Source organism: Curtobacterium sp. BRB10, from assembly GCF_031844325.1.
Lineage (GTDB): Bacteria > Actinomycetota > Actinomycetes > Actinomycetales > Microbacteriaceae > Curtobacterium > Curtobacterium poinsettiae_A.
Map to the genome: position 1 here is coordinate 56,107 of NZ_JAUZVA010000002.1, position 112,757 is coordinate 168,863.

At 69.6% G+C, this 112,757-nt stretch carries 107 protein-coding genes and 3 tRNA genes (2 of these 110 only partly in view); 65 read left to right on the forward strand and 45 right to left on the reverse strand.

The annotated features are described in order from the left end of the window. The 4 genes from Q9R26_RS04070 to Q9R26_RS04085 all read right to left on the reverse strand — a co-directional run. Nucleotides 1-70, reverse strand: partial view of an SDR family NAD(P)-dependent oxidoreductase gene (locus Q9R26_RS04070; RefSeq protein ID WP_311226614.1) — the beginning only. 716 nt of this gene lie to the left of the window's left edge; the window shows 70 of its 786 coding nt (coding positions 1-70); it begins with the start codon at nucleotides 68-70; its stop codon lies off the left edge, out of view. Between the two features lie 16 nt (nucleotides 71-86). Beyond that, nucleotides 87-1,040, reverse strand: coding sequence for a 3-hydroxyacyl-CoA dehydrogenase family protein (locus Q9R26_RS04075; RefSeq protein WP_311226615.1), 954 nt, complete (start codon nucleotides 1,038-1,040; stop codon nucleotides 87-89). Next, nucleotides 1,037-2,059, reverse strand: a complete 1,023-nt coding sequence (locus tag Q9R26_RS04080) for a sugar phosphate isomerase/epimerase (RefSeq protein WP_209132577.1) — start codon at nucleotides 2,057-2,059, stop codon at nucleotides 1,037-1,039. The genes Q9R26_RS04075 and Q9R26_RS04080 overlap by 4 nt, the downstream gene beginning before the upstream one ends. Before the next feature lie 93 nt (nucleotides 2,060-2,152). Next, entirely contained in the window at nucleotides 2,153-2,869 is a 717-nt protein-coding gene (locus tag Q9R26_RS04085) for a GntR family transcriptional regulator (protein WP_311226616.1), read from the reverse strand. Between the two features lie 505 nt (nucleotides 2,870-3,374). On the opposite strand from Q9R26_RS04085, the gene Q9R26_RS04090 reads away from it, so the two are divergent. From Q9R26_RS04090 to Q9R26_RS04120, 7 genes are all read left to right on the forward strand, one after another. Next, a complete protein-coding gene (locus Q9R26_RS04090) occupies nucleotides 3,375-4,379 on the forward strand; it encodes a hypothetical protein (RefSeq protein ID WP_311226617.1) in 1,005 nt (334 codons plus the stop codon). 219 nt (nucleotides 4,380-4,598) lie between these two features. Then, complete coding sequence (locus tag Q9R26_RS04095; protein ID WP_311226618.1) at nucleotides 4,599-5,123, forward strand: NUDIX hydrolase; 525 nt, start codon at nucleotides 4,599-4,601, stop codon at nucleotides 5,121-5,123. 34 nt (nucleotides 5,124-5,157) lie between these two features. Next, complete coding sequence (locus tag Q9R26_RS04100) at nucleotides 5,158-5,526, forward strand: hypothetical protein (protein WP_182064172.1); 369 nt, start codon at nucleotides 5,158-5,160, stop codon at nucleotides 5,524-5,526. A 96-nt stretch (nucleotides 5,527-5,622) separates the two neighbouring features. After that, nucleotides 5,623-5,841: a hypothetical protein gene (locus Q9R26_RS04105; RefSeq protein WP_311226619.1), complete on the forward strand. Its 219-nt coding sequence runs from the start codon at nucleotides 5,623-5,625 to the stop codon at nucleotides 5,839-5,841. 267 nt (nucleotides 5,842-6,108) lie between these two features. Further along, the gene (locus Q9R26_RS04110; RefSeq protein WP_311226620.1) at nucleotides 6,109-6,561 is read left to right on the forward strand and encodes an NUDIX domain-containing protein; all 453 of its coding nucleotides are present in this window, start codon (nucleotides 6,109-6,111) and stop codon (nucleotides 6,559-6,561) included. A 102-nt stretch (nucleotides 6,562-6,663) separates the two neighbouring features. Then, nucleotides 6,664-7,257, forward strand: a complete 594-nt coding sequence (locus tag Q9R26_RS04115) for a GNAT family protein (protein WP_311226621.1) — start codon at nucleotides 6,664-6,666, stop codon at nucleotides 7,255-7,257. 113 nt (nucleotides 7,258-7,370) lie between these two features. Continuing rightward, nucleotides 7,371-8,225, forward strand: a complete 855-nt coding sequence (locus tag Q9R26_RS04120; protein ID WP_311226622.1) for an aminoglycoside phosphotransferase family protein — start codon at nucleotides 7,371-7,373, stop codon at nucleotides 8,223-8,225. A 21-nt stretch (nucleotides 8,226-8,246) separates the two neighbouring features. Here Q9R26_RS04120 and Q9R26_RS04125 read toward each other — a convergent pair whose 3' ends face one another. The 9 genes from Q9R26_RS04125 to Q9R26_RS04165 form a co-directional block, all read right to left on the reverse strand. After that, nucleotides 8,247-9,164 (reverse strand): GNAT family N-acetyltransferase, encoded by a 918-nt coding sequence (locus Q9R26_RS04125; protein ID WP_311226623.1) that lies wholly within the window; start codon nucleotides 9,162-9,164, stop codon nucleotides 8,247-8,249. Nucleotides 9,165-9,345: 181 nt separating this feature from the next. Continuing rightward, nucleotides 9,346-11,292 carry a prolyl oligopeptidase family serine peptidase gene (locus Q9R26_RS04130; RefSeq protein WP_311226624.1) on the reverse strand — a complete coding sequence of 649 codons (1,947 nt, stop codon included), beginning with the start codon at nucleotides 11,290-11,292 and terminating at the stop codon, nucleotides 9,346-9,348. Then, complete coding sequence (locus Q9R26_RS04135; protein ID WP_311226625.1) at nucleotides 11,289-13,127, reverse strand: N-acetylglutaminylglutamine amidotransferase; 1,839 nt, start codon at nucleotides 13,125-13,127, stop codon at nucleotides 11,289-11,291. The genes Q9R26_RS04130 and Q9R26_RS04135 overlap by 4 nt, the downstream gene beginning before the upstream one ends. Then, on the reverse strand, nucleotides 13,127-15,688 hold the full coding sequence (locus tag Q9R26_RS04140; RefSeq protein ID WP_311226626.1) for a carboxylate--amine ligase/circularly permuted type 2 ATP-grasp protein: 2,562 nt from the start codon (nucleotides 15,686-15,688) through the stop codon (nucleotides 13,127-13,129). The genes Q9R26_RS04135 and Q9R26_RS04140 overlap by 1 nt, the downstream gene beginning before the upstream one ends. A 225-nt stretch (nucleotides 15,689-15,913) precedes the next feature. Further along, nucleotides 15,914-16,792, reverse strand: a complete 879-nt coding sequence (locus Q9R26_RS04145; RefSeq protein WP_209129440.1) for an ABC transporter permease — start codon at nucleotides 16,790-16,792, stop codon at nucleotides 15,914-15,916. Further along, nucleotides 16,789-17,739, reverse strand: a complete 951-nt coding sequence (locus Q9R26_RS04150) for an ABC transporter permease (protein WP_139196604.1) — start codon at nucleotides 17,737-17,739, stop codon at nucleotides 16,789-16,791. The genes Q9R26_RS04145 and Q9R26_RS04150 overlap by 4 nt, the downstream gene beginning before the upstream one ends. Continuing rightward, nucleotides 17,736-18,956 (reverse strand): spermidine/putrescine ABC transporter substrate-binding protein, encoded by a 1,221-nt coding sequence (locus tag Q9R26_RS04155; protein WP_311226627.1) that lies wholly within the window; start codon nucleotides 18,954-18,956, stop codon nucleotides 17,736-17,738. Before Q9R26_RS04155 ends, Q9R26_RS04150 begins: the two co-directional genes overlap by 4 nt. Further along, nucleotides 18,953-20,140 (reverse strand): ABC transporter ATP-binding protein, encoded by a 1,188-nt coding sequence (locus Q9R26_RS04160; RefSeq protein WP_259578647.1) that lies wholly within the window; start codon nucleotides 20,138-20,140, stop codon nucleotides 18,953-18,955. The genes Q9R26_RS04155 and Q9R26_RS04160 overlap by 4 nt, the downstream gene beginning before the upstream one ends. Nucleotides 20,141-20,163: 23 nt before the next feature. After that, nucleotides 20,164-21,618, reverse strand: a complete 1,455-nt coding sequence (locus Q9R26_RS04165; RefSeq protein WP_311226628.1) for a gamma-aminobutyraldehyde dehydrogenase — start codon at nucleotides 21,616-21,618, stop codon at nucleotides 20,164-20,166. Nucleotides 21,619-21,751: 133 nt separating this feature from the next. Here Q9R26_RS04165 and Q9R26_RS04170 point away from each other — a divergent pair, with 133 nt between their 5' ends. The 9 genes from Q9R26_RS04170 (at nucleotide 21,752) to Q9R26_RS04210 (ending at nucleotide 32,584) form a co-directional block, all read left to right on the forward strand. Further along, a complete protein-coding gene (locus tag Q9R26_RS04170; RefSeq protein WP_035809531.1) occupies nucleotides 21,752-22,234 on the forward strand; it encodes an Lrp/AsnC family transcriptional regulator in 483 nt (160 codons plus the stop codon). Next, a complete protein-coding gene (locus tag Q9R26_RS04175; protein WP_182064162.1) occupies nucleotides 22,231-23,688 on the forward strand; it encodes an aspartate aminotransferase family protein in 1,458 nt (485 codons plus the stop codon). Before Q9R26_RS04170 ends, Q9R26_RS04175 begins: the two co-directional genes overlap by 4 nt. Before the next feature lie 2 nt (nucleotides 23,689-23,690). Continuing rightward, nucleotides 23,691-25,055: an FAD-dependent oxidoreductase gene (locus tag Q9R26_RS04180; protein WP_311226629.1), complete on the forward strand. Its 1,365-nt coding sequence runs from the start codon at nucleotides 23,691-23,693 to the stop codon at nucleotides 25,053-25,055. After that, on the forward strand, nucleotides 25,055-26,398 hold the full coding sequence (locus Q9R26_RS04185; protein WP_311226630.1) for an NAD(P)/FAD-dependent oxidoreductase: 1,344 nt from the start codon (nucleotides 25,055-25,057) through the stop codon (nucleotides 26,396-26,398). The genes Q9R26_RS04180 and Q9R26_RS04185 overlap by 1 nt, the downstream gene beginning before the upstream one ends. Before the next feature lie 40 nt (nucleotides 26,399-26,438). Then, on the forward strand, nucleotides 26,439-27,092 hold the full coding sequence (locus tag Q9R26_RS04190; protein WP_182064159.1) for a DUF1345 domain-containing protein: 654 nt from the start codon (nucleotides 26,439-26,441) through the stop codon (nucleotides 27,090-27,092). A gap of 459 nt (nucleotides 27,093-27,551) precedes the next feature. After that, on the forward strand, nucleotides 27,552-28,586 hold the full coding sequence (locus Q9R26_RS04195) for a nitrilase-related carbon-nitrogen hydrolase (protein ID WP_311226631.1): 1,035 nt from the start codon (nucleotides 27,552-27,554) through the stop codon (nucleotides 28,584-28,586). After that, the gene (locus Q9R26_RS04200) at nucleotides 28,583-29,593 is read left to right on the forward strand and encodes an agmatine deiminase family protein (RefSeq protein ID WP_311226632.1); all 1,011 of its coding nucleotides are present in this window, start codon (nucleotides 28,583-28,585) and stop codon (nucleotides 29,591-29,593) included. Before Q9R26_RS04195 ends, Q9R26_RS04200 begins: the two co-directional genes overlap by 4 nt. A gap of 133 nt (nucleotides 29,594-29,726) precedes the next feature. Beyond that, complete coding sequence (locus tag Q9R26_RS04205; RefSeq protein WP_182064156.1) at nucleotides 29,727-31,139, forward strand: APC family permease; 1,413 nt, start codon at nucleotides 29,727-29,729, stop codon at nucleotides 31,137-31,139. Nucleotides 31,140-31,219: 80 nt separating this feature from the next. Next, complete coding sequence (locus Q9R26_RS04210; RefSeq protein WP_311226633.1) at nucleotides 31,220-32,584, forward strand: NAD-dependent succinate-semialdehyde dehydrogenase; 1,365 nt, start codon at nucleotides 31,220-31,222, stop codon at nucleotides 32,582-32,584. 83 nt (nucleotides 32,585-32,667) lie between these two features. Here Q9R26_RS04210 and Q9R26_RS04215 read toward each other — a convergent pair whose 3' ends face one another. The 4 genes from Q9R26_RS04215 to gabT form a co-directional block, all read right to left on the reverse strand. Then, entirely contained in the window at nucleotides 32,668-32,826 is a 159-nt protein-coding gene (locus tag Q9R26_RS04215; RefSeq protein ID WP_262139650.1) for a hypothetical protein, read from the reverse strand. Nucleotides 32,827-32,902: 76 nt separating this feature from the next. Beyond that, complete coding sequence (locus Q9R26_RS04220; protein WP_311226634.1) at nucleotides 32,903-34,273, reverse strand: NAD(P)/FAD-dependent oxidoreductase; 1,371 nt, start codon at nucleotides 34,271-34,273, stop codon at nucleotides 32,903-32,905. After that, a complete protein-coding gene (locus Q9R26_RS04225) occupies nucleotides 34,270-35,757 on the reverse strand; it encodes an NAD-dependent succinate-semialdehyde dehydrogenase (RefSeq protein WP_396136816.1) in 1,488 nt (495 codons plus the stop codon). Before Q9R26_RS04225 ends, Q9R26_RS04220 begins: the two co-directional genes overlap by 4 nt. 68 nt (nucleotides 35,758-35,825) lie before the next feature. Next, the gene (gene gabT, locus Q9R26_RS04230) at nucleotides 35,826-37,187 is read right to left on the reverse strand and encodes a 4-aminobutyrate--2-oxoglutarate transaminase (RefSeq protein WP_182064153.1); all 1,362 of its coding nucleotides are present in this window, start codon (nucleotides 37,185-37,187) and stop codon (nucleotides 35,826-35,828) included. A gap of 92 nt (nucleotides 37,188-37,279) precedes the next feature. On the opposite strand from gabT, the gene Q9R26_RS04235 reads away from it, so the two are divergent. Both Q9R26_RS04235 and Q9R26_RS04240 read left to right on the forward strand, forming a co-directional pair. Next, complete coding sequence (locus Q9R26_RS04235; RefSeq protein WP_182064152.1) at nucleotides 37,280-38,815, forward strand: PucR family transcriptional regulator; 1,536 nt, start codon at nucleotides 37,280-37,282, stop codon at nucleotides 38,813-38,815. Between the two features lie 20 nt (nucleotides 38,816-38,835). After that, a complete protein-coding gene (locus tag Q9R26_RS04240) occupies nucleotides 38,836-39,453 on the forward strand; it encodes a TetR family transcriptional regulator (RefSeq protein WP_311226635.1) in 618 nt (205 codons plus the stop codon). Here Q9R26_RS04240 and Q9R26_RS04245 read toward each other — a convergent pair. Further along, complete coding sequence (locus Q9R26_RS04245; RefSeq protein ID WP_311226636.1) at nucleotides 39,436-40,137, reverse strand: NUDIX domain-containing protein; 702 nt, start codon at nucleotides 40,135-40,137, stop codon at nucleotides 39,436-39,438. The two genes, Q9R26_RS04240 and Q9R26_RS04245, sit on opposite strands and share 18 nt — an antisense overlap. A gap of 90 nt (nucleotides 40,138-40,227) precedes the next feature. Between Q9R26_RS04245 and Q9R26_RS04250 the strand changes: the two genes are divergently transcribed. Next, complete coding sequence (locus tag Q9R26_RS04250; protein ID WP_311226637.1) at nucleotides 40,228-40,707, forward strand: hypothetical protein; 480 nt, start codon at nucleotides 40,228-40,230, stop codon at nucleotides 40,705-40,707. Nucleotides 40,708-40,793: 86 nt separating this feature from the next. Here the strand turns inward: Q9R26_RS04250 and Q9R26_RS04255 are convergent. Next, a tRNA-Leu gene (locus Q9R26_RS04255) sits at nucleotides 40,794-40,880 on the reverse strand. An 86-nt stretch (nucleotides 40,881-40,966) separates the two neighbouring features. On the opposite strand from Q9R26_RS04255, the gene Q9R26_RS04260 reads away from it, so the two are divergent. The 7 genes from Q9R26_RS04260 to pknB all read left to right on the forward strand — a co-directional run bounded on the left by Q9R26_RS04260 (nucleotide 40,967) and on the right by pknB (nucleotide 50,149). Next, nucleotides 40,967-41,647, forward strand: coding sequence for a DUF3662 and FHA domain-containing protein (locus Q9R26_RS04260; RefSeq protein WP_138802202.1), 681 nt, complete (start codon nucleotides 40,967-40,969; stop codon nucleotides 41,645-41,647). Continuing rightward, nucleotides 41,644-42,195 carry an FHA domain-containing protein gene (locus Q9R26_RS04265; RefSeq protein ID WP_259578668.1) on the forward strand — a complete coding sequence of 184 codons (552 nt, stop codon included), beginning with the start codon at nucleotides 41,644-41,646 and terminating at the stop codon, nucleotides 42,193-42,195. The genes Q9R26_RS04260 and Q9R26_RS04265 overlap by 4 nt, the downstream gene beginning before the upstream one ends. Nucleotides 42,196-42,201: 6 nt before the next feature. Next, nucleotides 42,202-43,554 (forward strand): Stp1/IreP family PP2C-type Ser/Thr phosphatase, encoded by a 1,353-nt coding sequence (locus tag Q9R26_RS04270; RefSeq protein WP_182064147.1) that lies wholly within the window; start codon nucleotides 42,202-42,204, stop codon nucleotides 43,552-43,554. Next, nucleotides 43,551-44,996, forward strand: a complete 1,446-nt coding sequence (locus Q9R26_RS04275) for an FtsW/RodA/SpoVE family cell cycle protein (protein ID WP_071404142.1) — start codon at nucleotides 43,551-43,553, stop codon at nucleotides 44,994-44,996. Before Q9R26_RS04270 ends, Q9R26_RS04275 begins: the two co-directional genes overlap by 4 nt. Continuing rightward, complete coding sequence (locus Q9R26_RS04280; RefSeq protein ID WP_110863675.1) at nucleotides 44,993-46,447, forward strand: penicillin-binding protein 2; 1,455 nt, start codon at nucleotides 44,993-44,995, stop codon at nucleotides 46,445-46,447. The genes Q9R26_RS04275 and Q9R26_RS04280 overlap by 4 nt, the downstream gene beginning before the upstream one ends. Further along, on the forward strand, nucleotides 46,444-48,210 hold the full coding sequence (locus Q9R26_RS04285; RefSeq protein WP_182064145.1) for a protein kinase domain-containing protein: 1,767 nt from the start codon (nucleotides 46,444-46,446) through the stop codon (nucleotides 48,208-48,210). Before Q9R26_RS04280 ends, Q9R26_RS04285 begins: the two co-directional genes overlap by 4 nt. Nucleotides 48,211-48,331: 121 nt before the next feature. Continuing rightward, nucleotides 48,332-50,149, forward strand: coding sequence for a Stk1 family PASTA domain-containing Ser/Thr kinase (gene pknB / locus Q9R26_RS04290; protein WP_311226638.1), 1,818 nt, complete (start codon nucleotides 48,332-48,334; stop codon nucleotides 50,147-50,149). A 284-nt stretch (nucleotides 50,150-50,433) separates the two neighbouring features. On the opposite strand, the gene Q9R26_RS04295 is transcribed toward pknB, so the two are convergent. Then, nucleotides 50,434-51,078 (reverse strand): aminodeoxychorismate/anthranilate synthase component II, encoded by a 645-nt coding sequence (locus Q9R26_RS04295; RefSeq protein WP_182064144.1) that lies wholly within the window; start codon nucleotides 51,076-51,078, stop codon nucleotides 50,434-50,436. Nucleotides 51,079-51,159: 81 nt separating this feature from the next. On the opposite strand from Q9R26_RS04295, the gene Q9R26_RS04300 reads away from it, so the two are divergent. Further along, entirely contained in the window at nucleotides 51,160-51,414 is a 255-nt protein-coding gene (locus Q9R26_RS04300; protein ID WP_071404137.1) for a cell division protein CrgA, read from the forward strand. A 349-nt stretch (nucleotides 51,415-51,763) separates the two neighbouring features. Here the strand turns inward: Q9R26_RS04300 and Q9R26_RS04305 are convergent, their stop codons facing one another. Together Q9R26_RS04305 and Q9R26_RS04310 are read right to left on the reverse strand one after the other, a co-directional pair. Beyond that, the gene (locus Q9R26_RS04305) at nucleotides 51,764-52,387 is read right to left on the reverse strand and encodes a rhomboid family intramembrane serine protease (protein WP_311226639.1); all 624 of its coding nucleotides are present in this window, start codon (nucleotides 52,385-52,387) and stop codon (nucleotides 51,764-51,766) included. A gap of 238 nt (nucleotides 52,388-52,625) precedes the next feature. Continuing rightward, complete coding sequence (locus tag Q9R26_RS04310; protein WP_027466924.1) at nucleotides 52,626-53,165, reverse strand: peptidylprolyl isomerase; 540 nt, start codon at nucleotides 53,163-53,165, stop codon at nucleotides 52,626-52,628. A gap of 115 nt (nucleotides 53,166-53,280) precedes the next feature. On the opposite strand from Q9R26_RS04310, the gene Q9R26_RS04315 reads away from it, so the two are divergent. Then, nucleotides 53,281-53,856, forward strand: a complete 576-nt coding sequence (locus Q9R26_RS04315) for a hypothetical protein (RefSeq protein ID WP_051597033.1) — start codon at nucleotides 53,281-53,283, stop codon at nucleotides 53,854-53,856. 467 nt (nucleotides 53,857-54,323) lie between these two features. On the opposite strand, the gene Q9R26_RS04320 is transcribed toward Q9R26_RS04315, so the two are convergent. The 10 genes from Q9R26_RS04320 to dnaA all read right to left on the reverse strand — a co-directional run bounded on the left by Q9R26_RS04320 (nucleotide 54,324) and on the right by dnaA (nucleotide 65,746). Then, nucleotides 54,324-54,396: transfer RNA gene (locus Q9R26_RS04320), tRNA-Ala, on the reverse strand. Between the two features lie 56 nt (nucleotides 54,397-54,452). After that, nucleotides 54,453-54,529 (reverse strand) — tRNA-Ile (locus Q9R26_RS04325). 75 nt (nucleotides 54,530-54,604) lie between these two features. Next, entirely contained in the window at nucleotides 54,605-55,012 is a 408-nt protein-coding gene (locus Q9R26_RS04330; protein WP_027466922.1) for a DUF3566 domain-containing protein, read from the reverse strand. Beyond that, the gene (gyrA, locus tag Q9R26_RS04335; protein ID WP_182064142.1) at nucleotides 55,005-57,662 is read right to left on the reverse strand and encodes a DNA gyrase subunit A; all 2,658 of its coding nucleotides are present in this window, start codon (nucleotides 57,660-57,662) and stop codon (nucleotides 55,005-55,007) included. The genes Q9R26_RS04330 and gyrA overlap by 8 nt, the downstream gene beginning before the upstream one ends. 114 nt (nucleotides 57,663-57,776) lie before the next feature. Beyond that, entirely contained in the window at nucleotides 57,777-59,780 is a 2,004-nt protein-coding gene (gene gyrB / locus Q9R26_RS04340) for a DNA topoisomerase (ATP-hydrolyzing) subunit B (RefSeq protein ID WP_182064141.1), read from the reverse strand. Between the two features lie 133 nt (nucleotides 59,781-59,913). Next, nucleotides 59,914-60,414 carry a DUF721 domain-containing protein gene (locus Q9R26_RS04345; RefSeq protein ID WP_182064140.1) on the reverse strand — a complete coding sequence of 167 codons (501 nt, stop codon included), beginning with the start codon at nucleotides 60,412-60,414 and terminating at the stop codon, nucleotides 59,914-59,916. Further along, entirely contained in the window at nucleotides 60,414-61,748 is a 1,335-nt protein-coding gene (gene recF / locus Q9R26_RS04350) for a DNA replication/repair protein RecF (RefSeq protein ID WP_311226640.1), read from the reverse strand. Before recF ends, Q9R26_RS04345 begins: the two co-directional genes overlap by 1 nt. Nucleotides 61,749-61,779: 31 nt before the next feature. Next, nucleotides 61,780-62,667, reverse strand: a complete 888-nt coding sequence (gnd, locus tag Q9R26_RS04355) for a phosphogluconate dehydrogenase (NAD(+)-dependent, decarboxylating) (protein ID WP_182064138.1) — start codon at nucleotides 62,665-62,667, stop codon at nucleotides 61,780-61,782. A gap of 71 nt (nucleotides 62,668-62,738) precedes the next feature. After that, nucleotides 62,739-63,884, reverse strand: a complete 1,146-nt coding sequence (dnaN, locus tag Q9R26_RS04360) for a DNA polymerase III subunit beta (RefSeq protein ID WP_311226641.1) — start codon at nucleotides 63,882-63,884, stop codon at nucleotides 62,739-62,741. A gap of 407 nt (nucleotides 63,885-64,291) precedes the next feature. Further along, complete coding sequence (dnaA, locus tag Q9R26_RS04365; protein WP_071404155.1) at nucleotides 64,292-65,746, reverse strand: chromosomal replication initiator protein DnaA; 1,455 nt, start codon at nucleotides 65,744-65,746, stop codon at nucleotides 64,292-64,294. 515 nt (nucleotides 65,747-66,261) lie between these two features. On the opposite strand from dnaA, the gene rpmH reads away from it, so the two are divergent. The 8 genes from rpmH (at nucleotide 66,262) to Q9R26_RS04405 (ending at nucleotide 71,248) form a co-directional block, all read left to right on the forward strand. Beyond that, on the forward strand, nucleotides 66,262-66,399 hold the full coding sequence (rpmH, locus tag Q9R26_RS04370; RefSeq protein WP_022889115.1) for a 50S ribosomal protein L34: 138 nt from the start codon (nucleotides 66,262-66,264) through the stop codon (nucleotides 66,397-66,399). Between the two features lie 47 nt (nucleotides 66,400-66,446). Then, the gene (gene rnpA / locus Q9R26_RS04375) at nucleotides 66,447-66,797 is read left to right on the forward strand and encodes a ribonuclease P protein component (RefSeq protein ID WP_259578686.1); all 351 of its coding nucleotides are present in this window, start codon (nucleotides 66,447-66,449) and stop codon (nucleotides 66,795-66,797) included. After that, nucleotides 66,794-67,174, forward strand: coding sequence for a membrane protein insertion efficiency factor YidD (gene yidD / locus Q9R26_RS04380; protein ID WP_311226642.1), 381 nt, complete (start codon nucleotides 66,794-66,796; stop codon nucleotides 67,172-67,174). Before rnpA ends, yidD begins: the two co-directional genes overlap by 4 nt. Nucleotides 67,175-67,182: 8 nt before the next feature. After that, a complete protein-coding gene (gene yidC / locus Q9R26_RS04385; protein WP_259578690.1) occupies nucleotides 67,183-68,151 on the forward strand; it encodes a membrane protein insertase YidC in 969 nt (322 codons plus the stop codon). Nucleotides 68,152-68,202: 51 nt separating this feature from the next. After that, nucleotides 68,203-68,667: a R3H domain-containing nucleic acid-binding protein gene (locus Q9R26_RS04390; protein WP_247737362.1), complete on the forward strand. Its 465-nt coding sequence runs from the start codon at nucleotides 68,203-68,205 to the stop codon at nucleotides 68,665-68,667. Then, nucleotides 68,664-69,305, forward strand: a complete 642-nt coding sequence (rsmG, locus tag Q9R26_RS04395) for a 16S rRNA (guanine(527)-N(7))-methyltransferase RsmG (RefSeq protein ID WP_311226643.1) — start codon at nucleotides 68,664-68,666, stop codon at nucleotides 69,303-69,305. The genes Q9R26_RS04390 and rsmG overlap by 4 nt, the downstream gene beginning before the upstream one ends. Before the next feature lie 81 nt (nucleotides 69,306-69,386). Continuing rightward, a complete protein-coding gene (locus Q9R26_RS04400) occupies nucleotides 69,387-70,280 on the forward strand; it encodes a ParA family protein (protein ID WP_310809603.1) in 894 nt (297 codons plus the stop codon). Further along, complete coding sequence (locus Q9R26_RS04405) at nucleotides 70,280-71,248, forward strand: ParB/RepB/Spo0J family partition protein (protein ID WP_182064132.1); 969 nt, start codon at nucleotides 70,280-70,282, stop codon at nucleotides 71,246-71,248. The genes Q9R26_RS04400 and Q9R26_RS04405 overlap by 1 nt, the downstream gene beginning before the upstream one ends. A gap of 536 nt (nucleotides 71,249-71,784) precedes the next feature. On the opposite strand, the gene Q9R26_RS04410 is transcribed toward Q9R26_RS04405, so the two are convergent. The 5 genes from Q9R26_RS04410 to Q9R26_RS04430 form a co-directional block, all read right to left on the reverse strand. Then, nucleotides 71,785-72,747, reverse strand: a complete 963-nt coding sequence (locus Q9R26_RS04410; RefSeq protein ID WP_311226644.1) for a D-alanine--D-alanine ligase — start codon at nucleotides 72,745-72,747, stop codon at nucleotides 71,785-71,787. Nucleotides 72,748-72,807: 60 nt separating this feature from the next. Then, entirely contained in the window at nucleotides 72,808-74,112 is a 1,305-nt protein-coding gene (locus tag Q9R26_RS04415) for a PLP-dependent aminotransferase family protein (protein WP_311226645.1), read from the reverse strand. A 150-nt stretch (nucleotides 74,113-74,262) separates the two neighbouring features. Further along, the gene (trxA, locus tag Q9R26_RS04420; RefSeq protein WP_017887828.1) at nucleotides 74,263-74,589 is read right to left on the reverse strand and encodes a thioredoxin; all 327 of its coding nucleotides are present in this window, start codon (nucleotides 74,587-74,589) and stop codon (nucleotides 74,263-74,265) included. Nucleotides 74,590-74,655: 66 nt separating this feature from the next. Further along, nucleotides 74,656-75,654, reverse strand: coding sequence for a thioredoxin-disulfide reductase (gene trxB / locus Q9R26_RS04425; RefSeq protein WP_209132520.1), 999 nt, complete (start codon nucleotides 75,652-75,654; stop codon nucleotides 74,656-74,658). 94 nt (nucleotides 75,655-75,748) lie between these two features. Beyond that, on the reverse strand, nucleotides 75,749-79,894 hold the full coding sequence (locus Q9R26_RS04430; protein ID WP_311226646.1) for a DUF6049 family protein: 4,146 nt from the start codon (nucleotides 79,892-79,894) through the stop codon (nucleotides 75,749-75,751). Nucleotides 79,895-80,027: 133 nt separating this feature from the next. On the opposite strand from Q9R26_RS04430, the gene Q9R26_RS04435 reads away from it, so the two are divergent. The 6 genes from Q9R26_RS04435 to dnaB all read left to right on the forward strand — a co-directional run bounded on the left by Q9R26_RS04435 (nucleotide 80,028) and on the right by dnaB (nucleotide 85,374). Beyond that, the gene (locus Q9R26_RS04435) at nucleotides 80,028-81,467 is read left to right on the forward strand and encodes a CCA tRNA nucleotidyltransferase (RefSeq protein ID WP_311226647.1); all 1,440 of its coding nucleotides are present in this window, start codon (nucleotides 80,028-80,030) and stop codon (nucleotides 81,465-81,467) included. Between the two features lie 191 nt (nucleotides 81,468-81,658). After that, nucleotides 81,659-82,042 carry a 30S ribosomal protein S6 gene (gene rpsF / locus Q9R26_RS04440; RefSeq protein ID WP_027466903.1) on the forward strand — a complete coding sequence of 128 codons (384 nt, stop codon included), beginning with the start codon at nucleotides 81,659-81,661 and terminating at the stop codon, nucleotides 82,040-82,042. 3 nt (nucleotides 82,043-82,045) lie between these two features. Next, on the forward strand, nucleotides 82,046-82,615 hold the full coding sequence (locus Q9R26_RS04445; RefSeq protein ID WP_110862690.1) for a single-stranded DNA-binding protein: 570 nt from the start codon (nucleotides 82,046-82,048) through the stop codon (nucleotides 82,613-82,615). Nucleotides 82,616-82,715: 100 nt separating this feature from the next. Then, nucleotides 82,716-82,973, forward strand: coding sequence for a 30S ribosomal protein S18 (gene rpsR, locus Q9R26_RS04450; protein ID WP_017887834.1), 258 nt, complete (start codon nucleotides 82,716-82,718; stop codon nucleotides 82,971-82,973). A gap of 14 nt (nucleotides 82,974-82,987) precedes the next feature. Further along, nucleotides 82,988-83,440, forward strand: coding sequence for a 50S ribosomal protein L9 (rplI, locus tag Q9R26_RS04455; protein WP_027466901.1), 453 nt, complete (start codon nucleotides 82,988-82,990; stop codon nucleotides 83,438-83,440). 569 nt (nucleotides 83,441-84,009) lie between these two features. After that, a complete protein-coding gene (dnaB, locus tag Q9R26_RS04460) occupies nucleotides 84,010-85,374 on the forward strand; it encodes a replicative DNA helicase (protein WP_031260130.1) in 1,365 nt (454 codons plus the stop codon). Nucleotides 85,375-85,729: 355 nt separating this feature from the next. Here the strand turns inward: dnaB and Q9R26_RS04465 are convergent, their stop codons facing one another. From Q9R26_RS04465 to Q9R26_RS04475, 3 genes are read right to left on the reverse strand one after another with little or no spacing between them, the layout of a single operon-like run. Next, entirely contained in the window at nucleotides 85,730-86,449 is a 720-nt protein-coding gene (locus Q9R26_RS04465) for an alpha/beta fold hydrolase (protein WP_209132518.1), read from the reverse strand. Nucleotides 86,450-86,468: 19 nt separating this feature from the next. Next, a complete protein-coding gene (locus Q9R26_RS04470) occupies nucleotides 86,469-87,569 on the reverse strand; it encodes an MBL fold metallo-hydrolase (RefSeq protein WP_311226648.1) in 1,101 nt (366 codons plus the stop codon). Next, entirely contained in the window at nucleotides 87,526-87,768 is a 243-nt protein-coding gene (locus Q9R26_RS04475) for a hypothetical protein (RefSeq protein WP_209132516.1), read from the reverse strand. Before Q9R26_RS04475 ends, Q9R26_RS04470 begins: the two co-directional genes overlap by 44 nt. 27 nt (nucleotides 87,769-87,795) lie before the next feature. Here Q9R26_RS04475 and Q9R26_RS04480 point away from each other — a divergent pair, with 27 nt between their 5' ends. Then, nucleotides 87,796-88,206, forward strand: a complete 411-nt coding sequence (locus tag Q9R26_RS04480; RefSeq protein ID WP_209132515.1) for an AraC family transcriptional regulator — start codon at nucleotides 87,796-87,798, stop codon at nucleotides 88,204-88,206. Between the two features lie 79 nt (nucleotides 88,207-88,285). On the opposite strand, the gene Q9R26_RS04485 is transcribed toward Q9R26_RS04480, so the two are convergent. Further along, complete coding sequence (locus Q9R26_RS04485) at nucleotides 88,286-89,065, reverse strand: alpha/beta hydrolase (RefSeq protein WP_311226649.1); 780 nt, start codon at nucleotides 89,063-89,065, stop codon at nucleotides 88,286-88,288. A gap of 247 nt (nucleotides 89,066-89,312) precedes the next feature. Between Q9R26_RS04485 and Q9R26_RS04490 the strand changes: the two genes are divergently transcribed. The 4 genes from Q9R26_RS04490 (at nucleotide 89,313) to Q9R26_RS04505 (ending at nucleotide 95,177) form a co-directional block, all read left to right on the forward strand. Continuing rightward, nucleotides 89,313-90,536 carry a helix-turn-helix transcriptional regulator gene (locus Q9R26_RS04490; protein ID WP_311226650.1) on the forward strand — a complete coding sequence of 408 codons (1,224 nt, stop codon included), beginning with the start codon at nucleotides 89,313-89,315 and terminating at the stop codon, nucleotides 90,534-90,536. Nucleotides 90,537-90,675: 139 nt separating this feature from the next. Continuing rightward, complete coding sequence (locus Q9R26_RS04495) at nucleotides 90,676-93,420, forward strand: LuxR family transcriptional regulator (protein WP_311226651.1); 2,745 nt, start codon at nucleotides 90,676-90,678, stop codon at nucleotides 93,418-93,420. 157 nt (nucleotides 93,421-93,577) lie between these two features. After that, complete coding sequence (locus tag Q9R26_RS04500; RefSeq protein ID WP_209132507.1) at nucleotides 93,578-94,294, forward strand: alpha/beta fold hydrolase; 717 nt, start codon at nucleotides 93,578-93,580, stop codon at nucleotides 94,292-94,294. A gap of 46 nt (nucleotides 94,295-94,340) precedes the next feature. After that, a complete protein-coding gene (locus Q9R26_RS04505; protein ID WP_209132505.1) occupies nucleotides 94,341-95,177 on the forward strand; it encodes an alpha/beta fold hydrolase in 837 nt (278 codons plus the stop codon). Between the two features lie 109 nt (nucleotides 95,178-95,286). Here the strand turns inward: Q9R26_RS04505 and Q9R26_RS04510 are convergent, their stop codons facing one another. Next, complete coding sequence (locus tag Q9R26_RS04510) at nucleotides 95,287-95,640, reverse strand: hypothetical protein (RefSeq protein ID WP_209132503.1); 354 nt, start codon at nucleotides 95,638-95,640, stop codon at nucleotides 95,287-95,289. A 103-nt stretch (nucleotides 95,641-95,743) separates the two neighbouring features. Here Q9R26_RS04510 and Q9R26_RS04515 point away from each other — a divergent pair, with 103 nt between their 5' ends. The 5 genes from Q9R26_RS04515 (at nucleotide 95,744) to Q9R26_RS04535 (ending at nucleotide 99,332) form a co-directional block, all read left to right on the forward strand. Next, the gene (locus Q9R26_RS04515; protein ID WP_311226652.1) at nucleotides 95,744-96,706 is read left to right on the forward strand and encodes a helix-turn-helix domain-containing protein; all 963 of its coding nucleotides are present in this window, start codon (nucleotides 95,744-95,746) and stop codon (nucleotides 96,704-96,706) included. 88 nt (nucleotides 96,707-96,794) lie between these two features. Further along, nucleotides 96,795-97,259 carry a hypothetical protein gene (locus Q9R26_RS04520; protein WP_311226653.1) on the forward strand — a complete coding sequence of 155 codons (465 nt, stop codon included), beginning with the start codon at nucleotides 96,795-96,797 and terminating at the stop codon, nucleotides 97,257-97,259. A gap of 53 nt (nucleotides 97,260-97,312) precedes the next feature. Continuing rightward, on the forward strand, nucleotides 97,313-97,732 hold the full coding sequence (locus Q9R26_RS04525) for a MauE/DoxX family redox-associated membrane protein (protein WP_182064498.1): 420 nt from the start codon (nucleotides 97,313-97,315) through the stop codon (nucleotides 97,730-97,732). A gap of 71 nt (nucleotides 97,733-97,803) precedes the next feature. Continuing rightward, a complete protein-coding gene (locus Q9R26_RS04530) occupies nucleotides 97,804-98,364 on the forward strand; it encodes an MOSC domain-containing protein (RefSeq protein WP_182064497.1) in 561 nt (186 codons plus the stop codon). Nucleotides 98,365-98,375: 11 nt separating this feature from the next. Next, nucleotides 98,376-99,332 carry an NAD-dependent epimerase/dehydratase family protein gene (locus Q9R26_RS04535; protein ID WP_311226654.1) on the forward strand — a complete coding sequence of 319 codons (957 nt, stop codon included), beginning with the start codon at nucleotides 98,376-98,378 and terminating at the stop codon, nucleotides 99,330-99,332. 89 nt (nucleotides 99,333-99,421) lie between these two features. Here Q9R26_RS04535 and Q9R26_RS04540 read toward each other — a convergent pair whose 3' ends face one another. Beyond that, on the reverse strand, nucleotides 99,422-99,865 hold the full coding sequence (locus Q9R26_RS04540) for a MarR family winged helix-turn-helix transcriptional regulator (protein ID WP_311226655.1): 444 nt from the start codon (nucleotides 99,863-99,865) through the stop codon (nucleotides 99,422-99,424). Nucleotides 99,866-100,039: 174 nt separating this feature from the next. Here Q9R26_RS04540 and Q9R26_RS04545 point away from each other — a divergent pair, with 174 nt between their 5' ends. From Q9R26_RS04545 to Q9R26_RS04560, 4 genes are all read left to right on the forward strand, one after another. After that, nucleotides 100,040-100,693, forward strand: coding sequence for a hypothetical protein (locus tag Q9R26_RS04545; protein ID WP_182064495.1), 654 nt, complete (start codon nucleotides 100,040-100,042; stop codon nucleotides 100,691-100,693). A gap of 196 nt (nucleotides 100,694-100,889) precedes the next feature. Next, complete coding sequence (locus tag Q9R26_RS04550) at nucleotides 100,890-101,774, forward strand: S26 family signal peptidase (RefSeq protein ID WP_311226656.1); 885 nt, start codon at nucleotides 100,890-100,892, stop codon at nucleotides 101,772-101,774. Next, nucleotides 101,771-102,622, forward strand: a complete 852-nt coding sequence (locus tag Q9R26_RS04555; RefSeq protein WP_209132492.1) for a LamG domain-containing protein — start codon at nucleotides 101,771-101,773, stop codon at nucleotides 102,620-102,622. Before Q9R26_RS04550 ends, Q9R26_RS04555 begins: the two co-directional genes overlap by 4 nt. Nucleotides 102,623-102,853: 231 nt before the next feature. Next, nucleotides 102,854-103,423 (forward strand): manganese efflux pump MntP family protein, encoded by a 570-nt coding sequence (locus Q9R26_RS04560; protein WP_209132490.1) that lies wholly within the window; start codon nucleotides 102,854-102,856, stop codon nucleotides 103,421-103,423. Between the two features lie 82 nt (nucleotides 103,424-103,505). Here the strand turns inward: Q9R26_RS04560 and Q9R26_RS04565 are convergent, their stop codons facing one another. Beyond that, nucleotides 103,506-103,838 carry a DUF4190 domain-containing protein gene (locus Q9R26_RS04565; protein ID WP_182064491.1) on the reverse strand — a complete coding sequence of 111 codons (333 nt, stop codon included), beginning with the start codon at nucleotides 103,836-103,838 and terminating at the stop codon, nucleotides 103,506-103,508. An 87-nt stretch (nucleotides 103,839-103,925) separates the two neighbouring features. On the opposite strand from Q9R26_RS04565, the gene Q9R26_RS04570 reads away from it, so the two are divergent. The 7 genes from Q9R26_RS04570 to Q9R26_RS04600 all read left to right on the forward strand — a co-directional run bounded on the left by Q9R26_RS04570 (nucleotide 103,926) and on the right by Q9R26_RS04600 (nucleotide 110,361). After that, nucleotides 103,926-104,282, forward strand: coding sequence for a hypothetical protein (locus Q9R26_RS04570; protein WP_311226657.1), 357 nt, complete (start codon nucleotides 103,926-103,928; stop codon nucleotides 104,280-104,282). 112 nt (nucleotides 104,283-104,394) lie between these two features. Beyond that, nucleotides 104,395-105,117, forward strand: a complete 723-nt coding sequence (locus Q9R26_RS04575; RefSeq protein WP_311226658.1) for an SDR family NAD(P)-dependent oxidoreductase — start codon at nucleotides 104,395-104,397, stop codon at nucleotides 105,115-105,117. A 96-nt stretch (nucleotides 105,118-105,213) separates the two neighbouring features. Beyond that, a complete protein-coding gene (locus Q9R26_RS04580; protein ID WP_311226659.1) occupies nucleotides 105,214-105,906 on the forward strand; it encodes a DUF6766 family protein in 693 nt (230 codons plus the stop codon). A gap of 129 nt (nucleotides 105,907-106,035) precedes the next feature. After that, nucleotides 106,036-107,379 (forward strand): sensor domain-containing protein, encoded by a 1,344-nt coding sequence (locus tag Q9R26_RS04585; protein WP_311226660.1) that lies wholly within the window; start codon nucleotides 106,036-106,038, stop codon nucleotides 107,377-107,379. Continuing rightward, on the forward strand, nucleotides 107,376-108,020 hold the full coding sequence (locus Q9R26_RS04590) for a response regulator transcription factor (protein ID WP_071248572.1): 645 nt from the start codon (nucleotides 107,376-107,378) through the stop codon (nucleotides 108,018-108,020). The genes Q9R26_RS04585 and Q9R26_RS04590 overlap by 4 nt, the downstream gene beginning before the upstream one ends. Before the next feature lie 165 nt (nucleotides 108,021-108,185). Continuing rightward, complete coding sequence (locus Q9R26_RS04595) at nucleotides 108,186-109,196, forward strand: LacI family DNA-binding transcriptional regulator (RefSeq protein ID WP_311226661.1); 1,011 nt, start codon at nucleotides 108,186-108,188, stop codon at nucleotides 109,194-109,196. A gap of 178 nt (nucleotides 109,197-109,374) precedes the next feature. Continuing rightward, a complete protein-coding gene (locus Q9R26_RS04600; RefSeq protein WP_182064486.1) occupies nucleotides 109,375-110,361 on the forward strand; it encodes a matrixin family metalloprotease in 987 nt (328 codons plus the stop codon). A gap of 75 nt (nucleotides 110,362-110,436) precedes the next feature. Here Q9R26_RS04600 and Q9R26_RS04605 read toward each other — a convergent pair whose 3' ends face one another. Then, the gene (locus Q9R26_RS04605; protein ID WP_311226662.1) at nucleotides 110,437-111,087 is read right to left on the reverse strand and encodes an SDR family oxidoreductase; all 651 of its coding nucleotides are present in this window, start codon (nucleotides 111,085-111,087) and stop codon (nucleotides 110,437-110,439) included. A 125-nt stretch (nucleotides 111,088-111,212) separates the two neighbouring features. Here Q9R26_RS04605 and Q9R26_RS04610 point away from each other — a divergent pair, with 125 nt between their 5' ends. Continuing rightward, nucleotides 111,213-111,698: a DUF4126 family protein gene (locus Q9R26_RS04610; protein WP_209132466.1), complete on the forward strand. Its 486-nt coding sequence runs from the start codon at nucleotides 111,213-111,215 to the stop codon at nucleotides 111,696-111,698. Between the two features lie 104 nt (nucleotides 111,699-111,802). Continuing rightward, nucleotides 111,803-112,757, forward strand: the 5' portion of a protein-coding gene (locus tag Q9R26_RS04615; protein WP_311226663.1) for an NAD(P)-dependent oxidoreductase. 17 nt of this gene lie beyond the right edge of the window; the window shows 955 of its 972 coding nt (coding positions 1-955); the start codon lies at nucleotides 111,803-111,805; its stop codon lies beyond the right edge, outside the window.

Below are 112,757 nucleotides of genomic sequence, written 5' to 3' on the forward strand. Positions count from 1 at the left end.
GTGAGGCGGCCCCGGTGAGGACGACGGTGCGGTCCTGGTGCTGGCCGGCTGACTGGTTCTGCGTGCTCATGATTCGTGCTCCGGGCTCAGTGGATCGGTGCCGGGCCGAGCTCGTCGAGGAGCTTCTGCATCGCGACGTAGGCCTTGTTCCGGTAGGCGATGAGCTCGGGCGTGCGGTCGGCAGGGACCTCGAGGTACCCGGCGCCGGACTTCGTGCCGAGCTCACCGGCGTCGACGTGCTGCTGCAGCGACGGCGGGGTGGCGAAGCGCTCGGGCCAGCGGGTCTGCAGCGACTCGAAGCAGAACGCGTAGACATCGAGCCCGGCCATGTCGGCGATCGCGAACGGACCGAAGAACGGCAGGCGGAACCCGAACGTGGTCCGCACGATGGTGTCGATGTCGTCAGGGCTCGCGATGCCCTCGTCGGCGATCTTCGTGGCCTCCTCGAACAGCGCGTACTGCAGGCGGTTCAGCACGAACCCCGTCGAGTCCTTCACCCGCGCCGACTGCTTGCCGGTCGCGGCGACGACGGTCTCGCCGACCTCGACCGCGTGCTCGTTCGTGGTCGGGTGCGGGATGAGCTCGACGCCGGGGATGAACGGTGCCGGGTTCGAGAAGTGCACGCCGAGGAACCGCTCCGGGCCCACGACCGCCTCGGCCAGCGACTCGATCAGGATCGTCGAGGTGTTCGAGCCGATCACGGCGTCGGGGCGGGCGGCTTCGCTGATGCGGCGGAGCGTCGCGTGCTTGATCTCGAGCTTCTCCGGCACGGCCTCCTCGATGAAGTCCGCGTCGGCGACGGCGGCCTCGATCGACTCTGCGGCGCTCAGGTGTGCGCGGACCCGTTCGACGGCGTCCTCGGGGAACAGCCCGTCGGCGACGAACTGTTCGGTCTCTCCGAGCAGTCGCTCCAGGTTCTGCTGGGCGATCTCGGCCGAGACGTCGGCGATCCGGACGGTGTGGCCGGCGAGGGCGAGGACCTGGGCGATCCCGCCGCCCATGTAGCCGGACCCGACGACGGCGATGTCGAGGGTGCTCATCGGATTGCTCCTTCGGTGCTGGTTGCTGCAGTCGGGGTCGCCGTCGCGTCGAGCGTCGTCGTCGCGAGGACGGACCGGATGTACTGCTGGTTGGTGGCGCAGACGCCGAGGCTGTCCCCGCCGTACTGCTCGGTCATGACGATCCCGCGGAACCCGTCGGCGACGGCGTCGCGCAGGACCTGGCGGTAGTTGATGAGGCCCGTCTCCATGGTGCTCGGAGCGCTCGTCGCCCAGCTGCCGTCGCCGGCCTCGTCACGCGTGTAGTTCTTCACGTGCAGGTAGTTCGTGTGCGGCATGGTCTTCGCGAACAGTTCCCGCCAGTCCTCGATCGGCCGGTGCAGGCGGATGAGGTTCGCGACGTCCGCGTTCAGCCCGACGTTGTCGAGCCCGATCTCCTCGACCAGGCGGACCGCACTGTCGGCGGTGCCGAGGTACGTGTCCTCGTACAGCTCGAGCGCCATCGGCAGCCCGACGCTCGCAGCGTGCTCCCCGAGCTCCCGCAGGCGCTTGACCGCGGCGGCCCAGACCTCGGGGTCGTCCGGGTCCTTCGGGCCCGGCGCCGTCCAGAACCACAGCGCGCGCTTCTGGGCGTCGGTGAACGGCTGGTGCAGGCCCGTCGAGAAGACCTGCATGCCCCACTCGGCCGCAGCGTCGATGGTGCGGTGGGCGTAGGCGAGGTTCTCGTCCTCGTGCCCGGGCTGGATGACGCTCTTGCGCTGCAGGTGCACCGACGGGATGCCGATGCCGTGCGACTTCGCGACGGCGAACAGCTCGTCACGGCGCGAGGCTTCGAGATCTGCGGGCCGGATGTGGCTGTCGGCGAGTTCGGCGAGCGAGAAGCCGACGGCCTCGATCTGCCCGAACACCTCGTCCCACACTTCGGCGGGGGCGTCGTGGAAGGCCGTCCCGTCGCGGGTGACCTGCGCGAACCCGTGCAGGCACGCGGCGATCGGCCAGGTCGTCGACGTCCAGGTGGTGGGGTCCCAATCCTGGTCGACCCAGTCCTGCGGAGTGGTCACGGAATGCTCCCTTGCATGTCGTGGCGGTTCGGCGATGAACCTCTTTCCTATAGGAAAGATACTCGCGCGACGCCGGAACGCAACCCCACTGCCTCAGCTCGTGTGGGACGCGTCCGCGCGCGAACGCAACCGGACCGCGTCGATGTGGAGCCGCATCGCGGCGACGGCCGACGTCGGGTCCGCAGCCAGCGCCTCCAGGATGGCCCGGTGTTCCTGCACGGCGCGATCCGTGTCGTCCCCGCCACCCTCGACGATCTGCCGCATGCGGTGCACGCGCGTCGTGATGATCTCGGACATCTCCTCGAGGAACGGGTTCCGTGTCGCGTCGAAGATCAGCTGGTGGAACTGCCAATCGCTACGGAAGAAGCGCGCCATCAGCTCTTCCGGCGCGTGCGCAGCACCGACGGACGCGACCTCGGCGGCCACCGCAGCCTGCTCGTCGAGCGCTGCTGCCAGTCGCTCGCGCAGACCGTCGACGTCGCCGCGGGCCGCAAGCTCGACCGCGCCGCTCTCCACGATGAGCCGGGCGTCGAACAGGGCCTCGAGCTGGTCGCCGGCCAGGGGCGGGGAGACCCGGTACCCCTTGTTCGCTTCGCGGGTGACCAGGCCCGTACGTTCGAGCTGCACCAGGGCTTCGCGCACCGGGGTCGGCGAGACCCCGAGGGAGCGCGCCAGTCCGTCGATCGACAGTCGCATGCCCGGTTCGACGTCGTGGCCCATCAGGACCTCGAGCACCCGGTCGTACACGCGGTCACGCAGGCCGAGCTGCGCGATGCGTTCGGTCCCGAAGCCGGGCATGGTCGTGGACATGGGTCGATCCTAGAGAATCCACGACTCGGGCTCGGTGGGAGGGCTGCGGGCCAGGCTGTACCAGACCGGGTCTGCACTCCCGCGAGATCGACTGGCCCGCACGACCAGGCCGACGACGGACCTACTCGGGGCATCCCAGCCCTTCAGTCCCTGACCTGCTTGCTCGCAACCTCCGCCGCACTTTCCCGCTACGTCCGCTGCTGAGCACCGCGAGGATGAGCGCGAAACCGTGGAGCATTCAGCGCCCCCGGATTCACTTGATGACGCAACACCTTCCTCCGAGGTGTTCCCCATGTATCTACCCTTGTCGTCGCCGCACCCAACCGGCGTCCCGATGAGGGAGTGTCCCGCGAGCGGGACCTGTCGACCTGCGGTGCACCACCATGGTTCGGTTTCGATCCGCACCGCCGACTCGGAGAACCGCACGGTCCGGCCCCGCGGGGCTCTGAGCGGCCATAATGATGAGCAGCGTGGACACGGCGTCGGCGCCGTTCGAGGAGCACGCATGCGAGTCCTGGCCTACCTGGTGACCATCGTCGTCACGACCGCACTGACGCTCGGCGCGGGGTTTCTCGTGGCGCTGTACCTGCGGGAAGCGCAGGACGGACTCCTCATCGCAGCGGCCGCTGCTGCACCGTTCCTCGTCATCGGCCCCCTCGTCATCGGCTCCTGGGCGGCGTACTTCGACGAGCGCACGTCGTCCGGGCACAGCCGCTGGCTCCGGACTGCCTTCCTGGTCGTGGTGGCCGTCGTCGCTGCGGCGGCGGTCGTCGTCGTGATCGCGAGCGTGTCCGCCCGGGCCCCGCTGTGGGTGCCGGCAGTGCTCGTTGGCGGCTCCGCCGTCCTGGTCGCCCTCGCGCGTCCGCTCGGCAGTCAGTTCCGTCGCACGGACGTCCCGATGGTCGACCTGCGCGACCAGGTCCTCCCAGGGCCGGACGTCATCCGTCGCAAGGTCGCCAGGATCGGCACCACCTTCGCCGTCGCTGCGGTCGTCACGGCGGCCGGTGTCACCGTGCTCAACGTCCTCGACCACAGCCGCCCCCACGAAGCGGTGATCGGGATCCTGCTCGCAGGTCAGCTCACCTTCCTCGCCACGGCATTCGCGGCGATCATCGTCGCGCTCCCGTTCAGTCGCCTGCTGCGCGACGCCGGCGGACGCGACGTCGACCGGCTGCGGCGGTACGCGAAGCTGGTGCTCCGCGGCAAGGGCTCATCCGTCGACGCGGACGAGCAGCCGGCCGTGGTGCGGTACGCCCAGCTCGTGCAGCTCGTGCTGCAGTTCAACCTGGCCTACGTCACGCTCTTGTACGTCTCTATCGCGTTCCAGTTCGTCAGTGGGATCCTCCGCGGCAGCCTGGTGGTGTTCTCGGCGGTGTTCCTGGTGCTCATGGTCGGCGTCCTCGTGTGGTTGCTGCCGCGGACGATCGGACGGATCCGGCGTGCGCGCCGGTACGTCGAGGAGCACCGGTCAGCGGTGACGGAACGGCAGCCGGAGAACCTGCTCCCCTGACGGCGTCCGCACCGACCCGACGGGCCTCGGATCGACTTCCGGCCACCAACCACGAGCGAGCAACCGGCGAAAACAGGTGAGCCCACCGCCACCGCTCTGCTCCCGCCAAGAAAATGCTTGAAGGCCACGCCGCCTGTCGAATCGAGAGTCCGATAGACGATCCGCTGCCGGACGCCGCATGACGGCGTTCCGCGTGCCGGTTCGTCCTACGCTGGCGGCGTGGACGAGTGGTGGGATCTTGTTGACGCGGCCGGGGTGCCGACGGGTGGGACGTTCCGGCGCGGGGACGCGGGTTGGCCGTGCGGGGCGTTCCATCTGGTGGTCACGGTGTGCGTTTACCGAGCCGACGGAACCGTACTCCTCACGCAGCGGGCTCCGACGAATGAGTTCGCCTTCGGGTGGGAGTTCCCCGGTGGGAGCGCGTTCGCTGGCGAGACTGGTCCTGCAGCTGCGTGCCGAGAGCTGCTCGAGGAGACCAACGTCACAGTCGAGCCCGAGGCTCTGCGCCGTGTCGGCCGCTTCACCGAGGAGACGGCGCTCGTGGACCTCTTCGTCGTGCAGGAGCCGAGCGGGTCCGCGGTGCGAGCGGATCCGACCGAGGTGATGGGTTCGCGCTGGGTCTCCCTGTCGGAGGTCACCGCGCTTCGTCAGAGTGGGGTGATGGCAGAACCATGGGGGCCGCGGCTGGATGCGCTGTGGCCAGCGGCGACGGCATCGATCCTCGCTGCCCGCATGGCACTCTGATGACATCCGAGAGACGGACCAGAACAGGAGCCCGATGGCGTCCCGCATCCAACGCGCACCGCTCGGCGACCGCGGCGCGCTGTGGAACCTCGTCCTCGTCTGGGTCGTCATCGTCGTCGGGCTGCTCACCACGATCGGCTGCGTCGGCTACATCCTGAACGAGAGCCTCATCTCGTACAGCACTTGCGGCGCCCGCACCGTTTCCTGCGGTGATGCTGGCTGGTACAGCAGCATGGGGCTCACCTTCTTCGGCGGCTTCGCGGCAGTCATCACCGGCGGTGCGTTCGGCATCCGACGCCACCATCGCGCCAGCGGCGTCTGGTACCCGCTCGCCGGCATCGGCGGCGCGCTCCTGCTGACCATGGTCGCCGTCGTCATCCTCAAGGCGGCGACGAACACGTAGATCGCCGCACCTCGCCGTCGCGGCAGTCGGGATCGAACGACCAGCTGAACCCAAGATCGGCTACCGGACGCCGATCATGGGGAGTTGGATGAAAGCATGCTGTCTCGCGTCCCGCCTCGCGTACTCGGCCTTGCGATCGGCGCAGGGGCGTTGGCTGCGGGCCTCGTCATGGCGCTTCTCGGAACCTTCCTTGGTACGGACTACTTCGGGCTCGTGGCGGCCGGGCTGGTCATCGCTGCGATGGGATTGCTGCTCGCGGGCGTGGGAGCGATCGGCTTTGCACTCCATGGGCCCGCCCGAAACGGGCGTGAGTGAGCAAAGCAAACATGAGTGGCTGACCGAGGCCGATAGGCAATCCCCTACCGGTGAATAGCTACAGGCGGTCGCTCATCTGGGAAGTTCGACTGCTCATCTACTGCACCACGAACCCGGCAACTATTAGGAGGATGCCTGCGACTGCGCCGACTGTCGATAGTACGCGTAGAGCATGCTTGGGCCGGTCCCCAGGCTGCCTCTCGTCTGGCTCCACCGCCGCCCGGTAGCGGATCCTCTTGCGGGCGGACCGCACGGTAGCGTCGGAGCATGCCGGTCTCTGGGTACGTCCGATCGCTGCGCGAGCGGATCGGGAGCAGCTACCTACTCCTTCCGGGCGTGACCGCGGTCATCCGAGACGACGATCGGTTCCTCCTGGCGCGGCAGCGCGACTCCGGACGATGGAGCCTGATAGGGGGCGGCATCGAGCCCGGCGAGGACCCCCGCGCGGCTGTAGTGCGCGAAGTGCGGGAAGAACTCGGTGTGGGCAGCGACGTCATCCGGATCATCGGGGCCTACGGTGGCGCCACCCTCGAGAACGTCTACCCCAACGGCGACCAAGTTGGGTACGTGACGGTGGCGTACCTCTGCTCACTGCGCCCGTCGTCGTTCCTCCTCGACGAGGACGAAGTGCTCGAAACCCGGTGGGCGACTCTCGCCGAGATTGCCGAACTCGATCATCATGAGTGGATCGGCCAAGTGCTGACCGACGCCGCCCGGTAGCCGATCCGCTATCGGACAAACGTTGGCTCGCCTCCGTGCATGTGGTGCATCGGTCGAGTCGGGATCAGGACTGCACGTCAACGGCGTCGTACCGTCTGATGCGTGGAACCGTTCGAACTCGTGACTGATCAGGTTGTGCTCCGCGTGCCCGACGAGCACGATATTGACTCGCTGGTGCAGCACTGCAGTGACCCCGCGATCATCGCGTTCACTACCGTCCCCGTCCCGTATGACCGCGCTTATGCGGCCCACTACGTGAAGACCCTGGTGCCGGAACGGTGGGCTGGCGGCCGGAAGCTGGTCTGGGGTGTCCGACACGTCGACTCATCGGAGGGGCTACTCGGCATCATCAACCTGTTCGACATCGAACTGGGCCGGGGCACGGCTGAGATCGGGTACTGGCTTGCCGCGGAAGGTCGCGGCCGGGGCATCATGACGCAGGCCGTGACTGCCGTGCTGGATCATGCGTTCCTGCCGACAGCCTCGGGAGGTCTGGGACTCTTCAGAGTGCAGTGGACCGCTGCTCCGGAGAACATCGGCTCTCGACGTGTCGCCGAACGAGTCGGGTTCCGGTTCGAGGGGCGGCTTCGTGGCGCCCTTCTGCTGCGCGGACAACGGTCCGACGCGTTGCGGGCGGGTCTCCTCGCTACCGACGATCGCGTGCCGCAGCGCTGGATAACCTCAAGCGCCGACTAGCACGGAGTGGCCGACTTCACGAGGGTAGGCAAACCAGCTGCTGAGTAGCCGATCGGCTACCGAGACGTTTTCGAGGGGTTCCAGTGGTCGGAGCAGGACGGTAGCGTGCCGCCATGCACTGGGGGGAAACCGGACTCGAGGTCGACCAGATCGCGTTCGTCCAGCAGACGCTTCCCGACGCCAACGTCGTGGCCGATGAGTCGTGGGGGCTCCTCGACACGAGGGTCCTGCACGTCCGCGCTGGCGACGACGGCTTCACCGTGAAGGCCTCCAGCCAGACCAACACGCACTTCCCCCGCGAGCTCGAAGCACACCGCACCGCCACCGCCGCACTCCGAGCCAGCGGGGACGCCGGTGCCCTCGTCGCCGCGAACGAGGACCACCGCGTCCTCGTGCTCGAACGCGTCCCCGGGCACCTCGCCCTCGGCACCCCGGACGAGCACGACACCGACGTCCACCGACAGGCCGGAGCACTGCTCCGACGGCTGCACGACCAGGACACCCGCCACGACCCGACGTTCCTGCAGCACGAGCAGGCGAAGGCACTGGCCGCCCTCGACGCACCGCACCGGATCCCCGACGAGGTGGTCGCCCGCGCACGAGCGGCACTACGCGCACTCCCGACCGACCACGCGACGCAGGCCCTCGTCCCGACCCACGGCGACTTCCACCCGCGCAACTGGATCGTCGACGGCGGCCGACTGCGCGTCATCGACTTCGGCCGCTTCGGCTGGCGCCCCGTGTCCTTCGACCTCACCCGCCTCGCGGTGCTGCACTGGCAGCACGATCCCGGGCTCGAAGCGGCGTTCTTCGACGGGTACGGCGACGATCCACGCACCCCGGACGCGTGGCGCTGGCTGCAACTCCGCGAAGCAGTGGGCACCGCGACCTGGGCCTACGCGGTCGGCGACGAGGGCTTCGAGGCCCAGGGCCACGACATGCTCCGCCGCGCCCTCGCGGCGTTCTGAACCGTCAGGCCCGGACGCAGCTCACGGCACCCGCACGAACCGCGGCGCTCCCCGGTCACGCAGTCGGAACCCGAGGTGCTGGTACAGCCCGATCGCCCCGGTGTTCCCGGCGGCCGCGTGCATCAACGGGGTCTCCCCCCGCTCGCGGATCCCGTGCGCGACGGCGAGCACGAGCCGCCGACCGAACCCCTGCCCCCGGTACGCCTCGTCCGTGCACACCGCGCTGATCTCGGTCCACCCCGGCGGGTGCAGGCGCTCCCCCGCCATCGCGACGAGCCGTCCGTCCCGCCGGATGCCCAGGTACGTGCCGAGCTCGATCGTGCGCGGCAGGAACGGCCCCGGCTTCGTCCGCTCCACCAGGGCGGTCATCTCCGGCACGTCGTCGGGCGTCAGCACGACGGCCTCGGGGTCCGGCGCACCCTCGATCGCCTCACCGGTGAGCTGTACGCCGCCGGCACCCTCGACGAGCTCCCACCCCTCGGGCAGGACGGCAGCCGCACCGACGCCGAGCATCCCGTCCGACCCGAGCAGCGCCCGGACGTCCTCCCAGTCCTGCGGCGTGGGCTGCGCGGGGATCCCCGTCCACACCGACACGTCGGTCTGGTAGCGGACCACGTCGCCGCGCCGCTCGGCGAACCGCGCATGGTGGCTGTTCAGTGCGGCCATGGCGGGTGCGTCGAGCATCCGCGTCGGCGTGCCGTCGTCGGCGATGGTCAGGTCGAGCGTCCGGAGCGCCTCGCCGCGGGAGTCACCACCACGGAACCCGAGGTCCTCGATCCGGCGGCGATCGCCGTCCGCCCACCCGGCGGTGTCCGCGACGACGCCCGAGGCGTACTGGTTCGTGGCACGGTGGACGACCTGCTCGACGTCCGCTGCCGAGGCCACGAAGACCTCTCCGGGTCGGGGCAGCGCGGTCGAGGTCGGCGCAGTCGTCGTCATCCCACCATTCTCCGCCCGCGGCGAGCGCCGCCAGCGCATCGTTGCACCCGGTGACGCCGTGCCGCGGCTCGCACGGTGCGAGGGGGCTCACGGCCCGTGCGAGGTTCCGTACTCGGTGCGAGCGCACGTGCACCGCACGGAGTACAGAACCTCGCACCAGACCGAGCGCCCCGCGCCCGCCTCACCCCAGCCGCGCCGCCACGAACTCCACCATCCGCCGCACGAGCAGCGCCTGCGAGGACGCCCGCCGGTACTCGTGCCCCTCACCCTCGAGCTCCAGGTAGTCCACGTCGTGCGACCGCTCCCGAAGCGCCGCGACGACCTGGTGCGCCTCACCGATCGGCACGTTCGTGTCGAGCTCACCGTGCACGACGAGCAGCGGCGCCGTGACGTCGTCGATCGCGCGCATCGGCGACAGTGCCGCGAGCAGGGCCCCGTCCTCGACGGGGTGGCCGTACTTCGTGGCGGCAGCAGCCGCGATCCACGGTTCGGTGTCGCGGTAGAAGGTCGCGAAGTCGCTCATCCCGCACACCGCGACCCCGGCTGCGAACACGTCGGGCGTGAACGCCAACGACGCGAGCGTCGCGTACCCACCGTACGAGCGTCCCTCGACGGCGACCCGGGACCGTTCGGCGTACCCGTTGGTCACCAGGAACCGCGCGCAGTCGACGACGTCGGCGAGCGCGTTCCACCGCAGCGCCAGGTCGTCGGCGTGCACGAACTCGTGACCGTACCCGGAGGACCCACGGATGTTCGGCGCGAACACGGTCACCCCGGCGGCGGCGAGCGCCTGGTGCTGCGGCGAGAACGTGGGTCGTTCCTGCGACTCCGGTCCGCCGTGCAGGTGGACGAGCGCTGCGCGGCCGGGAGGCCCGACATGCGTTCCGACGTCGGCTCCCGCCACCGACGCGGTCGGCTCCACGGCCCGGTACAGCCAGCCGGTCAGCTCCAGTCCGTCACGGGCGGCGAACCGTTCGAGCGTCGGCTCGACCAGCTGCACGTCGGGCAGCGCCGGCACGTCGGTGACCCGGCTCCAGGTCAGCGCGTTCGTGTCGAGCCGCCACAGTTCGCGCGGCCGGGTCGGCCCCTCGACGGCGAGCAGCACGCTCCGGCCGTCGCGGCTGAGCACGGGATCGGTGACGACGTACCCGGGCAGGTCCGGCACCGGGGTGCGCGAGGCGTCCTGGGTGTTGATGAGGTCGAGTTCGCTGCGCCCGTCGACGTTCCAGACGAGCAGCAGCGTGCGGCCGGCGTCGTCGGCGTCCAGGTACTCGAGCTCGGCGTCGTCGCGTTCGACGATCGGCCGGGGTGTGCCACGCCAGCCGTGCGGCCCGACCGGCTGCGCGACGAGTCCGCGGCGGGGCAGTCCGGCCTCGGTGGCGACGTAGGCGACGAGCGGGCTGGTCTCGCTCGCGGGCGCGGGCCGCAGGAACGCGATCTCGGCGGACCCGTCGGGGTCGTCGGCGAACAGGGCGTGGCTCTCGTCGGTCAGCCGGTCGACCACGACGACGAACTCCTGGCCGCGCTGGCCGTCGCTCAGCACGACGAGCCGTTCCTCCACCGACAGGTCGAGGATGTGGATGAGCTCCCCCACGGCCAGGTCGTCGCGGTCGCCGGAGACCGGGTCGACCAGGTACGAGCGAGCCGGCTGGTCGGCTTCGGTCGAGGGCAGGGTGATGACGACCCGGTGGCCGCTGCGGCTCCACGGTCCGAGTTCGGCGTGCTGGTACCGCGAGCCGGCGATCTGCGCGGCGTCGGAGCCGTCCGGCCGCACCACCCAGACCTGTTGCTTCACGCCGCCGTCGGTCGCGATGGCGACGGCGAGCCACTCCCCGTCGGACGACCACGACACCCGGATCACCGGGTCGTCGGACAGCGCGATCCGCACCGGTTGCGGCGGCTCGCCGTCGACGACGACGTCCTGTACGAAGACCTCGGGGGTGCCGTGCCGGTCGGACACGAACGCCACGCGCCGGGCGTTCCGGGTCATGGTCGGTCCCCACGATCCCCAGGCGGCGGTGAGCTGCGCTCCCAGGTCGGCCGCGGCCCTGGTGGTGACCGACGGCTCGACGGTGGCCGACGACGCGACGCCCTGCGCGCCTCCAGTCCGGACGGAACCCACGGTCACCGCACCCCCTGCTGCTGCAGCCACATCTCGATCAGGCCGAGCTGCCAGAGCGCGTTCGCGCCGATCGCGGTCCTGGTGCTGTTCGGGTCCTGCAGCATCCGCTCGACGGTGGCGGGGTCGAAGAGTCCGCGCTCCCGCGCCTCGGGTGCGTGCAGCGCGTCGCGGACGCGCTCCAGGTAGGGGCCCTCGAGCTGCCGGATGGCGGGGACCGGGAACGAGCCCTTGCTGCGGTCGATGACGGCGTCGGGCACGATCCCGCGCGAGGCGCGCTTCATCACGCCCTTCCCGCCGTCGGTGAGTTTCATCGACGGCGGGATCGCGGCGGCGAGCTCGACGAACTCGTGGTCCAGGAACGGCACGCGGGCCTCGAGGCCCCACGCCATCGTCATGTTGTCGACGCGCTTCACCGGGTCGTCGACGAGCATGATCGTGGTGTCGCTGCGGAGCGCGGCGTCGACGCTGGTCTCTGCTCCCGGCCGTGCGAACTGGCGGTCCACGAACGCCGACGGGGTGTCGTCGTCGCTCTTCCACCGCTCCCCGAGCAGCCCCTGCAGCGCGGGCCAGCGGCGGTCCATGAAGACCGAGCGGTAGGCCTCCGCGGCCTGGTCGCGGGGGACGTCGGCGAGCGGCGGGTACCAGTCGTACCCGGCGAGCACCTCGTCGGCGCCCTGGCCGGACTGCACCACCTTGACGTGTTGCGAGACCTCCTGCGACAGCAGGTAGAAGGCGACGCAGTCGTGGCTGACCATCGGCTCGCTCATGGCGGCGACCGCACCGTCGATGCCGTCGAGCAGGCGCGACGAGGGGATGTGGATGCGGTGGTGGTCGGTGCCGAAGTGCTCCGCGACCTGGTCGGAGTACTCGAACTCGTCGCCGGACTCACCGCCCGCCGCCTCGAAGCCGATGCTGAACGTGGCGAGGTCCTGCTGCCCGGCCTCGGCGAGCAGCCCGACGACCAGGGACGAGTCGATCCCGCCGGAGAGCAGCACCCCGACCGGGACGTCGGCGACCATCCGGCGCTCGACCGCGGTGCGGAGCGAGCCGATGAACGCCTGCTCCCAGTCGCGCTCGGACCAGTCGGACTTGGCTGGGTCGCGCTCGAAGCGGGGCTCCCAGTAGACGGTGTCGTGCGCGGTGCCGTCCGGGTCGATCACCCGGACGGTCGCGGGCGGGAGCTTGCCGACGCCGGCCAGGATCGTGCGGGGCGCGGGAACGATCGAGTGGAAGCTCATGTACGAGGCGAAGGCGACGGGGTCGATGGACGTGTCGACTTCCTTGGTGCCGGTGCCGCTCGCGCCGCCGCTGCCGCTCGTGCGGCCGCTGCCGGCGTCGCCGGCCAGGATCGCCGGCAGGGAGCTCGCGAACCGGAGCCCGCCCGGGACGGGTGCGACGTAGAGCGGCTTGATCCCGAGCCGGTCCCGCGCCAGCACCAGCCGGCCGCTGCCGTGCTCCCAGATCACGATGGCGAACATCCCGATCAGGTGGTCGACGAACGCGGTGCCCCACTCGGCGTACGCCAGGGCGATGACCTCGGTGTCCGACGTCGACGCGAACCGGTGCCCCTTGCCGTGCAGCTCGTCGCGGAGCTGCCGGTAGTTGTAGACCATCCCGTTGTAGGCGATCGTCAGCCCCGCCTCGGCCAGCACCATCGGCTGCGCGCCCGCGGTGGACAGGTCGACGATGGACAGCCGTCGGTGCCCGAGGGCGACCGGGCCGCGAGCCCACAGGCCGTCGCCGTCCGGGCCGCGGTGGGTCATGCAGCCGGTCATCCGGGCGACCGCGCCGACGTCCGGCGCTCGGCCGTCGAACCGGATCTCACCCGCGAGTCCACACATCAGCGCTCTCCCTCGGTGTCCGCCGGGTTCCCGACGATCCACGTGTCCTTCGCGCCGCCGCCCTGCGACGAGTTGACGACCATGCTGCCCTCGGGCGCGACGCGCGTCAGGGCGACGTCGGCCAGGTGCACGTCGTCCGGTCCGGTCCCCGTCGCGTACACGAAGGCCCGCAGGTCCACGTGCCGCGGGTCGAGACCGGCCGGTCCGATCGTCGGGTGCGAGGACAGCTGCACCACCTCCTGCCCCACCCACCCGGCGGGGTCCGCGGCGATCTCGCGGCGTCGCTCGGCCACCTCGGGGGCGCTGGCGCTCGGTCCGATCAGGACCCCGCGGCCGCCCTCGCCGTCGACCGGCTTCGTGACGAGTTCCCCGACGCGGTCCAGGACCGACAGCCGTTCGACCTCGATGCTCGTGCGGTACGTCGGCACCGATGCCAGCAGGGGTTTCTCGTCCAGGTAGTACCAGATCAGGTCCGGCACGGTGACGTACATCGCCTTGTCGTCGACCAGCGCGTTGCCGGGCGCGTTCGCCAGGTAGACGCGTCCTGCCTCGGCCGCGTCGAGGATCCGCGCACCGAGGTCGGGAGCGTGCTCCGCCGTCAGCGCACTGACGTCGCGGTCGATCCGCAGGTACAGTCCGTCGAGCACGTCACCCGTCGTCACGTCGACCACGTGTCCGTCACGGACGTCCAGGTCCGACCCGGACACCAGGCGCATCCCGGCACCGTCGGCCAGCCTGCGGTGCTCGAACCACGCGCCGGCGGCAGGGCCGTCGCTGACCAGTGCGATCACGGGGTCGGTCGTGCCCGTCACCGCGGTGGTGTTCGCGCAGAGGGTCCGGCGCAGCCGGTCGATCACGCCGTGCGGGTCGCGCAGGTGCGCCGGCCGCGGGGCGTCCGGCACGACGTCGTCCATCAGCTCGCGCAGGGCGATGCCGTACGCGACGCCCGAGGGCGAGCGGACGTTGTCCTCGAGCACCCGCCAGCCGCCGAACTCGTTGCGCACCAGGTCGAACCCGAGCACCGGCGCACGGACGGCGGTCGCCGGCAGCCGGGTGGCGTCCGGGTCTGAGCCCGTCGCGCCGACGAAGTGGTCCGCGTCCAGCACGCCGTCGGCCACGATCCGTCGCTCGCCGTACGCGTCACGCAGGAACAGCTCGATCGCCCGGGCACGCTGCCCCAGGCCACGCTCGAGCTGCGACCACTCGTACGCGCTGATCGTCCGGGGCACCAGGTCGCAGCCGAACTCCTGCGCGCCGCCGTCGACCACGAAGCCGACGTGGTGCTCGCGGGTCCAGACGTCGCGGGCGGTGCAGCGGTCGATCGCGGTCTCGGCGTCCCAGCCGGTGAAGAAGGCCGCCAGGTCACGGAACGCCGGACGGGGGCGCGCCCCGGGGCCGACCGCCTCGTCGCCAGCACGGACGCGGTACCCGGGGATCGGGACCACCGGGTCCTCGTCGCGTCCGGACGGGAGCCCAGCGGTGTCCTCCACCACCAGGGCGACGACGTCGTCCATCTCCCCGCGCTCGGCGTACGCGGTGCGCTGCCGGTCGGTGGAGTTGCCGCGGGCCAGGGTCGCGTCGAGCAGCTCCGTCACCGTGCCCCAGTCGCCGAGCTCCTCGAGCTCCGGGCGCAGGCGGGACACGAGCTGGCGCACCGCGACCTCGGCGGGCAGCCGTTCGGGGTGCTGCCCCAGTCCGACCAGTTCCCCGCTCAAGCCGGAGCGTGCGGCCTGCCACATCGCCGCACGGTGCAGGGGTTCGCTGCGCGGGTGCCACTCGGCGCCGGACACGACCGACTTCTCGGCCTTGCGCACGGCGGCGCGGAAGAGTCCGGCGATGAGCACGGCGTCGTCCACCACCGGGGTCGCGTCGCAGACCCGCAGCTCGAGCGTCGGCGCGTGCGAGGACGGCCGCACGTCGAAGTAGGCCATCTTCTTGTCGGCGATCACGCCCGAGGCGATCAGGTCGTCGAGCACCCGGTCGTACTCGGCGGCGTCCGCAACCGGACCGAAGCTGCCGGCCGACGGCCACCGCTGCCAGATGATGCTCCGGAACGAGGCGTACCCGGTGTCCTGCCCGTTCCAGAACGGACTCGACGCGCTCAGCGCGAGCAGTACCGGGAGCACGGGTGCCACCCGCTGGGCGATCAGCACCGCCAGGTCGCGGTCGCTCACCCCGACGTGCACCTGCAGGCCGCAGATGAGCTGTTCGTCGACGAGCATCCGGTACTGCTCCTGCATCCGGCCGTACCGACCGCCGGAGCTCAGTTCGAAGTCGGCGTACTCCGACCTCGGGGCGGTACCGACGGCGGCGATGGTGACCCCGGCCGGGGCGATCGCGGTGCTGAGCTCACTGCGCAGGTCGACGATCACCCGCCGCAGGTCATCGAGGGTCCGCACCACCGGGGTGTTCGTCTCGATCGTCGTGCGCTGCAGCTCCGCGCCGAAGCGGTCGGTGGGCAGTTTGGGCAGAAGGCGCGGGGCCTTCGCGGAAAGTCGGCCGGACTCGAGGTCGATGAGGTGCAGCTCTTCCTCGGCGCCGAGCGTCAGCTCTGCACTCATGGCTGGAACCTACGCGGGGCGACCGTGGTGCGCACCGCGGCACACCGCCCGACTCGTGCCCGTAACACGCCCGTCCACCGCTGGTCACGTCCACTGGACTGCCGTCGGCACCGTGCGCGCCTCGTCACCCCGTGCGAGGTTCCACGCACCGTGTGCCCCGACGAGCACGCACCACGCGCGCAACCCCGCACCAGCCCGCGAAAGACGCACCGCGCGGGCCGCCGCCTACCCCCGCGTGCGCGCCAACCGCCGGTTGAGCGCCCCGTTCAGCAGCGCGACGAGCAGCCCCACCGCGAACACGAGCGTCCCGAAGCACAGCACCTGCGGCGGCATCCCGGCCTTCGCGGCGCCGTACACGAACAGCGGGAAGGTGACCGCGGGCCCGGCGACGAACGAGGTGATCACGTAGTCGTCGATCGACATCGCCAGCGCCAGCAGCCCCGCGGCGAGCATGCCCGGCGCCAGCAGCGGCAGGGTGACGAGCCGGAAGGCCTGGAACGGTGTCGCCCCGAGGTCACCGGCGGCCTCCTCGAGCGCCCGCGAGGTCCCCGCGATCCGGGCCCGCAGCACGACCACCACGTAGGCGACGTCGAACGCGACGTGCGTGATGAGCACGGTCAGGAACCCGGTGCCGAGCCCCACCGACAGGAAGAAGGAGAGCGACGCGGAACCGACGACGATCGACGGCGCCGCGATGTCGGCGAACACGACGGTGTTCACGACACCGCGACCCGGGAACCGGTACCGCTCCAGCGCCAGCGCGAGGGGCAGTCCGATCGCGACGGAGATGATGGCGGCGAGGAACGCGACGAGCACCGAGGTGACGAACGCCGCCCCGAGCCCGGACACGTTCACCAGGTTCGCGTACCAGTAGGTCGTGAACCCGTTCCAGGCGAACGACAGCCGGTTCGTGGGGGCGTCGTTGAACGAGTACACGATCATGTAGACGATCGGCACCAGGGTGATCGCGATCGTCACCCAGTACACGATGGCGAGCCAGGGCCCACGACGGTTCACACCGTGGCGACGCGGACGACCGGCGACGGGACCGGTCACCGGCGAGGCCGGAGCGGCGGCGGAACGGGACGGTGCGACGGCGGTCATACGAGGTCCTCGAGGTCGTCGGTGCCGGAGACGCGGGCGTAGATGAACAGGATGATGCCGAGCACGACCATGAGCACGGTCGACAGGGCCGCGGCGACGTTGTACTGCTGGTTTCCGGAGTAGGCGTCCTGGATCGCCTGACCGATCGTGTACGTGTTCGTGCCCCCGAGCAGGGCCGAGTTCACCGGGTCGCCGACGCTGTCGATGAAGACGAGCAGCACCCCGGCGAAGATGCCCGAGCGGGACAGCGGCAGCGTGGTGTGCCAGAACGCTCGGAACTTGCCGGCGTACAGGTCGTTCGCGGCCTCGCCGAGTCGTGGGTCGATGCGCTCGAGGGCGGCGTAGATCGGCAGCACCATGAAGGCCAGGTCGTTGTAGGCGTCGCCGAAGATCACCGCGCCGCCGGTGCCGAGGATGTGGAAGTCCTTGCCGGCCAGCCCGAGCGCCTGCAGGGTCGTGACGACCGGGCCCTGCGACGCCAGCACGAACGCCCACATGTCGGTGCGGATGATGAACGACACCAGGAAGCTGATGAAGACGAGCATGAGCAGCGGGTTCTTCCACCGCGGCGACACCCGGAACGCGATGAAGTACGCCACCGGGTACCCGACGACGATGCAGGCGATCGTGGCGGCGGCGCCGTACCAGAGCGACCGGAGCAGGAACGTCAGGTAGGGCACCTGCGGGTCGACGAACAGCGAGCCGTAGATCCCGAAGTTCCAGGTGAACGTGTAGCCGTCGTCCGGGTTGCCGGTCATGAGCGAGACGATCAGCCCGGACACCAACGGGATGACGAAGAACACGCAGAGGTACGCGGTGCCGACGAGCGCCAGGAAGAACGGTGTGCTCCGACGGCGTCCCCGCCGCACCGGCGCGGAACCGGAAGGACCGGCGGAACCACCGGGACCACCGGGGCCGAGCCCCGGCGCCACCCCGACCGCGCTCACGACTGCACCACCGCGTTGAAGATGCCGTTCCACTCCGAGTACTCGTCGTAGTTCTCGAACACCCGGAACTCGTGTGACTGCTCCAGGACGTCCGCAGAGGGGAACACGAGCGGGCTGTCCGCCACGGTGGCGTCGTCGAGTTCGTCGCGCACGTAGTCCTCGGCCGCGGGCACCGGGCAGACGTAGTTCACCCAGTCCTCGACGATCCCGGCGACCTTCGGCGTGTAGTAGAAGTTCATCCACTCGAGCGCCGACACCGGGTTCGCGGCCTGCCGTGGGATGAGCATGTTGTCGTGCCAGGTCATCTGCCCCTCTTCCGGCGTGACGAACTCCAGGTCGCGGAACCCGGACTGCTGCGCCTGGAACACGTCGCCCGACCACGCCTGGGTGATCCAGGTGTCGCCGTTCTCCAACCGGTTGATGTAGCTCTGGTCGTAGAAGCCGGTGACGCTCGGCCGCAGTTCGCGCAGCCAGGCCTGGGCCTTCCGCCAGTCGGCGGGGGTCGAGGTCTCCGGGTCGATGCCGAGCGCGAGCAGTCCGAGCGACCCGAGTTCGGTGTTGTCGCTCATCAGTCCGATGCGGCCCTTGAACGCCGGGTCCTGCAGGTCCTTGAGCGAGGTGATCTTCCGCCCGGTGTACTTCGGGTTGTAGGCGAGCCCGGTGAACCCGGTCTGCCAGACGACGGAGTGCTTGTTGCCCGGGTCGTAGATGGGGTCCTTCACGGAGTCCGAGGCGTTCGCGGCGAAGTTCGGCAGCCGCGAGTGGTCGAGCTCGCACACGAACCCGTTCTTGATCATCTGGGTCAGCTCGAACCCGTTCGTCATGACGACGAGGTCGTAGCCGGTCGCACCGTGCGCCCGCAGGATCGGGGAGACGGTGGCGTAGAAGGTCGCGTTGTCCTGGATCACCGCCTGGTAGTCGACCGCGATCCCGGTCTCCTCCTTGAACAGCGCCAGGGACTCGGACTTGCCGTGGTCGGAGTCGATGTACAGCGGCCAGTTCGCGAAGTTCAGGGTGCCGGTCGCCTTCGCGTCCTTCCAGAACGCCGCCCAGTCGACGGTGTCCTCGGCGCCGGCGGCGGCGGAGCCCTTGATGCTGCAACCGGTGAGCAGGGCGGCCAGCGCGGCGGCCCCGCCGCCGGCGAGCAGGCCGCGTCGGCTCACGCGGGCCGACGTCAGCCCGCGCAGCAGGTCCGGACCGGGCACCGCGCCGGTCACGCGAGCGATCCCGCCGTGGCGGGGACGGCCTGGAGGCCCGGGGCGCTGTGGGTGGTGACGGTCGCGTCCGACGCGGGGTGCGCCTCCAGGCCGAAACCGTGGTCGACGCCCCACGTGAGCCAGACCTCGGTACCGGTCGCGATGCGCGGCCCGCCCTTCGAGTTCTGCGCGAACACCGAGACGCGCCCGGCGCCCGGCACGTCGACCAGGTACTGGGTGCTGACGCCGGAGAACGAGACGTCCACGACCCGACCGGGGCCGAGGATGTTCCGTCCGGCCTCGGGGGCCGGTTCCGCGGTGCGGATCTTGAGCTTCTCGGGCCGGACGCCGACGACGACGCGACCGGTCGTGGCGACGGCACGGTCGGCGGGCACCGCGATGGACCCGGCCGCGGTGGCGACGACGAGCAGGCCGGCATCGGTGCCGCGGACCTCGCCCTCGAGCAGGTTCGACTGGCCGAGGAAGTTCGCGACGAACGCCGTGCGCGGCAGCTCGTACAGGTCCTGCGGGCTGCCCATCTGCTCGATCCGGCCGCCGTTCATCACGGCGACCGTGTCGGCCATCGTCATCGCCTCTTCCTGGTCGTGGGTGACGTGCAGGAACGTGAGCCCGACCTCGGCCTGGATCGTCTTCAGCTCGAGCTGCATCTGGTGGCGGAGCTTCAGGTCGAGGGCGCCGAGCGGTTCGTCGAGCAGCAGCAGGGCCGGCCGGTTCACGATTGCTCGGGCCAGGGCGACGCGCTGCTGCATGCCACCGGAGAGCTGGGCGGGGCGCTTCGACGCCGACCCCTCGAGCTCGACGAGCCGCAGCGCTTCCTTCGCCTTCGTCATCGGGTCCGGGATCCGGCGGCGCTTCAGTCCGAACGCGACGTTGTCGAGCACGCTCATGTGCGGGAACAGCGCGTAGTTCTGGAACACCGTGTTGACGGGCCGCTGGTACGGCTTCGTGTCGGTGACGTCCTGGCCGCCGATGGTGATGGTGCCGCTCGTGGGTTCCTCGAGCCCGGCGACGAGCCGCAGGGTCGTCGTCTTGCCACAGCCCGACGGACCGAGCAACGCGAAGAACGAGCCGGCAGGCACCGTCAGGTCGAGGCTGTCCACCGCGGTGTGGCCGGGGAAGGACTTCGTGATCTGGTCGAGCCGCAGATCGGCTCCCGATTCGGCGAACGTTCCGGTCGTTGCCATGGTGCCTCCAGGGGTTGTCGGCCTCAGCCGATGTAGGACATGACGTGCTTGATGCGGGTGTAGTCGTCGAAGCCGTACTGGGACAGGTCCTTGCCGTACCCGCTGTGCTTGAACCCGCCGTGGGGCATCTCGGCGACGATCGGGATGTGCGTGTTGATCCACACGCAGCCGGAGTCCAGGTCGCGGGCGAAGCGCATCGCCCGGGAGTGGTCGGTCGTCCACACCGAGCTCGCGAGCCCGTACTCGACGTCGTTCGCCCACGTCAGGGCCTGCTGTTCCGTCGAGAACCGCTGCATGGTCTGCACCGGACCGAAGATCTCCTGCTGCACGGCACGGTCGTCCTGGCGCAGACCGGAGACGATCGTGGCCTCGTGGAAGTACCCGCAGTCGCCCTGTCGTGCGCCGCCGAGCTCGATCGTGGCGTGGTCGGGGAGCGTGTCGAGGAACGACCGGACCTGGGCGAGCTGGTTCGCGTTGTTCACCGGACCGAAGTAACCGTCTGACCCGGTTCGCGCGTTGTGCCGTGCTTCTTCTGCGAGCGCCGCCACGAACTCGTCGTGGATGCCGTCCTGCACGAGCAACCGGGTGGCCGCTGTGCAGTCCTGTCCGGCGTTGAAGAACCCGGCGGCGACGATGCCGGCGACGGCGGCGGGGATGTCCGCGTCGTCGAACACGATCACGGGGGCCTTGCCGCCGAGCTCGAGGTGGGTGCGCTTGAGGTCACCGGCGGCGGCGCGGGCGACTTCCGTGCCGGCGCGGACGGACCCGGTGATGGACACGAGCTGCGGGGTGGGGTGGTCGACCATCGCGGCACCGGTGGTGCGGTCCCCCACGACGACGTTCAGGACCCCCGGCGGCAGGAACTCCGCGGCGACCTCGGCGAGCAGCAGCGTCGACAGGGGTGTCGTGTCGCTCGGCTTGAGCACGGTGGTGTTCCCCGCGGCGAGCGCCGGGGCGAACTTCCACACCGCCATGTTGAGCGGGTAGTTCCACGGGGTGACCTGGGCGACGACACCGATGGGCTCGCGCCGGACGAACGACGTGTGGTCGGCCAGGTACTCGCCGGCGCTGCGACCCTCGAGGTTGCGGGCGGCCCCGGCGAAGAAGCGGATCTGGTCGACGGACAGCAGGATCTCGTCCTCAACCAGGGTGGCGCGGGGCTTCCCGGTGTCGAGCGACTCGAGGTCGGCGAACTCCGACGCCCGCTGCTCCATCGCGTCGGCGATCCGGAACAGGGCGAGCTGTCGTTCGCCGGGGGTGGTGCGGCGCCAGGTCTCGAACGCGGTCGCCGCCGCACCGAAGGCGGCGTCGACGTCGGCAGGGGTGGACACCGGGGACGTGCCGTAGACGTGCTCGTCGGTCGGGTCGACCAGGTCGAACGTGGTGTCGGCGGTCGACTCGACGGAGGTACCCCCGACGAAGTTCCGCAGGACCCGGGTGTCGGTGTCCGCCGTCGCCGTGCTCTGTGCGTCCAGCATGGCGGTGATACTGACACGGATTCCAGCGGCGCGGAAGAAGGATCCGGAGGTTGTGGAGAACCGTAACAACGGAAATCGTCGCGAAACACGGTGTTCACAACGGAATCCCTTGCGCACCCCGAACCTCGCTGCCATGCTGTCCGGCATGGCGGCAGCACCACGACGTCCGGGACCGATCGACGACACCTCGAAGCGGATCATCGAACAACTCCAGGCGGACGGGCGCCGCCCGTACGGCGAGATCGGCAAGGCCGTCGGTCTCAGTGAAGCGGCGGTCCGACAGCGCGTGCAGAAGCTGACCGAGACCGGCGTCATGCAGATCGTCGCGGTCACCGACCCGATGCAACTGGGCTTCCACCGCCAGGCGATGATCGGCATCCGGGTCAGCGGCGACACCCGAACCGTCGCCGATGCCCTGGAACAGCTGCCGGCGGTCGACTACCTCGTGATGACCGCCGGCAGCTTCGACCTGATGGTCGAGGTCGTGTGCGAGGACGACGACGACCTGATCGAACTGCTCAACGGCACCATCCGGGCCATCCCGGGCGTCGCCGGCACCGAGACCTTCGTCTACCTGCAACTCCGCAAACAGCTCTACGACTGGGGAACGCGATGACCATCTCCGAACAGGCCACAGGCCGGACCACGACGGGCCCGGCCGCTCGCCTCCACTCCTACGACCCGTTCGCACCGGTCGACGACGCCGACCTGCAGCGGAAGTCCCGGGACCACCTGTGGATGCACTTCGCCCGGCACGGTGCGAACCAGGCCGGCGCCGACGTGCCGATCATGGTGCGCGGCGAGGGCCACCACGTCTACGACAGCCACGGCAAGGAGTACATCGACGGGCTGTCCGGCCTGTTCGTCGTCGCCGCCGGGCACGGGCGGAAGCGCCTGGCCGAGATGGCCGCGAAGCAGGCGGAGACGCTGAGCTTCTTCCCGATCTGGTCGTACGCGCACCCCGCGGCGATCGAGCTCGCCGACCGGCTGGCCGAGCACGCCCCCGGGGACCTCAACAAGGTCTTTTACTCCACCGGCGGCGGCGAGGCGGTGGAGACCGCCTTCAAGCTCGCGAAGTACTACTGGAAGCTCCAGGGCAAGCCGATGAAGCACAAGGTGATCTCCCGCGCGGTCGCCTACCACGGCACCCCGCAGGGCGCCCTGGCGATCACCGGCATCCCGGCGATGAAGGAGATGTTCGAGCCCCTGACCCCCGGCGGCTTCCGGGTCCCGAACACGAACTCGTACCGCGCCGAGGAGATGGGCTTCCCCGGGGGCACCGAGGAGCAGTTCGGCTTCTGGGCGGCGGAGCGGATCCGCGAGATGATCGAGTTCGAGGGCCCCGACACCGTCGCCGCGGTGTTCCTCGAGCCGGTGCAGAACTCCGGCGGCTGCTTCACCCCGCCGCCCGGGTACTTCCAGCGGGTGCGCGAGATCTGCGACGAGTACGACGTGCTGCTCGTCTCGGACGAGGTCATCTGCGCCTTCGGCCGGATCGGCACGATGTTCGCCTGCGACACCTACGGCTTCGTGCCGGACATGATCACGTGCGCCAAGGCGATGACCTCCGGGTACTCCCCGATCGGCGCGACGATCATCAGCGACCGGCTCTTCGAGCCGTTCGCCAAGGGCGACACGACCTTCTACCACGGGTACACGTTCGGCGGCCACCCGGTGTCGGCCGCCGTCGCGATGGAGAACCTCGACATCTTCGAGGAAGAGGGACTGCTCGCCAACGTGCAGCAGAACGCCCCGCTCTTCCGCGCCGAACTCGACACCCTGCTCGACCTGCCGATCGTCGGGGACGTCCGCGGTGACGGCTACTTCTACGGCATCGAGCTCGTCAAGGACAAGGCCACCAAGACGACCTTCGACGACGACGAGTCCGAGCGGCTCCTGCGCGGGTTCCTGTCGAAGGCGCTGTTCGACGCGGGGCTGTACTGCCGGGCCGACGACCGCGGTGACCCCGTCGTGCAGCTCGCACCGCCGCTGACGATCGGGCAGCCGGAGTTCCGCGAGATGACGTCGATCCTGCGCAGTGTCCTGTCCGAGGCCTGGACGAAGATCTGACCGTGAGCGGCTACCGGGGCGTCTCGTTCTGGCTCGACCAGCTCGCGTCCACCGGACGCGACGACCTGACGCCCCGGCCGCCGCTCGACGGCGACACGACGGCCGACGTCGCGATCGTGGGCGGTGGACTGACGGGTCTCTGGACCGCCTGGTACCTGCACCAGGCCGACCCGGGCCTCCAGATCGTCGTCCTGGAACGCGAGATCGCCGGCTTCGGCGCGTCCGGTCGGAACGGCGGCTGGTGCTCGGCGCTGTTCCCGCGCTCCGCGGAGTCCGTCGCGCGCGAGCACGGCCGCGACGCGGCACTCGCGCTGCGCGCAGCGATGCGCGACACCGTCGATGAGGTCGGCCGCGCAGCGGCCGAAGCCGGGGTCGACTGCGACTACGTGAAGGGCGGGACCGTCCTGTACGCACGCTCTGCCGTACAGGAACGCGCCGCCCACGACGAGGTCGCGTCCTCCGCGACGTGGGGCGACGACATGACGTGGCGACCCGCTCGACCGGGTGACGCCGCCGGATCGGCGGGGGTCGCATGGACCCCGGACTGCGCGCGTGTGCAGCCCGCCGCGTTGGTGCGTGGCCTCGCGGCCGCCCTGGAGGCCCGTGGCGTCCGCATCGCGGAGCACACGCCCGTCTCGTCCTGGGATCGCGGGCGTGTGGTCACGTCGCGCGGCACCGTCACGGCGGGCGCCGTGGTGATCGCGGTCGAGGGGTACGGCGCCCAGCTGGAGCAGACGAAGCGGCGGATCCTGCCGCTGTACTCGCTGATGATCGCGACGGCACCGCTGCCGGCGTCCGCGTGGGAGCGCATCGGGCTCGAGCACGGGCAGACGTTCTCCGACTACCGACACCTGCTCGTGTACGGGCAGCGCACGGCCGACGACCGGCTGGCGTTCGGCGGCCGCGGAGCCCGCTACCACTGGGGATCCTCGATCACGCCCGGGTACGACCGGGTGCCGCGGGTGTTCGAGCACCTGCGGAAGGCCCTGGTGGACCTGTTCCCCGTCGTCGCGGACGCCCCGGTCACCCACACGTGGGGCGGACCGCTCGGGGTGCCGCGCGACTGGTGCGCCTCGGTGACCTGGGACGGCCACGTCGGCAGCGCCGGCGGGTACGTCGGTGACGGGCTGTCGACGACGAACCTGGCCGGGCGGACCCTCGCCGACCTCGTGCGCGGGGAGTCGACGGCACTGACCGCGCTGCCGTGGGTGAACCACCGATCGCCCGACTGGGAGCCCGAGCCGCTGCGGTTCCTCGGCGCGAACGCGGGACTCGTCGCGACCGACCTGGCCGATCGCGAAGAGGCGCTGACCGGGCGGTCGAGTCTGGCCGCTCGGCTCATGGCACCGCTGACCGGAGGGCACTGATGGCTGCCGGTCTCGCCGCCGACGTCGTGGTCGTCGGAGCGGGGGTCGCCGGGCTCGCCGCCGCTCGGGCGCTCGCACTCGGCGGGCAGCGCGTCGTCGTGCTCGAGGCCCGCGACCGGATCGGCGGGCGCACCTGGACCGATTCGTCGCTCGGGGTTCCGGTCGACCTCGGCGCCTCGTGGATCCACGGGGTCGACGGCAACCCGCTCTGGGCCCTGGCGTCGGCGTTCGGCATCGACACCGTGGAGTTCACGGTCGGCAGCTTCCAGTTCGACGGTCGGCCGATCGCGTGGCACGACCCCTCCGGCGCCGCGCTCTCCGCCGAGGACACGTCGGCGTTCGTGGCGGACCTGCACACCGTCGACGCGGCCCTCGACGCCGTCGTCGCGCACGCTCCCCCGCCCTCGACCTACGCGGCCGCCGTCGACACCGTGCTCCGCTCGCTGCGGTGGCAGGGCGACCGGGCCGCACGGGTCCGCGAGTACACGGCCCACCGCTCCGAGGACCTCTGCGGCGCACCCGTCACCGTCCTCGACGCCCACGGCCTCGACGAGGAGCACGTCCCCGGTGACGAGGTGGTGTTCCCCGGCGGCTACGCCCAGTACGCCCGCGCGCTGGCCGAGGGTCTCGACGTCCGGCTGTCGTCGGTCGTGCGGTCGGTGACCCAGGCCGGCGACTCGGTGACGGTGGGGCTCACCGACGGCACCACCGTCGTCGCGCCGCAGGTCGTCGTCACCGTGCCGCTCGGGGTGCTGCAGGCCGGCGACGTGGTCTTCGACCCGCCCCTGTCCGCGCCGGTGACCGGAGCGCTCGACCGGCTCGGCATGGGCGCCTACGACAAGGTGTTCCTGCGGTTCCCGTCACGGTTCTGGAGCGACTCGTGGGTGATCCGGCAGCAGGGGTCCGCCGGGGTCGACTGGCACTCCTGGTACGACATGTCCCGGGTGACCGGTGCGCCGGTGCTCGCCGCCCTGGTCGGTGGCGCCGGAGCCCGTCGGCTCGAGACCCTGCCGGACGCCATGGTCGTCGACGAGGGGGTGGCGGCGCTGCGGAAGATGTTCGGCCCGTCCGTCCCCCGACCCGAGGCGTTCCGGATCACCCGGTGGGCCGAGGACCCGTTCTCGCGGGGCTCGTACTCGTACCTGCACGTCGGGGCGTCACCCGACGACCACGACCTGCTCGGCACCCCGTCCGGCCGGGTGCAGCTCGCCGGCGAGGCCACGTGGAGCGACGACCCGGCGACGGTGCACGGGGCGCTGCTGTCCGGGCTGCGGGCGGCCGGGCGGTTGCTCGGCACCCAGGTCGAGCCGCTCTCGCTCGCCGACCCGCTGTCCACGCCCTGAGCGCACCCCCGCGGGTGTCGGCCCGTGCGACACTCGCTCCGTGACCCCGACGAGGACCCGACCGAGACACGAACACCGGGCACCGGTCGCCGTCGCGGTCCTGGTGAACCTGGCGCTGAGCCTGTTCCTGCCGGACGAGGTGCTGTTCTTCCCGTCGTGGGTGGTGCCCGTCCTGGGCGTCCTGCTGCTCGCTCCGCTCATCGTCTTCAACCCGCGGCGTCTGACGCGCGAGACCACCTGGTCACGCTGGCTGTCGTTCGCGCTCGCGGCCCTGCTCACCGTCGCAAGCCAGCTCACCGTCATCCGGACCATCACCGAGCTGCTCGGCGGGCACGCGGACGGTGCGGCCGTGCTGCTCACCGCGCTGCAGGTCTGGGTGAGCACGATCATCGTGTTCGGGCTCGTCTACTGGGAGCTCGACCGCGGGGGTCCGGTGGCACGGCGTCGCCCCGAGCTGTGGGCGAGTGCCGAGGCAGACTTCCAGTTCCCGCAGGAGACCGACCCGAAGACCGCGGACTGGCGGCCGGTCTACCTCGATTACCTCTACGTGGCGATGACGAACATGATGGCGTTCAGCCCGACGGACACGATGCCGATGACCGTCCGAGCGAAGATGATCATGGCCTACCAGGCGCTCAGCGGGTTCATCCTGCTGGCACTGGTCATCTCGCGCGCGGTCAACATCATCAGCTGACCCTCCCGACACGACCCGACGGGCACCCCGCGCGAGATGCGCGGGGTGCCCTGGGGCTCAGCCCTTGCGCCACAGCTCGAGCAGGAACCGGGCCACGGTCACGAGCAAGCTCGCGATCCCCAACCACGGCACTCGACGGCCGCGACGCGGTTCGGTGTCGTTCGACATCGGACCACCTTCGTGTCAGCGCCGGCGGACACGAGAAGCGCAGGCCGAGGGATGCAACTCGCTCGACGAGCGCGTTACACTGGCTCCGAGTTTCAGGCTCGGGACCCAGTTCGTCCCTCGTTCTCCACTCGGAGGACAAATCGAAGCCCACCACTGTTGCTGCAGTGGTGGGCTTCTTCTCTGCCCGGGCCCGCGTCCCGGCGACGACACGGAACCCGAGACCAGCATACTGATATTCGAGGGTCGAAACCGAGGTCTTGCGATAGTTGATCGTGTGATCAACAATGGCGCATGGACGTCGTCACCGCACCCTCGCTCCCGTCGCCGCTGCACGCCGACACCGGCGCACCCCGCCGGTCCCTCCGCGTCGCCCTCGTGCAGGTGCGGTGGCTCCCCGACCCGCACGAGCACCGAGCCCAGCTCGCCGACGGCATCGCGACCGCCGCAGCGCACGGAGCCACCGCGGTGTTCCTGCCCGAACTCACGCTGCGCCGCTATCCGGGCGACTCCCCGGCGAGCGGGACCCCGAAGGACCTCGCCGAGTCGCTGCAGGACGGTCCGACCGTCGCCTTCGCCCGTGCCCAGGCGATCGAGCACGGGGTGTTCGTGCACGCCTCCCTGTACGAGCGGCCTGCCGACGACGATCAGCCCGACGACCCGCGTGGCTACAACACCGCCGTCCTCGTCGCCCCCGACGGCACCCTGGTCGGCCGGACCCGCAAGACCCACATCCCGATCAGCGCCGGCTACCACGAGGACACGTACTTCCGCCCGGGGAAGGACGACGATGCCTTCCCGGTGTACGAGCCCGCCGGACTCGGCGTACGCCTCGGCCTGCCGACCTGCTGGGACGAGTGGTTCCCCGAGGTCGCCCGGTCCTACGGCCTCGCCGGGTCCGAGGTCCTGGTGTACCCGACGGCGATCGGCTCCGAGCCGACGTTCCCGGACTTCGACACCGCCCCGATCTGGCGGCAGGTCATCGTCGCGAACGGCATCACGGCGGGGCAGTTCATGGTCGTGCCGAACCGGTGGGGCGACGAGGGCGACATCACGTTCTACGGCTCGTCCTTCATCTCGGACCCGTTCGGCCGCGTGCTCGTCGAGGCACCGCGTGACGCCGACGCGGTGCTCGTGGCCGACCTCGACCTCGAAGCCCGGACGGAGTGGCTCCGGCTGTTCCCCTTCTACATCACGCGGCGCCCCGACCTGTACGCGGGACTCGTCGAACCCGTCGACGAGGAACACCACGCGTACGGCGCACGCGACGCGATCGACGCGGCCCTGGCCGTGGCGGCGACCGACGCCGGACCGGAGGCACGCGCATGACGTGGGTGATGCCTCCCGAGACGGCTCCGCAGGAACGCACCTGGATGGCGTTCCCGCGCCCCGGCCTGACGCTCGGTGACGACGCGGCGAGCGCCGAAGCGGCGCGGCGGACGTGGGCGACCACGGCCAACACGATCAGCGAGCACCAGCCGGTCACGATCGTCGTGGACCCGGTGGCGCGCAGCGACGCCCGCCGGCTGCTGTCGGAGCAGGTGGACGTGCTCGAAGCGCCCCTGGACGACTTCTGGATGCGCGACATCGGGCCGACGTTCGTCGTCGACGACGTGACCGGCGAGCTCGGCGCAGTCGACTGGGTCTTCAACGGCTGGGGCGCGAACCCGTGGTCGACCTGGACGCGCGACGCCGAGGTCGCCGCCACGGTCGCCGATGCTGCGGGAGCCAGGCGGATCCCCTCGTTGCTCGTGAACGAGGGCGGGGCGATCCACGTCGACGGTGCCGGCACCGTGCTCGTGACGGAGACGGTGCAGCTCGACCCGCGACGGAACCCGCACGCCGACCGGGAACGCGTCGAGTCGGAGCTGGCCCGCACGATCGGTGCCACGCGGGTGGTCTGGCTACCCCGCGGCCTGACGCGCGACTACGACGGCTTCGGCACCCGGGGCCACGTCGACATGGTGGCGACCTTCGCCGACCCGGGCACGGTCCTGCTGCACGCCCAGCCGGATGCCGGCCACCCGGACCACCTGGTGATGCCGCAGATCCGGCGAGCGCTCGAGCAAGCGACCGACGCGACGATCGTCGAGCTGCCCGCCCCGTCGACGCGGTCGGACGACGGTGGACCGGTGGACTGGAACTACGTGAACCACGTCGTGGTGAACGACGCCGTGATCGCCTGCGCGTTCGGCGACCCGGTCACTGACGACCGCGCCAGTGGCATCCTCGCCGAGGCGTACCCGGGCCGACAGGTCCGCTCGATCGACGCGCGACAGGTGTTCGCACGGGGTGGCGGGCTGCACTGCATCACACAGCAGCAACCGGCGGCCTGAACCACCGCCGCGGTGTACAGCGGGCCATGATCGCCTGTACACCGCGGCCGGTCCACCCACTGCCGACCCGTCGGTATGGTGCTCCGAACCGATCCGGGCACCGCTGCCCGGCCCCGAAGAGCAGGGAAGTCACATGGCATCACCGATCGCGGTCACCGCGCCGGCAGCACCGGTGCGCGGCGGGTCGCTGAAGCGGAGCCTCGGGCTCTGGGCGATCGTCGGACTCGGCCTCGGCTACATGACCCCCACGGTCGTGTTCGACACCTTCGGCATCGTCTCCGGGCAGACCGACGGCGCGGTGCCGAGCGCGTACCTCATCGCCCTGGTCATCATGGCGCTCACCGCGATCAGCTACGGGAAGATGGTGCGCGTCTACCCCGCCGCCGGTTCGGCGTACACGTACGTCCGGGAATCGATGCACCCGAACCTCGGCTTCATGGTCGGCTGGGCGTCGCTGCTCGACTACCTGCTGCTGCCGATGGTGAACGCCCTGATCATCCGGCTCTACCTGGAGCAGGTGTTCCCGGGCCTGCCGCCGTGGGTGACCGTCGTCGTCTACACGGTGTTCGTGACGACGGTCATCTGCCTGTCGATGCGCGGGACGTCGAACCTCAACATGGTGCTGCTCATCGGCGCGGTCCTGGCGATGATCGCGTTCGTGGTCTTCACCGTCATCGAGCTCACCCACGGTGCCGGTGCGGGCACGATCGTCAGCGCCGAGCCCTTCGTGCACGACGGGGTGACGATGTCGGCCCTGCTCACCGGTGCGACGGTGGTGTGCTTCTCGTTCATCGGCTTCGACGCCGTGACGATGTACACGGAAGAGGCGAAGTCGATCCGCATCATGCCGAAGGCCATCATGCTGACGGTCCTGCTCGGTGGCGCGATCTTCCTGGTCTCCGCCTACTTCGCCCAGCTCCGCTTCCCCACCAACGCACCGTTCGGCGAGTTCACCGACGACCCGCTCCCCCAGATCGGCCTGCTCGTCGGCGGTCCGGTGTTCCAGGCGGTCCTCGTGTCGGCCGGGTTCGTCGCCGCACTCGCCTCGGGGCTCGCGTCGCACGCCAGCGTCGCCCGCATGCTCATGGTGATGGGCCGGAACAACGTGCTGCCGAAGCGGGTCTTCGGCTACGTGCACCCCCGCACGCACACCCCGGTGTTCAACGTCGTCTTCGTCGGCGCGGTCACCCTGCTGGCGATGAGCTTCTCGCTCGACACGGTCGCCGCGTACATCAACTTCGGTGCCCTCGTCGCGTTCACGTTCGTCAACGCCACGGTCATCGTGCACTTCGCCGTGCGGCAGGGCCGTCGTCACACGGCGGGCGACCGCTGGAAGTACATCGTGCTGCCGGGCCTCGCGATGGTCCTGACCGGGGTGCTCTGGTCGCAGCTCCATGCCGACGCCCTGATCGCAGGAGGAGTGTGGGCCGCGATCGGGTTCGTCTACCTGCTCGTCATCACGAAGGGCTTCCGGGTCGCACCGAAGGGCTTCGACGAGAACCAGCCCGTCACCGGTGTGAACAAGCAGCTGACCGACCAGGCCTGACCGGCCACCACGAGAGCGACCAGGCCTGACCGGCCACCACGAGAGCGACCAGGCCTGACCGGCCACCACGAGAGGACGCCATGTACGCCGTCACCGACCCCACCACGGGCACGACCCTCGAGACCTACCCGACCATCACGGACGCCGAGCTGCACGACGCCCTCGCAGTCGCCGACCGCGCGCACACCGAGTGGTCACGGACGACGACGGTCGCCGACCGTGCAGCCCTGCTCCACCGGGTCGCGGACCTGTACCGGGAGCGGCACGCCGAACTCGCCGCCACGATCGTGCGCGAGATGGCGAAGCCGATCGACCAGGCCGAGGGCGAGGTCGACTTCTGCGCCGACATCTACGACTACTACGCGGACCACGCCGAGGCGTTCCTGGCCGACCAGCCGATCACCCTGGCGGACGGGTCCGAGGGGTCCGCGTTCATCCGCAAGGCCTCCATCGGCGTCGTGCTCGGCATCATGCCGTGGAACTTCCCCGCGTACCAGATCGCACGGTTCGCCGGCCCGAACCTGGTCATCGGCAACACCGTCCTGCTCAAGCACGCACCGCAGTGCCCGGAGTCCGCCCTGGCCGTCGAGCGGATCTTCCACGACGCCGGCTTCCCGGCCGGGGCCTACACGAACGTGTTCGCGACGAACGACCAGGTCGCCGAGGTGATCGCCGACCCGCGCGTGCAGGGCGTCTCGCTGACCGGGTCCGCCCGCGCCGGTGCCGCCGTCGCCGAGATCGCGGGCCGGAACCTCACGAAGGTCGTGCTCGAGCTCGGTGGATCGGACCCCTTCATCGTGCTGTCCACCGACGACCTGGACTCCGTCGTCGAATCCGCCGTCACCACCCGCCTCGAGGGCAACGGGCAGGTCTGCAACGCCCCGAAGCGCTTCCTGGTGGTCGACAGCCTGTACGACGAGTTCCTGGCGAAGTTCACCGCGGCGATGTCGGCGGTCTCGCCGACCGATCCGTCCGTGCCGGGTGCCGAACTCGGCCCTCTGTCGTCACCGACCGCCGCGGACCGGCTGCAGGAGCAGCTCGCATCCGCCGTCGCGCAGGGTGCGACCGTCGTCACCGGCGGCGATCGCCAGGGCAACGCCTTCGTGCCGACGATCCTGACGGACGTCTCGCCGGACAACGACGCCTACCGCGAGGAGTTCTTCGGCCCCGTCGCCGCCGTGTACCGGGTCGCCGACGAGGACGCCGCCGTCGCACTCGCCAACGACACCCCGTACGGGCTCGGCTCGTACCTGTTCACGACGGACGCCGACCAGGCACTCCGGGTCGCCGACCGGCTCGAGGCCGGCATGGTCTACGTCAACATCGTCGGCGCGGACAGCCCGGAGTTGCCGTTCGGTGGCGTCAAGGGCAGCGGCTTCGGCCGCGAGCTCGGCCCCCTGGGGGCCGACGAGTTCGTGAACAAGAAGCTGATCCGCATCGGCTGACGGACGCCCTGGATCCGGGTGACGACGGACGGGAGGCACGGTGCCAGCTGGCACCGCGCCTCCCGTCCGTCCGTCGGTCGCCGCTACTGCTGCGGGTCGGCGGGCTCGCCGCCGGAGTCGGTGTCGCTGTCCTGCTGCGGATCCTCCGTCGCGTCACCCGTGGGCGACCCGTCCGGCAGGTCCTCGGTGTACTGCTCTTCGGCCTCGCTGGGGTCGCTGGACCCGTTCGCTGCGTCACTCATGGCCCGGACGGTACGCGCGAGCGCCTGGGTACGTCAGCGCCTGGACACGGCACCCAGCCGTGACCCACTGAGACGGTTACCGCGCAGGAGCGGTCTGCGGAACGACCGCGAGGATCTCCTCCGCGACCTCGCGCCCGATGCGCACGGCACCGTCGACGTGCTGGTAGCCCTGCCCGGCCAGGTCGCTCGAGGCGAACCGGATCGGACCGACCGCGGCACGCTGGTCGGCGCCGTAGCGGACGAGCCCGCCCAGGTCGAAGCTCGCGGCGTAGGCGCCGCGCGTCCACTCCTCGGTGCCCCAGTCGCTCTCGTAGTAGACGACCGGCGACAGGGCCTCGTCGCCGTAGTAGTGCGCCAGCGAGGCGAGCACCCGGGCGCGCCGCTCCTCGGTCGACAGCGCGAACAGGTCGTCGGCGTGCTGGTCGGAGACGAACCCGACCAGGGTCCCCTGCTCGGAACCGTGCGAGGTGTTGTCGTACGCCTCGTGCACCACCTCGTACGGGCTGAACGCGGTGCCGGACAGGCCCGCCGCACGCCAGAAGGGCCGGTCGTAGACGGCGTGCACCTTGATGACGAATCCCATCGACAGGTGCTGGTGCAGCTGGTGCTGGCGTCGGGGCAGCGGCGGCTCGTACGAGATCCGCGAGTACAGGGGCGGCGGGACCGCGACGAGTGCCTGTCGGGCGTGCACCTCGATCCCGCCGTCGGCGAGCGCGACGACCCCCTCGTCGCTCCAACGCAGCGTCCGGACCGGGGCGTTCAGCTGGACGTCGTCACCGAGACGCTCGGCGAGCCGCTCGGACACCTGCTGCATGCCGCCGACGACCCGCTTGTCCAGGATGAAGTCGGCGTCGACCAGGTTGGTGAAGCTCCCGGCGGACGCCGCCATCAGCAGGGCCTGCAGTGCCGAGAACGCGTGCGCGGGCTTCGTGAGCATCGCGCCGGCGATGTACAGTTCGACGTTGTCGGTGGCGACACGGTCCGGGCTGAGCGTGTGCAGCCAGGCGCGGAACGAGACCTCGTCGAGGGCGGCCGCGTCCGGGGTCTCCCAGGGGCGCGCCGGGTCGACCTTCGCGACGTACTCGTCGACGACGGCGACGAGCCGTTCGATCTCGTTCGCCGTGGCCTCGGGCAGCGGGAAGATGTCACCGGTGTACTCGGTCCGGGTGCCGTCGGCGTCGATGTAGACACTCGAGCCCTCGCGGTACCGGTCGTACGTCTGCAGGCCGAGCTCGTCGAGGGTCTCGAGCAGTGCTGTCTGGTCGGGCGAGACCCACTGCCCGCCGATCTCCAGGCTCACCCCGTCGATGTCGTTCGTCCAGGTGCGGCCCCCCACCCGGTCGCGGGCCTCGAGCACGGCGACCCGCAGGCCGGCGGCCCGCAGGCGGTTCGCGGCGGTGAGACCGGCGACACCGGCTCCGATGACGACGACGTCCTTCTCGATCATCGAGCTGCTCCTTGTGCGGTCGTGGTGCTGTCGGTGTGCCGGAACGGGTCCGGGGTCAGCGTGTACATGGTCTCGAGGTACTCGGCGATGCCCTCGCCGCCGCCCTCGCGACCGAGGCCGGACTGCTTCACGCCGCCGAACGGTGCCGAGGCGTTCGACACGACCCCGGTGTTCAGCCCCAGCATGCCGGTCTCGAGCCGCTCCATCAGGCGCTGCCCGCGTGCCGGGTCGTCGGTGAACGCGTAGCCGACCAGACCGTACTCGGTGTCGTTCGCGGCGGCCACGGCCTCGTCCTCGGAGCGGAACGTGCGGATCGCGAGCACCGGCCCGAAGATCTCGTCGTCGAGGATCGCGCTGCCGGGCTGCACGTCGGTCAGGACCGTCGGCGCGTAGAAGGTGCCGGGCCCGTCGACCGGGTGTCCGCCGGTCCGGACCGTCGCCCCGCGCTCGACCGCGTCGGTGACCAGGCGGTGGGCCTTGTCCACGGCGCGGGCGTCGATGAGCGGCCCGATGGTGACGCCGTCCTCGGTTCCCCGGCCGACCCGCATCGCGGCGACCTGCTCGGTGACCCGGCGGGTGAACTCGTCGGCGACGTCCTCGTGCACCAGGAACCGGTTCGCGGCGGTGCAGGCCTGGCCGGTGTTCCGGAACTTCGCGGCGAGGGCGCCCTCCACCGCCAGGTCGAGGTCGGCGTCGGCGAACACCAGGAACGGGGCGTTGCCCCCGAGTTCCATGCTCGTCCGGAGCACGTTCTGTGCCGCCTGACCGAGCAGCGTGCGTCCGACCGGCGTGGACCCCGTGAAGGACAGCTTGCGCAGGCGGCGATCGGCGATCACGGGCGCGGAGACGGCGGCGGCCCGGGTGGTCGGGACGACGTTGACGACGCCCGCGGGCACGCCGGCCTCGACGAGCAGGTCGGCGAACAGCAGGGTGGTCAGCGGCGTCAGCTCGGCCGGCTTCACGACGACGGTGCAGCCTGCGGCGAGCGCCGGTGCGATCTTGCGGGTCGCCATCGCCAACGGGAAGTTCCACGGCGTGATCAGGAACGCGGGTCCGACGGGCTTGTGCGAGACGGTGGCGCGGCCGGTCCCTTCCGGGTTGGTGCCGTACGAACCGCCGATCCGGACCGCTTCCTCCGAGAACCAGCGGAGGAACTCGCCGCCGTACGCGACCTCGCCGCGGGCCTCGGCCAGGGGCTTGCCCATCTCCAGCGTCATCAGGAGCGCGAAGTCCTCGCGTCGCTCCTGCAGCAGGTCGAAGGCGCGGCGCAGCACCTCGGCTCGCTGCCGCGGCGGCGTCGCCGCCCACCCGTGCCGTGCGGCGACGGCGGCGTCGAGCGCCTTCCGGCCGTCCTCGGGTGAGGCGTCGGCGATGTGCAGGAGTGTTCCGCCGGTCGCAGGGTCGACCACGGCGAAGGTCGCGTCTTCGGCCGCCGGCCGCCAGACACCGTCGACCAGGAGGCCCGTGGGGACGCGGTCGAGCACCGCCTGTTCGGCGGCTGGTCCGGTCGCGTCGGAGACGGTGGGCCACGCGGTCGCGGGGATCGTCGCGCTCACGACGCGGCCAGCCCGTCGAGGACGACGGTCAGGCCGTCGCGGAGCAGGTCGTCGTCGATCGACAGCGGCGGCAGGAAGCGCACGACGTTGCCGTACGTGCCGGCCGTGAGCGCGATGACCCCGTGCTCGAACGCGTACCGCACCACCCGTCCGGTGAGGCCCGGGTCGGGATCACCGGTGGCGGGGTCGACGAGTTCCATCGCGACCATGGCACCGCGGCCGCGGACGTCGCCGATGCGGGGGTCGTCGGCCTGGGCGCTGCGCAGGGCGTCGAGCAGGACCGTGCCGATGGCCCCGGCGCGTTCGACGAGTCCGTCGTGCTCGAAGGCGTCGATGGCCGCGAGTGCTGCGGCGCAGGCGATCGGGTTGCCGCCGTACGTCCCGCCGAGGCCGCCGACGTGGGCCGAGTCCATGATCGCCGCACGCCCGGTCACACCGGACAACGGGAGTCCGCCCGCCATCCCCTTCGCGGTCGTGACGACGTCGGGCACGATCCCCTCGTGTTCGCTGGCGAACATCGCGCCGGTGCGGGCGAACCCGGTCTGCACCTCGTCCGCGATGAACACGACGCCGTTGGCGGTCGTCCACTCGGACAGTGCGGTGAGGAACCCCGGTGCCGGGACGACGAAGCCGCCCTCACCCTGGATCGGTTCGATCAGGACCGCGGCGGTGTTCTCGGCGCCGACCTGCTTCTCGATCTGGCTGATCGCACGCTTCGCCGCCTCTGTGCCCGACAGCCCGTCGTGGAACGGGTACGACATCGGGACGCGGTAGACCTCGGGTGCGAACGGCCCGAAGCCGTTCTTGTAGGGCTGGTTCTTCGCGGTCAGCGCCATCGTCAGGTTCGTGCGGCCGTGGTAGGCGTGGTCGAAGACGACGACGGCCTGCCGACCGGTGTGCTTCCGGGCGATCTTGACGGCGTTCTCGACGGCCTCGGCACCCGAGTTGAACAGGGCAGTCCGCTTCTCGTGGTCGCCGGGGGTCAGACGGTTGAGCGCCTCGGCGACGGCGACGTACCCGTCGTAGGCGGCGATGGTGAAGCACGTGTGCGTGAAGGCGGCGACCTGTTCGGTGACGGCGGCGACCACGCCGGGGTGGGCGTTGCCCACCGAGGTCACGGCGATCCCGGACCCGAGGTCGACGAAGGAGTTGCCGTCGGCGTCGACCACCACGCCGCCACCGGCCGCGACGACCGCGATGGGCACGGCGACGCCGACCCCGGCCGCGACGGCGCCGGCCTTCCGGGCGAGCAGCTCCTGCGATCGCGGACCCGGCACGGCGGTGACGAGCCGCCGTTCCTGGGGCAGCGACGGGCCGCCGGTGGTCGCTCGGGTCGCGGACGCTGCGGTGGAGGACATGCCGCGATGGTAGGAGTCACCCCCGTGTCCTCCCACTGTCCACGGCGTACATCGACCCCCGGATGGATCGACCCGGTGGATAGGGTGACGGCATGCCCGCAACGCTGCGCTCCCTGCTGCACCGGCGTGAACTCCACCTGCGCCCGCTCACCGACGCGGACGAGCACGCCCTCGACGCCCCGCTCTCCTGGCTGCACAGCTCGGACCTCGAGGACCCGACCCCGTTCCTCGCCGAGGGTCAGGGGCTGCTCACCACCGGCACGCAGTTCGGCGCCGAGGCCGAGGTGCGTGACGACGTCGCCGAGGCCTACGTCCGGCGGCTCGTCGACGGCGGTGTCGTGGCGCTCGGTTTCGGCACCGAGGTGGTCCGCGCCGGCACCCCCGACGCCCTGGTCGCCGCCTGCACCCGGCACGGACTGCCGCTGTTCGAGGTGCCCTACGAGACCTCCTTCATCGCGGTCGCGCAGGCCAACGCCGAAGCGGTCGCGCGGGACGCCAACGCGCGGGGCGCCTGGGCCCTCGCCGCGCAGCGTGCCATCTCGCTGGCCGCGATGCGACCGGACGGACTCGGCGCGACCATCGCCGAGCTGTCCCGGCAGCTCGACGGGTGGGTCGGCCTGTTCGACGTCTCCGGGCGGCTCGACCGCGGACACCCCGCCGACGGTCTCCCCGCCGCCGACCTCGACCTCCTGCGGACCGAGGCGCTGCGGCTGCTGCGCTCCGGGCAGCGGGCCAGCCTGCCGGTCGCCACGGACCGGGGCGTCGGGTACACCCTGCAGACGCTCGGCAGCGGCGGGCACCTGAGCGGCGTGCTCGCGATCGCGAACGGCGGAGCCCTCGACCGGGCCGGACGCGAGGTCGTCACGGCCGTCATCGCCCTGGCCGGCCTCGCGCTGCAGCAGAACCGCGAGCTCGCCCGTGCCCGGGGACTCCTGCGCACCGGACTCCTGACCATGCTGTCGGTCGGCGAACCCGAGGTGGTGCAGGCGACGTCCCGCGAGGTGTGGGGGCCACTGCCCGCCGAACCCGTCCGGATCGCGGCCGTCGACGTCCCCGACCACGACCTCGACACCGTGGTGGACCTGCTCGAACTCTGGGTGCAGGACCGTCCGGGGCGCCTGTTCTTCGCGGTCGACGACGCCGTGTTCCTCTGCGTGAACGCGGACGACACCGGGATCGTCGGTGCACTCGTCGACCGCTTCGACCTGCGCGCCGGCCTGTCCGACGGTGCCGCGTACCGGTCGTTCGGACGCGCCCGCACCGAGGCCGTGCAGGCACTCGACCGACGCCGTGAAGGACGCCCGGGCACCACCGAGTTCGGTGACCTGGCCCGAGAGGGGGTGCTCGCCCACCTCGCCCACGTCGACGTGGACGCCGGTGCCGTCGCCCGCGCCTTCCTCGCCCCGCTGCTCGACCACGACCGCACCGCCGGCACCGAACTCACGGGCACCGTCCGGACCTGGCTGCAGGAGGACTGCGAGTACGACCGCACCGCACGGGTCCTCGGCATCCACCGGCACACCGCCCGCGCCCGGGTCGAGCACGCCGGTCGGCTCCTCGACCGTGACCTCTCCGTCTTCTCGACGCGGGCCGACCTCTGGGCGGCCTTCGTGGTCGAGGGCGCGTGACGCGCGGATACCGTGGGACGATGCCGACGACACCGGCCCGCCGGCGCCTGAGCCCGGCCGAACGCGAGGCGCAGATCAGCGCCGCCGCGATCGACGTCGCCCGCGCCGAGGGACTCGCAGCCGTCACCCTCCGCGGTGTCGCCGCAGTGATCGGGGTCGCGCCCTCGCTCGTCGCCCACTACCGCCCGAGCATGGAGGACCTGGTCGGCGAGACGTTCCGCACCGTCGCGGACGCCGAGGTCGCCGAGGTCCGCGCGATCGTCGCCGCTGCGCCCGACCCCGTCTCCGGCCTCCGCACCCTGCTCGGCTGCGTCGCCGATCCCGCCCGCGACGACGTCGCCACCCTGTGGGCCGACGCGTGGAGCATCGGCCGCACGAACGCGGCACTGGCGACCGCGGCACGGGACGTCATGGACGACTGGCAGCTCCTCGCGACCACGGTCGTCGGCGACGGGGTCCGCGCGGGTGTGCTGCACACCGACGACCCGGACGGCGTCGGACGCCTGCTCTTCGCGCTCGTCGACGCCACCAACGGGTACGCCCTGGTCGACTACCTCGACCGCCCGACCCGCGAGGCCCTGGTCCGCACGACGATCGCGCGAGCGGTGGGCCTGGACGGGTCAGCCCTGTCGCGGTGACACCCGCCGCAGCGCCGTCGACCGCAGTGCCACCCACTGCAGCAGCATGATCGTCTTGCCGTCGGCGATCCGACCGTCCGCCACCATCGCGAGCGCCTCGTCGAGCTGCACCTCGAGCACCTCGATGTCCTCACCCTCGTCCTCGACGCCGCCACCGGCTTCGACCCGGTCAGCCGGCGTGTACGCGCCGAGGTAGAAGTGGACCCGCTCGGTGACCGAACCGGGGCTCATGAACACGTCGCCCAGGTGCTCGAGCACGCCGAGCCGGATGCCGAGCTCCTCGGCGGCTTCACGCCGGACCGCGGTCTCGGGGTCGTCCTCGTCGAGCAGTCCCGCCGCGGCCTCGATCAACATGCCGTCCGGGTGTCCGTTCACGTACGCCGGCCACCGGAACTGCCGCGTGAGCAGGACGGTGCCGCGCTCGGCGTCGTACGGCAGCACCGTCGCGCCGTTCCCGCGGTCGTAGGTCTCGCGCTGCTGCCGGTCCCAGCGACCGTCGCGGCGCCGGACGTCGAGGGTCGTACGACGGAGCACGTGCCACCCGTTCGACACCACCTCGACGTCCCGCACGACGACGTCGGGGTTGCGGTCGAGGGCACGGCCCACGGCGTCGAGGCCCGTCCGCCCACGGTCGTCGGGGACGTCCACTCCGGGACGCTGGACGGTGGTGCGTTCGTCGGTCACCCGGTCACCGTAGCGGGGCACCTCGGCAGGACCCCGTCCGCTCGGTACGCTCGACGTGCCGCACCAGGGAGCGGCAGAGGACGGTGCAGCATGACCAGGACGTTCATCCTCCGACGACCGGACCGACCGCAGGTGGTCACCGTGTCCTTCGTGCTGTGGCTGGTGTGGGTGGCAGCTTGCGTCGCCGCCACGGTGCTCCAGTTCTTCGCGACGGACGCGGCGGTCGGCCAGGCGCCGGTCCTCGCCGGGATCGTCGCCCTGGTGCTCTGGGCCCTGGTGACGTGGGCGGTGTTCCGGATGGCCGCGGGCTCCCGCGTCGCGCGCACCGTGCTCGTCGTCGTCGCGGCCTTCCGCGCGCTCCTGAGCGTCACCGGCGGCGAACTCGCGGTCCTGACGATCGCGCTGTCGGTCGTCGCCGCGGTCCTGCTCTTCCTGCCCAGCGCGCGCCCGTTCTTCGCTCCGCAGCAGGCCCGCAGAACCGACCACGGGTTCGACGGAACCGGCGTGTCGGGGCCGAGCCGTGCCTCCAGGCCGGATGCCGACCACACGACGGAGGCCGACCGGGCCTGACAGCCAGGAACCGCGGACGACTCCGAGGAAGACCCCGGAGAAACAGGAAAGGCCCCGGATTCCTCCGGGGCCTTTCTGTTCTCGCCTGGTGCGCGAGGGGGGACTTGAACCCCCACGCCGTTTCCAGCACACGGACCTGAACCGTGCGCGTCTACCAATTCCGCCACTCGCGCCAGCCCCGAAACACTACCACGCACAGACGGGTGTCAACGCCAACCACTACCATGCAGTGGTTGACGACCGACGACACGGGAGACGCATGGGCCTGCTGGACAACTTCGAGCGAGGGTTGGAACGCGCCGTCAACGGCGCGTTCGCCAAGACCTTCCGCTCCGGGGTGCAGCCCGTCGAGATCTCGAGCGCCCTGCGGCGCGAGCTCGACACGAAGGCCGCGGTGGTCTCCCGGGAACGCATCCTCGTGCCGAACGAGTTCACCGTGCGCCTGGCGCCGCCGGACTGCACGCGCATGAACGACGTCGGTCGCCCACTCATCGACGAACTGACCCAGATGGTGCACCAACACGCCGTCGCGCAGAACTACTCGTTCTCCGGCCCGGTCACCATCCGGCTGCAGCAGGACGGCACGCTCTCGACGGGCATCCTGCAGGTCGACTCCACCACCGTCCAACGCGACGTGGCCTGGGTCCCGGTGCTCGACATCGGCTCGCAGCGACACCGACTGCACCGCGGGCGCACGGTGATCGGGCGCGGCAGCGACGCGGACATCACCATCGCGGACACCGGGACGAGCCGGAAGCACGTCGAGGTGCTGTGGGACGGCAAGCACGCCCAGGCCACCGATCTCGGCTCGACGAACGGCTCGAAACTGAACGGTCAGCACTTCCAGCAGGCGATCGTCGAGCCGGACTCCACCATCGAGATCGGTCGGACCCGTATGGTGTTCCGGGTGATCCCGGAGAACGATGGAGGTGCTCGATGACCACAGGCCTGACCCTGCTCGTCCTGCGCTTCGCGTTCCTCGCGGTGCTCTGGCTGTTCGTCTTCGTGATCGTGTTCGCCCTGCGCAGCGATCTCTTCGGTCAGCGCGTGCGCACGATCCCGACCGATCCCAAGTCGGCGCCGTCCGGACCGAGCACCCCCACCGTCCCCGCTGCGGCGGCCCCCGCCCCAGCCTCGAGCGGTGCGTTCACCGACGTGATCGGGCAACCCGGTGGTGCGCAGCGTGCCTCCTCGCCGGCCGCGGCCCGACTGGTCATCACCGAGGGTGCGCGCGAGGGCATGGAGATGCCGCTGGGTGGCGGCCCCATCACGATCGGGCGTTCGAGCGAGTCGAACGTCGTGATCCGTGACGACTACACCTCGACCAACCACGCCCGCCTCGACCTCCGCGCCGACGGCTGGCTCCTCACCGACCTCGAGTCCACGAACGGCACCTTCGTCAACGGTCAGAAGGTGAGCGCTCCCGTCCTCGTGGCAGAGGGCACGCCCATCACGATCGGGACGACGACGTTCGAGCTGCGGCGGTAACCCGGCATGACCGCTCGCACGCTGAGCGCTGCTGTGTCCCACGTGGGGCGCATCCGCGCGAACAACCAGGACTCCGGCTACGCCGGGGCGCACCTGTTCGCGGTGGCGGACGGCATGGGCGGCCACGCCGGCGGCGACGTCGCCTCGGCGATCGCGATCCGACGCATCCGCGAGGTCGACCGCGAGTTCCCGTCGGCGCACGACGCCGAGTTCGCGCTGCAGTCGGCACTCATCGCCGCCAACCAGCTGATCACCGAGACCGTGTTCGAGCACCAGGAGCTCACCGGCATGGGCACCACGGTGTCCGCGATGATCCGCGTCGGCGAGCAGATCGCGATCGCGCACATCGGCGACTCCCGCATCTACCGCCACCGCGACGGCGAGCTGCAGCAGATCACGTCCGACCACACCTTCGTCCAGCGGCTCGTCGACAGCGGTCGGATCACGCCGGAGGAAGCCGCGGTCCACCCGCGTCGCTCCGTGCTGATGCGCGTGCTCGGCGACGTCGACGCCGCACCCGAGGTCGACACGGCGATCATGGACATCCAGCCGGGCGACCGCTGGCTGCTCTGCTCCGACGGCCTGTCCTCGTACCTTGCCGAAGAGCGCATCCGTCACGCCCTGGCGTCGAACATGGACGCCAACCAGGTCACGCAGCGCCTGGTGAAGGAGACGCTGGACCACGGCGCCCCCGACAACGTCACCGTCGTGGTGATGGACGTCACGGACACCGAGCCCGAAGACGACGACGACGCGGCCACCACCGTCGGCTCCGCCGCGGCACCGCTCACCTTCGAGGCGTCGACCGGCCGCAAGCCGATCCGCCTCCCCACGATCCTGCTGCACCCGCTCAAGGTCACCACCGCGCCCGAGGACTCGCACTTCGAGCCCGAGTCCGACCAGTTCTTCGCCGAGCTCATCGCCGAGGACCGCCGGCGCCGCATCCGCCGTCGGGTGTCCTGGACCGTCGCGCTCGTGGTCGCGGTCGCCGTGCTCGTCGGCGCGGTGTTCGTCGGCTGGCGGATCACGCAGGACCACTACTACGTCGGCACCGACCGCGGCACCGTCGCGATCTACAAGGGCGTGCAGCAGTCGATCGGTCCGTTGGCCTTGTCGGACGTGTACGAGGACACCGACATCACGGTCTCGTCGCTGCCGGACTACACCCGCGAGAACGTCCGCTCGACGATCAACGCGCAGTCGCTCACCGACGCCCGCGACATCGTCGACCGCCTGCGCAAGGCCGCCGCGACCGGCGAGGACCAGGCCGGCACCGGTGGGGACGGCGCCGCGAGTTCGTCACCGTCGCCCTCGCCGACCCGTTCGCCGTCGCCGAGCCCGACGCGGAGCCCGCGATGAGCAACGCCACGGCCGCCCAGTCCTTCACCCAGGCGATCACGATCAAGCTCCGGGAGCCCGCACGCGCGCGGAACCTCGAGCTCTTCCTGCTCGTCATCGCGTGCGGCATCTGCGCGGGAGCGATGGTGCTCGTGCAGCTGGGCACCAAGGGCCGGCTGTTCGACCAGTCGGTGCTCTGGGTCGGCGGCGGCATCCTCGGCCTCGCGCTGGTCATGCACGTCGTGCTGCGGGTCGTGGCCAAGAACGCCGACCCGTTCATCCTGCCGATCGCGCTCGTCCTGAACGGCATCGGCATCGCCGAGATCTACCGCATCGACGTCCACAACGGCCTGTCCGGCTGGGACGCCATCGGGGTGAAGCAGATCGTATGGACGATGCTCGCGATGGTCCTGGCGATCATCACGCTCGTCGCCGTCCGCAACCACCGGTTCCTGCAGCGGTACCGCTACATCTTCATGGCGCTGACGATCGTCCTGCTGCTCCTGCCGATGCTGCCGGGCATCGGTACGAACATCGGTGGTGCGCGGGTCTGGATCAAGATCGGCCCGTTCTCGTTCCAGCCCGGTGAGCTCGCGAAGATCACCATGGCGCTGTTCTTCGCCGGGTACCTCGTCACCGCCCGCGACTCGCTGTCGATCGTCGGCAAGAAGTTCCTCGGCATGACGTTCCCGCGCGCCCGCGACCTCGGCCCGATCCTGGTGATGTGGGGCGCGGCGATGGCCGTCCTCGTGTTCCAGCGTGACCTCGGTACCGCCCTGCTCTACTTCGGCCTGTTCCTCGTGATGATCTACGTCGCCACGGCACGGATCAGCTGGGTCGCGATCGGTCTCACGCTGTTCATCGGTGGCGCCCTCGTCGCGCAGAGCGTCCTGGAGTACGTGCGCGGCCGCTTCGAACAGTGGCTCGACCCGTTCAACCAAGAGGTCTTCAGCCGCGACACCCAGGCGAGCTACCAGCTCGTGCAGGGCCTGTTCGGGTTCGCGAACGGCGGGATCACCGGCACGGGGCTCGGGCAGGGCCGGCCGTACATCACGCCGGTCGCCAACGCCGACTACATCGTCGCGTCGCTCGGTGAAGAGCTCGGCCTGATCGGCGTGTTCGCGATCCTCGCACTCTTCATCGTGTTCGCGTCGCGGGGCATCCGCGTCGGGTTCATGGCGCAGGACGACTTCGGCAAGCTGCTCGGTGTCGGCTTCGGCTTCATCATCGCCCTGCAGGTGTTCGTCGTCGTCGGCGGCATCACCCGGATCATCCCGGTGACCGGTCTGACCACGCCGTTCATGGCCGCCGGTGGTTCCTCGCTCATCGCCAACTGGATCATCGCCGCGATGCTGCTGCGCCTCACCGATTCCATCCCAGCCGAACAACGCGTCCAGCAGGGCGCGATCCCCGCCGCGAGCGGGCGGTCTGCGCGCGCGACCAGGAAGGAGCGTCGTCGATGAACCGACAGCTCCGCGGTGTCTCGACCGTCATCGTGCTCATGTTCGTCGCACTCTTCGTGTCGACGACGTCGATCCAGTTCTTCGCGGCCGACTCGTTGCGCGCCGACTCCCGGAACTCTCGAACCATCTTGGACAGTTACTCGACCAAGCGTGGCGCGATCCTCGTCGACGGCAGCCCGATCGCCGAGTCGACCCCGGTGGACGACCAGTACCAGTACCAGCGGAAGTACACGAACGGCGACCTCTACTCCGCGGTCACCGGGTACTTCACGATCGGGCAGGGCAACACCGGCATCGAGAGCGCGGAGAACACCGTGCTCTCGGGCAACTCGGACGCCTCGTTCTTCCAGAACCTCAACTCGATCCTCACCGGCCAGGACGTCCAGGGCGACAACGTCAACCTGACCATCGACCCGGACGTGCAGCAGGCCGCGTACGACGCGCTCGGCACCAACAGCGGTGCGGTCGTCGCGATCCAGCCGAAGACCGGCAAGATCCTCGCGATGGTGTCGAAGCCGAGCTACGACCCGAACTCGCTCACCTCGCACGACACCGCCGAGGTCAAACGGCAGTACGACGCGCTGCTCGGGGCCGACACCGCCCCGCTGCAGAACCGTGCCATCGGCGGCGACCTGTACACCCCCGGATCGGTGTTCAAGCTCGTGGTGGCGTCGGCGGCGCTCGAGGGTGGCAAGTACAACCTCGACTCGACGTTCCCGAACCCGTCGCGACTGCAGCTGCCCGGTACGAGCTCGTACATCAACAACGCCGAGGGCGGCACCTGCGGCGGCGGCGACAAGGTCAAGCTCCGCACGGCCATCCAGTACTCGTGCAACATCCCCTTCGCCGAACTCGGCCAGAAGCTCGGGTACGACGCCATCAAGAGCATGGCCGACAAGTACGGCTTCGGCGACGCGATCGAGATCCCGATGGCGGCGACCGCCAGCCAGTACCCCGACGTCGACTCGACGGCCCAGCTCATGCTGAGCGCCTTCGGCCAGGCGAGCGTGCGGGTCTCACCGCTGCAGATGGCGATGGTGTCGGCCGGCATCGCGAACGGCGGCAAGGTCATGCAGCCCTCGCTCGTCGACTCGATCACCACCAGCGACCTGAAGACGGTCGAGTCCTTCTCCCCGAAGCAGTACAGTGATCCGCTGTCGTCCTCCGAGTCCGCTGACCTCACCGAGGCCATGCAGAGCGTCGTGAGCGCGGGGACCGGTACCAATGCCAAGATCGACGGTGTCGACGTCGCCGGCAAGACCGGCACGGCTGAAGGTGGCACCGGCGATCCCTACACGCTCTGGTTCACGGGGTTCGCCCCCGCCAAGGACCCGGAAGTCGCCGTCGCGGTCGTCGTCGGCAACGGCGGCGGGCTCGGGCAGTCCGGAGTCGGCAACACGGTCGCGGCCCCGGTCGCGAAGAAAGTCATGGAGGCGGTGCTGAACAAATGAGACCCACCAGCGGACTCACCTTCGGTGGGCGGTACCAGCTCTCCTCCCGGGTCGCCATCGGCGGCATGGGCGAGGTGTGGCAGGCGACCGACCTCGTCATCGGCCGGACCGTCGCACTCAAGATCCTCAAGGACGAGTACCTCGGTGACCCCGGCTTCCTCGAGCGCTTCCGCGCCGAGGCCCGGCACGCCGCCCTCGTCAACCACGAGGGCATCGCCAACGTCTTCGACTACGGCGAGGAGGACGGCAGTGCCTACCTCGTGATGGAGCTCGTCCCCGGCGAGGCCTTGTCGACCATGATCGAGCGTGAGCACACGCTCCCGGTCGACAAGGTGCTCGACATCGTCGCGCAGACCGCGAACGCCCTGCAGGCCGCGCACGCGGTCGGCCTGGTGCACCGCGACATCAAGCCCGGCAACCTCCTCATCACGCCCGACGGTCGCGTCAAGATCACCGACTTCGGCATCGCCCGCATCGCCGACCAGGTCCCGCTCACCGCGACCGGTCAGGTGATGGGCACGGTGCAGTACCTGTCGCCCGAGCAGGCGAGCGGCCACCCCGCCTCGCCGTCGACCGACATCTACTCGCTCGGCATCGTCGCGTACGAAGCCCTGGCGGGTCGTCGTCCGTTCACGGGTGAGTCGCAGGTCGCGATCGCGATGGCGCACATCAACGAGCAGCCGCCGCCGCTGCCCGGGGACATTCCCGAGCCGGTCTCGGCCCTGGTCATCTCGTGCATCGCGAAGAAGCCGGCCGACCGTCCCGCGACGGCCGCGAACCTCGCCCGCGCCGCACAGGCGCTGCGTCGTGGTGACGTCGCCGCGGCCACCGTGGCCGTCCCCGCGATCGCGCAGAACGGCACCGTCGCGTTCAACCCGCCCCAGGGCCAGGGGAACGACGCAGCGACCGCACTCATCGGCACCCAGGCCGGAGCGATGGCCGGCGGACCGGGCACCCCCCGCTCGCCCGTCTCCGACGAGCCCGAGGAACCGAAGAAGAAGCGCGCCTGGATCTGGTGGGTCGTCGGCATCATCGTCGTGCTCGCCATCGCCGGCGGCGCCGCGTACGCCCTGAACGCGAACAACGCCCCGGAACCCGAGCCCACGAAGTCCTCGAGCACGCCGAAGGCGACCCGCACGCCCACGCAGACCCCGTCCCCCGAGCCGACCGAGACCCGCGTCACGGTCTCGGCGGCCGACTACCAGGGGCAGAACGCCGAGCAGGTCGCGAACCAGCTCCGCGCCCAGGGCCTGCAGGCCGAGGTCGTCGCCGGGTCGAACGCGACGTCGTCCGACCAGGTCGGCACCGTCGAGTCGCTCAGCCCCGAGGGCAGCCTGGCTCCCGGCACGCTCGTCACCGTCAAGGCGTTCGGCGACGTGCTGACCGCACCGGCGCCCGAGCGTGCCACCGGTGGGACCGTCAGCGAGTCCGGGCGCGTGACCTTCAGCTGGCCCGCGTACACGAGCTGCCCTGCCGGGTACTCGGACGTGAGCTACACGTACACGATCGACAACGGCACGGTCCCCTCGAACGGCAGCAGCTCCGGTTCCACCTCGGGCACCGCGGTGACCGTCGCCGGCGCCCAGTACGGCAAGGTGACCCTGTCGTACAAGGTGACCTGCAAGTCGCCGCAGTCCGATTCCTCGGTGGTCTCCGCCTCCTCGCCCGGCGCCCAGGTCGAGTGGGCCGAGCCCACGGACCAGGAAACGACCAACCCGGACGACGGGATCAACCCCACCGAGACCCCGCAAGACGACCTGTGAACGCCCCCCGGACGGGGACTGTCGACACCGTTCGGTAACGGTTCGGTCGACCCCTCCGTGACCAGCGTCTCACCAGGTGGTGCTGCCGTACACTAGCCCGGACGAACAGACGGAGGAGTACGTGCCAGAAGGTGTGACCGCGGGGATCACGCTCCTCGCCAATCGCTACGAGATCGGTGACGTCATCGGTCGGGGCGGCATGGCGACCGTGCACCTCGGCAACGACACCCGCCTCGGCCGCAAGGTCGCGGTGAAGCTCCTCAAGCCGAGCCTCGCCAACGACCCGGCCTTCCGCACGCGGTTCCGGCAGGAAGCCCAGGCCGCTGCACGCATGGCGCACCCCACCGTCGTCCGCGTGTACGACGCCGGCGAAGAGACGGTGTCCGAGCCGTCGGGCGCCGAGGTACAGGTCCCCTTCATCGTCATGGAGTACGTCGAGGGCCGTCCGCTCTCCGACATCATCGCCGAGGGCGCCGTCGCCCCGGACGAAGCCGTGCGCATCACCGAGGGCATCCTCACCGCGCTCGAGTACTCGCACCGTGCGGGCGTGGTCCACCGCGACATCAAGCCCGCGAACGTCATGGTGACCCACAGTGGGCAGGTCAAGGTCATGGACTTCGGCATCGCCCGGGCCATCACCGACACCTCGGCGACGGTCGCGCAGACCACGTCGATCCTGGGCACCGCCTCGTACTTCTCGCCGGAGCAGGCCCGCGGCGAGACCGTCGACGCCCGCACCGACCTCTACTCCACCGGTGTCGTGCTCTTCGAGCTCCTCACCGGTCGCGCACCGTTCCTCGGGGACACCCCGGTGGCGGTCGCCTACCAGCACGTCAGCGAGCAGCCGGTCGCACCGTCGACGATCTCGCCCGACGTGTCCCCGGCCCTCGACGCCGTGACCCTGCACGCCCTGGTCAAGGACCGCACGCGCCGGTTCCAGAACGCGGCCGAGTTCCGCTCCGACCTGCAGCAGGCTGCAGCCGGCCGGGTGCCCGCGTCCACGAAGAAGCAGCAGCAGAACGCGGCGAACGACGCCTCGACCGTGCTCTTCGGCGTCGACCCCCGGACCACGACCAACGCCGCATCAGCGTTCCGCGAGCTCGACGACGACACCGCCGAGCACCGACCGCAGCGGACGCAGAACCGCCCCCCGGTCGCGTGGATCTGGGTCGGCATCCTGCTCACCGTCGCGGTCATCGTCGCCGTGGTGTTCTTCGTCGCGAACCTGCAGCCGGGCAAGCCGCCGGTGTCGTCCTCGGTCAGCGTGCCGAACGTCGCGGGCTCGACCTACAGCGCCGCGGCCAGTGCCATCGAGAAGAAGTCCCTCAAGCCCGTCAAGGTCGAGGAGAACTCCGACAGCGTCGACAAGGGCACGGTCATCCGGACGGACCCGGGCTCCGGGGTGAACGTCGGACGCAACCAGAACGTCAACGTCGTGGTCTCGCTCGGGCCGGAACGCGTCCCCGTGCCCGCGCTCAACGGGCAATCGCAAGCGGCAGCGCAACAGTCCCTGGACGACGCCGGATTCCGTCTCGGCGCGATCTCGAGCGACTACTCCGCCGACGTCCCCGAAGGCACCGTGCTGAGCTCCGACCCGGAATCGGGTTCCCTGCACACCAAGGGCATCGTGATCAACCTGACGATCTCCAACGGCAAGGTGCAGCTGCCCGACGTCACGCAGCAGCAGTACTCGGCGGCGAAGGCCACCGTCGAGCAGCTCGGGCTCACCGTGAACCCGGCGCCGTTGTACTCGTGCACCGGCGGGCTCGTCACCCAGCAGGACACCCCTGCCGGCGACGTCGCCCAGGGCAGTGCAGTCACGCTCACCTACTGCGCACGCTCCGCGGCGCCGTCGAAGGCCCCGACCTCGAACAACGACAGCGGCGGCAACAACGGGAACGACGACCGCGGTGACGACCAGGGTGACGACGGCCGCTGAGCCGACCGCTCTGCTGACGCGACCGTCCTGACGGACGGGTGACGGGCCTCCAGTCCGTTCTCAGTGCCGACAGGCACGTCTGCTCGCCGCCGCCTGTCCTCAGTTGGCCACGACGGCCTGGAGGCCCAGCCCACGGCCGCCTGCAAACGCTGGTCATGCAGACGGCCCGGTCCAGTGCCCAGGAGATGCCGTCGTGTCGGCACGACGCCCCGGAACGCACGAGACGCCCCCGGATCCGGAGGCGTCTCGATGACACGACGGCGTCTGCCGCCCGGGTGCGTTCGTCAGGCGCGGTGGGCCGCGATGAGCGGGCCGAGGTCGGCGGCGCGTTCGGCGGCTCCGGTCAGCCCGGTGGTCTCGAGCCAGTTGCCCACCATGCGGTAGCCACCCTCGGTCAAGACCGACTCCGGGTGGAACTGCACGCCGAACACGGGGTGCGCGCGGTGCTGGACGCCCATGATGACACCGCCCTCGGTCCGTGCGGTCACGGTGAGCTCGTCGGGCACGGTGCCGTCGACGATCGCGAGCGAGTGGTACCGCGTGGCCGTGAAGGGGTGCGGGACGCCGGCGAAGAGCGCGCTGTCGTCGTGGTCGACCTCGGAGGTCTTGCCGTGCATGAGCTCCTCGGCGTGCGTGACCGTGGCACCGAGTGCCTCCGCGATGGCCTGGTGCCCCAGGCAGACGCCGAGCAGCGGGGTCTCGGCAGCGATGGCCGCGTGCACCGTGGGGATCGAGACGCCGGCGGCGGCCGGTGTCCCGGGACCGGGCGACAGGAGGACGCCGTCGTACTCCGCGATGCGGTCGGCGATCTCGGACTCGGGGAAGGCGTCGTTGCGCACGACGTCGGTCTCGGCACCGAGCTGCTGCACGTACCCGTTGAGCGTGTAGACGAAGCTGTCGTAGTTGTCGACGACGAGGATCCTGGTCATGGCGGTTCACCGTACTCGTGGGGGATGTGTGCGGCGGTACGCGGCCCGATCCACACACGTGGTCACGGTAGGATACCGGCCATGGCCAAGGACAAGGACCGCACCAAGCCCGCCCGGACGACCCGAGCTGACTCGGTCGACACCGCCGGGGACGCCCCGAACCCGGTGTGGTTCAAGCCGGTCATGTTCGGCTTCATGCTCATCGGTCTGGTGTGGGTGATCGTCTTCTACATCTCGAACGCCACGCTGCCGGTTCCGAGCCTCGGCTCGTGGAACATCGTGGTCGGCTTCGGCATCATGTTCGTCGGCTTCCTCATGACCACCCGGTGGCGCTGACCTCCAGCTCGCTGTTCCCCCGACGCCCGTCGCACCACAAGGTGCGGCGGGCGTCGTCGTTCTCCACAAGCTCAAGCGCTCCTGGAACACACATCCTCGACGATCCCGTCGTTCTCCACACTTTTCCCCACTCTCCACACCGTCATCCACACCCCGACCCCGGAGTTATCCACAACCGATTCCACAGTGGGGATAATCACACTGGTGTAACTCACCGACTTCTCCACACCTGTGGATAACCCGCAGCAGCGCTGTGGACAGCTGTGGATGAGCAGGACACGGACAGCCCTGGGAACGACGAACGCCCCGCCGCAGTGCGACGGGGCGTTCGGGGAGCGTCGTGGCGGTGTCAGCCGATCGTGACCGCGTACCCCACGGCGGTGAGCGCGATGCCGAGCACCGCCGCGCCGATGATCAGCGCGATCTGCAGCGGACGCTTCCGGATGTTGCGCGTCTGTGCGAAGACGAAGCCCATCAGGAAGCCGCCGATGATGCCGCCGACGTGCGCCTGCCACGAGATGTTGACGCCGGGCAGGAACCCGATGACCAGGTTCAGTCCCATGAGCACGAGGAGCTGCACGGCGTTGTTCCCCAGGCTGCGCTGCAGCACGAAGAACGCGGCAAACAGCCCGAAGATCGCACCCGAAGCACCCAGCACGGTCGTCCCCGGCGCCAGGAAGGTGACGAGCATGGACCCGAAGATCCCCGTGATGAAGTACAGGGCCACGAACCGCCAGGTGCCGAGCATGTTCTCGAGCATGCGACCGAAGATCCAGAGCGCCCACATGTTGAACAGGATGTGGAAGATGCCCGAGTGCACGAACAGCGAGGTCATCACACGCCAGGGCTGCGTCGGCAGCAGGAACGAGTTGTAGGCGAGCAAGCTCGTGAAGAACCGCCCGCTGACCTGGTCGAGCAACCAGATCGCCACCGTGATCGCCACGATGACGGTCGTGCCCTTCTGGTCGAGCATGGCGAAACGCCGCCGAGCGACCGTGAACCCGCTGGGGGCTCCGGACGCTCGGCGGTTCGCTGCGAACTGTGCGCGCTGTTCACGCACGCACTCCGGGCAGTGCACCCCGACTGCCGCCGGCGTCTGGCACTCCGGGCAGATCGTCCGCCCACAGCGCTGGCAGAGCACGAAGCTCTGCCGGTCCGGATGCCGGTAGCAGGTGTTGTTCGGGTTGTACGCCTGGTCGGTCACGTGCGGGTCAGACGCCTTCGACGTCGATGCTCTGGATGACGACGTCCTCGACGGGCTTGTCACGACCGTCGGTCGGGACGCCCTCGATCGCGTCGACGACCGCGCGGGACTCGTCGTCGGCGACCTCACCGAAGATGGTGTGCTTGCCCTGCAGCCACGGCGTCGCCACCGTGGTGATGAAGAACTGCGAGCCGTTGGTGCCGCGGCCGCCCTGGATGCCGGCGTTCGCCATGGCGAAGATGTAGGGGTTCTGGAACGTGAGCTCCGGGGAGATCTCGTCGTCGAAGCGGTACCCGGGGCCACCGATGCCCTGGCCGAGCGGGTCGCCGCCCTGGATCATGAAGTCCTTGATGATGCGGTGGAAGATCACGCCGTCGTAGAGCTTGTCGGTCGAGACCTTGCCCGTGCCGGGGTGGGTCCACTCCTGCTGGCCCGTGGCGAGGTCGACGAAGTTCTTGACGGTCTTCGGTGCGTGATTGCCGAACAGGTTGACGCGGATGTCGCCCTTGTTGGTGTGGATCGTTGCGACAGCGGTGTGCAGAGACATGTTCCGATTCTCGCATGTACTCCTGACCGCGGACGGATTGCACAGCTGCGGTTCCGTGACCTGTCAGGCAGTGTGGTGGCAGGATGGGGTCACGCCGATCCGATGGAGGTACCAGATGACGACGATCGAGATCCCGCGAAAGCGTCGGAAGCAGATCAAGAAGCTCAAGGGCCAGACCGCCTCGCTCCTCGGCGAGCAGCGCAAGGTCCTCGAGCACGCGAACGCGATCCTGGCCGAGGCCCGGTCGAACGCCGCGGACGCAGCTCGCAAGGACATCGCACCCCGGGTGCAGAACGCGATCGACAACGGGATTCGTCCCGCGTTCGCGACCGGCGTGCACGCTGCCACCTCGGCAGCGCAGAGCGCTTCGCACAAGTTCCAGTCCGAGGTGGTCCCCGGACTCGTCTCGACCGCCGGTTCGGTGCTGAGTGTGACCGACCTCGCGAAGGACCCTCGGGTCAAGAAGATCGTGAAGAACGCGCAGAAGAAGAGCAAGAGCGCGAAGAAGGCTGCTGCGAAGTACGTCCCGTCGCAGCAGAAGAAGGGTCTCGGCTTCGGCGGAGTCGCACTCATCATCGTCGGCGTCGTCGCCGTCGCCGGTGCTGCGTACGCCGCGTACCAGACGCTCCGCGCCGACGACGACCTCTGGGTCGCCGACGACGCTGACACGGCGGAGAAGCCTGCCGCCTGACCTCCCGGTTCGTACGAAGGGCCCCGGCTGTCGCCGGGGCCCTTCGTCGTTCCCGGGCACACGCTGAGTGCACGGGCCGGCCGCCTGCTCTGAACGCGCCCATCCACGGACCTGGAGGCACGCGCCAGCCCGCCACCGCGCCTCCCGTCCGCCACGCGCTCACGCAACGCGCCCCCCCCCCGCCAACGACCGAGAGGTCGCAACCTGTCGCCCGGTCAGCGCGCAGACGACAGTTCCAGCCACCTCGGCGAACCGCACGCGGCATGTCGTGACCACTCGGCGAAGATGACGCGGCATGGCGAGTGCCGGACGCAGCCATCGCGGAGCGGCGCGTCGCCGGAGGCGCGCAGACGAACACGGCGACCGAACCACCCGCGATGATCGCGCCGCAGGGGCGGAGGCGCGCACGGGCACAGAACGAAGCCCCTGGGCAGACGATGGAGTCGGCAACCAGGGGCTGATGCGAGTGGAGCCTGGGAGAATCGAACTCCCGACATCCTGCTTGCAAAGCAGGCGCTCTACCAACTGAGCTAAGGCCCCGAGTGCCACCGAGGTGATCGGTGACGGGATGGAATTGTCGTGGTGTTCCGGAGAACTGGTGGGGCTACAAGGACTTGAACCTTGGACCTCTTCGTTATCAGCGAAGCGCTCTAACCGCCTGAGCTATAGCCCCTCAGACCGGATGAAAGCCTACCGTACGATCTCGTCGGAACGAAATCGAGCAGTGGACCCATCCGACCCGGGTGTGTCAGTTGTTCGTGAAGCCCACGAGCAGACCGCCCGTGATCCGAACACTGAGGTTGTAGAGCACGCTCACGATGGCGCCGAGCACGGTGCCGACGACCACGTTGAGGATGCCCACGACGATGGAGAACCCGAGGACCTGGCCCAGCGAGAACTGGTCCATGATCGAGTAACTGTTCTGACCGGTCACGTCCTTCAACAGGGCGTCGACCTGGGTGAACACACCCGTCTGGTTCAGGATGACCCACACCAGTGCCGTGGCGACCACGATCACGATGCTGCCGGCCAGGGCGATGAGGAAGCTCAGCTTCACCATCGACCAGAAGTCGACGTAGACCAGTCGCAACCGCACCTGGCGGGTGCCGACGGGACGCTTCGCCTTCTTCTGGAGCTTCTCGGCGACACTACTCATTGCTTGACTGGTCCTCTCCGGCCTCGTCTGCGACGGGCTCGGTGTCGATGGGATCAGTGGAATCCGGGGCCGCTTCGGCTGGGCTGACCGTCTCCACCGGGCCCGCGGGCTCGATCTCGGCGTCGTCCTGGTCGTCCAGGTTCCGCTCGGTGTTCCGGGCCACCGCGATGATCCGGTCGTTCTCCGCGAACCTCGCGAAGACGACGCCCATCGTGTCACGGCCCTTGGCAGGGACCTCGGCCACGGCAGACCTTACCACCTTGCCCGATTGCAGCACGACGAGCACCTCGTCGTCCTCGCCGACGATGAGAGCGCCCACAAGATCGCCTCGGTCGACCGCCAACTTGGCCACCTTGATGCCCAGACCACCACGGCCCTGCACCCGGTACTGGTCGACGGCGGTGCGCTTGGCGTAGCCGCCCTCGGTCATCACCCAGACGAAGCCGTCATCGGAGACGACCCGGGCCGCGAGCAGCGAGTCGCCGTCGCGGAAGGACATGCCCTTCACACCCGAGGTCGAACGACCCATCGGACGCAGCGTGTCGTTCGTCGCCGTGAACCGGAGCGACATGCCCTGGCGGGACACCAGGAGCAGGTCGTCGTGCTCGTCGACGAGCAGCGCCTGGCGGAGCTTGTCGCCGTCGCGCAGGTTGATCGCGATGATGCCGCCGGTGCGGTTCGTGTCGTACTCGGTGAGCGCGGTCTTCTTCACCAGACCGTGCTCGGTCGCGAGGACGAGGTACTGGGCGACCTCGTAGTCGCGGATGTCGAGCACCTGCTGGATCTGCTCGTCGGGCTGCATCGCGAGCAGGTTCGCGACGTGCTGGCCCTTCGCGTCGCGGCCGGCTTCCTGCAGCTCGTACGCCTTGGCGCGGTAGACCCGGCCCTGGTCGGTGAGGAACAGGAGCCAGTGGTGCGTCGTCGTGACGAAGAAGTGCTCGACGATGTCGTCGGCGCGGAGCTGAGCACCGCGGACACCCCGGCCGCCACGGTGCTGCGAGCGGTACTGGTCACTTCGCGTGCGCTTGACGTAACCACCACGGGTGATGGTGACGACCATCTCCTCTTCAGGGATCAGGTCTTCCATCGACATGTCGCCGTCGTAGCCGAGCATGATCTCGGTGCGTCGGTCGTCGCCGAAGCGGTCGACGATCTCGCTCAGCTCGTCACGGATGATCGAGCGCTGACGGCTCTCCGAACCGAGGATGTCCTGGAAGTCGGCGATCTTGCGCTCGAGTTCCTCGGCCTCGTCGTGGATCTTCTGCCGCTCGAGGGCGGCGAGACGACGGAGCTGCAGCTCGAGGATCGCGCGCGCCTGGATCTCGTCGACGGACAGCAGGTCCATCAGGCCGGTGCGGGCCTCTTCGACGTCGGGCGAGCGACGGATGAGCGCGATGACCTCGTCGAGGGCGTCCAGCGCAGCCAGGTAGCCGCGCAGGATGTGGGCGCGCTTCTCGGCCTCGCGCAGACGGAACTGCGTGCGGCGGACGATGACGTCGACCTGGTGCGCGACCCACGCCGAGATGAAGCCGTCGAGCGGCAGGGTGCGGGGCACCCCGTCGACGATGGCGAGCATGTTCGCGCCGAAGTTCTCCTGCAGCTGGGTGTGCTTGTACAGGTTGTTCAGGACGACCTTGGCGACGGCATCGCGCTTCAGCACGATGACCAGGCGCTGCCCGGTGCGACCGGAGGTCTCGTCACGGATGTCGGCGACACCGGCGAGCTTGCCGTCCTTGACGAGCTCGGCGATCTTGATCGCCAGGTTGTCGGGGTTGACCTGGTACGGCAGCTCGGTGACGACGAGGCAGGTGCGACCCTGGATCTCCTCCACCGAGACGACGGCACGCATGGTGATCGACCCACGGCCGGTGCGGTAGGCGTCCTGGATCCCCTTGGTGCCGAGCACCTGCGCACCCGTCGGGAAGTCCGGGCCCTTGATGCGCTGCATGAGCGCGGTGAGCAGTTCCTCACGGGTGGCATCGGGGTTGTCGAGTGCCCACTTCGCGCCCTCGGCGACCTCGCGCAGGTTGTGCGGCGGGATGTTCGTGGCCATGCCGACCGCGATGCCGACCGACCCGTTGACGAGCAGGTTCGGGAACCGGGCCGGCAGGATCGCCGGCTCCTGGGTGCGGCCGTCGTAGTTGTCCTGGAAGTCGACGGTGTCCTCGTCGATGTCGCGGACCATCTCGAGCGCGAGCGGCGCCATCTTCGTCTCGGTGTACCGCGGGGCGGCAGCGCCGTCGTTGCCCGGCGAACCGAAGTTGCCCTGACCGAGCGCGAGCGGGTACCGGAGTGACCACGGCTGCACCAGGCGGACCAGGGCGTCGTAGATCGCGGAGTCACCGTGCGGGTGGAACTGACCCATGACGTCACCGACGACGCGGGAGCACTTCGAGAACGCCCGGTCCGGGCGGTAGCCGCCGTCGAACATCGCGTAGATCACACGGCGGTGCACCGGCTTGAGGCCGTCGCGGACCTCCGGCAGGGCACGACCGACGATGACCGACATCGCGTAGTCGAGGTACGAGCGCTGCATCTCGAGCTGCAGGTCGACCTGCGAGATGCGGTCACCGGAGACGACGATGTCCCCGCTGTCGCCGTGGACGATCTCGGGCAGCTCGTCGGCGCCGTTCTCGTTGTCGTCAGCCATGTGGCTTCGTTCCCTTTCTGGACAGCCTGGAGGCTGTGGTTCCGTTGGTCGCGCCGGGCGCGACCCCAGGTGGTCAGGACTGGTCGACGCGGCTCACGCCACGCCTCCTGGCCGTTAGATGTCGAGGAAGCGGACGTCCTTGGCGTTCTGCTGGATGAACTGGCGACGTGCGTCGACGTCCTCGCCCATCAGCGTCGAGAAGACGCTGTCCACAGCAGCCGCGTCCTCCAGCGTGACCTGCAGGAGCGTGCGCGTGTCCGGGTTCATCGTGGTGTCCCAGAGCTCCTTGTAGTCCATCTCGCCGAGGCCCTTGTAGCGCTGGATCCCGTTGTCCTTCGGGATGCGCTTGCCGGCGGCGAGACCGGCCTGCATCAGGGCATCGCGCTCCCGGTCGCTGAAGACGTACTCGTGCGCCGAGTTCGACCACTTCAGGCGGTACAGCGGCGGCTGCGCGAGGTACACGTAGCCGTGCTCGATGAGCGGACGCATGTAGCGGAACAGCAGGGTGAGCAGCAGCGTCGTGATGTGCTGGCCGTCCACGTCGGCATCGGCCATCAGCACGATCTTGTGGTAGCGGGCCTTGTCCGGGTCGAAGTCCTCACCGATGCCGGCACCGAACGCCGTGATCATCGACTGGATCTCCTGGTTGGCGAGGGCGCGGTCGAGCCGGGCCTTCTCGACGTTCAGGATCTTGCCGCGCAGGGGCAGGATCGCCTGGGTCATCGGGTTGCGGCCCTGCACGGCGGAACCGCCGGCGGAGTCACCCTCGACCATGAAGATCTCCGACACCGTCGGGTCCTTGGACTGGCAGTCCTTGAGCTTGCCGGGCATGCCGCCCGACTCGAGCAGCCCCTTGCGGCGGGTGGTCTCGCGTGCCTTGCGGGCAGCGAGCCGCGCCTGCGACGCCTGGATCGCCTTGCGGACGACGTCGCGCGCCTGCGTCGGGTTGCTCTCGAACCAGTGGGTCAGCTCGGTGCCGACGACGCGCTGCACGAAGGACTTCGCCTCGGTGTTGCCGAGCTTGGTCTTCGTCTGCCCCTCGAACTGCGGCTCGCCGAGCTTGACGGAGATGACGGCGGTGAGTCCTTCGCGGATGTCGTCACCCGTGAGGTTGTCGTCCTTCTCCTTGATGATCTTCGCCTCGCGCGCGTAGCGGTTGACGAGGGTCGTGAGCGCGGCGCGGAAGCCCTCTTCGTGGGTCCCGCCCTCGTGCGTGTTGATCGTGTTCGCGAAGGTGTGGACGCTCTCCTGGTAGGAGGTGTTCCACTGCATCGCGACCTCGAGCGCGATCTTGCGCTCCGGGTCCTCGGCCTCGAAGCCGATGACGTCGGGGTGGACGAGGTCGGCCTTCTTCTGCGCGTTGATGAACTCGACGTAGTCGGCGAGGCCACGCTCGTACATGAAGGTGTCGTTGCGGGCTTCTTCCCCTTCTTCCGGGGTTCGCTCGTCGCGCAGGTTGATCCGCAGGCCCTTGTTCAGGAAGGCCATCTGCTGGAAGCGCGTGCGCAGAGTCTCGTAGTCGAAGACGACGGACTCGAAGATCTCCGCGTTCGGCCAGAACGTGATCGTCGTACCGGTCTCGTCGGTCGCCTCGTCCTTCGAGACGGGCGCGACGGGGACGCCGTCGGTGTAGCTCTGCCGCCAGACGTGGCCCTGTCGACGGACCTCGACGTCGAGTTCGGAGCTCAGTGCGTTCACGACGGACGAACCGACGCCGTGCAGACCACCGGAGACGGCGTAGCCGCCACCGCCGAACTTGCCGCCGGCGTGCAGGACGGTGAGGACGACCTGGAGGGTCGAGACTCCCTCAGCCGCGTGGACGTCGACCGGGATGCCACGGCCGTTGTCGACGACGCGGACGCCACCGTCTTCGCGGATGCTCACGTCGATGGTGTCGCAGTACCCGGCGAGGGCTTCGTCGACCGAGTTGTCGACGATCTCCTGGACCAGGTGGTGCAGTCCGCGCGGGCCAGTCGAACCGATGTACATACCGGGGCGCTTGCGGACGGCTTCCAGCCCCTCGAGCACCTGAATCTGGTCTGCGCCGTAGGACGGTTCGCTCTGCGGGGTCTCCGCACCGAGCGGGTTCTGCCGGTCGTCTTCAGATTCTGCTGCCATGTCGAGCGTGCTCCTGCCTGCGCGCGGAACGCCCGCGCACTGCACCTCCCAGTCTACCGCAGAGCCCCCTCTTTCGAGGGCGCATCTGCCCCTCAGACGGGCTTTTCTGGCACTCCAGGATGATTTCGTCGCCTCAACCGTAGGTGTCGCGAGGACCGCGCCCCTGGACCGTCCTGGGGCCGCGTTTCCACGTGGGGGCGTCCGGGCCGGAAACCCTGATCGATTGGACCCCCGCTTCGGGGTGCCGTTCCGCGATGGTCGTCGTGACCGTCGCGCGCATCAGTCGGAGCTGGGTCGCCCAGGCCGTCGAATCGCACCGGATGACGAGCGCGCCGTCGTCGATGGTGACCGGACGGGAGTGCTTCGCCAGTTCCTCACCGACGACGCTCGGCCAGTCGACGAAGAGCTCGGAGCGGGCCAGGGGTTCCGTCCAACCGAGCTCCTGGGCGAGCGATCCGACGATGTCCGCGAGGCCCTTCGGCTCGCGGCCGCGCCCGTACGGCACGGTGTCGGCGTCGAACTCGCGGGCGCGGCGGCGGCGGGCATCGGTGCCGCGCTTGGACGGGTCGCCGAACACCGCGCGCAGGTGGCGGTACACCTGCGAGGGTTCGGTGGGCTTGCGGGGCTTCGGCATCAGGCGTCGGCTTCGGCTTCGGCTTCGGTGGGGGCAGGGGCGTCGGTCGGGTCCGCCTTGGCGTCGGCGTCCGTCGCTGCAGTCCGCTCCGTCGCGTCCGTCGGCTCCGTCGCGTCCGTCGGCTCCGTCGCGTCCGTCGTCGGACTGGAGGCCCGGGTCGCGTCCGCCTCGTCGGTCACGATCGTGCCCGCCTCGATCCGCACCGTGTGCGCCGCCAGCTTCTGGGGCACGTCGCCGAAGACCGCGGCCGTGATGAGCACCTGCTCGTAGTCGGCGACGGCGTTCGCGAGGCGCTCCCGACGTGATTCGTCGAGCTCGGCGAAGACGTCGTCGAGGATGATGATCGGGTCGCCCAGGTTCGACTCCGCACGCAGGATCGAGGCACTTGCGAGCTGGATCGCCAGCGCGAAGGACCAGGACTCGCCGTGACTCGCATACCCGCGGGCAGGTAACCCGTTGAGCTGGAACAGCACGTCGTCCCGGTGTGGCCCGACGAGGGTGAGTCCGCGGTCGAGTTCGTCCCGGCGACGTCGCTCCAGGGCGGCCGCGAACGCCTCGGCTGCCGACGCGACCGTGACGGGCTCGTCCGGGGTCCCGAGCACCGGATCGGTGGCCGCCGCGGACTCGGGGTCGCCGCCGCGGATCGACAGGACACCGGTGATCGAGGCGTCGTGGTGCTCGCCGGCGACGGTCGCGTAGGCGTCGGCCACGAAGGGCGCGAGCCGCCGGGTCAGGTGGTCGCGGGCCGCGACGATCTCGGCGCCGAGTCCGACGAGCCGGTCGTCCCAGACGTCGAGCGTCGACAGGGCGTTCGCCTTCGCGCCGGTTGCGCGTGCCGACTTCAGCAGGGTGTTCCGCTGCCGGAGCGTGCGGTCGTAGTCGGCGAGCACGCCCTGCATCCGCGGTGCGATCTGGCCGAGCAACTCGTCGAGCATCCGGCGTCGCCCGGCCGGTTCTCCGCGGACGAGGGCCAGGTCCTCCGGAGCGAAGAGCACGCTCGTGCAGTAGCGCGGCAGCTCCCGCGGCTTGATCGCCGACCGGTTGACCTGCGCACGGTTCGCGCCGGTGCGGTTGATCTGCACCTCGGCGAGGATGCTGCGTTCTTCGTGGGCGAGCCGTGCTCGGACGATCGCGGCGTCGCACCCCTGACGGACGAGGGCCGCGTCGGTGGGGACGCGGTGCGAGCCGAGCGTGGAGAGGTACCCGATGGCCTCGACCAGGTTGGTCTTGCCCTGCCCGTTGCGGCCGACGAACAGGTTCGGCCCGCGTGCGAGGTCGACGTCCGCCTCCCGGTAGTTCCGGAAGTCGGTCAGTTGGAGATGGTCGACGTGCACGCGGGCCGAGTCCGGGTTCCCCCGGGAAGTCCTAGGACTTCTTGACGGCGTGACCGCCGAACTGGTTGCGGAGCGCCGCGACGGCCTTCATCGTCGGCGAAGCACTGCCCTGTCGCGAGACGAAGCGCGCGAAGATCGACGCCGAGATCGTCGGCATCGGGACCGCGTGCTCGATGGCCTCTTCGACGGTCCAGCGGCCCTCGCCGGAGTCCTCGACGTAGCCCTCGATCGCGTCCAGCTTCGGGTCCTCGTTCAGCGCGAGCACCATCAGGTCGAGCAGCCAGGAACGAACGACCGTGCCGCGCTGCCAACCGGCGAACACGGCGGGGACGTCGGTGATGATGTCCTTCGCCTCGAGGAGCTCGTAGCCCTCGCCGTACGCCTGCATGATCGCGTACTCGATGCCGTTGTGGACCATCTTGGCGTAGTGACCGGCGCCGATCGGGCCGGCGTGCGAGAAGCCTTCTTCGCGGGGACCCTCGGGGCGCAGCGCGTCGAAGACGGGCATCGCGAACTCGACGTCCGCGGCGTCACCGCCGACCATGAGGCCGTACCCGTTGTCCTTGCCCCAGACACCACCGGAGACACCGACGTCCATGTAGCGGATGCCGCGGGCACCGAGCTGCTCGGCGTGCTTGGTGTCGTCCAGCCACTTCGAGTTGCCGCCGTCGATCACCAGGTCGCCCTCGCCGAGGACGCCGGCCAGGTCAGTGATCACGTCGTCGGTGATCTTGCCGTGCGGGACCATGACCCACACGAGTCGCTTGCCCTCCGGGAGGGCAGCGGCGAGGGCGCCGAGGTCGGCGACGTCGGAGACGGCGGGGTTCGCGTCGTACCCGGTGACCTCGATCCCTGCGTTGCGGAGACGGGCACGCATGTTGTTGCCCATGCGACCAAGGCCGACAAGACCGATGTGCATGATTTCCTCTTCTGTTCGTCGTCGCGCTGATGCTGCCGGTGGTGTGCGCCAGCGCAGGTTGCCTGTTGCGCCTATCGCAGCAGCAGGTTCGGCTGCAGCAGGTACCGGTATCCATCGGTCGCTGCGGCCTCTTGCGAAGTCTGGCCGGTGATCAGCACCGGGCCCGGCTTGTTGGGGTTCTCCGTCTTGGTGAAGGAGATGCGGACGAACTCGGAGTGCACCGCGTTCAGCCCGTCCAGGAGGAAGGCGGGCTTCAACGAGACCACCGTTTCCTCGCCGGTCAACAACGCACTGATCGACTCTGACGCCTGCGCTTGTTCGGATCCGATCGCCTCGAGCGTGAGCCCGTCGACCGTGAAGGAGAACCGGAGCGCTGCTTCGCGCTCCAGGACGAGGGAGACCCGTCGGACCGCCTCGACGAGCTCCGCGGTGTTGATCACCGCGTGGTCGTTGACGGTCTCGGGGAAGAGCCGGCGGACCGGCGGGTAGTTGCCCTTGATGAGCAGCGACGTCACGGTCTTGTCGTCGGCGTGGAACGCGATGAGCTCGCGGTCGGAGTTGCCGCTGATCGACACCGACACCGTGGACGCGGAACCGAACGTGCGGCCGACTTCCTGCAGGGTGCGGGCCGGGACCAGCGCGTGCAGCGGGTCCGAACCGACACGGCCGGAGTCCCACGCGATGGTGCGGACGGCGACGCGGTAGCGGTCCGTCGCGATCAGGGAGAGGTCGTTGTCGCCGACCTCGAGCTGCACCCCGGTGATGACGGGGGTGACGTCGTCGCGGCTGGCCGCGACCGCGACCTGCGACACCGCTTCGGAGAACGCGTCGCCGGGGATGATACCGGTCTGCGGGCCGATCTCGGGCAGCGTCGGGTACTCCTCGACCGGCATGGACAGCAGCGTGAAGTGCGCCGAACCGCAGGAGACGGAGATCTTCGCGTCCTCGGTGGTGAACGACACGGGGGCGTTCGGCAGCCGGCTCGCGATGTCGTTCAGCAGGCGACCGGAGACCAGGACCGTGCCCGGCTCGTCGATCTGGGCCGAGATGGACGTCTGCGCCGAGACCTCGTAGTCGAACGACGAGAGCGTCAGGCGATCACCGTCGGCGTGGATCAGGACGCCCGAGAGGATCGGGAGGGTCGTGCGCTGCGGGAGGAGCTTCACTGCGAAGGAGACGGCTTCGGAGAAGACGTCCCGGTTGACCTCGAACTTCACAGCTGGAACCCCTGTCGATCGGCTTGGACTGTCCGGCCGCCCCATTCTGGCACAGGCGGACGGGGGCCGGATTTCTTGTGGTCCCGCCGTCCACAAGGTTGTCCCGCGGAGATTGATCGTTAACCAGGAGTAATGGTGTTAACGCCTGTGCACACTGTGGATAACCCTGTGCATCCCGCTCCGCAGTAGGGAACTACACGTCTGTGACTTGTGAGCGGTGTGTGAGCGTTAACGGGATGAATAAATCTCATCTATCCACTTCCATCCCCAGTCTCCACAGGTGACCCCCCACCTGTGTACAACCCGGCGGCGTGTCCTCCACAGTTATCCACAGGCTATCCACACTGTGAGAACTCCGGCCCATGGAACCGTCTCAGATGGTGGATGCGGGCGGGAACGGGCGGATCTCAGCGGTAGCGGCGGTCCTGCTTGATGCGGCTGGTGAGCTCGGTGACCTGGTTGTAGATCGACCGACGCTCCTTCATCAGCTCGGTGATCTTCTTGTTCGCGTACATCACCGTGGTGTGGTCGCGGTTGCCGAACAGCTGCCCGATCTTGGGCAGGGACAGGCTCGTCAGCTCACGGCACAGGTACATCGCGATCTGTCGTGCCGTGGCGATCGCCTGGGAGCGGGACGACCCGTACAGGTCGTCGACGGAGAGCTTGAAGTACTCCGCGGTGTGGTTGATGATGTCCGTCGGCGCGACGACGTTGTCCTCGTCGAGGGTGATCAGGTCCTTGAGGACCGTCTGCACCAGGGCCATGTCCACGGCCGTCCGGTTGAGGCTCGCGAACGCGGTGACCCGGATCAGGGTGCCCTCGAGCTCGCGGATGTTGCTCGACACCTTCGACGCCATGAACTCGAGGATGTCGTCGGGCACCTGCAGGTGGTCGGACTGAGCCTTCTTGCGGAGGATCGCGATGCGCGTCTCGAGCTCGGGCGCCTGTACGTCGGTGATCAGGCCCCACTCGAAGCGCGACCGCATCCGGTCCTCGAACCCTGTCAGGTGCTTCGGCGCGACGTCCGACGTGATGACGACCTGCTTGTTGTGGTCGTGCAGGGTGTTGAACGTGTGGAAGAAGGCCTCCTGGGTGGAGTCCTTCCCCTGCAGGAACTGGATGTCGTCGATCAGCAGGATGTCGATGTCGCGGTACCGCTGCTGGAACTGGTTCGAGCGGTTGTTCGCGATCGAGTTGATGAAGTCGTTCGTGAACTCCTCGCTCGACACGTACCGGACGCGGATCCCCGGGTAGAGGCTCTCGGCGTAGTGCCCGATGGCGTGGAGCAGGTGTGTCTTGCCCAGTCCGGAGTCGCCGTAGATGAAGAGCGGGTTGTAGGCCTTGGCGGGTGCCTCGGCCACGGCGACCGCTGCGGCGTGGGCGAACCGGTTCGACGAGCCGATGACGAAGTTGTCGAAGTTGTACTTCGGGTTGAGTCGCGACTCGGGCCGACCGCTGGTGCCGGGAGAGTCGATCTGGCTCGGGACGAACGGCGCTTCGATGTACTGGCGTGGAGCGGCACTCTGCTCGACGGCTTCCTGCACGGGCTCGGCGTACTCGGGGACGTTCGGGTCCACCCGTGGTTCCGATGCCATGTCCGGGTTGACGGTGATGGCGAAGTTCGCGACCGAGTCGTCACCGATGCGACCGACCGCCTCGGTGATCGGGATCCTGATGCGCTGTTCGAGCATGCCCCGGGTCAGGTCGTTCGGCACCTCGAGGTACAGGGTGCCGGCGAGCACGCCCTTCGGCTCGACCAGGTTCAGGAACCCGTGGAGCTGCGGCGTGATGCGGGGGTCCTCGGCGAGGAGTCCGAGTACGGATGACCAGAGGTCCTCGACGGGGTCGGCCGGCATCGTCATGTCGCGCTCGTCTCCAGGGGTCGTGTCGTGCGTTCGCTGCCGGACGAGGGTGCGTCCTGCGGGGTCGGACGTGCCGTGGCGTCCTCGGCGACCGCACTCGGGACCAGGTCGTCGCCGGCGGATCGTCGGTGGCTCCGGGGGCTTCGTCGACGCCTCGTTGCCGCGGAGGTTCCCACAGGGTTGTCCACAGTGTTGTCCACGACCACCTCGAGCCGTCGCACAGGAGCACTTCCCTGTCGTACCGGCCATCGGGGGGGATCGATCACACCACTGTAAAGGACCGGACCGCGTCCCACCGAACGGAAGTTGTCCCCAATGTGGAGAATGGGATCGAGGGACGTCAGACCCGACGGCGACGGCGCGGCCGTTCCGGGCGGGGTTTGACCTGCTCGCCGCTGTCACGTACCGTTAACCAGTTGACTGCGGCCCTTTGGTCGCGCCCATCTGCGTCGTTCGACACCCGGACGGCTACACATACGTGACGGCTCGCCGCGAGCAGCCGTGTGGAGAACATCATGAGCAAGCGCACCTTCCAGCCGAACAACCGCCGCCGCGCCAAGAAGCACGGCTTCCGCCTCCGCATGCGGACGCGTGCCGGCCGCGCCATCCTGTCGGCGCGCCGCGCCAAGGGCCGTACCGAGCTCTCGGCCTGATCAGGCTCATCGCCTGATCCGGTCATCGGTCTGACCCCGGCGTCGCAGTGTTGGCCAGCGCCAACCGCATCGTGCGCGGGGATGACTACCGGAACGTCGTGCGTCGTGGTCGCAAGAGCGCCACGGCGCACGTCGTCGTCTCCGTGGTCCGTCAGCCGGCCGACTGCAACGGACCGACGCGGTTCGGCTTCATCGTCGCGAAGACGGTGGGGAACGCCGTGACCCGGAACCTGATCAGGCGGCGGCTCAAGGCGATCGCGCACGACCTGCTCGTCGAGCGCCCTCAGGGCTTCGACGTGGTGGTCCGTGTACTGCCAGCCGCATCGCAGGCCGGATGGCCTACCCTGCTCGAAGACGTCACGCGCTCCTTCGCGCGCGGGGTGGAGAAGGCAGCATGAACCGCACTCTGTGGACCCGGCTTGCCTGGGTCATCGCGTTGCTCCCACGCAACGCGTGCGTCGTCGTGCTCCGGGCCTACCGTGCGGTGATCTCCCCGCTGTACGGCAACGTCTGCCGCTACCACCCGTCGTGCTCCCGGTACGCCCTCGAGGCGATCCAGCAGTACGGCGTCGTGCGCGGATCCGCCATGGGCGCCTGGCGCATCGCCCGTTGCAACCCCTGGGCTGCTGGCGGCATCGACGACGTCAAGGAACGCCGTCACCCGTTCGTCGTCAACCGGTTCGGGTTCGTCCTCGCGCCGATCCCGCAGCAGCCGCACCCCGCGGTCGGAACGGCCCGGCCGGTCCTGCTCTCCCAGCGCACTCGAAAGGCGTAGCCGTCCCCATGGACATCATCGGAACGATCCTCTGGCCGCTCAAATGGGTGGTCTCGGCCATCCTCGTCGGCTTCCACTGGATCTTCGAGAGCATCGGCATGGACCCGAACGAGGGCATCACGTGGGTGCTCTCGATCATCTTCCTGACGTTCGTCGTCCGCGCAGCGTTGATCCCGATCTTCGTCCGGCAGATCAAGTCGCAGCGTCGCATGCTCGAGGTCGCGCCCCAGCTGAAGAAGATCCAGGACAAGTACAAGGGCAAGAAGGACCAGTTCTCGCGTGAGGCCATGAGCCGCGAGACCATGGCGCTCTACAAGGAGACCGGGACCAACCCGCTCAGCTCCTGCCTGCCGCTGCTGCTGCAGATGCCGATCTTCTTCTCGCTGTACTCGGTGCTGCACGAGGCCCAGATCAACAAGACGGGCATCGGCCTGCTCACGAACGACCTCGCGGCGTCGTTCGGCAACGCGGCCCTGTTCGGTGCTCCCCTGCACGAGACGTTCACGAACGCCTCCGGGTGGGAGGTCCGTGCGATCGCGGGCTTCATGATCGTCGTGATGACGGCGTCGCAGTTCATCACGCAGCTGCAGCTCGTCGCCAAGAACATGTCGCCGGAGACCAAGGAGTCTCCGATGTACCGCCAGCAGAAGATGATGCTGTACATCCTCCCGCTGGTCTTCGTGATCTCGGGCCTGAGCTTCCCCCTCGGCGTCATGTTCTACTGGCTCGCCTCGAACGTCTGGACGATGGCGCAGCAGTACTTCGTCATCCGCAGCATGCCGACGCCCGGCTCCGAAGCAGCACTGGCCCGTGAAGCCCGCCTGGCCAAGAAGGCACAGCGTCGCGGGACCGCCACCCCGGTCCTCGCCGAGGCCGGTGCCGGCGCCGGCGCGACGGAGATCGAGCCCGTGCGCGTGACCACCCAGCGTCAGCAGCCGGTCGGCAAGCAGCGCCAGAAGAAGAACGGGAAGAAGTAAGTGACCGAGCAGGACACCGCAGCCGCCGTCCAGGCGACGGACACCGAGACGATGGACACCGAGACCGAGGACGCCCGCGACGAAGCGGACATCGCGGCGGACTACATCGAGGAGCTCCTCGACATCTGCGACCTCGACGGCGACATCGAGATCGAGGAGCGCGCCGGTCGTGTGTACCTGTCGGTCACCGATGACGGCGAAGCACTCCGCGTGCTGTCGAAGCCGGACACCGTGACGGCGTTGCAGGAGCTCACCCGGATCGCCGTGCAGGCGGAGACCGGCGAGTTCAGCCGGCTCATCCTCGACGTCGGTGGCTCGCGGGATGCCCGTGCTGACGAGCTGCAGCGGCTCGTGGACACCGCCGTCGAGCGCATCGAAGCCGGTTCGTCGTCGGCTGCGCTGCCCCCGATGTCGTCCTACGAGCGCAAGCTGGTGCACGACCTGGTCGCAGAGAAGGGCTTCCACTCGGAGTCCGAGGGTGAGGGTCGGGACCGCCACACGGTCGTCACCCGATGACGGAGGCTGCACCGGTGCTCGAGGCTGAGCCCATCGCGGCCGCAGGGCTCTTCGGTGACCAGATCGAGGTCGCGCGCTCGTTCACGAACGAACTCGCGCGACGGGGTGAGGAGCTGGGCCTGATCGGCCCGCTCGAGCTTCCACGCTTGTGGACCCGACACATCCTCAATTCTGCATTGCTGGCACCGCTCCTGGAGGCCCGTGGTCGCGTTGCAGACGTCGGCTCGGGGGCAGGGTTGCCGGGTCTCGTGCTCGCGATCGCCCGGCCGGACGTCGAGTTCGTCCTCATCGAGCCGATGGAGCGACGGACGGATTGGCTTCGCAACGAGTCCGACCGTCTCGGCCTGCAGAACGTCACCGTGCTCCGCGGCCGTGCTGAGGACGTGGCGGACGACGTCGTCGTGGACCAGGTCACCGCACGGGCCGTCAGTGCGCTGTCGAAGCTCATTCCCCTCACCGTTCCCCTGGTCCGCTCGGGCGGGCAGCTCATCCTGATGAAGGGTGCGCGGGTCGACGAAGAGATCGAGAAGGCACGGAAGGTCATCCTCCGGAAGCGCCTCTCCGATGTCGAGGTACTCGAGCTCGGAGACGGTGTGGTTGCGGAGACCACCCGCGTCTTCCGGGCTACAGTTGACTGACGCTGCGGCTCGGGCCGGGTCATCCGGCCGCCAGTGGCTCCGCGTTCCACGTGAAACATCGAACCGGGGAAGAGGCACTCGTTGAGTTCATCGACCGACTACGACGCGTCGACACCGCTCGCTCGCGAGATCGCCGACCTGAACCGTCGCCGGCGTGCGATCGCCACGCAACAGTTCCCCCTGCCTGCTGAGACACGGATCATCACCGTCTCGAACCAGAAGGGCGGCGTCGGCAAGACGACGACGACCGTCAACCTGGCCGCCGGTCTCGCTCACGGTGGTGCTCGTGTACTGGTGATCGACCTGGACCCGCAGGGCAATGCCTCGACGGCACTCGGCGTGGACCACCAGGCGGAAGTCGCGAGCATCTACGACGTGATCGTCGACGAGGCTCCGATGGCCGACACCGTGCAGGCCTCCCCCGAGTCGGACACGCTCTGGTGTGTGCCGGCAACGATTCACCTCGCCGGTGCCGAGATCGAACTCGTCTCCCTGGTGGCACGAGAACAGCGGCTCCGGACTGCACTCGACATGTACCTGCAGTCCCTGGACGAGCCCTACCACTACGTGTTCATCGACTGCCCGCCGTCGCTGGGTTTGTTGACCATCAACGCGTTCGTTGCCGCACAAGAGGTACTCATCCCGATCCAGTGTGAGTACTACGCGCTCGAGGGGCTGAGCCAGCTGCTGCGGAACATCGAACTGATCGAGCGGCACCTCAACCCGAACCTCCGCGTCTCGACGATCCTGCTGACCATGTACGACAGCCGCACGAACCTGTCGAACCAGGTGGCGAACGACGTCCGTGAGCACTTCGGCGACCAGGTGCTCAAGGCCATGATCCCGCGCTCCGTCCGCGTGAGCGAAGCACCGAGCTACGGCCAGAGTGTCGTCGCCTACGACGTGAACTCCACCGGGTCGCTGTCCTACCTGGAAGCGGCCGCCGAGATCGCAGCACGAGGAGCGAAGCACTGATGGCACCGAAGCGAACCGGACTCGGCCGAGGCATCGGCGCCCTGATCCCGACCGCGACCGATCAGCAGGATCGTCCCGTCGACGTGTTCTTCCCGACCGGTGGTTCGCCGGCATCCGCTCCGACCGCGGACGAGCTGGTGGCCGTGCCCGGTGCACGACTTGCCAATCTCAACCCGCTCGACGTGATCCCGAACGCACAGCAGCCGCGGAAGGAGTTCCGCGAGGAGGAGCTCCAAGAGCTCGTCCACTCGATCCGTGAGATCGGTGTCCTGCAGCCGATCGTCGTCCGGCCGATCCCGGGCGCCACGGGCACCGAGCCACAGTACGAGCTCATCATGGGCGAACGCCGTCTGCGTGCTACGAAGGAACTCGGCCTGAGCACGATCCCGGCGATCGTGAAGGACACCCCCGACGATGCGATGCTGCGCGACGCGCTGCTGGAGAACCTCCACCGGGCACAGCTCAACCCCCTGGAAGAGGCGTCGGCGTACCAGCAGCTCCTGGCGGACTTCGGGATCACGCAGGAGCAGCTCGGCCAGCGAATCGGACGGTCGCGTCCGCAGATCACGAACACGATCCGACTCCTGCGACTCCCCTCCCCCGTCCAGCGGCGTGTGGCCGCAGGCGTGCTCTCCGCTGGGCACGCTCGGGCCATCCTCGCGGCACCGGACGCGGAGGCCATGGAGTACCTTGCCGAGAAGATCGTCAACGAGGACCTTTCCGTCCGCGCTGCTGAGGCGATCGCGCAGCAGCTGTCAGCCAAGACGCCGACGGCAAAGCCGAAGCCCGAGCCCTCGAAGCGACAGGCCCACTTCAACGATCTTGCTGAGCGACTCGGCGATCGCCTGAACACCCGGGTGAAGATCGCCGTCGGTGCTCGCAAGAGCTCCGTCACGATCGACTTCGCGAACGGCGATGACCTCAACCGGATCCTCGGGGAGCTCGGAGTGCAGGACCTCGAAGGCTGAGCCAGCCCGCGAGCGCCTCCAGGCGGCGCTGTGAGCGCTTGTGGCGGCTGGAGTGGGGTTGCCGCACACCGGGCTCATCTTCGCGCTTCTCGCGGCGACGCAGCACGCCGCTCGCGGATGCAGCAACAGCCCCCAGGCACGGCATCCCGCGCCGTCGACCCGAGCTCCCGGTTCGAGGGGCCACTCCTCCAGAGCCTGTAAACCGAGGCTGTATCTCCGCATGTTCGCTGACGTGCACGGAGCTTCGATGCCGGTGCACAAGGTTGCCCCGCCGTCGCACGTGCAGACCGACCGCGAAGCGTCGGCGATGGTCCTCACGCGGTTCGGGCAGTAGGCCGAGAACCGTCGACTGCGTCGATGGCCAGGCTGCGGCGCCCAGGAAGTACGCTCCCAGCGGATGTTCCACGTGGAACAAGTCGCCTCGAAAGCCCCGGAATCGAACCCGGAGCAGACGTTCCACGTGGAACATCTGACCTTGCGGTGGGGCCGAGCGGACAATAGCGCCGGTGTTCCACGTGGAACACCGGCCAGACCGATCAGGCGCGGTGGTCCCGAATCGCTTGCTCGGCGAGCTCGGCGTAGGTCCAGCCGAGATCGAAGCCGGACGCCGACAGCGCCTGCGGCAGCAGCGACGTCTCCGTGAGGCCGGGAAGCACATTCGCCTCGAGGAACCAGGGTGTCCCGGCCCCGTCGATGATCAGGTCGACACGGGACAGGTGACGCAGTCCCAGGGCCGAGTGCGCGGCGACCGCTGCCTCGGCGGCGCCCGCGGCGAATGCACCCGAGAGCCGTGCCGGCGTGTAGAAGGTCGTCTCCCCCGCGTTGTAGCGCGCCTCGAATCCGTAGATGCCGTTCCGCGGCACGATCTCCACGGCGGAGAGTGCCACGGGGCCGTCTCCGGTGTCGATGATGCCCACCGCGACCTCGGTCCCACGGATGAGCTGCTCGACCACGACGTCGTCGCAGTACGTGTAGGCCGTGACCATGGCCCGGGGCAGGTCCTTGACGTCGTCGACCAGGGTCACGCCCTGCGCACTCCCGCCTCGCGCAGGCTTCACGGCGAGCGGTACCGGATGCTCGGTCGCGATGGCCGCGAGGACGCCGACGGCGCCGAGCTCGCGGAAGACGTCGTGGGAGAGCGTCACTGAACGAGGAGTGCGGACGCCGGCGCGGGCCACCAGCGCTGACGCCGTGGGCTTGTCCCATGCCAGCCGGGCCGACGTCGAACGCGAGCCGACGAACGGGATGTCCACGGCCTCCAGGATGCCCCGCAGGGCGCCGTCCTCACCGGAGGCGCCGTGCAGTGCCGGCCACACGACGTCCGGGCGTGATTCGGTGAGTGCCGGCAGGAGCATCGCGTCGGCGTCACGCAGGTCGACCTGCCAGCCGTAGCCGGTCAGTGAGTCGGCCACCCGACGGCCGGAGCGGAGTGAGACGTCGCGCTCGTGCGAGATGCCTCCGGCTACGACGACGACGTGACGACGGGTGAGCTCGGCCATGCGGGGTCCTCCGGTGTGGAACTGCGGTGCTGTGCGAGCAGCACTGAGGAAAAGCGCTGATCAGGAGACGTTCGGCGGCGGTGCGCTGACCGACGACGTCTGGCGGACCACGGTGTTCGGTCGGGTCGTCGGGCCGAAGGTCTCGATGAGTTCGAGTTCGTCGTTGACGACGTTGGCCAGGCGCTTGACCCCCACCCGGATCTGCTCCGGGGTCGGGTAGCAGAACGACAGACGGATGTGTCCGCCCCCGCGTCCGTCCGCGTAGAACGCGGTGCCGGGCGTGTAGGCAACGAGCTCCTTGACCGCGCGCGGCAGCATGCCCTTCGAGTCGAGCGACTCGGGCAGGGTCAGCCACACGAAGAAGCCACCGTTCGGCTTCGTCCAGGACAGGTCCGGCAGGAACTCCCCCAGCGCCGACAGCATGGCGTCGCGGCGCTCGGCGTAGATCCCCCGGAAGTTGTCGACCTGGCCCTTCCAGTCCGCGGCGTCGAGGTACGCGTTCACGACGTACTGGCCGAAGGAGTTCGGCGCGAGCACGGCCGATTCGTTGGCGAGCACGAGCTTCTCGCGGATGGCGTGGGGCGCGAGCGCCCAGCCCACGCGGAACCCCGGTGCGAGGGTCTTCGAGAAGGAGCCGAGGTACACCACGCCCTCTTCGTCGATCGATCGGATGGCCTGCGGCGCCGGCTCGTCGAACCACAGGAGCCCGTACGGGTTGTCCTCGAGCACGAGGATGTTGTTGGACCGGCAGATGTCGAGCACCTCGATGCGGCGCTCGCGGCTCATCGTGACGCCGGCCGGGTTGTGGAAGTTCGGGATCGTGTAGAGGAACTTGATCCGCTTGCCCTGGGTGCGGAGGTTCGCGATCGCCTCGCGCAGCGCCTCGGGGACGAGTCCGAGCTCGTCCGTCGTCACGTGCACCGTCTCGGCCTGGTACGACCGGAAGACGCCGATCGCGCCGACGTAGGACGGCGACTCGGCGAGCACGACGTCACCCGGGTCGATGAACAGCCGTGTGACGAGGTCGAGGGCGTGCTGCGAGCCCGTGGTGACCACGACGTCTTCGGCGCTGGCACGGATGCCCTCGAGGCTCATGACGTCCACGATGTGCTCGCGGAGGGAACGCAGGCCTTGGCCACCGCCGTACTGGAGCGCCATGGCGGAGTGCTCGGTCATGACACGGTCCAGGGAGCCCGTGACGAGCTCTCTGGGGAGCGCGGAGACGAACGGCATGCCGCCGGCCAACGAGACCACTTCGGGGCGCGAGGCGACGGCGAACAGGGCTCGGACCTCGGAGGCGCTCAGCCCGGCGGTGCGCTGGGCGTAGGAGTCGTACCAGGGGTCGAGGCTGTTGCCGTTCGTCATCGAGTGCTCCGTTCAGTGGGACATTCCCGCCACACTACGACATCGGCCCCGGGAACCAGGGTTCCGCGACGGGGCCGATCGTCATCCGGTGGCTCCGGACGAGAACGGCCCCGCCCTCCGGGGAGAGCGGGGCCGTTCGGGTGGGGCGACCTACGCGAGGAACTCGGCGAGGTCGGCCTCGAGCGCGGGCTTCGGCTTGGCACCGATGACGGTCTTGACGACCTCGCCGCCCTTGAAGACCTTCATCGCCGGGATCGACGTGATCTGGTAGTTCATGGCCGACTGGGGGTTGTCGTCCACGTTGAGCTTCACGATCTCGATCTTGCCGGCGTGCTCTTCGGCGATCTGGTCGAGGATCGGCGAGACCGCGCGACACGGGCCACACCACTCAGCCCAGAAGTCGACGAGGATCGTCTTGTCGGACTTGAGGACCTCGTCCGAGAAGGTGGCGTCGGTGACAGCCTTGGCGTTGGACATGTGTGCTCCTTCGAGAAGTCGTTCAGGGGGTACAACGGCGAAGCCGTCGTGGTATTCCGAGGCGGGTCAGGCCCGGGCGGCGATGACGTCGACCATGGCGGGCTCCGCCGGGGCGACGCCCTCGGCCTCGTCCGTCAGTGCGTCGTCGAGCTCGGCGAGGTACTTCTCGGCGTCGAGCGCGGCGACCGTGCCCGAACCGGCAGCCGTGATGGCCTGACGGTAGGTCGGGTCGATGACGTCACCGGCGGCGAAGACGCCCGGCAGGTTGGTCTTCGACGAGCGGCCCTGGACGGCGATCGTGCCCTCGGGCGCGATGTCGATCTGGCCGTGGATCAGGTGCGTGCGCGGGTCGTTGCCGATCGCGATGAACAGGCCGTCCAGCGCGAGCTCGGACTCCTCGCCCGTCACGGTGTCCTTGAGCGTCACGCCCTCGACCGCGGAGTCACCCGTGATGCCGGTGACCTCCTTGTTCCACGCGAACTCGATCTTCGGGTCGTTCATCGCGCGGTCCTGCATGATCTTCGACGCACGCAGGGAGTCCTTGCGGTGGATGACCGTCACCTTGTCGGCGAAGCGGGTGAGGAACGTCGCCTCTTCCATCGCGGAGTCGCCGCCACCGACGACGGCGATGTTCTTCTGTCGGAAGAAGAAGCCGTCGCAGGTCGCGCACCACGAGACACCGTGGCCGGACAGGCGCTCTTCGTCGGCGAGGCCGAGGTGACGGTACGCCGAGCCGGTGGCGTAGATGACCGCGAGGGCCTCGTACGTCTCGCCGGAGCCGACGGTCACCTTCTTGACCTTGCCGGTGAGGTCGACGGAGACGGCGTCGTCGTACAGGACCTCGGCACCGAACTTCTCGGCCTGTTCCTGCATCTTGATCATGAGGTCGGGGCCCTGGATCCCCTCGGGGAAGCCGGGGAAGTTCTCGACCTCGGTCGTCTTGGTGAGTTCACCGCCCGTCTCGACACTGGAGGCGACGATGAGCGGCTTGAGCTCTGCGCGCGCTGCGTAGATGCCGGCGGTGAACCCGGCCGGGCCGGAACCGATGATGATGAGCTGGCGCATGCCTGATTGCCCTTCCGTTGCGTCTGACCGGGTCAACCCATCGTACCGGCGTGGCATTCCACACGGCCCGTGAGCGTGTGGTGCTCGGCTGGGGTCAGCGGCCGAGCCTGCTGCGGAGCATCTGGACAGCGTTGCCGATCTCACCGTTCTTCGCGACGACGAGGGCTCCGAAGTACACGCCCACCATCACCGCGCCGGCGAGGACGAGGGTGATGAGCGCTCCGGTGAAGTCGGCCATCGCGAAGCCGCTCGCCGAGAACGACCCGAAGAAGTTCACGACGAGGAGTCCCGCGACGCCCGCGATGAGCGCGGCGATGACGAACTGCACGTGCGACCGGGTGACCACCGGTCCTTCGATGCCACCGAGCCGCTTGCGGACGAGGACCAGGGCGACGATCGTCTGCGCGGTGCCCGCGAGTGTGGTGCACGCTGCGATCGCGACACCGATCGCCTCGTTCGGGAGCGTGGTGACCGCGAGGGCGCCGATCACGAACAGCACCGACTGGACGCACTGCATGAGGAACGGCGTGCGGTGGTCGTGCATCGCCCAGAAGACGCGCTGGATGATGAACAACATGCTGAAGAGCACGAGCCCCGGCATGTAGGCCAGCAGGACCGCGCCGATCGACAGTGCCCCGTCGAAGGTGTTGGAGAACATGCGTCCGAACGGAACGGCGACGACCATCAGTGCGATGGAGGCGAAGACCGTGAACAGTCCGACGATCCGCAGCGAGAGCGACAGGTTCTTCCGGACGGCGCCGAGGTCGCCGCGTTCGGCATCGTGGCTCATCCGTGTGAAGTACGCGGTCGCGATGGAGACCGTGATGATCGAGTGCGGCAGCATGAAGAGCAGCCACGCGTTCTGGAGCACCGCATTGCCCGCGGCACCGGATCCCAGCGATGCGACGCGCGACTGCACGATGCCCGCCAGCTGGGTGACGAGGATCATCGCGAAGAGCCACCCGGCCGCCGTGCCCGTCGACTTCAGGCCGACGCCGCGCCAGCGGAAGTCGGGTCGGAAGCTCAGGCCAGCCCGGCGCCAGAAGAACGGCAGGAAGGCGGCCTGAGCGAGCACGCCCAGGGTCGCACTGCCGGCGAGGACGGCGATCTTGAGCGGAGTCCAGTCGTCGACGCCGGAGTTCGCGGCCCTGCCACCGAACATGGCGATGAAGACCACCAGCCCGGCGATCGAGATGACGTTGTTGATGAGCGGCGCCCACGTGAACGGGCCGAACACCTGCTTGGCGTTCAGGACCTCGCCGAGCAGGGAGTACATCGCGTAGAAGAGGATCTGCGGAAGGCACCAGAACGCGAACGCCACCGCGAGGTCGATCTGACCGGGCGTGAACCCCTTGCCCTCGCCTGAAGCGGTCTGCGCGTACACCTGCACGAGCAGCGGGGCGATCAGGGTCGCCACGAGGGCGATGACGATGAACAGGGAACCGCCGAGCGTCACGATCTTGTTGACGTAGGCCGTGCCACCGTCGGTGTGCTGCTTCATCGCACGGACGATCTGCGGGATGAGCACGGCGGACAACAGGCCACCCGCGATCAGCGCGTAGATGTTGTTCGGGAGCTGGTTGGAGACCGCGAACGCATCCGCCGCCGGTGACTGCGTCTGACCGATCGCGTACGCCAGCACGAAGGTCTTCGCGAAGCCGAGGATGCGTGACAGCATCGTGCCGGCGGCGAGCATCGCGCTCGCCCGGCCGAGGCTGCGCTCGGCGACCGGCTCGGCGTCGACGTCGGGCTGGGGCTGGCTGGCGCTGATGGTCGGCTCCTCGGGGTCGCGGTCGTCCGCGACGGTGCTGCGTGTGGCGTCGGACGGGAGGCCCGGCTCGGCTCCGGCGCGTGCGATGGCGTCCTGCAGGGGGTCCTGGTGCACCGCAGCGGGCGGCGCCGCGGTCGGCGCTGCACCCGGCGCTGCGGTCGCCACCCCGGCAGTGGACGCGGGCACGCTGGGTGCGGGGGCCGCTCCGGAGGGGTGATCCGTGCCTCCAGGCCGGTTGGTGGCCGCCTGCGCGCCCCCGACCGTCGGCTGGACCGCCAGGGGGCGGTTCGGGTCGTCGTCGTCCTCGTCGTCGAGCTCGCCGTTCCGGCGGCGGATGCGCTTGCGGATGCTGCGGAAGATGCCGAAGCCGAAGATGCCGATCAGGGCGATCGCGGCGACCGCGGTGATGACCGTCTCCCACTGGGCCTGCACGTTCAGCTCGACGGTCGCGGGCTCGGCGACGGCCACGCCGGTCGGGCTCGAGAGCGACATCGTCAGCTCGACCTTGCCGTTCGCGACCGACTGCACGGGGACGGTGGCGCGGGTGGAGGAGTCGGGCTGGATCTCGACCACGATGTCGTTGCGGACCACCCGCAGCGCCGAGTTGGACGGCTGCACGGACAGGTGCACCGTGACCGGGTAGGCGGAGCTGTTGCGGATCGACACGGGCAGGGACGACCGGTCGCCGAGCAGGGTGAGGCTGCTCGAGTCGACGATCCCGACCTCGGTGGTGCTCTTCGCCCAGGCGGCGGTGCGTGCCTCGACCGCGGCGGCGAGGCCCTGGTCGTCGTCGCGCCACGCATTCGAGGCGAGCGCGAGCAGACGGAGCCGGGCCGGGGCGGTCAGCTGGTTCGGGTCGCCGAGGATCGTCGCGAACGCGGAGAGCCCCTGTTCCCCTCGGACCAGTCGCTGGAGCTGGTCGACGCGGGCCTCGCCGGTGGACGCGCTCGCGAGCGTGAGTGACCCGGCGACGGCCTTCGAAGCGGTGGAGAGGTCGGCCGGGGCGACCCAGGCGGTGCTCTCGAGGGCGTCCAGCGCCTGGCTGAGCCGCGCGGAGTCGGACGGCCACTCGCGCCCGAGGGTGAGCAGGATCGGCCCCGTGGCGGTTGCTGCCCGGGCCGAGGTCGCCAGCGTCGCGGTGAGCTCGGACATCGTCGACGACCAGGTCTGCCGGTCGGTGGCGTTCGCCGCTCGACGGAGCATCGACGACATCGACTGGTCGGAGACGAGCACGTGGTCGTCGCCGATCTTCTCGGACGCGGTGATGGTGGTGTCCGCGCCGGCCGAGGTGTTGCCGCTCGAGACGATGGTGGTCTTCGTGCCGGCCCGCTCGAGGGCCGGGAGGTCGGCGGAGGACACCGTTCCCTCGGTGGGCCAGGCGATCGAGTCCATCGAGTACGGGAAGTCGAGCAGGGACTCCGTGGTCGGCAGGGTCTCCTGCGCCTCGTCGGCGCCGTCGTCGGTCGTGGTGCCGTCGCTCGAGGCCGCGGTGGGGGCCGGTGACGAGGTCTGCCCCGGTGTGGCCGTCGGAGTCGGCGCCGGGGTCTCGGCGCCCGGGAAGTTCTCGGACTTGACGGACTGGTCGAGGGAGATCGGCGACAGGATGCCGTCGGACCCGGCCTGGCGCAGGCCGGTGACGTCGGCGTCGGCGTAGGACAGCGCGAAGGTCTCGTTGCGCAGTGCTTCGAGACGCTGCAGCCAGGTGATCGCGCTCGACGGAGCGTTGTCGCCGAGGATCCGGATCGAGGCGATGATCCTCGGGTCCACCGCCACGGCGACGTTGTGGTCCTCGGCCGCGTCGAGCTGCTGCGTGAGCGTGCCGTCCACCGAGGTCGCCGCGGCCAGCACGGGGGCGGTGAGGATGCCGTCGGTCGACTTCGGCACGGTGATCGGCATGGCGACGGAGACGCTGACCGGGGCCTGTTCGAAGTCCGGGTACCAGGTGATGGCGGAGCGGTCGACGGCGAAGGCGTCGCCCGCCGTGTACTCGGCCGCGATGCGCCGGGCACCGAACGAGGAGTACCCGCCGAGCGCCACGTTGCCGGAGACGATCTCGACCGAGTCGATGGTGATCGAACGGTGCGCTGGGATCGCCGGGATGTCCACGGAGTCCATCGGGGCGCCCAGGTAACCCGTCGTGGTGGTGTCGCTGAGCCAGCTCGCCAGGACGTCGCGCGTGCTCACCGAGCGGAAGATGTCGAACTCCGCGGTACCGGCCGGCAGTGCTGCGTCGGTGTCGTTCGTGACGGTGACCGACAGGGTGAGGTCCTGGTCGCGTTGGACGACGCCACGGTTCGCGGGGGCGATCGAGATGGTCGCCTTGCCCGCATCTGCAGCGGCCGGATCGGCGACGTGGCTCTTGGCCGCGGACACCGTGGCGGCCGAGGCGTGATCGGTGGCGACGGGCGCGACGACCAGGCCGAGCGCGACGAGGGTCGACGCGGCTGCGGCGAGCGTGGTGCGGAGCATCTGCATACGGGGAGCGGGCCACGGGGTCGGTTCGGGCCGAGCACGAGTGTATGAGGCGCGACCATGAACAGGTCCCGTGCGCGCGCGACTCGTGGAGAACTCGGGGCCTCGATCTGGGAGGATGAGCACCGTCATGCAGTCCGTTGCCCAGGCCGTCGAACGACTCGACGCACTCGCCACCACCGAGCCCGTCGACCTCCTCGCTCGGGCCTTCGCCGACGCCGGACACGAACTCGCCCTCGTCGGCGGCCCCGTCCGTGACGCGTTCCTCGGCCGTCCGGTGACCGATCTGGACTTCACCACCGACGCCCGGCCGGACGACATCCTGCGGATCGTCGAACCCATCGCGAGCGCCACCTGGGACGTCGGTCGGCAGTTCGGCACCATCGCCGCACGGGTCGCCGGCGAGCAGGTCGAGATCACCACGTACCGCAGCGACGTCTACGACGGCGAGACCCGCAAGCCCGAGGTCGCGTTCGGCGACACCATCGAGGACGACCTGCTCCGTCGCGACTTCACCGTCAACGCGATGGCCCTGCGACTGCCGGCCCGCGAGCTCGTCGACGTGCACGGCGGGGTCGAGGACCTGCTCGCCGCGCGGCTCCGGACGCCCCAGACCGCGGTCGTCTCGTTCCGCGACGACCCCCTGCGGATGATGCGCGCCGCACGGTTCACCTCCCAGCTCGGCTTCACCGTCGACGACGACGTGCGGGCCGCGATGCAGGAGCTCGTCGCGTCGATCGACATCGTGTCCGCCGAGCGGGTCCGCGACGAGCTCGTCAAGCTGCTCGACACCGACGACCCGGTCCCCGGCCTCCGGCTGCTCGTCGACACCGGGCTTGCCGAGCGGTTCCTGCCCGAGCTACCCGAGATGCGGCTCGAAGTCGACGAGCACCACCACCACAAGGACGTCTACGAGCACTCGCTCACCGTGCTCGAGCAGGCCATCGGGTACGAGGCCGAGCGGCACGCCGGGGATCCCCCGGACACCGTGCTCCGGCTCGCGGCGCTGCTGCACGACATCGGCAAGCCCGCGACGCGCAAGCTCGAGCCCGGCGGCGCCGTGAGCTTCCACCACCACGACCTGGTCGGCTCGAAGATGGCGAAGAAGCGCCTCCGCGCCCTCCGCTTCGACAACGACACCATCGCCGCGGTGTCCCGCCTGATCGAGCTGCACCTGCGCTTCTTCGGGTACACCGAGGGCGCGTGGACGGACTCCGCCGTCCGCCGCTACGTCCGTGACGCCGGACCCCAGCTCGAACGGCTCCACGAGCTCACCCGGTCCGACGTCACCACCCGCAACCGCCGCAAGGCCGATCGGCTGGCGTTCGCCTACGACGACCTCGAGGACCGCATCAAGACCCTGTCCGAGCAGGAGGAGCTCGAGTCGATCCGTCCGGACCTGACCGGCGACGACATCATGCGGATCCTCGACATCCCGCCGGGGCGTGCCGTGGGCGAGGCCTACCGGTTCCTGCTCGAGGCCCGGATGGACGAAGGGCCCCTCGGACCGGAGAACGCCGAGGAACGCCTGCGCGAGTGGTGGAGCGCCCGAGGCGACGCCAGCGCCTGAGACACCAGTGCCCGAGACGCGACCGCCTGACGGGCGGGACCGCTCTCCACAGGCCGGTGGCGCGCCTCCAGGCAGTCCGGTAGGCTACCCAGGTTGCCCCTCGCGCACCTGCGTGGTCTGGGGCACATGCATCAACCCTCCTGCCCCGGGAACCGCCCGGGGCCGCTGAGACCAGAGGAGGTGGGTTCCGCATGCACCAGTACGAACTGATGGCGATCCTCGACCCCGAGATCGATGAGCGCACCGTCGCTCCCAGCCTGGACAAGTTCCTGGCCGTGATCCGCAACGCGGGTGGCACCGTCGACAACGTGGACGTCTGGGGCCGTCGCCGGCTCGCTTACGAGATCGCGAAGAAGTCCGAGGGCATCTACGCCGTCGTCGACTTCACGTCGTCGCCCGAGGCCGCCAAGGAGCTCGACCGTCAGCTCGGTCTCTCCGAGGCCGTGCTCCGCACGAAGGTCCTCCGCGCTGAAGAGGGCATCGCGCAGGTCGCCGCCCAGAAGCAGCGTGACGAGGCCCGTGCGGCCCGCAAGGCTGCCAACGCCTCAGCAACCGCGACCGCGAGCGCCGAGTAACCCGTGGCCGGCGAAACCGTCATCACGGTGGTGGGCAACCTCACCGCGGACCCCGAGCTGCGCTACACGCAGAACGGGCTCGCCGTGGCGAACTTCACCATCGCGTCGACCCCTCGCACGTTCGACCGTCAGGCGAACGAGTGGAAGGACGGCGATGCGCTGTTCCTCCGCGCGAGTGTGTGGCGCGAGTTCGCCGAGCACGTGGCGGGGTCGCTGACGAAGGGCTCGCGCGTCATCGCGCAGGGTCGTCTGCGTCAGCGTTCCTACCAGGACCGTGAGGGCCAGCAGCGCACGAGCATCGAGCTCGAGGTCGACGAGATCGGCCCGTCGCTCCGCTACGCGACCGCACAGATCACCCGCGCAGCGGGTGGCAGTGGCGGCGGTCGTGGCCAGGTCGGCGGCGGCGGCAACGCCCCCGCGGGCAACGGCGGCGGCAACTGGAACAACAACGGTGGCGGTCAGTCGGACGCGCCCTGGTCTCCCCAGGGCGGCCAGCAGGGTGGCGGCAACGCACAGTCGAACGACGTGTGGAGCACCCCCGGTGGCAACTTCGACGACGAGACCCCGTTCTGATCGGAGCACGCAGCGCCGCCTCACAGCGGCAACTGCGAGTTCCGGACTGATCCTCCCGGTTCCGACGGACACACAACTTTTCTTCTAAGGACAAATCACTATGGCTGGAAAGAGCACCGGCGACCGCCGGAAGCCTCGCGGCAAGGGCGGCAAGAACGCTGCTCCCGCGAAGTCGATCAAGGTCGGCGTCATCGACTACAAGGACGTTGCGACCCTTCGCAAGTTCATCTCGGAGCGTGGAAAGATCCGCGCCCGTCGCATCACCGGCGTCTCCGTCCAGGAGCAGCGCCTCATCGCCCGTGCCGTGAAGAACGCCCGTGAGATGGCGCTCCTCCCCTACGCCGGCTCCGGCCGCTGATCGGAGGTCGACACATGTCGAAGCTCATCCTCACCCACGAGGTCTCCGGCCTCGGTTCCGCCGGTGACGTCGTCGACGTCAAGAACGGCTACGCCCGCAACTACCTCATCCCCCAGGGCTTCGCTGTCGCGTGGTCCAAGGGCGGCGAGAAGCAGGTCGAGTCGATCCGTGCCGCGCGTACCGCGCGCGAGCTCGCCACCATCGAAGAGGCACAGGACCTCAAGATGAAGCTCGAGAACGCGACCATCACCCTGTCGGTCAAGGCCGGCAAGGACGGTCGTCTGTTCGGCTCCGTCCGTCCGGGCGACGTCGCTGACGCCGTCCAGGCGCAGGGCGTCGGCTCGCTCGACAAGCGCAAGGTCGAGGTCCCCGCGACCATCAAGACCGTCGGTGACCACGAGGCCACCGTGCGCCTGCGCGAGGACATCACTGCCGTGATCTCGCTCAAGGTCGTCGCTGCCAAGTAGCACTGACGTTCCGCTCCACGACGGGCGGGTCTCCTCCGGGAGGCCCGCCCGTCGTTGCGTTCCGGCAGCGGGCGCGCGGCTTGTCCTACGGCTGTCGCGGAGATGGTCGGGGTCCTGGAGGCGCGGCTCGACTCGGGCTGGCTGGTTACGGTTCAGACAGGGTCGCGCTGGCTGGGAACGGGCCGAGAACTCTCCCCACAGGAGGGGTGCTTGTCAAGTCGTTTTACACAGTGGAAACGTGTCAAATCGCAACCTTCAAGGGGTACTTGAAGCCCACTTTTCCACACACGGTGTGAACCAGAAAAGCCCAGATCAAGCGGTCGAAAGTGTGTTCGTACGGGCCTTTTTCCACAGGCTCGTCCACAGTTCTCCACACAGCGGTCCGGCGTGTTCCGCAGGCTGTCCACAGAGTTATCCACAGGGCCGTTTGTTGGGGATAACTCCAGGGCCGTAGCTTGGCCCAGCGACTCGGGGATGTCGGTCGCCGGGGGTAGGAACAGGGGTGCGGGTTCCGGCCGGTGGGTGCTGTCCCGTCGGTCCAGGTCCGCGTCGTCAACAGAGGAGAGCGTGTGTCGATCGCACATCTTGAGCCCGCACCGCAGGACTACGCGGAGCGCGGCATGGAACGCACCCCGCCGCACGACATGCTCGCGGAGCAGTCGACCATCGGTGGCATGCTCCTGTCGAAGGACGCCGTCGCCGACGTCATCGAGACCGCCCGCGGTGTGGACTTCTACGTCCCCAAGCACGAGGTCATCTTCGACGCGATCCTGTCGCTGTACTCGCACGGTGAGCCCACCGACGTCATCGCCGTCACCGACGAGCTGACCAAGACCGGTCTGCTGTCCCGTGCCGGCGGCGCCGAGTACCTGCACAGCGTCACGAGCATGGTGCCGACCGCCGCGAACGCCGGTTACTACGCCGGCATCGTCGCCGAGAAGGCCGTCCTCCGTCGCCTGGTCGACGCCGGCACCCGCATCGTGCAGATGGGCTACGCGTCGGAGGGTGAGGTCACCGACCTCGTGAACAGCGCGCAGGCCGAGGTCTACAACGTCGCCGGTGGTGTGCAGACGGAGGACTACGTCCCGCTGACCGACGCCATCTCCGCCGCGCTCGACGAGATCGAAGCCGCCAAGGGCCGCGACGGCCAGATGACCGGCGTGCCGACCGGGTTCGCGCAGCTCGACGGCCTGACGAACGGCTTCCACCCCGGACAGCTCATCATCGTCGCCGCCCGCCCCGCCCTCGGGAAGTCGACCCTCGCACTCGACCTGTGCCGCGCCGCCGCGATCAAGCACGACCAGACCGCCGCGTTCTTCTCGCTCGAGATGGGTCGCGCCGAGATCGCGATGCGTCTGCTCTCCGCCGAGACCAGCGTGCCGCTGCAGAACATGCGCAAGGGCACCGTGGACTCCCGCGACTGGACCACCATCGCCCAGACCCGCGGTCGCATCAACGACGCCCCGTTCTTCATCGACGACTCCCCCAACATGACGCTCGTCGAGATCCGCGCCAAGTGCCGTCGACTCAAGCAGCAGCACAACCTGAAGCTCGTGGTCATCGACTACCTGCAGCTGATGACCTCGGGCAAGAAGGTCGAGAGCCGCCAGCAAGAGGTCTCCGAGTTCTCGCGTGCCCTGAAGCTGATGGCCAAGGAGCTCCAGGTCCCCGTCATCGCCCTGTCGCAGCTGAACCGTGGTCCCGAACAGCGTGCCGACAAGAAGCCGGCGATCTCCGACCTCCGTGAGTCCGGCTCCATCGAGCAGGACGCCGACATGGTCATCCTGCTGCACCGCGAGTCGGCGTACGAGAAGGACAACCCGCGTCAGGGTGAGGCGGACCTGATCGTGGCGAAGCACCGGAACGGACCGACGGACACCATCACCGTGGCGTTCCACGGGATGTTCTCGCGGTTCGTCGACATGCCGCAGTAGGCGAGTTGTCGCCGTGCAAACTTCCTGTCTCCTTCGCTCACAACTTGTCGCCGTCCGCGCCGACGGGCGTCGCCGCGGTCCTGCCCTGATTCCAGGCCCTGGCAGCTCGCTCGACACGTCCATAAGACGTCCCCTCCCGTTCACTGCGAGAGCTCGCGGACCATCTGTCTGAGACGGAGGCTCGAGGCGGGCAGCGCGACGTCTGGATCCTCGGCGATGCAGTTCCCTTGGTCTGAGCGACCGGCTCGGCTTGGCCGCTTGGACGTTGTGCTCGTGGGTGGCCTGGAGTCCCGCGGGTGAGCCCCAAGCCTCAACTTGGGGCTCACCCGTATGCGCGGCATCTGAGGTCACGACGTCAGCTTGCGGAGAGGTCCCGCGTGTCGATCGCTGATCGGATGAGTTCGGCGACTTCGGTTGGGTGCGAAAGGTGCGGTGAGTGGCCGCTCGCCACTTCGATCGACGCGTCCATCCGAAGGGCCCATTCCCGCTGCACTGCCGGCGGGAGCGCAGGGTCCTCCGACGCGACAACATAGGTGCGGCGCAGCGCATCTGAGGGTTGCACTCCGATGACGTCAGTGAACGAACGGATTCCTTGCCAGTTGAGGCGAGCGACCGCTGCAGCGGTGAGGTCCGGGTCGACACCGCTGTAGATCGACGATGCTGGATCGTCCACCCGAACGGCGAGACCGTCGGCGGATTCGATCCAACCGGACGGAAAACTGCCGCCCATCCAGCCCATCATCGAGCTCCCTTTCTCGAGGGCGAACGCTGCCACGTAGATGAGATCTGTGACGTCGTCGGGAGCGAGCGCCGCAGCCCACGAGGCGGGAAGCCCGCCGTAGGAATGCGCGACGACTGCCACTGGGCCCGGCGCTGCTGCGATCGCATCGCGTACGACTGCAGCGTCCTCAACCATGCCGGCGCATTCGCCGGGGTGCGGTGCGCTACTGGGCAGTTGAACCGCATCGGTTCGCACGTCCGGGAGCGCTCGATTGAGTTCTTCGATGAGCGGCTCCCACACCCATGGCGTGTGCATGGCGCCGTGGACGAGAACGACGGTGCTCGGTGCTGTCATCACGTTCCCCGTTCAGCGGTCAGTGCGATCGGTCGGCGAACAGGTAGCCGTTGGCGATGTCGATGACGAACTGACCTGCGTAGTCCGGGTAACGGGCGATGATGGCCTTCTTGTAGGCGTCCCCGTCGGCGCCGAGAAGTTCGGCGCCGTCGGTGAGGTACCGGCGGACCTCGTCGAAGACGGCGGCAGTGGCGGGGAGGCCGTGGCCAGCGAGCACGGTGTCGTAGCCCTCGGCGCCGGCAAGCAGCTCGATCGCTTCCTGCCAACCGGCGATGTCGTTCTCACCGAAGTACAGGTGGACGTCGTGGTAGACGAGGTCCTGTGCAACGAGGACGCCGTGTTCCGGCAGGCTGATCAGGAGCTGATCGTGCGCCTCACCGCCGACGATGTGCTCGAACGTGAAGAGGACGCCATCGATCACTTCTTCGCCCACCCGAACGGACGGATCGGGCGTGACATCGGCGACCGGAACGACGCGTCCCGTCGGATCGTGCACGTCGCCGCGGGCAACGATGGCGTCGTGCACCTCAGGCAGTGACACCAACGGTGCGCCCCACCGTGCTGCGCCGGCGTAGTGGTCGGGGTGGCCGTGGGTGATCACGAGCCGGTCGATCGGCTTACCGAGTGCGTGGGCGTATTCGGCGGCTTCGTCGGCGTAGGCCTCGAGGAACTGCCCGTCGACGACGATCAGCCGCTCGGGAGTCTCGATGATCTGAGACGTGACGTTGACGCTGTTCGCCGGCGCCATGTAGCTGTGGATGCGGACGGTGCCCTTATCGAGGACGGTGACGGTGCCGTTCATCATGGTTCCTTCTCTCCGGCCGCTTGTTCCAGCGGCAACGAATCGATACTCTCCGACTTGGAGATCTCGATCGAGAGCACCGCTGGACTCCTTCGAATCAAAACGGGACACGGGTCGGTGAGCCTTGCAGGTACCGCAGCTGCCGTTCCGGCCATCGAAGCTCGCTGGCCTGGACGTCGTTGGTATCCGCGAACTTGGGAAGCGCATGACCGTGGGTGCTGATGGTCGCCCCCATCGTGTCGGGTTCCACGTCTTCACGATCGTGTCGAGCGGTTCAGGGCGGCGCGAGATCGACTTCCGGATGATCGACGTGGACAACAGCACCGTGCTGTGGGTTCGGCCGGGACAGGTGCAACGGTTCGACGACGGCGACCTGGAAGGGGTTCACCTTCTCGTCACCGATGCGTTCCTGGCCAGCCTGCCGGCCGCGGACGCGGTCGGTGTCCAGCAGGCGGTACACGTCGTCGATGCGCAGTCGGGTGCGAGTCTGCGAGCCATCGTCGCGGAGCTCGTTCACGAGCACGACCGGACTGCGCCGTCCCGCATGGTGCTGCAGCTGCTGCTCCGCACTGTCGTCGCGCTCCTCGAGCGGAGTGCTGCCGACGTCGCCCACGGCGGGGCCGATCCGGTGGCGGCGCGCTTCCGAGCTGCGGTCGAGACCTCGTTCACCGAGCTGCACACCGTCGCTGAGTACGCGCAGACCCTCGGGTACAGCATCAGGACGATCTCTCGAGCAGTGCAGGGCTCGACGGACCGAACCCCGAAGCAGATCATCGACCGCCGGATCGCGCTCGAGGCCCAGCGGTTGCTGGGGTACACCGACCTCCCCGTGGCGCGGATCGCAGAGCGGCTCGGGTTTTCGGAACCGACGAACTTCAGCCGGTTCTTCCAGCGAACCACCGGTGTCGCGGCGACGCAGTTCCGTGACGAGCACCGAGGCGACGGCACGCCCTGAGGCACGGTCCTCCCCGACGTCGATGCCCGCCTCGAGCTCCTGGGCTCGTGCGGTGCGCCTTGTCTCAAAGACCGATCGGCTAGCGATCGATCCGCGCGAGCCAGTCGCGGATCAGGGCGGCGGTGATCCCGGGTTGCTCGAGGTGCACGTTGTGTCCAGCACCGTCGAGGACGACGAAGCTGCCTCGCGGGTAGTGGTCCCGGAGTGCGAGCCCGTCCTCGTAGCCGACGACGTCGTCCTGCCGACCGAACACGTGCAAGGCCGGAGCGGTGAACGGTTCCGGATGGCGCTCCTCCGGCACGGCATCGAGTGCGTAGTCGGCGGCGATGCGGTCCATCACAGCAGGGTCGGCGCCACGGATACCGGGCAGCACGTACCGCTCGAACGCTGTGAACGCGGCGGCGTCCTGGATGACGCTGACCTCCTCAAACGCTTCTCGCGCGTCGCCGGCGGCTTCAAGGACGGACGGTTCGGTGTGCAGCACGGTGCGCTCCGGGACGGCACGGTCTGCGTGTGCCGGATGTACCACACCCGCCAGGGTCGCGACGCCGAGGACGTGGTCTCGGCGCTCGTGGGCGACATGTCGGGCGATCATGCCGCCGAAGGAGTTACCGACGACGGCAAACGGCTCGTCCCCGAGGTGGGCGTCGATCTCGGCGAGTACCCCGGCGGCCACGTCGACCGCACTCTTCGCGGTTGCGGTCGCCGCGGCGTCTTCGGCCCATGGCAGGTCGAGGAACACGATCCGCCAAGGCAGATCCTGCACCGCGTCCGCCAGCGGCAGCATGATTCGGTGGTCCACCCCGAAGCCGTGGAGGGCGACAAGCGGACGACCAGAACCAAGAACTCGCGCAATCACCCAGCAAGCCTATGAGCAGCCCGTACCGATAGCCGGTCGTCGGCCGGACACATCGCTGTTGAGGGGAGAGCAGCCGTTCCGTCCTGTGCAGCACGGAGGAGTTCCGTCCCAGATAGGTGGTCCGCAGCCGATCTCACATCAGGTGCGCCACACGGACGGACGGCCAACTCTGCAGAAGCGCGGCGGCAGGGACGCTGCAATCCGCAAACTCGTACGGCGAGACGCGACACTCCGCGATGACTCGCACATGACGGCCGCCGAGCCATTCGTCCAGCTACCGCTCAACGCGCCGGGGCTGCGGCGAAACTGCAGCACGACTCCGTTGCCCCGAACGGGACGGCCGAAGCAGCTCTTCGGCAGCGGTCCGCAGTTGCGGGCAACCACACCGAGTCAGTCGTCCACAGCTGAGGACCCTGCTGCACCGCACTGCGCGGTCCTGGACTGCAGCTCGCTGTTGTATCCGCATGCCGCAGCGCTTGCTCACCTCGGACTTGGGGTCCGGCTCACGGGATGTCACGATGACGTGGTGACGGCGACGCCGCTCCCGGAACGGCCGCCCACGTTCCGGAAGATGCGAGTGGTGGCGGTCAGTGAACACCGCGGCACCGAGCTCGAAGAAGCGTACGGCCTCGCGGATGGTGTCGAAGGTTCCCTCGACCAATTCCAGTACATCAGCGCCGGCGATGCGGACGTGTCGATGCGCGGGGCCGTCGTGGACGGCACCCGGACAGGTCGCATGCGGCCACGCCTCGAACACATCGTGTTCTGGATCGCGGATGGCATCGCGACCATCACCACTGAAGCCGGCGACACCATCACCGCCATCCCAGGACGGCCGATGTTCCTCTCGAGCAGCATCGTCTACGACTTCGACGCCGACACCCGCAAGATCTCGATGCTGCACCTGTCCGACCGTCTGCTCCACCGACGTCTCAACAGCCGCGGAATCTACCTGCGAAGCCCGCTCCTGTTCGACGAACAAGCCGATGACCTCGACGCGCTCCGACGGTTGCGGGAAACGCTCCGCCAGAGCACACCCGAACTGGTCGACGCCGCAGTCGAAGGCGACACACGGGCGGCACTGAACGCACGAATCGCCGACGCCATCATCGACACCTTCCGCGTACGGGTCACGCGGAACGGCGCGACCACACCACTCGCCCGCGCCGTGGACCTGATCCACCGCGAAGCGCCCACTCCGCTCTCGCTCCAAGACCTCGTAGCCACATCGGGCATGAGCATGCGCGGTCTGCAAAGCGCCTTCGCGCGCACCTACGGGGTCACCCCGATGCAGTACCTGCGGAACGTTCGTCTCGACGGCGCTCGAAGCGACCTCGAGGACGGCGCCGCGACGAAGGTCGCGGACATCGCCCGGAAATGGCAGTTCCGCCACCTCGGCCGGTTCGCACGGACCTACGCGGAACGGTTCGGCGAACAGCCGAGCCACACACTCCGACAGCGAGACCGCTGACCGACGGGGCAGCGCGGGACCCGGCTGCACCACGAGCGGGGTTCGTGGGTGCCGAAGGTGACTCCCGGACGATCGGTGGCCAGAGCCGATCACCAGCACACTGCGACTGCCGAACCGCTGCCATACTGACACCGTGACGATGGCGCAGCCCATCATCGGGCGTGAGCGGGAGACGGCAGCACTCCGGCATGCGATCCGTGACGTGGCTGGTGGTGGTTCGGCCTTCGTGATCGACGGCGAAGCGGGGATCGGCAAGTCGTCGCTCGTGGCCGATGTGCTCCAGTACGCGAACAGCCTCGGCGTCCGGACGATCACGACCACCGGCACCCTGGCCGAGGCGGCCGAACCGTACGCCGCGCTGCACATGCTCCTGTACCCGTTGCGAGCCGGGATCACGAACCTGCCGGCACCGCAGCGCCGTGCTCTGGACGTCGCGTTCGGTGTGGTGACTGGGGTCCAGCCTTCGCCGCTGCTCGCAGGACTCGCGGCGCTGACGTTGCTCTCCGATGCCGCGGCCGAACGTCCGCTCCTGGTCGTCGCCGAGGACCTGCACTGGATGGACGCGTCGTCCGAGTGGGCGCTCCGCATGATGGCTCGACGTGTCGGTGAGGACCCGGTCGTGATCCTGATGACGACGCGGAACTCTGACATGGTGGAGACCCCGGGCATCCAACGCCTGCACCTCGGCCCGCTCGACGAATCGGCTGCCGACGAATTGCTCGACGGGATCTCCGGAGCGCCCACGGGGCCTGCTCGTCGAGACCTCGTGCTGCGCGCCGAGGGCAACCCGCTCGCACTGCACGAGCTCGGTCGGTCGGCCGCGACGGCGGATCGCACTCGGGACCGCCCGGTCGTGGGCCGGGTCGAGCAGGAGTTCGCCGCTCGGTACGCGGAGCTCGACCAGTCCGTCCGGTTGGCGATACTCGCCGTGGCGCTGTCCGGCGGCACCAGCCCAGAGGAGGCGGCTCGCGTCGCTGCCCGTGCCATCGGCAGGTTCCCGATGCCGACCTGGACCGAGCAGGCCTCGGCGTCGTCGCTCCTCGAGTGGATGCCACCGCGAGCGATCCGGTTCCGACACCCACTCGTGCAGTCGGCGGTCCTCCTGGCGGCTTCGCCGTCGGAACGCGCCGCGGTTCTGCGGTCGCTCGTGCTCGAACACCAGGACGACCCGGCGCGGACGATCTGGTGGCGCGCCGAACTCGCCACCGGACACGACGACGCACTCGCCGACGAGATCGCCGCGCTGGGTGAGGGACGGACCGCGATGTCGGACACCTTCGTCGCGAGCCGCGCCTACGAGCGTGCCGCCGAACTGACCTCGGATGTGGTCAACCGCGTCGAACGGCGCATCGTCGCTGCGGAACTCGCCGGACTGTCAGGCCGCACGTCCGAGGCGTCGCTGCTGGTGCAGCGAGCTCGCGACGAGGCACCCGACCGGCTGCGCGCCGCGCGGGCCGCGTGGATCGCCGAGACCCTGCCCACGGGGCGGACCGGCCTGGCCGTCGGCGACCTCGGTCCGGCGCTCCACGCCGTCTCCGAGATGCAGGCAGCCGGCGCCGTCGAGCACGCCACCGACGCACTGTTGCACCTCGCCGCGCTCGCCTGGGACCACACCGCCCAAGCGGACCCGGGCGACCCCATGCTCGTCGTCGTCGAAGCCCTCGCGCTGCCCGAGGACGACCCGCGGTCGCTGCTGCTCGCGGCCCGGACCGAGCCGGTCGCCCGTGGCGATCGCGTCCGGGAACTCGCGCTGGCAGCGGCGCCGACTGCCCACGACGAAGCATCGGCGTGGCTCCTCGGCTACGCGCTCAACCTGGTGGGCGAGATCGACACGGCCCGTGTCCTGCTCGATCGTGCCCTAGCGAGCATGGGGTCACGTGGTGAACTGCGGACGTTCCCGCAGGCGCTCATGGGGACCTCCATGACCACCTACTTGGCCGGGGACGTCGCCAGGGCACGGGTGTTGGCGGAGCAAGCCGCATCACTCGGCCGTGACCTCGGCGACGCCGGGTTCTCCGCAGCGGCGCGGTGTGCGCTCGCGTGGTTCGACGCACTCGAGGGCGAACACCCCGACCCTGAGCGGATCGCCGGCGGGACCGCGGCCGGCGCACAGGTGCTCCGTTCGAGTGCGATGCGCGCCACGCTGCTCGGCGCGACGGGGTTGGCACACCTCCTCTCCGGCCGGGCAGCGGACGCGCTCGGGCCCTTGCGACGCCTGTTCGACCCTGACGACGACGCCTTCAACCCGTCCTTCGCCGTCCTGACCTCCCACGACTACGTCGACGCCGCGCTGGAGTCCGGCAACCGGGCGGATGCCGAGCAGCGGTTGGTGGACCTCGAGCGACTCCACGCACGATGGCATGCCCCCATGGTGCGGGCCGCCGTCGACTACGCCCGGACCGCGCTCCTTCCCGACGACGCCCTCGAGGCCACCTGGGCGACCCTGCAGCACGAGCGCTGGCCGATCCCGTACGTGCAGGCCCGAGCGCTCCTGCGACTCGGTCGTCGTCTGCGTCGTCTGCACCGCAGCACCACCGCGCGTGCCGTCCTGCACGCCGCCCTGGACCTGTTCGAGGCGATGCCCGCTCGGACCTGGGCAGAGCGGACACGGGACGCCATCCGCGCGACGGGCGAGCGCGTACCGATGACCGGGCAACACAGCATCGAGCGGCTCACCCCGCAGGAGCTCCGGGTCTGCACGCTCGCAGCCCGAGGCCTGAGCAACCGCGCCATCGGCGAACACCTCTTCGTCTCGCCCCGGACGGTCGGCGCCCACCTGTACGCGGCGTTCCAGAAACTCGGCGTCTCGACCCGGCAGCAGCTGCCGTCGGTGCTGGGGCCGCAGGCCGCAGCAGCGACAGCGGACCAGCTGGCGACCGACTGACCGTCCGGCGACCGACTAGGTCACACGGAAGCACATCTCGGTCATCACGACTGATGTGCACCGCTGGTCCCCGCCCCTACCGTCTCGGACGGGAGCACACCCTCCCTTCACCGACGAAGGTCCGCAGCAGCGGCTACGGACCGGGAAGGACCCCACCGTGACCGGATCACCGACCATCGTCCTCGTCCACGGAGCCTTCGCAGACGCCGCCAGCTGGGCGCCCGTCACGAAGCTCCTGCTCGATCAGGGCCACAGGGTCCTCGTCCCGCCGGTGTTCAACCGCAGCTTGTCCGGCGACGCGGCCTACATCAAGTCCTTCGTCGAGCAGATCGACGGACCGGTCCTGCTCGCCGGGCACTCCTACGGCGGCGCGATCCTCACCGTCGCCGGCGTCGCCGAGAACGTCGTCGGGCTCGTCTTCGTCGCGGCGTACGCGCTCGAGGAGGGCGAGAGCCTCGGAGCCCTCCAGGGAGGGTTCCCCGACAGCGACCTCGCCGAGAACCTCGTCTACGCGCCCTACCCCGTCGACGGCGCCGAGCCCGGCACCGACGTCTCCGTGGCCGTCGACGCCTTCCCCGCCGTCTTCGCGGGTGGCCTCGACCTCGACCGGGCCAGGGTCCTCGCGGTGTCGCAGCGTCCGCTGTCCGCCGTCGCGTTCGGCGAGCCCGCGTCCGTCGCGGCGTGGAAGACCAAGCCGTCCTGGGGCATCGTCTCCAGCGCCGACCACACCATCAACCCGGACGTCGAGCGCTTCGGCTACCGGCGTGCGGGCGTCCGCAAGGTGATCGAGATCGACGGACCGCACCTGGTGATGCAGACGCACCCCACCGAGGTCGCGGCGTTCATCACCGACGCCGTCGCAGAACTCGACTGACCACCCACCGACCACCACAACCGCAGAACAGCACAGGAGAGCAACCATGGGTTACGTGACCACCGATGACGGTGCAGAGATCTACTTCAAGGACTGGGGCAACGCCGACGCGCAGCCGATCGTCTTCCACCACGGCTGGCCGCTGTCCTCGGACGACTGGGACGCGCAGATGCTGTTCTTCCTGGCCGAGGGCTTCCGCGTCATCGCGACCGACCGACGCGGTCACGGCCGCTCGTCGCAGATCGGCACCGGCCACGACATGGACCACTACGCCAGCGACGTGTCCGCGGTCGTCGAGCACCTCGACCTGCACGACGCCGTCCACATCGGCCACTCCACCGGTGGCGGCCAGGTCGCTCGCTACGTCGCGCGGTACGGCCAGCCCCAGAACCGGGTCGCGAAGGCGGTCCTCGTGTCCGCCGTGCCGCCGCTGATGGTGAAGACCGACGCGAACCCCGAGGGCACCGACATCTCGGTGTTCGACGGATTCCGCCAGGCACTCGCCGCCAACCGCGCCGAGTTCTTCCAGGCTGTCGCATCCGGCCCGTTCTACGGCTTCAACCGTGACGGCGTGACGCCGTCGGAGCCGGTCATCGCGAACTGGTGGCGTCAGGGCATGACGGGCAGTGCCCTCGCACACTACGAGGGCATCAAGGCGTTCTCCGAGACGGACCAGACCGAGGACCTCCAGGCCATCACCGTGCCCGTCCTCGTCCTGCAGGGCGACGACGACCAGGTCGTGCCGTACCAGGACGCAGCGCTGAAGCAGGCCGAGCTCCTCGGTGACGCAACGCTCAAGATCTACGAGGGCTACCCGCACGGCATGCTGACGACGCACGCGGACGTCATCAACCCCGACATCCTCGCGTTCATCCGCAGCTGACCTCGCAGGCCCTGGTGTCCCAGGGCCCCTGACAGGGGGTGCGGTGCGTCCGTCACCGCACCTCCTGGGCGCCGCCATCGTCGGTCCGCGCGCGCCCGTTCGGTCGGAGTCAGGGGGTCGGCGGGTCGGTGCGCAGACGCCGTGCCTCCGGCTCGTCGGAATGCGATGACGCGGCATCGATGAAGCGACCTCCGCCGACCTCCGCGGTGCGTCGGACGAGCTCGTTGACGAGGTCCTCGTCCTCGGGTTCGAGCTCATCGTCCGGAGCGGGCTCGACCATCACCTGCGATGCCGGTCCGAGGAGCAGCTCGGTGGTCACGCCGACTCCGTCATCGTCCGCTGTGGGGATCTCCACGATGTCGGTCGTACCGTTCTCGCCGAGCGCTGCTGCGTACGCGAGCACCGCCTCGGCGATCGCATCACCGGTCATCACCTTGTTCTCGCCGTACACGACAAACTTCACCCCGGAGATTTAACGCCTCGACGACAGCTGGAGTTCGGGCTCAGCCACTTTCCGTACCCACACCCGGCGGTTGTCAGGGGCTGTGCGCAGAATGTTCGGGCCCATGTCAGACGAGACCAGCCCAACGATCCGGATCGAGCATCGGGGGATCGATGTCGACGAGGCGGTCGCGTTCTACGAATGGGTCTACGCGAGCCACGACATCCACGTCGGCGACGCTGCGACCGAAGGCTTCTCGTGGCGGTACCGGGCGGTCGGTGACGACGACGTCGTCATGGGCACGTCGATGGTGTCCGCGCGGCGGTGGGGAACGATCAATCCCGGACGGCAGTACATCCTCGCCTGGGCGTCAGGACCAGGCATCACGCTGGACACCGGCAGCCGCACGCCCGTCCCGATGCTCCCCGGTGTCCCGACCATGTACCCGGCGGGTCGCGAGTTCACCTTCGACGCGCTCCCCACCACGCAGCACCTGATCCGCTTCGACGGCGCGTTCCTCGAGGCAGTCGCCGCCGCTCGAGCGCAGACGGTTCCGGCGCCTCTCCGCTTCGAAGCGATCACCGATCCCGCGGTGCTGCAACGCTTGCGGACGACGATCACTGCCGTCGCTCCGCAACTGCTCAACCCGGCACTCGACCAAGCGTCGCGTTCGGCGAGCAACGTCGTCCTCGCAGAGGCCGTGTCGGACGCGTTCCGCGCGTTCCCGGCGCTGGACCTGCCGCTGCTGGCCGGACCCGCGACCATGCGGTTGGCGCAAGAGTGGATGGTCGCGAACGCGCACCGCTCGATCACGATCACGGATGTGTGCGCCGCAGCGGGAGTGGCCGTACGGTCCCTCCAGTCGTCGTTCCAACGCCACGCTGGACGATCGCCGATGCACTTCCTGCGGGAAGTCCGCTTGTACCGGGTGCGCGCAGCGTTGAGCGCCGCCGACGCCGACATCACCACCGTGGGCGAGATCGCTCGAGCCTGGGGTTTCCAGCACCTCGGCCGGTTCGCCGGGTACTACGCGGGCACCTTCGGCGAACCGCCGTCGACAACGCTTCGCCGCCGACCGTCGCCCTAGACGTACCCGATCCCGCGCCAGGAGGACCCGGGGTCTGGTTCCCGGTATCGAGGCGTGTTAGGTTGTGCACAACCTAATGGAGCGCAACGTGAAACTGACCAGCTGGATCGACCTCGTCACCGGTGGCCTGCTCGCCGGGCACGGCATCGCCACGGTTCGCCGCACCCCGCTGCACGCGCGAGCCCAGCAGATGCAGCGACGTGGATTCGAACCGGGTGTCCCACACGCTCTCGGCATCCCCGGCCTCGAAGTCCTCTCCGGGGTCGGACTCGCCAGTGCAGCGGTCCGCCGTGCACCCGGAAGCGACCCGGTCGGCACCGGCTCCGCCGTCGTGGCGACCGCCCTCGGCGGGACCCGGCTCGTGATCGACCGCGAAGACGGCTCGGTGACGAGCACGACCGGCGGTGCTGCCGCACTCACACTCGCCGGCGTGCTGCGGCTGCTCACCTCGACCCGCGGCCGTCCGGTCGCCCGGATCGTCACGCTCGGTGCCGCAGCTGCCGTGATCACCTTCGAGGCCGCACGCCGACGCCGCCTCCTCCGCAGCCGCTGACGTCGGCTCCCGATCCACCGAACCCCACCACGACCGTGAAAGGCACCACCCCGATGGCAACCCGCACCCCCGCAGTCCGCTCCACCCGCCCCCGGACCATCGTCCGCATCCTGTTCGGCGCGATGCTCACGTGGGCCGGCATCAGCCATCTGACCGTCGCGCGCGAGGAGTTCCAGGCGCAGGTGCCGAAGTTCGTGCCGCTGCCGACGGATGCCACGGTGATCGCCTCCGGCGTGGTGGAGATCTCCCTCGGGGCTGCGCTGATGCTCCTGGCTCGGCGCCAGGTGACCGTCGGCTGGGTCGTCGCGGTGTTCTTCCTGGCGGTCTTCCCCGGCAACATCGCGCAGTGGATGCACCACCGCGACGGGTTCGGTCTGGACACCGACACCAAGCGCTTCGTCCGCCTGCTGTTCCAGCCCGTGCTCATCGCCGTCTCGCTGTGGGCCACGAACGCGCTCCGCACGCGTCGCTGAACAGGCCTGCGGGAGCCCCGCTGACTGACGCTGCACTCGCGCGGCCGCGACCATGGGGCAGAATCGGCCCCATGAGCGGGGACGACATGGACCAGCCGCGCGTGGTCGCGGTGAGCAAGGACGACGAGCACCGGTTCAGCAAGCCGTTGGTCGACGCGGTGACGCTCGTGGCGGGGTGGGGCATCGAAGGTGATGCTCACGCCGGCACGACCGTGCAGCACCGCTCCCGGGTTGCCCGTGACCCCTCGCAGCCGAACCTGCGCCAGGTCCACCTGCTGCACGCCGAGCTGTTCGACGAGGTCGCCGAGGCAGGGTTCGACGTCGAACCGGGCCAGATGGGCGAGAACGTGACGACGAGCGGCGTCGACCTGCTCGGGCTCCCCGAGGGGACAGTGCTGCACCTCGGTGACGACGCGTCGGTCCGGGTCACCGGCCTGCGGAACCCGTGCCAGCAGATCAACGGCTTCGAGCCGGGACTCCTGCGTGCGGTGCTGGGGCGCGCCGAGGACGGCACGGTCGAGCGCAAGGGCGGCGTGATGAGCGTCGTGCTCACCGGGGGCACGGTCCGGCCGGGCGATCGCATCCGGGTCGAGCTCCCCGACGGTGAACGACGGCCCCTCCAGCCCGTCTGATGCCGCAGCGCGTGCGACGCGTCCTGGTACTCGGCGGAAGCGGTTGGCTCGGGCGAACGATCGTCGACGAGCTCCTGTCCGAGGGTGCCGACGTCACCTGCCTCGCCCGGGGCGTCACCGGCAGTGTCCCCGAGGGAGCGCGCTTCGTCCAGACGGATCGAGCGCTGGCCGGCGCGTTCGAACAAGCCACCGGGGCCTGGGACGAGGTCATCGAACTCGCCCACGCTCCCGAGCTCGTCGCCCCGGCGCTCGACGCCCTCGCCGACTGGACTGCGCACTGGACCCTGGTGTCCACGGTCTCGGTGTACGCCGACAACGACGAACCGGGCGCCGACGAGTCCGCCCGGCTGGTGGAGCCGAAGGACCCGTCCGAGTACGCCGACGCGAAGGTCCTCGCCGAGCGCACGACACGGCTCCGGCTCGGGTCGCGGCTGCTCGTCGCACGTCCGGGGCTGATCGTCGGGCCCGGTGACCCGAGCGACCGGTTCGGGTACTGGCCGGCACGCTTCGACCGCGGCGGGCCGGTGCTGGTGCCGACGACGGCGGAGCGGTTCGTCCAGGTGGTCGACGTCGCGGACCTCGCCGCCTGGCTCGTCCGGGCCGGGCGCGACGGGTTCGTCGGCACGGTCAACGCGGTCGGCGCTCCGGTGCCGATGCAGGACTTCTTCCGGTGTGTGGCCGAGGTCACCGGCTTCGACGACGAGCTGGTCGCGGTCGAGGACGCCGTCCTGCGAGCGCACGACGTGGCCTACTGGGCCGGACCACGATCACTCCCCCTGTGGATCCCGGTGTCGGAGAGCGGGTTCGCGCAGCGCTCCGCGATGGCGTTCACGGACGCCGGCGGGGTGACCCGACCCCTCCGGGACACCGTCGTGCGGGTGCTCGAGGACGAGCGTGCCCGCGGGACGGATCGGGAACGCCGTGCCGGCCTCACCCCGACAGCGGAACGGACGATCCGCACCGGGTAGACGCGCGATCCGCACCGGGTAGACGCGCGATCCACACCAGCTCGACGCGCGATCCACACCAGCTCGACGCGCGGTCCACACCAGGGAGATCAGGAGGCAGCGGCAGCCTGCTCGTACAGACTCGTCGCCAGGTCGTTGAGCACCTCGTGCAGTTCGCCCTTGTGTGCCCCGTCGACGGCGCGCAGCATCGCTGCGTACCGCTCCTGGTAGTCCGACACGACGACATCGCCCGGGGGCAGCAGCCGCAGCAGCGAGCCTCGGCGATCGGCCGGGTTCGGCGCGCGCTCGAGCAGGCCGGCGGTGCTCATCCGGTCGATCATGTTCGTCACCGCGCCCGAGGTCAGCCCCAGGTACCCGGCGACCTCGGTCGGCGTGGAGTACCCGGTGTCGCTGATGAGCACCAGGGCGCGGAGGGCGTTCTCGTGCACGCCCGCGCGAGCGCTGAGCTGACTCACCAGGCTCGCGTTCGCACGCACGACGGCGGCGAACGCGGCCATGAGATCGGCCGCGTCGTCGTTGCGTGCTGCTGCCACGGAGTCTTCCTTCTTGTCGGTTCTCGGGGGGACAAGTGCGTCCCCCGTACTGGGGCAAGTATACGAGTGGCCAACTTGATCAACCACTGACTATCTTAACCATTGAAGCAAAACAGCCCGAAGGTCTTGCTCCCCCCGATCTCCTGCAACCACCACCGAACGAAGAGGTACCCCGTGTCCACCAAGCTCCGCACCTCCGCACTGAAGCGGATCCGCTTCGCCCCCGTGGCCCTCCTCGCGGGTATCTTCGCCGCCGTCCTGCTCTCCCTCTCCCTCACCGGCACCCTCTCCGGGTTCGCCGCGAGCATCACCAACAGCAGCAACACCGCCGGCAGCGGCACGCTGATCATGCAGGAGCAGAACGCCGGCGCGACCGTCACCTGCCTCAGCACCGACGGCGGCTCGGTCTCGACGAACTCGGCGACCTGCTCGACGATCAACAAGTTCGGCGGCAGCACGACGATGACCCCGGGCAACACGGTCAACACCGCGATCTCGATCAAGAACACCGGCACCGCGAACGCCAGCACCTTCACGCTCAACCCGGGCGCGACGTGCACCCAGTCGGCCAACGGTTCGGCCAACGGCACCGCGACCGACCTCTGCGCCAAGATGAACCTCGTCATCACCTCCGGCTCCACCACCGTGTTCAGCGGCACCCTCGCCAGCTTCAAGGGTGCGGCGGCGTCGGCCTTCACGATGCCGCAGGCCCCGGCCGCCGGTGCGAGCGTCCCGTTCAACTTCGCGGTGACCCTCGACTCCTCGGCCGGAAACACCTACCAGGGCCTCGCCGCCTCGGTCCCGATGACCTGGACCTTCACGGCCTGATCCGACCCCCATCACCCCTCCCCCAGACCGGCGACGCTCGGCCGACCCCCCTCCGGCCGAGCGTCGCCACCCCAGCACGACCAGCAAGACCAGCAGAACCAGCAGGACCAGCACCACCAGCACGACCAGCACGACCAGCACGACCGGCACGACCAGCCCCACCAACGCCCCACCCCGACCTCCCGGAGCAGCGCCCATGAGCCAGACCGCAGCGATCCCGCTCAGCGGCATGCTCGACCGCCCGGTCCTCCGCGGCCGTCAGGTCACCCGCTCCGAGACGGTCCTCGCCTGGTCGGTCGCCGCGATCGCCGCACTGCTCCTCGCCGCCGCGGTCCTGTTCCTCTCCGCCGGCGGCCGCTGGTTCGTCGTCGAGACGCCTTCGATGGGCGAAGCCGCCCCCGTCGGCACCCTCGTGCTCGACCTGCCGGTGGACGTCGCCACGCTCAGCGTCGGCGACATCGTCTCGTTCGAGACCTCTGCCAACCCGGACGTCGTCTACACGCACCGCATCGTCTCGATCGACCCGGACGGCGGGATCCACACCCGCGGTGACGTCAACGGCGCCACCGACCCGTGGACGCTCACCCAGGCCGACGTGATCGGCACGCCGGCGCTCCTGGTCCCGCGCATCGGCTGGCTGCTCCGCGCCGCCCCGATCCTGCTCATCGGCACGCTGATCATCCTGACCCTGACCAGCGCGTTCACCGACCGGGTGACCCGCACGTGCCTGCGGATCGCGGGCAGCGCCCTCACCGTCTCGTACGCGGCGTTCGTGTTCAAGCCGTTCGTCAACGTGACGACGATCACGAACACCTCGAGCCCGACGGGCGTCGAGGCCACCGTGATCTCGTCCGGGATCTTCCCGGTCCGTGTCGACGCCCACGGCGGCACCAGCGTCCACCTGGTCGACGGCGAGATGGGCAAGGTCGTCATCCACGAGCTGACGAAGAACGGGCACTACCAGCTCATGTCGAACATCGACCTCGACCCCCTGGGTTGGGTCGCCCTGATCGCCGTGTGCTTCGTGCCGCTCGTGGCGTGCCTGGCGGTCGGCCGCGTCGAGGCGGTGCGCCCCTCGTGATCCGCCGCCTGCGCGACGGTCGCGTCGTCGCCGTCCTCCTCGTGGTCGCCCTGGCCGTCGTCGTCCTGCTGAACCAGTTCGCACCGACCCGCTCGGCGTACACCGCACGCGTGACCAACAGCGCGAACACGGCCGCGACCGCCCCGTACTTCACGTGCACGGGTGCCGTCGGCGCGGACACCGCGAACGCCCTGTTCGCCTACCGCCTGACCGAGGCTTCTGGATCGAAGACGGCCACCGACTGGTCGGGTCGTGGCGCGAACGGCACCTACCAGGGCGCGATGACCGCGACCACGCCGAGCCCGAACGCCTGCCCGCGCGACAGCGGGAGCGCCTACGCGCTCAACGGGTCCACGAGCTACGTCTCCACCCCGCGCTCGTACGCCAACCCCACGACCTTCAGCGAGGAGGTCTGGTTCCGCACCACGGTCGCCGGCGGCATGCTCATCGGCTTCGGCAGCAGCCAGACCGGCGCGTCGGGGCAGCACGACCGGAAGCTCTACCTCACCACCACGGGGCAGCTCTCGTTCGGTTCCTACAACGGCACCACGCAGGTCATCACCTCGCCGACGGCCCTCAACGACGGCGCGTGGCACCACGCGGTGTCGACGATGTCGCCGACGAACGGCATGCGCCTGTACGTCGACGGCAAGCTCGTCGCGTCGAACGCGGCCTTCACGAGCCCCGAGAACTTCACCGGGTACTTCCGTGTCGGCTACGACGTCGTCAGCGGCTGGCCGGGTTCCACGAACAACCCGTACTTCACCGGGTCGATGCGGTACGCCGCCGTCTACGGCACCGAACTGACGGCCAGCCAGGTGGCTGCGCACGCGGCCGCCGGTTCCTGACGCACTGACTGCCGGACTGGAGGCGCGTGGCCGTGCCCGCCACGGGCCTCCCGTCCGTCCCCTGGTCACGTCGAGAACGCGGGCCGGGTTGGCGGACCGGGCCCACCAACCCGCGGATTCGGGGCGACGAATCCCGCTGATCAGGCCTTTTGGTCCCCCGGACCGTGCCAGGATCGTCAGGTCCTGAGACGTCGGAGTCTCCATCCCACCGTCTCGAAAGGCGCCGCTCCCATGTCGTTCTGGGCCCTCTTCCTCATCGCGCTCGGCGTCTCCGCGGACGCCTTCGCCGTCGCCCTCGGCAAGGGGCTGCACATGAAGCGCTTCGACGTGCGGCACGCGATCGCGATCGCGCTGACGTTCGGGGTGTTCCAGGCGGTGATGCCGTTGCTCGGCTGGCTGCTCGGGTCGGCGTTCGCGCAGTACATCGCGGCCTTCGACCACTGGGTCGCGTTCGCGCTGCTCGCGCTGATCGGCGGGAAGATGCTGTGGGAGGCGTTCTCGAAGCACGAGGACACCGAGCAGGACACCGATCGACTGCCGGTTCGCGAACTCCTCGTGCTGGCGGTCGCGACCAGCATCGATGCCCTGGCGGTGGGCGTCACCCTGGCGTTCCTGCCCGTGTCGATCGGCGGCGCGGTGCTGCTCATCGGGATCACGACCGCGGTGCTGTCGTTCGTCGGGGTCCTGGTCGGTCGCCGTGTCGGTGCCCGCTTCGGCAAGCCGGCGGAGATCGCGGGTGGCGTCGTCCTGATCCTGATCGGTCTGAACATCGTGCTGGAGCACACCGGCGTCATCGGCTGAGGCCGATGTCCGGGACGGCCCCCGGACAGACCGGAGGCCCGTGGCGAGCTGCCACGGGCCTCCGGTGCGGTGCTGACGACGGTCAGTAGCCGCCGGTGCTGCCCGCCGGAGCGTTCGCGACGACGGAGACCACGAAGATGATCCAGATGATGCCGAACACGAGCGACAGGGCGCTGATGATGACGCCGGCGAGGGCCAGGCCGCGGCCGCGCTCCCCGGTCTTCTTGATCTGCGAGAGCGCGATGATGGACACCACGAGGCCGGCGATGTTCACCACGAACGCCAGGACGAACCCGACGATCGCCATGACGTTGAAGCGGTCGGACGACGGCTGCATCGGAGCGCCGTAGGGCTGCCCGCCGGCTGCGTAGGGGTTCGGGTTCTGCTGGTTGTACTGGGGCGTGCCGTCACTCATGGCGCCGCGTCCTCTCTGATCGGGGAATGTCTACACAGGAAACGTACAGGACCAGCGGGCTGAACGGGGCGATGGGATCATCGGGGCATGGGATGGCTGCGCCGACACCTGCTGCACGGCGGCCGGTACAGCGCGCGGGACCGACGTGACCAGCTCCGGCGGTACGTGGTCCGCGGCGACCGGCTCATCGCGTTCCTCAGCGAGCACGGCGATCCGCACGTGGTGCGGGTGCAGGAGCGTGTGGACCATGCGCGTGGGCTGCTCGATCACGGATGGGACCGTGACGACCTGCTGACGGTCGCCGCGCCGGTCCGGGCACCGTGGTCGAGCGGCAAGGCGCGTGATGCGGGAGCGCCTGCTCCGGAGTACGCCGACCGGGCGGATGAGCTGATCGGGGACCTGAACGCCGTGGCGCTCGAACTGCGGGCCGTCGCCGAGGTGTGACGGGGTTGTGAACAGCCGGGAGGCCCGTGGGGGGCCCGCACCGCGCCTCCCGTCCGCCCGTTGCCGGTCCACCTGCCGGACCCGCCGCAGCCGCCGGGCGCATGATGGGCGGATGGCACGCATCCTCGTCACCGGATCCACCGACGGCCTCGGGCGGGGAACCGCCGACTCGCTGCTCCGCAGCGGGCACGACGTCGTCGTCCACGCGCGCAACCGGGCCCGCGCCGAGGCGGTCGCCGACCTGGTGGAGCGCGGCGCCGAACTCGTCGTCGCCGACCTGGCGGACCGCGACGCCGTGATCGCCACCGCCCGGGAACTCGACGCCGGCACCCCGCTCGACGCCGTCGTGCACAACGCCGGCGTGATCTCGGGCCGTTCCCTGGTGCCCGTGAACGTCGTGGCGCCGTACCTGTTCACCGCGTTGCTGCGCTCGCCGGGGCGGCACGTGTACCTGAGCAGCGGGATGCACCGGGGCGGCCGTCCGCGCCTGGACACCGTCGACTGGACCGGCGCTTCGGAGACGAACTCGTACACCGACACGAAGCTGTTCGTGACGGCACTCGCCGCCGAGGTGCCGCTCCGACGCCCGGGTGTGCTGAGCAACGCCGTCGACCCGGGCTGGGTGGCGACCAAGATGGGCGGGGCCGGCGCTCCGGACGACTTCGAGCTCGGACACCGCACGCAGGAGATGCTCGCGACCGACCCGGACCAAACCATGACCGGCGGTTACTGGTTCCACGGGGAGCGGCAGGAACCGCACCCGGCGGTCGCGGACCAGCGGTTCCGCGCCGAACTGCTCGACGCGCTCGCGACGGCCACCGGCGTCACGCTCTGAGTCGCTGACGGACCGGCGCGACCGGTCGGGTGCTCCTGCGAAGGCGTTCGTGGCGTCCGGACCAGGATGGGCTCGACGCGACGAACGGAGGACCCGGTGACCCTCGGCATGCACGACGGATCGAGTGGGTGGCAGCGTGTGCGACGGCACGGCCTGCTCCTCGCGAACGTCGCCGTCTTCGTCGTGTGCTTCGTCGGCATGGTGTTCGCCGGGTGGCGGGTGTCCACGGCGGACGCACTCCAGCACGGCGAGGCGGCCGTGTCGCTCTGGGGCTTCCTGACGAGCGGCGACTTCGCCGAGGCCACCTTCGAGAACTGGGAGAGCGAGTTCCTGCAGATGGGCGCGTACATCGTGTTCACGGTGTTCCTGTTCCAGAAGGGGTCGAGCGAGTCCGAGCCCCTGGACGAACAGAGCCCGCAGGACGAGGACCCCCGGGAGCACGCCGACGACCCGAAGGCCCCGTGGCCGGTGCGCCGGGGCGGGATCGTGCTCGTGCTGTACGAGAACTCCCTGCTGATCCTGTTCGCGGTGCTGTTCCTCGGCAGTGTCGTGGGGCACCTGATCGGTGGTGCGGCGGCCTACAACGAGGAGCGGCTCGAACACGGCGGCGATGTCGTCACGGCGTGGGGCTACCTGGGCACGAGCCAGTTCTGGTTCGAGTCGATGCAGAACTGGCAGTCGGAGTTCCTGGTCATCTCGGTGATGGTGATCGCCACCGTGTCCCTGCGGCAACGAGGGTCGAGCCAGTCGAGGCCCGTGGCCGCACCGACCGAGCAGACCGGGTCCTGACCGGAGCCTGCTGACGATGATCGCGGGGTTTCCCCACCGACGACGGGGGGCAGCACCGGTGTGCGGGCGGACCCCCGCGGCGAGGCTGGTGTCGGGCAATAAGCTCGTCACCGACACGAAGAGGTCCGCATGTACACCGCCGTCGCCACCCCGGGCGCACCCACCACCGTCCCCCGGTTCCGACCGTTCCGAGCCGTCGCCGACGGCAGCACCTGGCGGGCCTTCGCGTTCCACGCCGCGCACCTGCCGATCGCGATCGCCGCGCTGGCCTGGTTCGTCGTGGTGCTGGCCGTCGGCATCCCGGTGTCGCTGACCTGGGTCGGCCTGGTCGTCGCCGCGTTCCTGCTCGGTGGGTCGCACTGGTTCGCCACGGTCACCCGCCGGATGTCGGCCTCGCTGCTCGGGCAGGTCGTCGTCGCCCCGGCACCGTCCCGCGTGGGCTCGACGCCGCTCGGCAGCGCCTTCGCCCGGCTGTCGGACGGCCCCACCTGGCGGGCGTTCGCGTACCTGCTCGCGGGGTTCGTGCTGACCACCACCACGTTCGCCGTCTCGACCGCTGTGCTCGTGAGCGGTCTGGGCGCGGTGACCCACGCGGCGTGGGGGCACTTCCTGCCGGCGCAGCGGGGCACGGACGGCGAGCTCCACACCGGAGCGCAGTTCCTCGGCGTCTTCGTCGACACCCCGCCGCTGCAGGTCGCGTTCGCGGTGCTCGGTCTGCTCATCGTGCTGTTCCTCTGGCCCGCGGTGAACCACGGGCTCGCGGCGCTGCAGCGTGTGGTCATCCGCGCCCTGCTCGGTGCCACCGCCCGTGACCTGCGGCTCCGCCAGGTCACGGCCTCGCGCGACGCCGCCGTGCTCGACGCCGACACCACCCTGCGCCGCATCGAGCGGGAGCTGCACGACGGCACCCAGGCCCGGCTCGTCGGCCTGGCGATGACCCTCGGCGACGCCCGCGACCGCCTGCAGACCGGCGCCGACCCGGATGCGGTCACCGCGCTGGTCGACCGGGCACACGCGTCGACGAAAGAAGCGCTGGTCGAGCTCCGCGCCCTGGCCCGCGGCATCCACCCGCCCGTCCTCGACGAGGGGCTCGAGGCCGCGCTGACCTCGGCGTGCTCCCGGACCCCGTTCCCCGTCGCGCTGTCGGTGGACCTGCCCGTCCGGCCGTCCCGCGTCGTCGAGGGCATCGCGTACTTCGGGGTGCTCGAGCTGCTGACGAACGTGTCCAAGCACGCCGGTGCCTCGGCCACCGCCGTCCGGGTCGGCATGCTCGGCACCGACCTGCTCGTCGAGGTCGAGGACGACGGCCACGGCGGGGCCCACGTCGCGTTCGGCACCCCCGACGGTCACGGCACCGGCCTGGCCGGGGTGCTCGAACGGCTGCGCGCCGTGGACGGCGACCTGCAGGTGGACAGCCCCGCCGGCGGCCCGACCCGCATCCGGATGCGCATGCCGAGCGGAGCCGAACGGTGAGGATCGTCGTCGCCGACGACAACACGATCGTGCGCGAGGGGCTGACGTCCCTGCTGCGCGGTCGCGGGCACGAGGTCGTGCCGGTGTCGGACGGCGACGCCGCGGTGGCCGCCGTCGCGCACGGTGCGGTCGACGTCGTGGTGATGGACATCCGGATGCCGCCGACCCACACCGACGAGGGGGTCCGCGCGGCCATGCGGGTGAAGGACGTCCGGCCCGACGTCGGGGTGCTCCTGTTCTCGCAGTACGCCGAGGCGCAGTGGGCGCGGGCGCTGCTCGACGTCGCCACCGTCGGCGTCGGGTACCTGCTGAAGGACCAGGTCGCCGAGGTCGGCACCTTCATCGACTCGCTGCACCAGGTCGCCGCGGGCAACGTCGTGCTCGACCCCGAGGTGGCTGCTGCACTGGTCCAGGCGCCGCGTGCCACGAGCGGTCCGCTCGACTCGCTCACCGCCCGCGAGACCGACGTGCTGCGCCTGATGGCCGAGGGCCGGTCCAACGCCGCGATCGCGGACACGCTGTTCCTGTCCGGCGGGACCGTCGAGAAGCACGTCACCGCGGTCTTCACCAAGCTCGGGCTCGAGGCGACGCCGAACGAGAACCGGCGGGTGCTCGCGGTCCTGCGGTTCCTGGCGGACTGAGCGGGGGCCCGGACGGGCCGGACCGGCGGACGGGAGGCCCGTGGCGGGCCCGCAACGGGCCTCCCGTCCGGTCCGCACCACGCTGGTGCGGTAGGTTCCTGCCGAACGCAGTCCGCACGTGAGAGGGGGCGCCCGATGGCGCAGGGGCACCGCTCTCCGCCCACGATGAGCGACGTCGCCGCCGTGGCGGGTGTCTCGAAGAAGACCGTCTCGAACGTGCTGTCCGGCTACGAACACGTCTCCGTCCGCACGCGCGACCGGGTGATGGCCGCCGTCGACGAGCTCGGCTACGAGCTCAACGTCTCGGCCCGGAACTTCCGCGCCGGACGCTCCAAGGTGCTCGGGCTCGCGGTGCCGGAACTGCGGCAGGCGTACTTCGCCGAACTCGCCGACGCCGTCATCCGCGCTGCCGGAGCCGTGGGCTACACGGTGCTGATCGAGCAGACCGCGAGCGGCGTGCGCGAGGCGGACGCGATCACCCGGATGCGCGAGCACTCCATCGACGGCATCATCTACAGCCCGCTCACCGTCCGGCCGAGCGACGCCGCCGCGCTCGAGGTGAAGTTCCCCCTGGTCGTGCTCGGTGAGCCGATCCCGGACGCCCCCGTGCCGTTCATCGCCATGTCGAACGCGGACGCGCTGCGGGACGCGACCGCGCACCTGCTCGACGCCGGTCGTCGGTCGATCGCGTTCATCGGCTCCGACCCGTCGGGCCCCGTGCGCACGGCGCAGGAGCGACTGCGGGGCTACCGCGAGGCGCTCGACGACCACGGCGTGCCGTTCGCACCCGAGCGGGTGGTGCCGACCGCGCTGTGGCACCGGGCCGAGGGGGCGGCGGCTGCACGGCAACTCCTCGACGCCGGCGTGCCGGTCGACGGGATCGTCTGCTGCAACGACGCGCTGGCGCTCGGGGCGATGAGTGCCCTGCAGCTCGCGGGCCGGACCGTGCCGGACGACGTCGCGGTCGTCGGGTTCGACGACATCGAGGAGTCGGCGTACTCGACCCCGGCGCTGACCACCGTGTCGGCCGACCTGGACCGCGTCGCGGCGACGGCGGTCGGGGTGCTCGTCGCCCAGCTCGAGGAGGGCGCCCCGGCGACACCGGGGGTGCTGCGCTCGCCGCACGCACTCGTCGTCCGGGCGTCGTCCGGACCGTTGCGTTCGGTCCCCGCCTGACCCGATGACCACGGGTGCTCCCCGACACCGGAGCGCCTTGACGCAAAGTTCGCCTGAGCGTCGCCCCTGACTGGGGGCGTGTCCCCGCAGCGCAGTCCTGGACCCGGTGCGGGGTCATCGGCGAGCATGGACCCCGATCAGGAGCGGGGGGCACGTGGCCTGCCGCTGGAAGGGAACCATGCGTCCTGTCAGGAACGCGCTGAGCACCGGGGCGATCGTCGCGATCCTCGCCGGTCTCACCATCACCGCAGCACCCGCCCAGGCGGCGACCCCGGGGGCCGGCACGAGCTGCGCCCCCGGGACCCTGTCGGTGCAGACGCTCGAGAGCGGCTGCACGGCGACCTCCGGCACGGTCGTGACGCCCGACGGCCGCACCTTCGCGCTGCCCGCGCCGGGTGAGAGCGTCATGGCGAGCAGCTCGGCCGCCCCCGGGGCGCCCGAGCTCGCCGACGTCCTCATCGCGAACAACGGCTCCGCCGGTGTCGCCGTCCGCGTCGACGAGGCCTGGACCGGTTCGGCCCCCGCCGTCCAGCAGGAACGTGCGCAGAGCCAGGCCGCGACGGCACAGGCAGCCCCCGCCGCGACGACCGCTGCGACCACGAAGTGCACGAGCACGGCGTACGAGGCGTCCGGCTACACCTGGCCGAGCACGGTCAAGTGGTACTACAACCAGACCGACCAGAAGTCCTCGTACGCCAAGGACGCCCTGCGCAAGGCGGCGAACACCTGGAACGGCACGATCTCGGCGTGTGACCGCACCGTCACGTCGACGGCGAAGAACGACTACCTGCGTCTCGCGACCCAGAAGCCCAACCTCACCGACCAGGGCGGCTGCTCGCGGAACAACGGCTACAACGTGATGGGCTGGGGCAAGCTCCCGACCGGAACCCTCGGCGTGACGTGCGTCTGGTTCGACGGCAACGGCAACGCTCGTGAGGCCGACCAGCGCTACGCCACCGGCTTCAAGTGGAGTTCGACGGCCACCTGCTCGGGCGCGCGCTTCGACACCCAGGTCGTCGCCACGCACGAGTGGGGCCACCTGTACGGCCTCGACCACGTCGCCACCGGCACCGGTCAGGTCATGGAGCCGTCCGGTGGCTACTGCGAGCTCGAGGGCCGCACGCTCGGCCGTGGGGACATGACGGGCATCTCGACGCTCTACTGACGCAGCGACGGGGTCGCAGCGGGATGAGCGCTGCGACCCCGTTCGTCTGTGGGGCTGCGGGTCTGTCGGCCCAGGTCAGACGGCGTCGGCGCGCAGGAACTCCGCCACCGGGGTCGACCCCGTGTTGAACCGGAAGGTGTTGCCGGCCGTGCCGGGGTTCTCGACTGCGTCGGCGACCACGTGCGCCACGTCACCACGCGGCACCTGCGTCGACGAGCCGTCCCAGTCGACGGAGCCGGTCGGCTCGTCGTCCGTCAGGGTGCTCGGGGCGACGATCGTCCACTGCAGCCCCGAGTCGCGGAGCACGGCGTCGGCGATCATCTTCGACTGCGCGTACGCGAAGAAGTCCTGGTCCTGCGGGATCCCGTGGTCGAGCTGCGAGCCGGACCACGACACCATCACGTACCGGTCGACGCCGGCCTGCTTCGCCCCCTGGATCGACAGCACCGCGGCGTCACGGTCGATGGCCCAGGTCCGGTCGACGGACCCGCCACCGGCACCGGCCGACCACACCACGGCGTCGTGCCCGCGGACGAGTTCGGCGAAGTCGTTCAGGGACTGCTGCTGGATGTCCGCGACCTGCGGTTCGCCGCCGTGCTCCCGGATCTCGTCGGACTGGTCGGCGTTCCGGATGACGGACGTGACCGTGTGTCCGCGCTCGGACAGGATGCGGGTGGCGAGGAGTGCGACCTTGCCGTGGCCGCCGAGGACGATGACGTTGCTCATGCGCCGGACGCTACTCGGGTCGGCTCCGTGCCCGGGGAACGTCGGACGTCGGATCGTCGCCCGCGATGCTCGGAACACCCGAGGTCGCCGTGCGTACCGTCAGGGGCAACACGACAGGAGTCACGATGAGCAAGCAGCACGAGCAGCACACCCTGGTCCGCACCCTGGTCCTCGGCATCATGAGCGGTGGCCGGAGCGCCACCCCGCTCGCCGTCCTCGCACTGAACCACGACCGGTCCTCGCTGAAGGGTTCGTGGCAGCAGTGGAAGGTCTTCAGCACCCCGGTCGGGCGCGGGCTGCTCGTGGCGTCCGCCGTCGGTGAGCTCATCGGCGACAAGCTGCCGAAGACCCCGAACCGCATCGCCCCCTCCGCGCTGCTCGGACGTGTCGCGTCCGGTGCCCTCGCCGGTGCCGCCCTCGGCACCACCGGCAAGCGCGACCTGCGCATCGAGGGAGCGATCCTCGGTGGCGTCGGTGCCCTCGTCGGCAGCTTCGTCGGCTGGGGTGCGCGCAAGGCCCTCGGGGGCGCGGGTCTGCCCGACCCGGTCGTCGCGCTCGCCGAGGACGCCGCGACCATCGCCGGCTCCGTGCAGGTCATCACCGCCGACTGAGCGTGCCGCGGGCTCGCTTCGTGAGCAGGAACGGTCGGGTCGCACCGCCGCGCAATCGACCATTCCTGCTCACGATCTGCACGCCTCGGCCTACGGTGGCCCCCATGCACATCGTCGTCATCGGAGCCACCGGCCACATCGGCTCGTTCCTCGTCCCCCGTCTCGTCCGCTCGGGTCACCGGGTCGTCGCCGTCACGCGCGGCACGAGCAGCCCGTACGCCGATGCCCCGGAGTGGCAGCAGGTCGAGCGGATCACCGCCGACCGCGAGCAGGAGGACCGCGACGGCACCTTCGGCAGCCGCATCGCCGCGCTCGGTGCCGACGCCGTCGTCGACCTGGTCTGCTTCACCGAGTCCTCCGCCGCGGCGCTGGTCGACGCGCTCCGCGGCACCGGCACGCACCTGGTGCACTGCGGCTCGATCTGGCGGGCCGGCGTCTCGCACGTGCTGCCGATCACCGAGCAGAACGCGACCGCGCCGTTCGGTGACTACGGCGTCCAGAAGGACGCCATCGCCCGGATGCTCAAGGAAGAAACCGCGTCAGGAGGTTTGGTCACGACGTCGCTGCACCCCGGTCACATCAGCGGTCCGGGCTGGACGCCGATCGGTCCGCTCGGCAACCTCGACACCTCGGTGCTGACGAAGCTGTCCGCCGGCGAACCGCTCGAGGTCCCCGGTCTCGGCGCCGAGACGATGGCCCACGTGCACGCCGACGACGTCGCGCAGACGTTCCAGCTCGCGGTCGAGCACCGCGAAGCGGCAGCGGGCGAGGACTTCTTCGTCACAGCTCCGACGGCGCTCACCGCACGCGGGTACGCCCACCTGGCAGCGTCGTGGTTCGGCCAGGAGGCCCGGCTCGACCCCGTCACGTGGGACCGGTTCCGCGAGACCACGGCTCCAGAGCACGCTGACGCCAGCTGGGAGCACCTGTCCCGCAGCCAGGTCTTCAGCACCGAGAAGGCGAGTCGTCTGCTCGGCTACGCACCGGCGTTCACCGCCGAGGAGACCGTGCTGGACGCCGTGCGCTGGCTCGTCGACCACGGTGACCTCGAGGTCGCGA

Excerpts from the sequence above, each read along its gene's own strand:
- Q9R26_RS04075 (WP_311226615.1), bottom strand. The coding sequence starts at position 1,040 with ATGAGCACCCTCGACATCGCCGTCGTCGGGTCCGGCTACATGGGCGGC.
- Q9R26_RS04085 (WP_311226616.1), bottom strand. The coding sequence starts at position 2,869 with ATGTCCACGACCATGCCCGGCTTCGGGACCGAACGCATCGCGCAGCTC.
- Q9R26_RS04090 (WP_311226617.1), top strand. The coding sequence starts at position 3,375 with ATGCGAGTCCTGGCCTACCTGGTGACCATCGTCGTCACGACCGCACTG.
- Q9R26_RS04100 (WP_182064172.1), top strand. The coding sequence starts at position 5,158 with ATGGCGTCCCGCATCCAACGCGCACCGCTCGGCGACCGCGGCGCGCTG.
- Q9R26_RS04105 (WP_311226619.1), top strand. The coding sequence starts at position 5,623 with ATGCTGTCTCGCGTCCCGCCTCGCGTACTCGGCCTTGCGATCGGCGCA.
- Q9R26_RS04110 (WP_311226620.1), top strand. The coding sequence starts at position 6,109 with ATGCCGGTCTCTGGGTACGTCCGATCGCTGCGCGAGCGGATCGGGAGC.
- Q9R26_RS04120 (WP_311226622.1), top strand. The coding sequence starts at position 7,371 with ATGCACTGGGGGGAAACCGGACTCGAGGTCGACCAGATCGCGTTCGTC.
- Q9R26_RS04125 (WP_311226623.1), bottom strand. The coding sequence starts at position 9,164 with ATGACGACGACTGCGCCGACCTCGACCGCGCTGCCCCGACCCGGAGAG.
- Q9R26_RS04135 (WP_311226625.1), bottom strand. The coding sequence starts at position 13,127 with ATGTGTGGACTCGCGGGTGAGATCCGGTTCGACGGCCGAGCGCCGGAC.
- Q9R26_RS04140 (WP_311226626.1), bottom strand. The coding sequence starts at position 15,688 with ATGAGTGCAGAGCTGACGCTCGGCGCCGAGGAAGAGCTGCACCTCATC.
- Q9R26_RS04145 (WP_209129440.1), bottom strand. The coding sequence starts at position 16,792 with ATGACCGCCGTCGCACCGTCCCGTTCCGCCGCCGCTCCGGCCTCGCCG.
- Q9R26_RS04160 (WP_259578647.1), bottom strand. The coding sequence starts at position 20,140 with ATGGCAACGACCGGAACGTTCGCCGAATCGGGAGCCGATCTGCGGCTC.
- Q9R26_RS04165 (WP_311226628.1), bottom strand. The coding sequence starts at position 21,618 with ATGCTGGACGCACAGAGCACGGCGACGGCGGACACCGACACCCGGGTC.
- Q9R26_RS04170 (WP_035809531.1), top strand. The coding sequence starts at position 21,752 with ATGCTGTCCGGCATGGCGGCAGCACCACGACGTCCGGGACCGATCGAC.
- Q9R26_RS04175 (WP_182064162.1), top strand. The coding sequence starts at position 22,231 with ATGACCATCTCCGAACAGGCCACAGGCCGGACCACGACGGGCCCGGCC.
- Q9R26_RS04185 (WP_311226630.1), top strand. The coding sequence starts at position 25,055 with ATGGCTGCCGGTCTCGCCGCCGACGTCGTGGTCGTCGGAGCGGGGGTC.
- Q9R26_RS04195 (WP_311226631.1), top strand. The coding sequence starts at position 27,552 with ATGGACGTCGTCACCGCACCCTCGCTCCCGTCGCCGCTGCACGCCGAC.
- Q9R26_RS04200 (WP_311226632.1), top strand. The coding sequence starts at position 28,583 with ATGACGTGGGTGATGCCTCCCGAGACGGCTCCGCAGGAACGCACCTGG.
- Q9R26_RS04205 (WP_182064156.1), top strand. The coding sequence starts at position 29,727 with ATGGCATCACCGATCGCGGTCACCGCGCCGGCAGCACCGGTGCGCGGC.
- Q9R26_RS04210 (WP_311226633.1), top strand. The coding sequence starts at position 31,220 with ATGTACGCCGTCACCGACCCCACCACGGGCACGACCCTCGAGACCTAC.
- Q9R26_RS04215 (WP_262139650.1), bottom strand. The coding sequence starts at position 32,826 with ATGAGTGACGCAGCGAACGGGTCCAGCGACCCCAGCGAGGCCGAAGAG.
- Q9R26_RS04220 (WP_311226634.1), bottom strand. The coding sequence starts at position 34,273 with ATGATCGAGAAGGACGTCGTCGTCATCGGAGCCGGTGTCGCCGGTCTC.
- gabT (WP_182064153.1), bottom strand. The coding sequence starts at position 37,187 with ATGTCCTCCACCGCAGCGTCCGCGACCCGAGCGACCACCGGCGGCCCG.
- Q9R26_RS04235 (WP_182064152.1), top strand. The coding sequence starts at position 37,280 with ATGCCCGCAACGCTGCGCTCCCTGCTGCACCGGCGTGAACTCCACCTG.
- Q9R26_RS04240 (WP_311226635.1), top strand. The coding sequence starts at position 38,836 with ATGCCGACGACACCGGCCCGCCGGCGCCTGAGCCCGGCCGAACGCGAG.
- Q9R26_RS04250 (WP_311226637.1), top strand. The coding sequence starts at position 40,228 with ATGACCAGGACGTTCATCCTCCGACGACCGGACCGACCGCAGGTGGTC.
- Q9R26_RS04260 (WP_138802202.1), top strand. The coding sequence starts at position 40,967 with ATGGGCCTGCTGGACAACTTCGAGCGAGGGTTGGAACGCGCCGTCAAC.
- Q9R26_RS04265 (WP_259578668.1), top strand. The coding sequence starts at position 41,644 with ATGACCACAGGCCTGACCCTGCTCGTCCTGCGCTTCGCGTTCCTCGCG.
- Q9R26_RS04270 (WP_182064147.1), top strand. The coding sequence starts at position 42,202 with ATGACCGCTCGCACGCTGAGCGCTGCTGTGTCCCACGTGGGGCGCATC.
- Q9R26_RS04275 (WP_071404142.1), top strand. The coding sequence starts at position 43,551 with ATGAGCAACGCCACGGCCGCCCAGTCCTTCACCCAGGCGATCACGATC.
- Q9R26_RS04280 (WP_110863675.1), top strand. The coding sequence starts at position 44,993 with ATGAACCGACAGCTCCGCGGTGTCTCGACCGTCATCGTGCTCATGTTC.
- Q9R26_RS04285 (WP_182064145.1), top strand. The coding sequence starts at position 46,444 with ATGAGACCCACCAGCGGACTCACCTTCGGTGGGCGGTACCAGCTCTCC.
- Q9R26_RS04295 (WP_182064144.1), bottom strand. The coding sequence starts at position 51,078 with ATGACCAGGATCCTCGTCGTCGACAACTACGACAGCTTCGTCTACACG.
- Q9R26_RS04300 (WP_071404137.1), top strand. The coding sequence starts at position 51,160 with ATGGCCAAGGACAAGGACCGCACCAAGCCCGCCCGGACGACCCGAGCT.
- Q9R26_RS04305 (WP_311226639.1), bottom strand. The coding sequence starts at position 52,387 with ATGCTCGACCAGAAGGGCACGACCGTCATCGTGGCGATCACGGTGGCG.
- Q9R26_RS04310 (WP_027466924.1), bottom strand. The coding sequence starts at position 53,165 with ATGTCTCTGCACACCGCTGTCGCAACGATCCACACCAACAAGGGCGAC.
- Q9R26_RS04315 (WP_051597033.1), top strand. The coding sequence starts at position 53,281 with ATGACGACGATCGAGATCCCGCGAAAGCGTCGGAAGCAGATCAAGAAG.
- Q9R26_RS04330 (WP_027466922.1), bottom strand. The coding sequence starts at position 55,012 with ATGAGTAGTGTCGCCGAGAAGCTCCAGAAGAAGGCGAAGCGTCCCGTC.
- gyrA (WP_182064142.1), bottom strand. The coding sequence starts at position 57,662 with ATGGCTGACGACAACGAGAACGGCGCCGACGAGCTGCCCGAGATCGTC.
- gyrB (WP_182064141.1), bottom strand. The coding sequence starts at position 59,780 with ATGGCAGCAGAATCTGAAGACGACCGGCAGAACCCGCTCGGTGCGGAG.
- Q9R26_RS04345 (WP_182064140.1), bottom strand. The coding sequence starts at position 60,414 with ATGCCGAAGCCCCGCAAGCCCACCGAACCCTCGCAGGTGTACCGCCAC.
- gnd (WP_182064138.1), bottom strand. The coding sequence starts at position 62,667 with ATGCACATCGGTCTTGTCGGCCTTGGTCGCATGGGCAACAACATGCGT.
- dnaA (WP_071404155.1), bottom strand. The coding sequence starts at position 65,746 with ATGACGATGCCGGCCGACCCCGTCGAGGACCTCTGGTCATCCGTACTC.
- rpmH (WP_022889115.1), top strand. The coding sequence starts at position 66,262 with ATGAGCAAGCGCACCTTCCAGCCGAACAACCGCCGCCGCGCCAAGAAG.
- yidD (WP_311226642.1), top strand. The coding sequence starts at position 66,794 with ATGAACCGCACTCTGTGGACCCGGCTTGCCTGGGTCATCGCGTTGCTC.
- yidC (WP_259578690.1), top strand. The coding sequence starts at position 67,183 with ATGGACATCATCGGAACGATCCTCTGGCCGCTCAAATGGGTGGTCTCG.
- Q9R26_RS04390 (WP_247737362.1), top strand. The coding sequence starts at position 68,203 with ATGGACACCGAGACCGAGGACGCCCGCGACGAAGCGGACATCGCGGCG.
- rsmG (WP_311226643.1), top strand. The coding sequence starts at position 68,664 with ATGACGGAGGCTGCACCGGTGCTCGAGGCTGAGCCCATCGCGGCCGCA.
- Q9R26_RS04405 (WP_182064132.1), top strand. The coding sequence starts at position 70,280 with ATGGCACCGAAGCGAACCGGACTCGGCCGAGGCATCGGCGCCCTGATC.
- Q9R26_RS04410 (WP_311226644.1), bottom strand. The coding sequence starts at position 72,747 with ATGGCCGAGCTCACCCGTCGTCACGTCGTCGTCGTAGCCGGAGGCATC.
- Q9R26_RS04415 (WP_311226645.1), bottom strand. The coding sequence starts at position 74,112 with ATGACGAACGGCAACAGCCTCGACCCCTGGTACGACTCCTACGCCCAG.
- trxA (WP_017887828.1), bottom strand. The coding sequence starts at position 74,589 with ATGTCCAACGCCAAGGCTGTCACCGACGCCACCTTCTCGGACGAGGTC.
- trxB (WP_209132520.1), bottom strand. The coding sequence starts at position 75,654 with ATGCGCCAGCTCATCATCATCGGTTCCGGCCCGGCCGGGTTCACCGCC.
- Q9R26_RS04430 (WP_311226646.1), bottom strand. The coding sequence starts at position 79,894 with ATGCTCCGCACCACGCTCGCCGCAGCCGCGTCGACCCTCGTCGCGCTC.
- Q9R26_RS04435 (WP_311226647.1), top strand. The coding sequence starts at position 80,028 with ATGCAGTCCGTTGCCCAGGCCGTCGAACGACTCGACGCACTCGCCACC.
- rpsF (WP_027466903.1), top strand. The coding sequence starts at position 81,659 with ATGCACCAGTACGAACTGATGGCGATCCTCGACCCCGAGATCGATGAG.
- rpsR (WP_017887834.1), top strand. The coding sequence starts at position 82,716 with ATGGCTGGAAAGAGCACCGGCGACCGCCGGAAGCCTCGCGGCAAGGGC.
- rplI (WP_027466901.1), top strand. The coding sequence starts at position 82,988 with ATGTCGAAGCTCATCCTCACCCACGAGGTCTCCGGCCTCGGTTCCGCC.
- Q9R26_RS04465 (WP_209132518.1), bottom strand. The coding sequence starts at position 86,449 with ATGACAGCACCGAGCACCGTCGTTCTCGTCCACGGCGCCATGCACACG.
- Q9R26_RS04480 (WP_209132515.1), top strand. The coding sequence starts at position 87,796 with ATGGTGCTGCAGCTGCTGCTCCGCACTGTCGTCGCGCTCCTCGAGCGG.
- Q9R26_RS04490 (WP_311226650.1), top strand. The coding sequence starts at position 89,313 with ATGACGGCCGCCGAGCCATTCGTCCAGCTACCGCTCAACGCGCCGGGG.
- Q9R26_RS04495 (WP_311226651.1), top strand. The coding sequence starts at position 90,676 with ATGGCGCAGCCCATCATCGGGCGTGAGCGGGAGACGGCAGCACTCCGG.
- Q9R26_RS04505 (WP_209132505.1), top strand. The coding sequence starts at position 94,341 with ATGGGTTACGTGACCACCGATGACGGTGCAGAGATCTACTTCAAGGAC.
- Q9R26_RS04515 (WP_311226652.1), top strand. The coding sequence starts at position 95,744 with ATGTCAGACGAGACCAGCCCAACGATCCGGATCGAGCATCGGGGGATC.
- Q9R26_RS04525 (WP_182064498.1), top strand. The coding sequence starts at position 97,313 with ATGGCAACCCGCACCCCCGCAGTCCGCTCCACCCGCCCCCGGACCATC.
- Q9R26_RS04530 (WP_182064497.1), top strand. The coding sequence starts at position 97,804 with ATGAGCGGGGACGACATGGACCAGCCGCGCGTGGTCGCGGTGAGCAAG.
- Q9R26_RS04550 (WP_311226656.1), top strand. The coding sequence starts at position 100,890 with ATGAGCCAGACCGCAGCGATCCCGCTCAGCGGCATGCTCGACCGCCCG.
- Q9R26_RS04560 (WP_209132490.1), top strand. The coding sequence starts at position 102,854 with ATGTCGTTCTGGGCCCTCTTCCTCATCGCGCTCGGCGTCTCCGCGGAC.
- Q9R26_RS04565 (WP_182064491.1), bottom strand. The coding sequence starts at position 103,838 with ATGAGTGACGGCACGCCCCAGTACAACCAGCAGAACCCGAACCCCTAC.
- Q9R26_RS04570 (WP_311226657.1), top strand. The coding sequence starts at position 103,926 with ATGGGATGGCTGCGCCGACACCTGCTGCACGGCGGCCGGTACAGCGCG.
- Q9R26_RS04575 (WP_311226658.1), top strand. The coding sequence starts at position 104,395 with ATGGCACGCATCCTCGTCACCGGATCCACCGACGGCCTCGGGCGGGGA.
- Q9R26_RS04585 (WP_311226660.1), top strand. The coding sequence starts at position 106,036 with ATGTACACCGCCGTCGCCACCCCGGGCGCACCCACCACCGTCCCCCGG.
- Q9R26_RS04595 (WP_311226661.1), top strand. The coding sequence starts at position 108,186 with ATGAGCGACGTCGCCGCCGTGGCGGGTGTCTCGAAGAAGACCGTCTCG.
- Q9R26_RS04600 (WP_182064486.1), top strand. The coding sequence starts at position 109,375 with ATGCGTCCTGTCAGGAACGCGCTGAGCACCGGGGCGATCGTCGCGATC.
- Q9R26_RS04605 (WP_311226662.1), bottom strand. The coding sequence starts at position 111,087 with ATGAGCAACGTCATCGTCCTCGGCGGCCACGGCAAGGTCGCACTCCTC.
- Q9R26_RS04610 (WP_209132466.1), top strand. The coding sequence starts at position 111,213 with ATGAGCAAGCAGCACGAGCAGCACACCCTGGTCCGCACCCTGGTCCTC.